This window comes from Atlantibacter sp., assembly GCF_032062175.1.
Classification (GTDB): Bacteria; Pseudomonadota; Gammaproteobacteria; order Enterobacterales; family Enterobacteriaceae; genus Atlantibacter.
Genome location: NZ_DAMBQK010000001.1, coordinates 401,478 through 492,239 on the forward strand (window position 1 = coordinate 401,478; position 90,762 = coordinate 492,239).

Sequence of the window (90,762 nt, forward strand, 5' to 3'; positions counted from 1 at the left end):
GTAGAACGGTGCTTCGCCGCTCAACGCCGCGCTGGCGCTTTCTACCGCTTCGGCGCCGTACATACGCACAAACGCATTGAGGTACTGCAACGGCTGGCGGTCTTCTTCCTGCGCCAGCAGCAGCAGGGTTTGCAGGCAGCGGTAGTAGTTAGCGCGTTCAGCGTTAAATACCGACCCGTTGAACTCCATGGTCCATTCGGTCCAGATCAGCGCCTGTTCCAGATCGCCGCCCGCCAGCGCCAGCATCGCTTTCAGCTCGCCGATGCGCAAGGTGTACCAGCCGTTGTCTTTGCCGGTCGCCAGTCCCAGAAGCTCGCGCACGCGGGTGAAGTCGTCATGGCCTTCTTCGTCCAGTTGAGCGATCAGGTTGAGGTAATCCTCTTTTTCCCACGTGCTGCCCGGCAGTGCCAGAATGGTTTCGCGCAGATGAGCGCCCATGCTGTTATTGGCGAGCCACAGATCTTCTGCCGGATAGATATCGGACATGCCCGGCACGATAATGCGGCAGGCGTAAACGCTCAGATGCTCGTAGTCAGCGATATACACGTCTTTATCTTCAGATTTGAAGATGGCCATTAAGGTGGCGAACTCTTCTTCGGTGGTGCCGGCAAAGCTCCAGTCGACGAACGGGTAATCGGCATCCTGTTTGAACATATCCCATGAGATCAGGCCGCTGGAATCGATAAAGTGGGTTTCCAGGTTAGCGTGTTCCGCCACTTCTTCATCATCGAAAGTCGGCGGGGTAAACACGTCCAGATCCTTCAGGCCGCGGCCCTGCAACAGCTCGGTTACAGTACGCTCCAGCGCCACGCCGAAATCCGGGTGCGCGCCAAACGAGGCAAAACAGGTGCCGTTTGCCGGGTTAAACAGCACCACGCAGATCACCGGGTATTTGCCGCCCAGCGAGCCGTCATAGGCAAAGATCGGGAAACCTTCGGCTTCGAGTTTAGCAATGGCTTCCACCACGCCCGGATAGCGCGCCAGAACCTCCTGCGGGATCTCCGGCAGGCTGATGCTTTCGGCAATAATGCGGTTTTTGATATGACGCTCAAACACTTCAGACAAGCCCTGCACGCGCGCTTCGTTAGCGGTGTTACCTGCGGACATACCGTTGGAGACATACAGGTTGCCGATGATGTTCATCGGGATATACACGGTCTGCTGGTCAGACTGACGGGTGAACGGCAGCGCGCAAACACCGCGCGACGCGTTGCCGGATTGCAGATCAATCAGCATGCTGGCGGTGAGTTCATTGTCCGGATCGTAAAAGGCGCGCAGGCGATCGTCCAGAATGCCTTCTGGCAGTTCGTCGTCTTCCGGGATCGGGAACCATTTCTCGTTGGGATAGTGAACGAACGGACCGTTAGCGAGGGTGTCACCCAGCCAGAAATCGGCGAAGAAATAGTTGGTGGACAGACGTTCAAAATATTCGCCCAGCGCGGAGGCCAGCGCGGCTTTTTTGGTGGCGCCTTTCCCGTTGGTGAAGCATAGCGCGGAGTCTTTATCGCGAATATGCACTGACCAGACGTTCGGGACGGGGTTTAACCAGGAGGCTTCTTCAATATTAAAGCCGAGGTCGGTGAGCTGTTGCTGAAAGCGAGCGATGGAATCTTCCAGCGCAGCATCTTTACCGGGAATGAAGGTTTGAGTCATGAGAGTCACTTTTATCGTACGCAAAGCGCGCAATGATACGGGTTTTGTGTTGCGGGTGCCATCTTCCCGCCGTAGCGGGCAAAAATAATTGTTCGCGCTATGCTTACTTTCAGCAAGGTACTGTAAAGGCCAATAAAAATGAAAGCATTTGATTTGCAACGGATGGCTTTTGACAAGGTCCCCTTTGAATTCCTCGGCGAAGTCGCGCTGCGCAGCTTATACACCTTTGTGCTGGTGTTTATTTTCCTGAAACTCACCGGGCGGCGCGGCGTGCGCCAGATGTCGCTGTTTGAAGTGCTGATCATCCTGACGCTGGGTTCTGCTGCGGGTGACGTGGCGTTTTATGACGACGTGCCGATGATCCCGGTGCTGGTGGTGTTTATTTCGCTCGGCGCGCTTTACCGGCTGGTGATGTGGCTGATGGCGCGCAGCGAGAAACTGGAAGATCTGCTCGAAGGCAAGCCGATGATTGTGGTGAAAGAGGGCGAGCTCGCCTGGGACAATCTTCGCAAAGAGAACATGACCGAGTTTGAATACTTTATGGAACTGCGGCTTAGCGGCGTGGAACAGCTCGGACAGGTGAAATTAGCCATACAGGAAACCAACGGGCAGTTGAGCGTTTATTTTTACGCGGATGAGAATGTCAGGCCCGGATTGCCCATTCTGCCGGACTCCCATAAACCAGCGTTTAAAATCATGCCTGACGCGGGAGACTACGCCTGCACGCGCTGTAGCGAAGTGATCGCGATGAAAGCCGGAGATAAATTAATGTGTCCGCGCTGCGCGCATAACCAGTGGGTTAAAGCCAGCCGCGCCTGCCGCGTCACCTGAACAGTGTAAATTTCGGTGTTCTGCTTCCCGCCTGGCATAATCTGCCGTGTGATAAAGCGCACGTTTTGCCCCCGGCGGGGATTAGCCATTGCAGCCGTACTCGCTGAGTGATAAAACCGATAGCCACAGGAAAAACTTATTGTTATGCGTGGTGAGGGGAAATGACTCAGGTCTACAATTTTAGTTCGGGTCCGGCGATGTTACCGGCAGATGTAATGCTTTTGGCACAGCAGGAATTACGCGACTGGCAGGGATTGGGTACATCGGTAATGGAAGTCAGCCATCGCGGCAAACCGTTTATCGCGGTCGCAGAAGAGGCGGAAAAAGATTTTCGCGATCTGCTGAATATCCCCTCTAATTATAAAGTTTTATTCTGCCACGGCGGCGGACGCGGACAGTTTTCTGCCATCCCGCTCAACCTGCTGGGCAATAAAACTACCGCCGATTATGTGGACGGCGGCTACTGGGCAGCCAGCGCGGTAAAAGAAGCGCATAAATACCTTAAGCCGAACGTCATCGATGCCAAAATTACCGTCGACGGTAAACGCGCCATCAAGCCGATGAACGAATGGCAGCTTTCTGAAGACGCCGCTTACCTGCACTATTGCCCGAATGAAACCATCGACGGTATCGCCATTAATGAAACGCCGGACTTCGGCGACGCCATCGTAACCGCTGATTTCTCCTCCACCATTCTTTCCCATCCGATTGATATTTCCCGTTACGGCGTAATTTATGCCGGTGCGCAGAAAAACATCGGCCCGGCAGGGTTAACGATTGTTATCGTGCGTGAAGACCTGCTGGGTAAAGCGCACTCCGTCTGCCCGTCGATCATCGACTACACCGTGCTGAGCGAAAACGATTCGATGTTCAACACGCCGCCGACATTCGCCTGGTATCTCTCCGGCCTGGTGTTTAAATGGCTGAAGCAGCAGGGCGGCGTGGACGTCATGGACCGCATCAACCAGCAAAAATCGGATCTGCTGTACGGCGTTATCGACAACAGCGATTTCTACCGTAATGACGTGGCCCGCGCCAACCGCTCGCGCATGAACGTGCCGTTCCAACTGGCTGACAGCAACCTCGATAAGCTGTTCCTCGACGAGTCATTTAAAGCCGGTCTGCATGCGCTGAAAGGGCACCGCGTGGTCGGCGGGATGCGCGCCTCTATCTATAACGCGATGCCGCTGGAAGGCGTAAAAGCGCTGACCGATTTTATGATTGATTTTGAGCGTCGCCACGGTTAATCCTCGTTATTGTTTTTCTTCCCCGCAGCCTGTCTGCGGGGCTTTTATTACCTCGATCGAGAATTTTTTGCATGCAGGAATCCCTGACTTTACAGCCCATCGCGCACGTTGAGGGCACCATCAACCTTCCCGGCTCGAAGAGCGTTTCCAACCGCGCATTACTGCTTGCTGCCTTAGCCAAAGGCAAAACGGTGCTGACCAACCTGCTGGACAGCGATGACGTCCGTCATATGCTGAACGCCCTGAAAGCGCTGGGCGTTGAATATGTACTGTCCGATGACCGTCGCCGTTGCGAAGTCACCGGGCTGGGCGGCGCGTTCCAGGCAAAAGGCGAGCTGGAGCTGTTTTTAGGGAATGCCGGCACCGCCATGCGCCCGCTGGCGGCGGCGTTGTGCCTGGGGCACAACGACATCGTGCTCACCGGCGAGCCGCGAATGAAAGAGCGTCCTATTGGCCATCTGGTGGATGCACTGCGCCAGGGCGGCGCGCAGATAGATTATTTGGAACAGGAACATTATCCTCCGCTGCGCCTGCGCGGCGGTTTTAGCGGCGGCAACGTCGAGGTTGATGGTAGCGTTTCCAGCCAATTTTTGACGGCGCTGCTGATGACCGCACCGCTGGCGGAGCAGGACACGGTTATCACCATCAAAGGCGATCTGGTGTCCAAACCCTATATCGACATTACCCTGCATTTGATGAAAACCTTCGGCGTGGACGTTGAAAACGGCGATTACCAGCGCTTTGTGATCCGCGGCGGGCAACGCTATCAGGCGCCGGGTGAGTATCTGGTGGAAGGCGACGCGTCGTCAGCGTCCTATTTCCTGGCGGCGGCGGCGATCAAGGGCGGTACGATTAAAGTGACCGGCATTGGCCGCAACAGCGTCCAGGGCGATATCCGTTTTGCTGACGTGCTGGAGAAAATGGGCGCGCAAATTACCTGGGGCGACGATTTTATCGCCTGCACCCGTGGCGATCTCAACGCTATCGACATGGACATGAACCATATCCCCGATGCCGCCATGACTATCGCCACTACTGCGCTGTTCGCTAAAGGCACTACGACGTTGCGCAATATCTATAACTGGCGAGTCAAAGAAACCGACCGCTTGGCGGCAATGGCGACAGAGCTGCGTAAAGTGGGCGCGACGGTGGAAGAGGGCCATGATTTCATCACGGTCACGCCGCCGGAGCAGTTACGCTTTGCGGATATCGGCACCTATAACGATCACCGTATGGCGATGTGTTTCTCATTAGTGGCGCTATCAGATACGCCGGTGACCATTCTCGATCCGAAATGCACCGCCAAAACCTTCCCGGATTATTTTGAGCAGCTGGCGCGCCTGAGCACGCAGGCGTAAGCTTTCATCCCGCCTCTACGGGCTGGCACTGCGCCAGCCCGCTATACTTGAGCAATTCCTCTACATTCAGATTCATAAACCAAATCATACGTAAGCTTTAGTAACGCTCTGAGTGATTGGCGCGTATAATGCGCGGCGTTTATGACATGTATGCCTGGCTTAAGGAGAATAGGATGACGGCAGCAGCCCCCGTGATTACCGTTGATGGGCCGAGCGGCGCAGGTAAAGGCACGCTATGTAAAGCCCTGGCTGAAGCATTGCAATGGCATTTGCTGGATTCAGGCGCTATCTACCGTGTCCTTGCGCTGGCGGCTCTGCATCACCATGTTGATGTGGCTTCTGAAGAAGCGCTGGTGCCCCTGGCGGCGCATCTCGACGTGCGTTTTGTGGCGACCAATGAAGAGCTGGAAGTGATCCTCGAAGGCGAAGACGTCAGCGGCGAAATCCGTACCCAGGATGTGGCCAACGCCGCCTCGCAGGTCGCGGCTTTCCCTCGCGTCCGTGAAGCTTTGCTGCGTCGTCAACGGGCGTTTCGCGAAGCGCCGGGTCTGATCGCCGACGGGCGTGATATGGGCACCGTGGTATTCCCTGATGCGCCAGTGAAAATTTTCCTTGACGCCTCCTCTGAAGAGCGCGCCCAACGCCGCATGCTACAGTTGCAGGAGAAGGGCTTTAGTGTTAACTTTGAACGCCTTTTGGCCGAGATCAAAGAACGTGACGATCGCGATCGAAACCGTTCCGTAGCGCCGCTTGTCCCCGCTGCCGATGCTTTAGTTCTGGATTCCACGAGTTTAAGCATTGAGCAAGTGATTGAAAAAGCGCTACAATATGCGCGCCAAAAACTGGCTCTCGCTGATTAAGCGACAGAATTTGCAGTACCCCCGTTGCAATGGATTGACAGCGGGTATGTGAAACAACCCCATCCGGCATGAAGCCAGGTGGACGTTAAATTAAAACCTGAAGATTAAACATGACTGAATCTTTTGCTCAACTCTTTGAAGAATCCCTGAAAGAAATCGAAACCCGCCCGGGTTCTATCGTTCGTGGTGTTGTTGTTGCTATCGACAAAGATATCGTACTGGTTGACGCCGGTCTGAAATCTGAGTCTGCCATTCCGGCTGAGCAGTTCAAAAACGCCCAGGGCGAAATTGAAATCCAGGTTGGTGACGAAGTTGACGTTGCTCTGGATGCAGTAGAAGACGGTTTCGGTGAAACCCTGCTGTCTCGTGAGAAAGCGAAGCGTCACGAAGCATGGTTGATGCTGGAAAAAGCTTACGAAGAAGCTGCGACCGTTACTGGTGTTATCAATGGCAAAGTCAAGGGCGGCTTCACTGTTGAGCTGAACGGTATTCGTGCGTTCCTGCCAGGTTCTCTGGTTGACGTGCGTCCGGTTCGCGACACCCTGCACCTCGAAGGCAAAGAGCTTGAATTCAAAGTAATCAAGCTGGACCAGAAGCGTAACAACGTTGTTGTTTCTCGTCGTGCCGTTATCGAGTCTGAAAACAGCGCAGAACGCGATCAGCTGCTGGAAAACCTGCAGGAAGGCATGGAAGTTAAAGGTATCGTTAAGAACCTCACTGACTACGGTGCATTCGTTGATCTGGGCGGCGTAGACGGCCTGCTGCACATCACTGATATGGCGTGGAAACGCGTTAAGCATCCGAGCGAAATCGTGAACGTTGGCGACGAAATCACTGTTAAAGTGCTGAAGTTCGACCGCGAGCGTACGCGTGTTTCCCTGGGCCTGAAACAGCTGGGCGAAGATCCGTGGGTGGCTATCGCTAAACGTTACCCGGAAGGCACTCGTCTGACTGGCCGCGTGACCAACCTGACCGACTACGGCTGCTTCGTTGAAATCGAAGAAGGCGTTGAAGGTCTGGTGCACGTTTCCGAAATGGATTGGACCAACAAAAACATCCACCCGTCCAAAGTTGTTAACGTTGGCGACGTAGTGGAAGTGATGGTTCTGGATATTGACGAAGAACGTCGTCGTATCTCCCTGGGCCTGAAACAGTGCAAATCCAACCCGTGGCAGCTGTTTGCTGAGACCCACAACAAAGGCGACCGCGTTGAAGGTAAAATCAAGTCTATCACTGACTTTGGTATCTTCATCGGCCTGGACGGCGGCATCGACGGCCTGGTTCACCTGTCTGACATCTCCTGGAACGTTGCAGGCGAAGAAGCAGTTCGTGAATACAAGAAAGGCGACGAAATCGCAGCGGTTGTTCTGCAGGTTGACGCAGAGCGTGAGCGTATCTCCCTGGGCGTTAAACAGCTCGCAGAAGATCCGTTCAACAACTACGTTGCTATGAACAAGAAAGGCGCTATCGTTACTGGTAAAGTAACGGCAGTTGACGCGAAAGGTGCTACAGTTGAATTAGCAGACGGCGTTGAAGGCTACCTGCGCGCTTCTGAAGCTTCCCGTGACCGCGTTGAAGATGCCACTCTGGTTCTGAGCGTTGGCGACGATGTTGAAGCGAAATTCACCGGCGTTGATCGTAAAAACCGTGTTGTAAGCCTGTCTGTTCGTGCCAAAGACGAAGCTGACGAGAAAGATGCAATCGCAACTGTTAACAACAAACAGGAAGACGGCAACTTCTCCAGCGCTATGGCTGAAGCATTCAAAGCAGCTAAAGGCGAGTAATCGTCCGAGCGCTAAATCAGGGCGGCTGCGGCCGCCCTTGTTCGATTGATAGCTGTAGGCAAATTTTCCTGAATGGAAACCGGAGGAATGATGACCAAGTCAGAATTAATTGAAAGACTTGCAACCCAGCAATCTCATATTCCCGCGAAAGCGGTGGAAGATGCAGTAAAAGAGATGCTGGAGCATATGGCCACGACTCTCGCCCAGGGCGAGCGTATTGAAATCCGGGGTTTTGGCAGTTTCTCCTTACACTATCGCGCTCCGCGCACTGGCCGTAACCCGAAAACGGGCGATAAAGTGGATCTGGAAGGCAAATACGTTCCGCACTTTAAGCCGGGTAAAGAGTTACGCGACCGCGCCAATATCTATGGTTAAGCTTGTTTGAGCTTGCCCTGAAGACGACATCTACGGATGTCGTTTTTTTTTGCCCTTCATAAACGTTACGGTTTAACTCGCAAGATATCTGCGCGTTGCAGCAACACCACAACATTCTATGAACACAGCGCGTAACGCTGTGATTCCTGGCTCGCGCTCCTGTTTATTCCCGGCATACTGCGGCAAGACAGGAGGCCTGCATGCCGCTCATTACCCTTTGCTATTGCCTGATTTTAGGGACAATGCCGCTACTCTGGCTGCCTCAGTTACCGTCACTGGAACTGCTGGCAGTGATAAATGCGGCTGCGATGCTGCTACTTTTAGCACCGGGAAAAGCCGCGCGTACGCTGGCGCTGACGCTGCTCTTTTTCTGTTGGGCCTCTTTGGCGGCATGGCAAACCCTGACGCCACTGTCGCTCACCACGCGCAATCAGCATGTGACGGCGACGATTCTGCAAACCGATGGTGGCACCCGGCATCTGGCGCGAATCACCCATATTGAGGGTAAATGGCTGCTTCCGGCCATCACGGTAGATTTGCCCGGCGGCTATCTTGCAGAAAAAGTGTGTGCTGGCCAGCGCTGGAACCTTGTGGTGCGCCTGAAGCCCATCCACGGGCAGCTTAATGATGGTGGATTTGACAACCAGCGCTACGCCTTGTCACAGCGGCGTATCGTAACGGGCCGGATAATCTCCTCCCGACCGCTCGACAGCCAATGCAGCTGGCGCGCAGGTTTTATGGCGTCGGTTAGCCAGTCGCTTGCGCACCGGCCCTGGCGCGAGGTCATCATGGCATTGGGCTTCGGCGAACGGCTGGCGGTAAGCGATGAAATAAAAAACCTGATGCGTGAAACCGGAACATCCCATTTAATGGCGATTTCTGGGCTGCATATTGGCCTCGCCGGATTAATGGGTTGGGGGATAGCACGTTTTATGCAATTTGCCTTTCCGGCCAGATTCATCCACCACGCTTTCCCCTTACTCATCAGTTTAGCAACCAGCGGCGCCTATACAGGATTGAGCGGGGCTAACCCGCCTGCGATCAGAACCTTTGTCGCCATGCTGATTTGGGGCGCGCTCAGACTGAGCGGGCGCAATGGGCAGCCTTTGCACGTATGGCTGTGCTGCGTCGCTGGCATCATGTTTATCGATCCCTTAACCGTGCTGTCAGAAAGCTTCTGGCTTTCGGTTCTGGCAGTAGGCGCGTTGCTGTTCTGGTTTCAATGGATGCCCTTCATTCCGCTGGGATCGCCGCGCATCGTCAAACCTGTGCTGGCGCTATTGCACCTCCAGGCTGGCATGGCATTACTGCTATTGCCGCTACAGGTCATGCTGTTTCATGGCATCAGCCTGACGTCAGTCGTCGCCAATTTATTTGCCGTACCGGTGGTGACCTTTGTGACCGTGCCACTGATCCTGCTGGCGATGATGACAAATCGCGTGGGGATGGGTGCAGCGGAGCATGTTCTTGAATACATCGCGGACCGTTCGCTGGCCGGAGTTTTTTATGGATTACAGGCGCTGCCGCCCGGCTGGCTGGATGTCGACAGGCGTTTTCTCTGGCTGGCGTTTAGCCCCTGGTTGCTAATTGTTCTCTGGCGGCTACGCTTTCTGTGGTACACGCCATTGTTGCCCGGCATTGTGGTGCTACTGTTGAGCGGGCCGCTGATCCGCCAGCGTCACGATAATGGTTGGGCCGTTCATATGCTGGATATTGGGCATGGCTTAGCGATCGTGATCGAGCGTAATGGTCGCGCCATGCTCTACGATACTGGCAACGCCTGGCCGGGCGGGGACAGCGCGCGACAAACGATTATCCCCTGGCTGCGCTGGCATCACCTGACACCCGATGGCGTTATCGTAAGCCACGAGCATCTCGATCATCGGGGCGGCCTGAACAGTTTGATTAAGACATGGCCGTCGCTACCCGTGATCAGTTCGCTGGGTTGGGCAGGGCATCAATCCTGCCTGCGCGGCAAGCGCTGGCGCTGGCAGGGGCTGGTGTTCACAGTGCACTGGCCACTGAAGCTCAGCGCGAATACCGGGAACAACGCCTCGTGCGTGGTTAAAGTCAGCGATGGCGAGCAGAGCATCTTATTGACCGGGGATATTGAAGCTGACGCCGAACGGTTGATGGTAAAGCACCACTGGCGCGAACTGCAGGCTTCAGTGCTGCAAGTGCCGCACCACGGCAGCAAAACATCATCCAGCGTTCTCCTGTTGAGGACGGTAGCAGGGCAGGCTGCGCTGGCCTCCGTGGCCCGCTACAACGCGTGGCGATTGCCGTCTCGCCCGGTAGTAGCGCGCTATAAGCACTATGACTATCAATGGCAGGATACCGCGCATGCGGGGCAAGTTACGGTGAATTTTTCGCCAAAATCTATGATTATCACACGCTTCCGCCAGCAACTTTCGCCTCGCTGGTATCATCAGTGGTTTGGCGTAGATAAGGATAACGGGTAGAATATGCGGCTATTTCAACGAAAGCTGGTTTTTTGAATGCATACCGACAAAGATCTTTCGACGTGGCAAACCTTTCGCCGCCTCTGGCCAATGATTGCCCCTTTCAAACCAGGCCTCATTGTTGCTGCGATAGCGTTAATTCTCAACGCAGCCAGCGATACCTATATGTTATCGCTGCTTAAACCATTACTGGACGATGGTTTTGGTAAGACGGATCGCTCTGTACTGCTCTGGATGCCTTTAGTCGTCATTGGATTAATGGTCCTGCGCGGCATCACCAGTTACATTTCAAGTTACTGTATTTCATGGGTTTCCGGTAAGGTCGTCATGACTATGCGCCGCCGCCTGTTTAACCATATGATGGGGATGCCGGTCGCATTCTTTGATAAACAGTCCACCGGTACACTACTTTCACGTATTACCTATGATTCTGAACAGGTTGCCTCATCCTCTTCTGGCGCGCTGATCACCGTCGTGCGTGAAGGCGCATCGATTATCGGCCTGTTTATCATGATGTTTTATTACAGCTGGCAGTTGTCGATCATTCTGATCGTGCTCGCGCCCATCGTGTCCATTGCCATTCGCGTGGTTTCAAAACGTTTTCGCAATATCAGCAAAAACATGCAGAACACCATGGGGCAGGTGACTACCAGCGCGGAACAGATGCTCAAAGGGCATAAAGAGGTGCTGATGTTTGGCGGCCAGCAGGTAGAAACCGATCGGTTTGACAAAGTGAGCAATAAAATGCGCCGCCAGGGGATGCGTATGGTTTCCGCCTCCTCCATCTCCGATCCGATTATCCAACTGATTGCCTCCCTGGCCCTGGCTTTCGTACTGTACGCCGCCAGCTTCCCCAGCGTGATGGAAACCCTCACTGCCGGGACCATTACCGTGGTGTTCTCGGCGATGATCGCCCTGATGCGCCCGCTGAAATCCCTGACCAACGTTAACGCCCAGTTTCAGCGCGGTATGGCGGCCTGCCAGACCCTGTTCAGCATTCTGGACAGCGAGCAGGAAAAAGATGACGGTACGCGGGTTATCGAACGCGCCACGGGCGATATTGAGTTCCGTAATGTCACCTTTACCTATCCAGGCAGAGACACTCCGGCACTGCGCAACATTAATCTGCGCATTCCGGCGGGTAAGACCGTCGCTCTGGTTGGGCGCTCAGGCTCGGGTAAATCGACCATCGCTGGTTTGATCACCCGCTTTTACGATATTGATGAAGGCGAAATCCTGATGGACGGCCATGACCTGAGGGAATATACCCTGACGTCATTACGTAACCAGGTGGCGTTGGTATCCCAGAACGTGCATCTGTTTAACGACACCGTCGCCAATAACATTGCTTACGCCCGTACCGAAGAGTACAGCCGCGAAGAAATTGAGAAGGCCGCGAAAATGGCCTATGCCACCGACTTTATCAATAAGATGGATAACGGCTTCGACACCATCATCGGTGAAAACGGGGTGATGCTCTCCGGCGGTCAACGCCAGCGTATCGCCATTGCCCGTGCGTTGCTGCGCGATAGCCCGATCCTCATCCTGGATGAGGCGACGTCGGCGCTGGATACCGAATCTGAACGTGCTATCCAGGCGGCGCTGGATGAACTGCAGAAAAACCGCACGTCGCTGGTGATTGCCCACCGCCTGTCGACCATTGAGAAAGCCGATGAAATCGTGGTGATTGAAGATGGTCGCATCGTGGAGCGTGGCACCCATGACGAACTGTTAAATGAGCGCGGCGTGTACGCCCAGCTTCATAAAATGCAGTTTGGCGCATGATTGAAAAAATCTGGTCGGGGCAATCCCGCCTGTGGTTTCTGCTGTTGCCGCTCGCCGGGCTTTATGGCCTGGTGAGCGCCCTTATCCGGCTAAGCTACCGCGCAGGGTGGCGTAAAGCCTGGCGCGCGCCTGTCCCGGTGGTCGTGGTGGGTAATCTGACCGCGGGCGGCAACGGTAAAACTCCGGTGGTGGTTTGGCTGGTGGAGCAGTTGCAGCAGCGCGGCATCCGGGTTGGCGTGGTTTCACGCGGCTACGGCGGCAAAGCCGAACGCTATCCGCTGGTCCTTGATGCGCAAACCTCCAGCGAACAGGCCGGAGATGAGCCGGTGCTGATTTACCAGCGTACCGGCGCTGCTGTGGCGGTCTCACCGGTACGCAGCGAGGCGGTGCAGGCCCTGCTTGAACATAATCCGCCGCAAATTATCATCACCGACGACGGGCTACAGCATTATGCGCTGGCGCGTGACAGGGAGATCGTCGTAGTGGACGGCGTACGGCGTTTCGGCAACGGCTGGTGGTTGCCCGCGGGCCCGATGCGTGAACGTGAAGGCCGGTTGCGTGAAGTAGATGCAGTCATCACCAATGGCGGTACGCCAAAAGCGGGTGAGATCGCGATGCGGCTGGTGCCAACCCAGGCCGTTAATCTGCTAACCGGAGAAAAGCGTGATGCCGCATCGTTCACGGGCGTAGTTGCAATGGCGGGGATTGGTCATCCGCCGCGCTTTTTCGCCACGCTGGAAAGTTTAGGTGTAACGCCCGTTAAGACGCTGAGCCTGGCGGATCACCAGGCGCTGACGCAAGCGCAGGTCTCCGCCTTCGCTCGTCCTGACCAGGTATTAATGATGACCGAAAAAGACGCAGTGAAATGCCGGCCCTTCGCGCAACAAAACTGGTGGTATTTGCCGGTAGAGGCGCAGCTTGCATCCCCGGCGGCAGACAAACTTCTTCTGGATATCCTCTCCCTGGTGCGCTAAACAGCCGCTGGGCCGAACAAGGATGCACCATGGCTGAACCTTTACTCACTCTTCAAACCGCACGCAATCTGCATCTTGCCGCCCAGGGCCTACTGCGCAAACCGCGCCGCCGCGCCCGTCCGGCGGATATCCTTGCCGCCATCACCCAAATGTCATTACTGCAAATCGACACCATTAATGTGGTGGCGCGCAGCCCTTATCTGGTACTGTTCAGCCGCCTGGGGCAATACCCGATGGCCTGGCTTGACGATGCGCTGGCGCGGGGAGATCTCATGGAGTACTGGGCGCATGAGGCCTGTTTTCTTCCGCGCAGCGACTTTGAACTGGTTCGTCACCAAATGCTCCAGCCAGAAAACATGGGCTGGAAATACCGCGCGGAATGGATGGCGGAACATGCCGGTGATATCGCCGAATTGCTCGACTGGATTGCCCAGAACGGGCCGGTACGCTCGGCGGATTTTGAACATCCGCGTCCTGGGCAACGCGGCTGGTGGGACTGGAAACCGCATAAGCGCCATCTTGAAGGCCTGTTCAGCGCCGGAAAAGTGATGGTGGTCGAGCGCAGGAATTTTCAGCGCGTTTATGATCTCACTACCCGCGTCATGCCGCACTGGGACGACGAAAAACACCTTTTACCGCAGGAACTCGCGCAGGCCCGCATGCTGGAAAACAGCGCCCGTAGCCTGGGGATATTTAAAAGTGCCTGGCTTGCTGACTATTACCGCCTGAAAAAGGTGCCGCTGACGGAGCACATAGCGCGCTGGCAGGCGCAAGGCAGTGTGGTTAGCGTTGAGGTGGAGTCCCTGGGGCAGATGTGGCTGCATCAGGATCTCTTGCCGTTACTGGCGAGCGGGAAAAACCTGCGTGCTACGCACAGCGCGGTGCTCTCGCCTTTTGATCCGGTCGTCTGGGACCGCCGCCGCGCCGAACAGCTGTTTAATTTTAGTTACCGGCTGGAGTGTTATACCCCGGCGGAAAAACGGCAGTACGGCTATTTTACGTTGCCGTTACTGCACTGCGGCCAGCTTGTTGGGCGGATGGATGCCAAAATGCACCGTAAAACGGGCGAGCTGGCGATTATCGCTCTGTATCTGGAACCTGACGTTGTGGTCAATGCGCAACGGGTAAGCGGTTTACAGACTGCCATCACTGAATTTGCCCGCTGGCAGGGCGCAACAAGGGTTACGCTGGCCAGCCAGCCTTCGTCATTACAGGCTGTATGGGGCAGCGTCTGGGAAATCCAACAACCCTGAACCAGGGCTGTGGTATTCTCTGGGCATCACATCCATCAGGAGGAAACATGGATCATCGTTTGCTTGAAATCATTGCTTGCCCGGTCTGCAACGGCAAGTTGTATTACAGCCAGGATAAGCAGGAGCTTATCTGCAAAGTGGACAATATGGCCTTCCCGTTTAAAGAGGGTATTCCCGTATTGCTGGAAACCGAAGCCCGCACCCTGGATCCGGAAGAGAGTTTTTCATGAGTTTTGTGACTATTATTCCCGCCCGCTTCGCATCAACGCGTCTTCCGGGCAAACCGCTGGTAGACATTAACGGCAAGCCGATGATTGTGCACGTGCTCGAGCGCGCCCGGGAATCCGGCGCTGACCGCGTGATCGTCGCCACTGATGTGGTTGAGGTGGCCGATGCCGTTCGCGCTGTGGGCGGCGAAGTCTGTATGACGCGCGCCGATCACGAATCAGGCACTGAACGCCTGGCGGAAGTTGTCGAGAAGCTGGGTTTTTCCGATGACACCATCATTGTTAACGTGCAGGGCGATGAGCCAATGATCCCGCCCGCGATTATTCGTCAGGTTGCAGAAAACCTGGCGCAATGCGATGCAGGCATGGCGACCCTGGCAGTGCCGATCCACTGCGCGGAAGAGGCGTTCAACCCGAATGCCGTTAAAGTGGTAATGGATAAAAATGGTTTCGCGCTCTATTTTTCTCGCGCCACCATTCCCTGGGATCGCGACCGCTTCGCTGAATCTCATGATGTCATTGCCGGGCATTTCCTGCGCCATATCGGCATCTATGGCTATCGCGCCGGATTCATTCGCCGCTACGTGACTTGGGCACCGAGCGAGCTGGAACATATTGAAAAACTGGAGCAACTGCGTGTGCTCTGGAACGGTGAAAAAATTCACGTTGCGGTGGCGCATGAGGTGCCGGGTACCGGCGTCGATACCCCCGCCGATCTCGAAAGAGTTCGGGCAGAAATGCGCTAAACCGACAATTTTGAAAACCGGCCACTGGCCGGTTTTTTCTTTCTGGCAGCTTATTGATCTCGTCTGATGACATCTGCGTAAAGGACGCCCATTATTAAACCAGTATGGTTATTAAGGGTAAAAGCGAATGGAGCAACTGCGTGCAGAACTCAGTCATCTGTTGGGTGAAAAACTAAGCCGGGTTGAATGCGTCAGCGAGAAGCCCGATACCGCGCTGTGGGCACTTTATGACAGTCAGGGCAACCCGATGCCGCTGCTGGCCCGTAGCTTTACATCCCCAGGGCTGGCTGGGCAACTCGCCTGGAAAATTTCCATGCTGGCCCGTTCGGGAACCGCGCGTATGCCGGTAGTTTATGGGGTGATGACCCATGAAGAGAACCCGGGCCCGGACGTGGTGCTGATGGAGCGTTTGCGCGGCGTATCGGTGGAAGCGCCAGCCCGAACGCCGGAGCGCTGGGAGCAGTTAAAAGACCAGATTGTTGAATCCCTGCTGGCCTGGCACCGCGTCGACAGCCGGGGCTGCGTGGGCAATGTCGATAGCACCCAGGAAAATATCTGGCCCTCCTGGTACCGCCAGCGCGTTGAAGTGCTCTGGAACACGCTGAATCAATATCCGCGCTGTGGGTTGACCATGCAGGATAAACGGATTTTGTTTCGTACCCGGGAATGCCTCGGCTCGCTGTTCTACGGGTTCAACGATAACTGTGTGCTGATCCACGGCAATTTCACCCTACGCAGCATGTTGAAAGATTCCCGTAGCGACCAGTTGCTGGCGATGGTTAACCCCGGCTTAACGCTCTGGGCACCGCGCGAGTATGAACTGTTCCGCTTATGCGATACCGGGCAGGCGGAAAGCCTGCTCTGGCATTATCTCCAGCGCGCGCCGGTGTCGGAGGCTTTCCTCTCCCGGCGCTGGCTGTATGTGCTGTGGGACGAAGTGGCGCAGCTGCTGCAAACCGGGCGAATGAACCGCAACAATTTCGATTTGGCGTCTAAATCACTGATCCCGTGGATCGCCTGACACACCTTTCAGCCATTGCCACACCCGGCCGAGGGTTTCATAACTTGCCCGATCGCTGTGCATTAGCCAAAGGGGAGAGGGGAAAGCTCTCTCCCAGGGATTGAGCGGAGAAGTAATCGCGATTTGGTTAGCGGGCGCGGGGATCGGCTTAAGCCCCTGTTGCTGGAAAAAGATCATCGCCCTGGGCAGATGCGAGGCGGACGTCAGCAGCAAAAACGGCGTATCGCCAATCTTCTTCGCCACTGCTGCTGCTTCTTCCTCGGTATCTTTCGGTGTATCCAGCGTGATGATAGCGTCGCGCGGCACCCCTAAACTCTCTGCCACCCGAGCGCCTGCCTCAGCGGTGCTCACCGGATTGCCGATAGCGTTGGCCCCGGTAAAAATCAGCTTCGCCCCTGGGTTAGCCAGCCACAGGCGAACGCCTTCCGCCACTCTCGGCAGGCTGTTATTAATCAGGTTCGAACTGGGCGCCCATTGCGGGTTCCAGGTATACCCACCGCCTAATATCACGATATATTGCGCCTTCGGCTCGCCTTGCCAGGTCGGATAGCGCGACTCTATCGGGCTCAGCAGCCCATCGGCAACGGGTTGCAGGCTGAGCAGTAACAGCGTGAGCCAACCAGCGGTCAGCAGCGTTTTTGCCGTTTTCTGCCAGCGGGTAAACCACAGCAGCAAAATCGCACTACCTATGACGATCAGCAGGAACGGCAGGGGCATTAACAGCCCGCCGATCAGTTTTTTCAGGAAAAAGAGCATAAAAGCGGGTCCTTTTTAACCATATAACGGGCGCAAAGCGCGGATCTTACACCTGATGGGTTCCTTATCCCTGCGGCTATGCCAAAATAGCGCCTTTGCCCAGATGCTTTCTTTTAAGGTGGAGTTGTACCCATGCGGGATCGCAATTTTGATGATATTGCCGAAAAGTTTGCGCGCAACATTTACGGTACAACGAAAGGCCAATTGCGTCAGGCCATTCTTTGGCAGGATCTCGATCAATTGCTGGATGTTTTACCGCAGCGGCCATTACGGGTTCTGGATGCCGGCGGTGGAGAAGGGCAAACCGCCATTCGCATGGCAGAGCGCGGTCATCAGGTTACGCTATGCGATCTCTCTTCAGAAATGCTGACGCGGGCGCAGCTGGCGAGCCAGGAAAAGGCGGTCAGCGGCAATATGCGGTTTATTCACTGCGCCGCTCAAGAGATAGGGCAACATTTAGAAAGCCCGGTTGATCTGATATTGTTTCACGCGGTGCTGGAGTGGGTCAGCGATCCGCTGGCCGTATTGAACGCATTATGGGAAACGCTTGCTCCCGGTGGCGCGCTTTCCTTGATGTTTTACAATGCAAACGGTTTGCTGATGCATAATATGGTGGCCGGAAATTTCGCTTATGTACAACAAGGCATGCCGAAGCGCAAAAAACGCACCCTGTCACCGGATCATCCGCGCAACCCTGACGATGTCTATCGCTGGCTTGAACAAATCGGTTGGACCATTACCGGCAAAACTGGCGTGCGGGTTTTTCATGATTATCTGCGCGAAAAACACCGCCAGCGCGACGAGTTTGAGGAGTTACTCGAACTGGAAACGCGCTACTGCCGGCAGGAACCTTACATCAGTCTGGGGCGTTATATACATGTCACCGCACGCAAGCCGGAGAACCAAGGATAAACTATGAGTGATTTTTCCCAGACAGTCCCCGAACTGGTTGCCTGGGCCAGGAAAAATGATTTTTCCATCCAGCTTCCGGTAGACAGGCTGGCTTTTTTGCTGGCTATCGCCACGCTAAACGGCGAGCGCATGGACGGCGAAATGAGCGAAGGCGAGCTGGTGGATGCGTTCCGTCACGTCAGCGAGGCGTTTGAGCAGACCCACGAAACGGTAACCCAGCGCGCCAACAACGCCATCAACGATATGGTGCGCCAGCGCCTGCTCAACCGCTTTACCAGCGAGATCACCGAAGGCAATGCTATCTATCGCTTAACCCCGTTGGGCATTGGCATTACCGACTATTACATCCGCCAGCGTGAATTTTCCACGCTGCGCCTTTCGATGCAGCTTTCCATCGTGGCGGGTGAACTGAAACGCGCCGCCGATGCCGCCAGCGAGGGCGGAGACGAATTTCACTGGCATCGCAATGTCTACGCGCCGTTGAAATATTCGGTGGCGGAGATCTTCGACAGCATCGACCTGACCCAGCGCATCATGGATGAACAGCAGCAACTGGTGAAAGACGATATCGCCCAATTGCTGAACAAAGACTGGCGCGCCGCCATCTCAAGCTGTGAATTACTGCTGTCAGAAACCTCGGGTACGCTGCGTGAATTGCAGGATACCCTCGAAGCGGCGGGCGACAAGCTGCAAGCCAATTTGCTGCTGATCCAGGACGCGATCCTCGATAAGCACGATCTGCACTTTATTGACCGGCTGGTGGTCGACCTGCAAAGCAAGCTGGACCGCATTATCAGCTGGGGCCAGCAGGCGATTGACCTGTGGATCGGCTATGACCGCCATGTGCATAAATTTATCCGTACCGCCATCGATATGGATAAAAACCGCGTCTTCGCCCAGCGCCTGCGCCAGTCGGTGCAAAGTTATTTCGATGCGCCCTGGGCGTTAACCTACGCCAATGCCGACCGTTTGTTGGATATGCGCGACGAAGAGATGACGCTGCGCGATGAAGAGGTGACCGGCGAACTCCCGGCGGATCTGGAATACGAAGAGTTTAACGAGATCCGCGAACAGCTGGCGGCGCTGATCGAAGGCCAACTGGCAGGCTTTAAAAACAGACAACAACCACTGGATCTTGGTCTGGTGATGCGTGAGTATCTCGCGCAATATCCGCGGGCCCGTCATTTTGACGTTGCACGCATCGTGGTTGACCAGGCCGTGCGCCTCGGTATCGCTGAAGCAGATTTCACTGGGTTGCCGGCAAAATGGCAGCCCATTAATGATTACGGAGCCAAGGTACAGGCACATGTCATTGACAAATATTGAAAAATTCATGCCGGTTAAACTGGCTCAGGCGCTGGCTAATCCGCTATTTCCTGCGCTGGATAGCCAGTTGCGCTCAGGGCGCCACGTCGGGCTTGATGAACTGGATAACCACGCCTTTTTGATGGATTTCCAGCCGGAGCTGGAAGAGTTTTACACCCGCTATAACGTGGAATTAATTCGCGCGCCGGAAGGGTTTTTCTACCTGCGTCCTCGTTCAACCACCCTGATCCCGCGGTCGGTATTGTCCGAGCTGGATATGATGGTGGGCAAAATCCTCTGCTATCTCTATCTCAGCCCGGAACGTCTGGCCAACGAAGGTATTTTTACCCAGCAGGAATTGTATGACGAGCTGATGAGCCTGGCGGACGAAAGCAAACTGCTCAAACTGGTCAACAACCGTTCCACCGGTTCGGATCTTGATAAACAAAAGCTTCAGGAAAAAGTGCGCTCCTCGTTAAACCGCCTGCGCCGCTTAGGTATGGTGTGGTTTATGGGGCATGACAGCAGTAAATTCCGCATTACTGAGTCGGTGTTCCGCTTTGGTGCTGATGTGCGCGCCGGCGATGATCCACGCGAAGCGCAACTGCGCATGATCCGCGATGGCGAAGCCATGCAGGTGGAAAACCACCTGCAACTCAATGATGAGCCTGAAGACGCGCAACCGGATAATGCGGAGGAAGAGAATGATTGAACGCGGTAAATTTCGCTCGCTAACGCTGGTTAACTGGAACGGTTTTTTTGCCCGGACCTTTGATCTGGATGAGCTGGTCACCACGCTTTCGGGCGGTAACGGGGCAGGGAAATCCACCACCATGGCGGCCTTCGTCACGGCGCTGATCCCGGATTTGACGCTACTGCACTTCCGTAATACCACCGAAGCAGGGGCCACCAGCGGCTCGCGCGATAAGGGCCTGCACGGCAAACTGAAAGCAGGCGTCTGCTATTCGGTGCTGGATGTGGTGAACTCGCGCCATCAGCGCGTGGTGGTTGGGGTGCGTCTGCAACAGATTGCCGGTCGCGATCGCAAAGTGGATATCAAACCCTTTGCGATCCAGGGCCTGCCGACCTCGATCCTGCCGACCCAACTGCTCACCGAAACGTTGAACGAGCGCCAGGCGCGGGTGTTAACCCTTCAGGAACTCAAAGATAAAATCGAGCAGATCGAAGGGGTGCAGTTTAAGGTCTTTAACTCGATCACCGATTACCACTCCCTGATGTTCGATCTGGGGATTGTGGCGCGTCGCCTGCGTTCTGCCTCAGACCGTAGTAAATATTACCGTTTGATTGAGGCCTCGCTGTACGGCGGGATTTCCAGCGCTATCACCCGCTCCCTGCGCGATTACCTGCTGCCGGAAAACAGCGGCGTGCGCAAAGCATTCCAGGACATGGAAGCGGCGCTGCGTGAAAACCGCCTGACGCTGGAAGCGATCCGCGTTACCCAGTCGGACCGCGACCTGTTTAAGCACCTGATTTCCGAAGCCACCGACTATGTGGCGGCGGATTATATGCGTCATGCCAATGAGCGCCGTGTTCACCTCGACAAAGCCATTGAATACCGTCGCGATCTGTTCACCAGCCGCCAGCAACTGGCTGCCGAGCAGTATAAGCACGTCGATATGGCGCGTGAATTGGCCGAGCATGCCGGTGCGGAAGGCGATCTGGAGACCGATTATCAGGCCGCCAGCGACCACCTCAACCTGGTACAAACAGCACTGCGCCAGCAGGAAAAAATCGAGCGCTATGACGCCGATTTAGAAGAGTTGCAGGTACGGCTTGAAGAGCAAAACGAAGTCGTCGCCGAAGCCGCTGAACAGCAGGAAGAGAATGAAGCCCGCGCCGAAGCCGCAGAGCTGGAAGTGGACGAGCTGAAAAACCAGTTGGCAGACTACCAGCAGGCGCTGGACGTTCAGCAAACCCGCGCCATTCAGTATCAACAGGCGCTGACGGCGCTTGAGCGCGCCCGCGAGCTGTGCCATTTGCCGGATCTCTCCCCGCAATCTGCCGAAGAGTGGCTGGAAACCTTCCAGGCAAAAGAGGAAGAAGCCACTGGCCGTTTGCTTAACCTCGAGCAGAAAATGAGCGTCGCCCAGGCGGCCCATAGCCAGTTCGAGCAGGCGTTCCAGTTGGTTTGCGCCATTAACGGCCCGGTAGCGCGTGATCAAGCCTGGGACGTGGCGCGCGATCTGTTGCGCGACGCCTCCACCCAGCGTCACCTTGCCGCCCAGGTGACGCCGCTGCGTTCCCGCTTAAATGAGCTGGAACAGCGCCTGCGCGAGCAGCAGGATGCCGAGCGTCTGCTCGCTGATTTCTGCAAACGCCAGGGCAAACGTTACTCCCCGGAACAGCTTGAAGCGCTGCATCAGGAGCTGGAAGAGCGTATCGCCGCGCTGTCTGACCACGTGGCGCAGGCTGGCGAGCAGCGTATGACGCTGCGCCAGGAACTGGAGCAGCTGCAAAGCCGCATTAAAACCCTGACCCAGCGCGCGCCCATCTGGCTGGCGGCTCAAAACAGCCTTAACCAGATTATCGAACAGTGCGGCGAGAACTTTGAATCCAGCCAGCAGGTGACTGAATACCTGCAACAGCTGCTGGAGCGTGAGCGCGAAGCGGTGGTTGAGCGTGATGAAGTCGGCGCGCGTAAGCGTACCGTCGATGAAGAAATTGAGCGCCTCAGCCAGCCTGGCGGCGCGGAAGACGCACGCCTGAACACCCTTGCCGAACGTTTCGGTGGCGTACTGCTGTCGGAAATTTATGATGACGTTAGCCTGGAAGACGCGCCGTACTTCTCGGCGCTGTACGGCCCGTCGCGCCACGCTATCGTGGTGCCGGATCTGTCGCTGGTACGCGAGCAACTGGAAGGGCTGGAAGACACCCCGGAAGATCTGTATCTGATTGAAGGGGACCCGCAGTCCTTTGATGACAGCGTATTCAGTACCGAAGAGCTGGAAAAAGCGGTGGTGGTGAAAATCGCCGATCGCCAGTGGCGCTACTCGCGTTTCCCGACGCTGCCGCTGTTTGGCCGCGCGGCGCGTGAAAGCCGTATTGAAAGCCTGCACCAGGAGCGTGAAACGCTGTCTGAGTGCTTTGCTACCCTGTCGTTTGATGTGCAGAAAACCCAGCGTTTGCACCAGGCGTTCAGCCGCTTTATCGGCAGCCACCTGGCCGTAGCGTTTGAATCTGACCCGGAAGCGGAAATCCGCCAGCTTAATACTCGCCGTAACGAACTTGAGCGGGCACAGAGCACACACGAAAACGACAACCAGCAGCAGCGCGCCCAGTTTGACCAGGCGAAAGAGGGCGTGGCTCTGCTTAACCGTCTGTTACCGCGTCTGGCGCTGTTGGAAGATGATACGCTGTCTGACCGCGTGGATGAGATCCGCGAGCGCCTGGACGAAGCCCAGGAAGCGGCGCATTTCATCGGCCAGTTTGGCAACCAACTGGCGAAGCTGGAGCCGATGGCTTCGGTGCTGCAAAGCGACCCGGAACAGTATGACCAACTAAAAGAAGATTACGCCTACGCGCAGCAGCAGCAGCGTGATGCGCGTCAGCAGGCGTTTGCCCTAACGGAAGTGGTGTCGCGCCGCGCGCATTTCAGCTACTCCGACTCCGCCGATATGCTCAACGGCAACAGCGATCTCAACGAGAAGCTGCGCCAGCGTCTTGAGCAGGCGGAAATCGAACGCACCCGCGCGCGTGAAGCGCTGCGCACCCATGCCGCGCAGGTTAGCCAGTATCATCAGGTGCTGGCATCGCTGAAAAGCTCCTTCGATACCAAGAAAGAACTGCTTAACGATCTCAACAAAGAGCTTAAAGATATCGGCGTACGCGCTGATGCGGGTGCGGAAGAGCGGGCGCGCCAGCGCCGCGATGAACTCCACACCCAGCTCAGCAATAACCGTTCACGCCGTAGCCAGCTTGAAAAACAGCTGACCTTCTGCGAGGCGGAAATGGACAACCTGACCCGTAAACTGCGTCGCCTGGAGCGCGACTACCACGAAATGCGCGAGCAGGTGGTCAGCGCCAAAGCAGGCTGGTGCGCGGTGATGCGTATGGTGAAAGACAATGGCGTCGAGCGCCGGCTGCACCGCCGCGAGCTGGCGTACCTGTCCGCAGATGAGCTGCGCTCCATGTCGGATAAGGCGTTGGGCGCATTGCGTCTGGCGGTGGCGGATAACGAACACCTGCGCGATGTGCTGCGCGGGTCGGAAGATCCGAAACGACCGGAGCGTAAAATCCAGTTCTTCGTGGCGGTTTACCAGCATCTGCGCGAGCGTATCCGTCAGGATATTATCCGCACCGATGACCCGGTCGAAGCCATCGAGCAGATGGAAATTGAGCTGGGCCGCCTGACGGAAGAGCTGACCTCCCGCGAGCAGAAACTGGCGATCAGTTCCCGCAGCGTGGCGAACATTATTCGCAAGACCATTCAGCGCGAGCAGAACCGCATCCGTATGCTAAACCAGGGGTTGCAAAGCGTGTCGTTTGGCCAGGTGAACAGTGTGCGGCTTAACGTGAACGTGCGGGAAACCCACGCCACGCTGCTGGATGTGCTGTCGGAGCAGCATGAGCAACATCAGGATCTCTTTAACAGCAACCGCCTGACCTTCTCGGAAGCGCTGGCGAAACTGTACCAGCGCCTGAATCCGCAGATCGATATGGGCCAGCGCACCCCGCAAACCATTGGGGAAGAGCTGCTGGATTATCGTAACTATCTGGAAATGGAAGTGGAGGTTAACCGTGGTTCTGACGGCTGGCTGCGTGCGGAAAGCGGCGCGCTGTCGACCGGTGAAGCCATCGGGACCGGGATGTCGATCCTGGTGATGGTGGTGCAAAGCTGGGAAGACGAAGCGCGCCGTTTGCGCGGCAAAGATATTTCGCCGTGCCGTCTGCTTTTCCTTGATGAAGCAGCCCGTCTGGATGCCCGCTCTATCGCCACCCTGTTCGAGCTGTGCGACCGCCTGGAGATGCAGTTAATCATCGCCGCGCCGGAAAACATCAGCCCGGAAAAAGGCACCACCTATAAACTGGTGCGTAAAGTGGTGCAGAACCACGAGCATGTGCACGTTGTGGGGCTGCGCGGGTTTGCCGCTGCGCAAACCGATGCGCTACCAGGCACTGCCGACGCTTCCTGATAGCGCCATCAATGCGCCCGGACTGCAAATGTCCGGGCGTTCAATTCTGTAAAGCAATGCGAGCGTTTTTTCTGAACGCGCGTTGCGCAATCACTTGCCGACCCGCTTAGCACGTAAAATCGCAGTCTGCCGACTTTTTTTTCAGACTTTCTTTTCTTTAAACTTCTTTACATTTGGCAAGGCAAATGGTTTTTTCTCTTTATATACTGAAGGTAATCCTGAAGCCGAGCTTACGGGAATGATGTAAAAATGATAAGGAGGCAAGGGATGTTGCTTATAAAAGCTCAACGTTATCGGTGGTCCGCGATTCACTTATGCCTGGCGCTCAGTTTAGCGCCACTGACGAATGCGTTCGCCCAGGAACCCGATCTGGTGCCTTCCGATGGCTCGGCGGTGGTAATCGATCAGCCTGGCTCTATGCTGCAACTACAGGCACAATCTCCCGCGACGGCGCTGATGGCCGGGATCGGGCCGCAGGTCGATAGCGAACGTATCGCGCAGACCCGAACCACGCTTCAGTCCCAGCTTCCTCAGGGTTACGCCCCTGTCTATATAGACGCGCTGGCAGCGCTGTATACCGCGCGTGACGCTAAACCCATGTGGGAAAACCGCGAAGCGGTGCAGGCGTTCCAGCAGCAACTGGCCGAAGTGGCCATCGCCGGTTTCCAGCCGCAGTTCACTACCTGGGTCGAACTGTTGACCAACCCTGACGTTACCGGCATGGCGCGCGATGTGGTGCTGTCTGATGCCATGATGGGCTATCTCTATTACCTCTCCGGTATCCCGTTGAAAGGGAATCGCTGGCTGTACAGTGATAAGCCGTATAAAGCGGAAATCGCGCCGCTGTCGGTGGTGAACCAGTGGCAGGTGGCGTTGGACAATGGCTCGCTTATTGCTTTTGTGCAAAGCCTTGCGCCGCAGCACCCGCAGTATCAGGCGATGCATCAATTTCTGTTGAGTCTGGCGGCCGATTCGCGACCGTGGCCGCAACTGACTTCCACCGCCTCACTGCGCCCTGGGCAGTGGAGTAATGACATCGGCGCGCTGCGTGAAATTCTCCAGCGCAACGGTATGCTGGATAACGCACCCAATATCGTACTGCCGGGGGATCCGCCGTCTAAAAACGCCGTGGTCAGCCCTTCTGCAGCCGTGACTGAATCCGCGCCGATGCAGAAAAAAAACGCGGCGCGCGGCATCTATGACAAAACACTGGTTGAAGGCGTGAAACGCTTCCAGGCCTCGCAGGGTCTCGGCACCGATGGCGTGATTGGCCAGTCCACCCGTGACTTATTGAATATGTCACCCGATCAACGCGCCGCTGTGGTGGCGTTAAATATTCAACGCCTGCGCCTGCTGCCTCAGAAGCTCACGACCGGCATTATGGTGAATATCCCGGCCTATTCGCTGGTCTATTACCAGAACGGCAGCCAGGTGCTGGATTCCCGCGTCATCGTCGGGCGTCCCGATCGCAAGACACCGTTGATGAGCAGCGCGCTAAATAACGTGGTGGTGAACCCACCGTGGAACGTACCGCCGACGCTGGCCCGTAAGGATATCCTGCCGAAAGTGTGGAATGACCCGGGCTATCTTGAGCGTCATAACTATACGGTGCTGCGTGGCTGGAGTGGTAAAGCTGAGGTGATCGACCCCTGGAATGTGGACTGGGCAACCATTACCGCATCGAATTTACCGTTTCGCTTCCAGCAGGCACCTGGCGCGCATAACTCGCTGGGGCGGTATAAATTCAATATGCCGAGTTCGGATGCCATTTACCTGCATGACACGCCGAATCATAACCTGTTCCAGAAGGATGCGCGGGCGCTCAGCTCCGGGTGCGTACGCGTGAATAAAGCCTCGGAACTGGCGAATATGCTGTTGCAGGATGCGGGATGGAACGATACGCGAATTTCCGATGCGCTGAAGCAGGGCGATACCCGTTACGTGAATATTCCCCAGACCATTCCGGTGAATCTTTACTATATGACGGCGTTTGTCGGCGCAGATGGCAAACCACAATTCAGATCGGATATTTACAATTATGATTCCCCTGCGCGATCGGGCGCACAAATCTTGCCGAAAGCTGAACAATTAATCAGGTAACTACAGAATTTCTAACAAATAAGCTGTCGAACTATGGGAGCTAAAAACGGGCCTACTTCGCTGTAAGGCCCGTTTTTACTGGGTTTGAGAGCCTTGACGTGTCGCGGTTTGGCGGTTAAGGTGCCTTGCGTGCGCCAGAAGTGCATATAATCACAACACTGACTGTAGACCTGAACATCATGGATAAATTTGACGCTAACCGCCGCAAATTGCTGGCGCTTGGTGGCGTGACGCTCGGCGCCGCCATCCTGCCTGTACCGGCATTTGCTACGCTTTCCACGCCCCGTCCTCGTATTCTTACGCTGAATAATCTCAATACCGGAGAGAGCATTAAAGCGGAGTTTTTCGATGGCAAAGGCTATATTCAGGATGAATTAGCAAAACTTAACCATTTCTTCCGGGATTATCGCGCTAATAAAATCAAAAGCATCGATCCGAAACTGTTCGACCAGTTGTACCGTCTGCAAGGGTTATTGGGGACCCGTAAGCCGGTTCAGCTCATTTCAGGCTATCGTTCTCTCGATACCAACAATGAATTACGCGCCAGAAGCCGTGGTGTAGCCAAACAGAGCTATCACACCAAAGGCCAGGCTATGGATTTTCATATCGACGGCATTTCCCTGAGCAATATTCGCAAAGCCGCGTTGTCTCTGCGGGCAGGTGGTGTAGGATACTACCCGCGTAGTAACTTTGTGCATATTGATACCGGTCCACTCAGGCACTGGTAGAACGAATCCGGTCACTACCGGATAAAAGGAGCGGTATGAATTACCACATTATTCCGGTCACGGCGTTCTCACAGAACTGCTCATTAATCTGGTGTGAAGAAACGCGTCTGGCGGCCATTGTTGACCCCGGCGGTGACGCGCCGCGTATTCAACAGGCCGTGACGGCGCAGGGCGTGACCATTCAGTCAATCCTGCTGACCCACGGGCATCTCGATCATGTCGGCGCTGCGGCAGAGCTGGCGGCGCATTATGGCGTGCCGATTATCGGGCCTGAAAAAGAAGATGAATTCTGGCTGCAGGGATTACCGGCACAGAGCCAGATGTTCGGTCTGGAAGAGTGCCAGCCGCTGACGCCCGATCGCTGGTTAAACGAAGGCGACAGCGTGACCGTAGGTAACGTGGCATTACAGGTGCTTCATTGCCCCGGTCATACCCCTGGTCATATTGTTTTCTTTGACGAACGCGCACGGCTGTTAATTTCCGGCGATGTGATTTTTAAAGGCGGAGTGGGGCGCAGCGATTTCCCTCGCGGGAATCACGCCGACCTGATTGATTCCATCAAAAGCAAACTGTTGCCGCTTGGCGATGATGTGACCTTTATTCCCGGTCATGGCCCGCTGTCTACGCTGGGTAACGAACGGCTGCACAATCCTTTCCTGCAGGATGAAATGCCTGTCTGGTAATAAAAAGGGCCGTGAATGCGGCCCTTGTTGTTTATTCTCGCCGATTACAGCACAGCCACAATCGCCTCACACAGCGGTGCCATGTTATCCGGCGTCATGCCCGCGACGTTAACGCGGCCAGAAGCGACGGCGTAAACGCCAAATTCTTCACGCAGGCGCAGCACCTGTTCTTTGGTCAGGCCGCTGAACGAGAACATGCCGTTCTGCTGGATGATAAAGCTGAAATCACGGTTCGCGCCTTTCTCCTGCAACGTGCTCACAAACAGCAGGCGCATGCGCTGAATGCGTTGACGCATATCGGTCAGCTCTTGTTCCCAGAGAGTACGCAGCGCGTCATTGCTGAGAATAGTTGCTACCACGGACGCGCCGTGTGCCGGCGGGTTGGAATAGTTAGCGCGGATGCAGGATTTCATCTGGCTAAAGGCGCGATCGACGGTGTCTGCATCGCTGGCGACCAGCGTACAGGCGCCTACGCGTTCGTTGTACAGGCCGAAGTTTTTAGAGTAAGAACTGGCGACAATCAGCTCTTTATGGAGCGCGGCAAACGCGCGCAGGCCTTCTGCGTCTTCTTCAAGACCGCGGGCGAAGCCCTGGTAGGCGAAGTCGAACAGCGGCAACCAGCCTTTATCCAGAGAAAGCTGCGCCAGCTGTTGCCACTGTTCCAGCGTCGGATCGATACCGGTCGGGTTGTGGCAGCAGCCGTGGAACAACACCACATCGCCTGCCTGGGCATCCGCCAGGCTGCTCAACAAACCGTCGAAATCAAGAGTATGGTTTTGCGCGTCGTAATAGGCGTATTCACGCACTTCCAGACCGGCGGAGTTAAATACGCTCTTATGGTTCGGCCAGCTCGGGTTGCTCACCCAAACGCGTTTTACGTCAGTGTTTTTAGCGAGGAAATCTGCCGCCACGCGCAGTGCGCCGGTGCCGCCAGGGGTCTGGGCGGTGCGGGCGCGCTTATCAGCAATCAGCGCGTTGCCTTTACCAAACAGCAGTTCCTGGGTGCAACGGCCAAATTCAGGAATACCATCAATGCCCAGATAGTTTTTGGTGGTTTCGTTTTCCAGCAAATATTGTTCGGCTTTTTTCACGCTGGTGAGAACCGGGGTTTTACCGGTTTCATCTTTATAAACACCAATACCCAGGTTGATTTTAGTCGGACGTTCATCGGCGCGAAACAGGTCCGCCAGACCAAGAATCGGGTCGGCAGGGGCGGCAGTAATGTTCTCAAACATGACGAGGTTCCATTGTGATATCAGAAGGGAAATTCGCTATCAGGTTAACGGGTGTTTTACCAAATGCCAACCGTTTGCCAGCAAAAGATTGACCGTTCGATAAATCCGGTGTTTTTCTCTTTTGGGCATAAAAAAACAGGGCCGAAGCCCTGTTTTTGTCTTATCGATAACGAGGTTATATCGATTAGAACTGGTAAGTTACGCCCAGGGTAACCTGGTCGTCAACGCCAACCAGTGCGGTTGAAGCGTCGTCGCCGTCCAGCATGTTGATGCGGTAGTCAGCGTATACGTTGAAGTTCTTGTTGAAGTAGTAGTAAGTACCCACGGTGAAGTATTCAGCCAGGTCACGGTTGTAAGTAGAACCGGTAGCCGGATCAACCAGGTCTTTACCTTTGGTGTAAACGTAAGATACGGACGGACGCAGACCGAAGTCGAACTGGTACTGAGCTACAACTTCAACGTTCTGAGTTTTGTTAGCGATGTCGTAGGCAGAACGGCCGGTAGCAGTCTGGTTACGGGTTTCAGCATAGATTGCCGCCAGGTAGATGTTGTTGGCGTCGTACTTAGTACCAACAGACCATGCTTCAGCGCGCTCGCCGCGACCGTCAGCTTTCTGACCGCCAGCCGGGTTGGTGGTACGGTTAGAGTTGCTGTATGCACCGATTACGCTGAAGCCTTCAGCGAAGTTGTAACCCAGAGAGTAACCAACGCCGTCGCCGTTAGCCGCTTTCAGGTTGGTACGGTCGTTTTTACCCTGGTACTGGATACCAAAGTTCAGGCCATCAGCCAGACCGAAGAAATCGCTGTTACGGTAGGTCAGCAGGCCAGTAGAACGGTTGTTCATGTAGTTGTCAGTGCTGCCCGCCCAGGTTTCGCCAGAGAAGGACGGGGAAACGTCGGTGTAGGATTCTACGTCGTATACGATACCGTAGTTACGGCCGTAGTCCAGGGAGCCCGCGTCAGCAATTTTGATACCCGCGAATGCCAGACGAGTTACGTTGTCCTGGTTGCCTTCTTCTTTGCTGGCTTTAGCACGGTATTCCCACTGGCCGTAACCGGTCACTTGATCGGTAACCTGAGTTTCGCCTTTGAAGCCGATCTGAGCGTAAGAAGAGTCGCCGTTGGTGGTGTTGTCACCAGAAGTCACGAAACCGTGCTCACCAACTACTTTTCCGTACAGGTCCAGTTTGTTGCCGTTTTTGTTATAGATTTCTGCAGCGTTAGCTGCACCAGCTACCAGCAGAGCAGGGATAACCACTGCCAGAATATTGCGCTTCATCATTATTTATTACCCTCATTGGTTTTTTTTGAACACCTGCCACTGCCGTCAATAATTCTGTACGGAACTATTGATGAGAGTTTGGTGTCTTTCTGTGTCTGGAGGCATCTTTCCATTCATATTAAGGATTAGCTACAGTGAAAGTGCTACAAATATGCAAACACAGTAACAAAAAGCAATAATGTGTAACTAATTATGTATTTTTGGGAACTTTGTGAACCACATCAAAATAAATCACCCCGCTGAACAATATTAAACCGTTCCTAATCTATATATATGAAAACCTTATGTTTAATTCTGATAAACGGCTTTTCTGCCTCTTAACGACAATTATTCTCACTTTACAAAAAGGGTGATTCAGATGGCTGGATGTCTGTGTAATATTTAGCCAAATGTGCTATGCCTGCGGTTGAAAAATGACGCAAGAAAATAGGGGATATTTTTTAATGAAAATTATTTCGAGGTAATACCCGGTTACGTTAACCGTCGGAGAGAGAGGTTGAAGCGCACAAATGTTGAATTTATGTAGACAAAAATTGACACAACAGAACGTAAAAAAGCCGGGAAACCCGGCTTTTTTTGGATCAGAAACTGGCGTTGCGCGGTGTACGTGGGAAAGGGATCACGTCGCGAACGTTTTGAACGCCGGTTACATAAGCAATTAAACGCTCAAAACCGAGCCCAAAACCTGAGTGCGGTACAGTGCCGTAACGGCGCAGATCGCGATACCACCAGTAATCTTCTTTATTAAGGCCCATTTCTTCGAGACGCACATCAAGTACATCCAGACGCTCTTCACGCTGGGAGCCGCCAATGATTTCGCCGATGCCCGGCGCCAGTACGTCCATCGCCGCCACAGTTTTACCATCTTCGTTCTGTCGCATGTAAAACGCTTTAATATCTTTCGGATAGTTTTTGACAACAACCGGTGCCTTAAAGTGTTTTTCAGCTAAATAACGTTCATGTTCGGAGGCAAGATCGACACCCCAATAAACCGGGTTCTCGAACTTTTCGCCGCAGGTTTCGAGGATTTTCACCGCGTCGGTGTAATCCACCTGAGCGAAGTCAGCGGTAATGAAACGTTCCAGACGGCCAATCGCGTCTTTATCCACACGTTCAGCGAAGAACTTCATGTCGTCCAGACGTTCATCAAGCACCGCTTTGAACACGTATTTCAGCATGCCTTCGGCTAACGCAGCGACATCGTCCAGGGTAGCGAACGCCACTTCCGGTTCCAGCATCCAGAATTCCGCCAGGTGGCGGCTGGTGTTGGAGTTTTCAGCGCGGAAGGTCGGGCCGAAGGTGTAGATTTTGGACAGCGCGCAGGCGTAGGTTTCGCCGTTGAGCTGGCCGGAAACGGTCAGGAAAGCTTCTTTACCGAAGAAGTCTTTATCGAAATCGACTTTGCCCTGATCGTTACGCGGCAGATTTTCCATGTCCAGCGTGGACACGCGGAACATCTCACCTGCGCCTTCGGTATCAGAGGCGGTGATCAGCGGGGTGGAGACCCAGAAGAAGCCCTGCTCGTCAAAATAGCGATGCAGCGCTTGCGCCAGAGTGTGGCGAACGCGGGCCACCGCACCGATCATGTTAGTACGCGGACGCAGGTGCGCCACTTCGCGCAGGTACTCAATACTGTGGCGTTTGGCGGCCATCGGGTAAGTGTCTGGATCTTCAACCCAGCCGGTCACTTCCACATGGGTCGCCTGCAGTTCAAAACTCTGGCCCTGACCTGGAGATTCCACCACGGTGCCGGTCACAATTACCGAACAGCCGGTCGTCAGGCGCAGAACGTCATCATTGTAATTGGGCAGAGAATGATTAATGACAGCCTGTATAGGATCAAAGCAGGAACCGTCATAGACGGCGAGGAAGGAGATGCCAGCTTTTGAATCTCGACGGGTACGCACCCATCCGCGCACGGTGACTTCCTCGTCAACGGCAACGCGGCCCTGGAGTACGTCGGCTACAGGCACAACGCTCATAATTATCTCTCTGGTTAGTAGTCAATAACAAAAATCGCTTATCCACCCAATGGGGGAGGGTTATCTATGTTACCTGGCGGGCGCTGGCAGACAAGCAGAATTCGTGTCAGGAAATAAAGAAAACACAAAGTGATGGCGTTCAGGGAGGTGAAAACTCCCTGAACCGGGGGTTAGCTGGCTTTTTTGACCTGCGGTAAATCGAAGGCTTTACGCAGGGCGCGCACAAAGGCTTTATCGTGGCAGATGGTTTTACCGGGGCTGTCAGAGAGCTTGGCGACCGGTTTGCCGTTACATTCCACCAGTTTAATCACAATATTCAGCGGCTGTACGCCAGGAATATCGCAGGTCAGGCGGGTGCCAATGCCGAAACCGAGTTTGACGCGCGAGGCGAAATGACGGTAGAGATCAATCGCTTTATTGAGATCGAGATTATCGGAAAACACCAGGGTTTTGCTCAGCGGATCGATGTTCAGTTTTTCGTAATGGGCGATGGCTTTTTCGCCCCATTGAACCGGATCCCCGGAGTCGTGACGCAGGCCCTGGTAGCGGGTAGCGAATTCCGGGCCAAAGTCGCGCAAAAACGCGTCCATGGTAATGCAGTCCGTCAGGGCGATCCCGAGTTGGTCAGGATATTCATCAAGCCAGGCCTGAAGCGCGGCGCGCTGGCTGTTAGCCAGTACCGGGCTAATTTGCTGATGCGCCTGGAACCATTCATGCGCCTGAGTACCCATCGGCGTCAGGTTCAGGCGGCGGGCTAAATCGTAGTTGCTGGTGCCCACAAACCAGGATTCTTGCTGGAGGCGCTCGACAATAGCCTGCTGCACTTCGCGGGAAAAACGGCGGCGGGTGCCGAAATCCATAAGATAAAAACGGTCCAGCGGCAGGTCGGCAGTGACGCTGTTGAAGTCCGCCAGTTTGGTTTCGAGATGATCGAGGGCGTTATCGACGGTGATATCCGGGGTTCGATACCGATGCACCAGCTCGCTGATCACCGCCAGCAGCGGGACTTCCCACATAATCACTTCCAGCCACGGGCCGGAAAGACGGATATCCAGCTTGCCGTTATCGTTGACGATTTCCACCTGCGACGGGTCGTAGCGGAAATTTTTCAGCCAGGCCAGATAATCGCTTTTGAAGAATGGCAGTTTCGCGAGCCACGCATATTCATCTTCGCTCAGCGCCAGATGCTGCATCGCATCCACTTGTTCGCGAATGGATTGCGCATAAATACCTAACAAATCATCGCCGCGGCAGCGAAATTCTGCGGCGACATGCACGCCCTGATAATGATGGAACACGGCCTGCTGCATATGAAGCTTATAAGCATCGGTGTCCAACAACGAGTGCAAAATAGGGGAAGCATATTGTGTCATGGCGCGTTACTGGCATCCTCTAACAGGCGCGTTTCCTGGGATAGCGAAAGCAGATAAAGACGCAGGAGTATACCCTGATTATCCGTTTATTGAAGCAGGATCACAACATAACAAGCAGGGCGGGTCGAGCGCATTTTGTGCCGCATGTTATGCGAATGTAGTAAAAGGCGTTACACCGCCAGAAAAGATAAAGATTCTGCATGGCAACATTTTCGCAACGAGAATAGACTGAAGCACGATACTCTACGGACGATGGATAAGGTTTCTATGACTCAATTGCCACAAGCCAAATACCGCCACGATTATCGTGCGCCGGATTATTTCATCAGCGACATCGATTTAACCTTTGAGCTGGATGCGCAAAAAACGCGTGTTACGGCGATTAGCCAGGTGAATCGCCCGCAGGCGTCGGATGCGCCGCTGCGCCTCGATGGCGAATCCTTAACGCTTGTCTCTCTCGATGTGAATGATGAAGCGTGGCCCCATTATCGCTTAGAAGACAATGCCCTGATTATTGAGCAACTGCCCGCCCGCTTTACGCTGAAAATCGTCAATGAAATCAGCCCAGCGGCGAACACGGCGCTGGAAGGGTTGTATCAGTCTGGCGAAGCGCTGTGTACGCAATGCGAAGCCGAAGGCTTCCGGCATATTACCTGGTATCTGGATCGCCCGGACGTTCTGGCGCGCTTCACCACCAAAATCATTGCTGATAAAACCAAATATCCTTATCTGCTCTCCAATGGCAACCGCATAGCCCAGGGCGACCTGGAAAATGGTCGTCACTGGGTAGAGTGGCAGGACCCGTTCCCGAAGCCGTGCTACCTGTTTGCGCTGGTGGCGGGGGATTTCGACGTACTGCGCGATACCTTCACCACCCGCTCCGGGCGTGAAGTGGCACTGGAATTGTATGTCGATCGCGGCAACGTCGACCGCGCCTCCTGGGCGATGACCTCGCTGAAAAACTCCATGAAGTGGGATGAAACGCGCTTCGGCCTGGAGTATGACTTAGACATTTACATGATTGTCGCCGTTGATTTCTTCAACATGGGCGCGATGGAGAATAAAGGCCTCAACATTTTTAACTCCAAATTCGTGCTGGCGCGTGCGGAAACCGCGACCGATAAAGACTACCTCAATATTGAACGCGTGATTGGCCATGAATATTTCCATAACTGGACCGGCAACCGCGTCACCTGCCGCGACTGGTTCCAGCTCAGCCTGAAAGAGGGGCTGACCGTGTTCCGCGATCAGGAATTCAGCTCCGATTTGGGCTCGCGCGCGGTCAATCGCATCAGTAATGTGCGAACTATGCGCGCGATGCAGTTTGCGGAAGACGCCAGTCCGATGGCGCACCCGATCCGTCCGGATAAAGTTATTGAAATGAATAACTTCTATACCCTGACGGTGTATGAGAAAGGTTCTGAAGTGATCCGCATGTTGCACACTCTGCTGGGTGAAGAGAATTTCCAGAAGGGGATGCAACTCTATTTCGAGCGCCATGACGGCAGCGCCGCCACCTGCGATGACTTTGTGCAGGCGATGGAAGATGCGTCGAACGTTGATTTGTCCCATTTCCGCCGCTGGTACAGCCAGGCCGGTACGCCGGTCGTGAGCGTTCAGGACGACTATAACCCGGAAACCGAACAATATACCCTGACCATCAGTCAGCGAACGCCGGCTACCGCCGAGCAAACGGAGAAACATCCGCTACACATTCCGTTTGACATTGAGCTGTACGATAACGAAGGCAAGGTGATCCCGCTGCAATACAACGGACATCCGGTCCATCACGTGCTGAACCTGACCCAGGCAGAGCAGACCTTTGTGTTTGATAACGTTTATTTCCAGCCTGTGCCGTCGCTGCTGCGCGAATTCTCCGCGCCGGTGAAACTGGAATATAAGTGGAGCGATCAGCAACTGACGTTCCTGATGCGTCACGCCCGCAATGATTTCTCCCGCTGGGATGCGGCGCAAAGTTTGCTGGCGACGCATATTAAACTGAACGTGGTGCGCCAACAGCAGGGCCAGCCGCTGTCGCTGCCGCTGCACGTGGCGGATGCGTTCCGCGCGATCCTGCTGGATGAGCATATCGATCCGGCGCTGGCGGCGGAGATCCTCACGCTGCCTTCGCAAAATGAAATCGCGGAACTGTTTGAGATCATCGATCCGCTGGCGATTGCCGCTGTGCACGGTGCGCTAACCCGCACCCTGGCGACGGAACTGGCGGATGAGTTTTTAGCGGTTTACAACGCCAACAAACTCGACGGTTATCGTATCGAGCATGCCGACATCGGCAAACGCGCGCTGCGTAATACCTGCCTGCACTATCTGGCGTTTGGCGATGCCGAACTGGCCGATAAGCTGATTACCGCCCAGTATCACCATGCGGACAACATGACCGACGCGATTGCCGCGCTGTCGGCAGCGGTCGCGGCGCAGTTGCCGTGCCGTACGGCGCTGCTGGCGGAGTATGACGATAAGTGGCATCAGGATGGGCTGGTAATGGATAAATGGCTGATGCTACAGGCTATCAGCCCGGCGGAAAACGTCCTCGCCACGGTGCGTTCGCTGCTTACCCATCGTTCGTTCAGCATGAGCAACCCGAACCGTATCCGCGCGCTGATTGGGGCGTTTGCGATGAATAACCCGCTGGCGTTCCATGCAGCGGATGGCAGCGGCTATCAGTTTATGGTGGAAATGCTGACCGAACTGAACAGCCGCAACCCTCAGGTGGCGTCACGCCTGATCGAACCGCTGATTCGCCTTAAGCGCTACGATGAAAATCGTCAGCAGCTGATGCGCGCTGCGCTGGAGCAGCTCAAGGCGCTGCCGAATCTCTCCGGGGATTTGTTCGAGAAAATCACCAAAGCGCTTGCCTGATAACCAAACGCCCTTCCTGATGGAAGGGCGTTTTTCATTACGCCGACAGCGAGTTCTCCGGCCATTTTAACGCCAGATGGGACGTATCATGACGGTGTAACGCCTGCCAGAAGGTATCCAGCGCGTCGTCCAGCCGATGCTGCAAATTAGCGCTAAACACCGGCTTATGCTGATAATCCAGCACCTGACTGTCGTCAGCGTAGACGCCATGCAAAATCTCCTGCGCCTTGAGCGCGTTTAATACCGGCTTCAGGGCATAATCCACTGCCAGCAAATGCGCCACACTGCCGCCTGTTGCCAGCGGCAAAACGACTTTTTTCTCCAGTGCGCGTTCGGGTAATAAATCCAGCAGCGTTTTCAGCGCGCCTGCAAAAGATGCCTTATAAACTGGCGTCGCTACGATCAGCCCGTCAGCTTCTGCCAGTTGCGCGTTAAAGGTTTTCAGTGCCGGACTGTCGAAGCGCGCATAAATCAAATCTTCTGGCGCGAAGTTTTGCAAATGCCAGTGATAGACCTCCACATCCTGTGCGCTAAGCCGATCGCGGGCATATTCTAACAACGCGCTGGAGCGGGAGGGAAAGCGAGGGCTACCGGCCAGGGTGATAATGCGCATGACAGCTCCTTATAACTAATGGTTTTCAAGTTGGTAACATTAATAACATTTAGAGTCAGTGTCGCAGAGCCGCCGTCCTGGGCTAAGTGATTTTTCCGTCGGAGCAATGTCAAATTTCGCATAAATCATCGTAATGGCCGAAAACGATTGCTTTTTTGCCATAAGTCAATTCACTTTGCGAGCGCATTCACGGATAATAGCGCCCCGGTCTGCATACCGGGAATCCAGGAGAGTTCATGTACTACCCCTTCGTTCGTAAAGCCCTTTTTCAGCTCGATCCAGAGCGCGCTCATGAAATGACCTTCCAGCAATTGCGCCGCATTACCGGCACGCCGTTTGAGCGGCTGGTGCGCCAGCGCGTACCGGAAAAACCCGTTTCCTGCATGGGGCTGACATTTAAAAACCCGCTGGGCCTGGCGGCAGGGCTGGATAAAAACGGCGAATGCATCGACGCGCTGGGCGCGATGGGTTTTGGATCGATCGAGATCGGCACCGTGACACCGCGCCCACAGCCGGGTAACGATAAGCCGCGGATCTTCCGTTTGGTAGAAGCTGAAGGGTTGATCAACCGCATGGGCTTTAACAACCTGGGCGTCGACAGCCTGGTTGAGAACGTCAAGAAAGCGCATTTTGACGGCGTGCTGGGGATTAATATTGGCAAAAATAAAGACACGCCGGTGGAGCAGGGTAAAGATGACTATCTGATTTGTATGGATAAAGTGTATCCCTATGCCGGATATATTGCGATTAATATCTCCTCTCCAAATACCCCGGGTTTACGTTCGCTACAATATGGCGAAGCGCTGGACGATCTGTTAAGTGCGATAAAAAATAAGCAACAAGAACTGCAAAAACAGCACCATAAATATGTTCCTGTGGCAGTGAAGATCGCGCCGGATCTTTCTCTGGAAGAATTGATCCAGGTCGCCGACAGTTTAGTTCGCCATAATATTGATGGGGTTATCGCCACCAATACCACCCTCGACCGTTCGCTGGTTGAAGGTATGAAATACTGTAATGAAATGGGGGGCTTAAGTGGCCGTCCATTACAATTAAAAAGCACCGAAATTATTCGCCTGTTATCTCAGGAATTAAATGGCCGACTGCCGATTATTGGCGTTGGCGGCATTGATTCGCTGATGGCGGCGCGCGAGAAGATGGCGGCAGGCGCAACGCTGATTCAGATTTATTCCGGCTTTATTTTTAAAGGCCCGCCGCTGATTAAAGAAATCGTAACCCATATCTAAGCTTTTTGACTTACAGACAACCAGGGCTTTATTTTGAGCCCTGGTTGTTTTATATTCGGGCGCAGTTGCTAATTTAGACATTTTAGTCTTTTCTTTATTAGGATTTTAAACGAAGCGGCAAAAAGGATGATATTTCGTCGCTGGCAGATGTGGGGAAAAATGATGCGCATTAAACCGGACGATAACTGGCATTGGTATTTTGATGACGAGCACGACAGAATGATGCTCGACCTGGCTAATGGCATGCTATTCCGATCGCGCTTCGCCCGCAAAATGCTCACCCCTGATGCTTTTTCCTCCAGCGGTTTTTGCGTTGATGACGCTGCGCTGTATTTCAACTTCGAAGAAAAATGCCGCGATTTGCAATTATCTAAAGATCAGCGTGCTGAGCTGGTATTGAATGCGCTGGTGGCGATTCGCTTCCTGAAACCGCAAATGCCGAAAAGCTGGCATTTCCTTTCCCATGATGATTACTGGCAGCCGGTTTGCGGCGACCCCGCGTGCGTGTATTTGAGTGATACCCAGGAGAGCGTCAGCCTGCTGGTGGTGGAGCCGGGCGACAATGCGGCGCTGTGCCTGTTGGCGCAACCCGGTTTAACGCTCGCCGGGCGCACGATGCAGTTGGGTGATGCAATTAAAATCATGAACGACAGGCTAAGACCGCAGCCAGTGGCGCAAAGCCTTAGCCTCGACCAGGCCGTTTAACTTTCCAGGGTAACGGCCCCAACCGGAATACAGCTACAGCACAGTATGGTGCCATCGTCGCCCACTGCACTTTGTTTCAGCGCTTTCACTTCCCCGTCGACTAACCGAATCCGACAGCTTCCGCAGATGCCTGCCCGGCACGAGTAAGGAACGCGAATGCCCTGTTGCTCAAGCTGCTCCAGCAGGATTTGCTGATTATTGCCTTTGAATGTCGCGCCTTGCCAGGTGATAGCCACCGCGCTTTGCGGTGCGGTTTCTACTTCAATCGACTGAGCGACTTCACCCCGACCGTAGACGCGCGGCGGTTTGGTTTTCAGAATGTCCACTTCATCGCCAACGTGAATAATGCCGCTTTCCCGGGCGATGAGATTCTGGCCGAAATCCACATCGCCGGAATCATCTTGTGCGGTACGGAACGACTGCAACGTCGCCAGCGGTTCGCCGGAAGGGTGCTTCATGCCGCGCTCCGGGCTGACGGTAGTGAAAATACAGCGGCTACAGGGCTTGGCAACATCAAAGGTCACGCCGCCAATGCGAATCACATCCCAGGTGTCTTCTTCCCAGGCCTGCGCGCCGGATACCACGATATTTGGTCTGAACTGGGTCATTTTGACGCTGGCCGGGCAGCGCTGTTGCAGATCGCGCAGCGAGGCTTCATTAGCCAACAGATACGGATAGCTGTCCGCGAAGGAGAGCGGCACCGCTTCATGGCGCTTCACCCGGCGCGTCAGTTCCGGCCCCACCCAGCGCAGTTGCACCTCGCGGGAAAAGAAACCGCTCAGCCACTGGTTAATTGCCTGCGGGGCGACCAGCGCGGTGAAGTGATTGCCCCAAACTTCCGTCGGTTGCGCAGCGGCGGCAAAGTCGCTGTAACGCACCACGGCGCTGCTGCCATCCGGCGCGCGCAGATGTAAACCATCATGCATAATCGCCGGGGTAAACAGCACCATTTGGGGATACTGGCGCGCGGTAATAAAGGTGCCGTCAGTTTCTGTCACCATGAAAATGCGATCAAACGCCAGCCCGCTTAAACTTACCTGTGCATGAGAGAGTTGAGTACCGCGCATGGATTTGACCGGATGAATTGCAAGACGAGATAAAAAGACCACTGCGCACTCCCAGGAAAGTAAAAGAAGGTGAAGAAATAGAAGGGCAACTTTATGACATGCGGGGCGGATTGGCTATAATGCGCAACAATTTTCTTAAGTGATAAGTGACGATATGAATGCTTTATTTGCCAGTACGGCGCGCGGCCTTGAAGAACTGTTAAAAACCGAACTGGAAAATTTGGGTGCGCAAAACGCTCAGGTGGTCCAGGGCGGCGTACATTTTGAAGGCGACGCGCATCTGCTCTATTCGAGCCTGATGTGGAGCCGCCTGGCATCACGCATTCTGCTGCCGCTTAGCGAATGCAAAGTCTACAGCGATTTGGATCTGTATCTTGGCGTGCAGGCGATCGACTGGACCGCGATGTTTGCGCCTGGGGCGACGTTCGCCGTCCATTTCAGTGGCTTAAACGACACTATCCGTAACAGCCAGTACGGCGCACTGAAGGTTAAAGACGCGATTGTCGACGCCTTTACCCGGAAAAATCTGCCGCGTCCGAATGTCGATAAAGAACAGCCGGACCTGCGCATTAACGTCTGGTTAAATAAAGAGACCGCCAGCATTGCCCTCGATCTCAGCGGCGACGGCCTGCATCAGCGCGGCTACCGCGACGCAACCGGCCAGGCACCGATCAAAGAGACCCTGGCGGCGGCTATCGTGCAGCGCTCCGGCTGGCAGCCGGGTACCCCGCTTATCGATCCGATGTGCGGCTCCGGCACGCTGTTAATTGAAGCGGCGATGATCGCCACCGATCGCGCGCCGGGCCTGCACCGCACCCGCTGGGGCTTTAGCGGCTGGGCGAAGCATGACGACGAGATCTGGAAAAGCGTGAAAACCGACGCCCAGGTGCGGGCCCGCCGTGGGCTGGGCGAATACGAGTCGCGTTTTTACGGCTCTGATAACGATTCACGTGTCATCGAACGGGCGCGCAGCAACGCCCGTCGCGCCGGCCTGGCCGACATTATCTCTTTTAGCGTCAGCGACGTAGCGCAACTGACCAACCCGTTGCCGAAAGGCCCGTTTGGTACCGTCATCAGCAACCCGCCGTACGGCGAGCGCCTGGAAAGTGAACCGGCGTTGATCGCTCTGCACAGCCTGCTGGGCCGCGCCATGAAGCAGCAGTTTGGCGGCTGGAATTTATCGCTGTTCAGCGCCTCGCCGGAATTGCTGAGCTGCCTGCAACTGCGCGCCGATCGCCAGTTCAAAGCCAAAAACGGTCCACTGGACTGCGTTCAGAAAAACTATCATTTAGCTGCGGGCAGTAGTGAAGGCGGACAGGGGCGCATCGCGGAAGACTACGCCAACCGCTTACGCAAGAATCTCAAAAAGCTGGATAAGTGGGCGAAACAGGAAGGGGTTGAATGCTACCGCCTCTATGATGCCGACCTGCCGGATTATAACGTGGCGGTGGACCGTTACGCCGACTGGGTGGTGATTCAGGAATACGCGCCGCCGAAAACCGTCGATACCAATAAGGCACGCCAGCGTCTGTTTGATGTCATCGCCGCGACGATCCAGGTGCTGGAAATCGCCCCGAATAAGCTGGTGCTGAAAACCCGCGAGCGCCAGAAGGGCACCAGTCAGTATCAGAAAGTCGCGCAGAAAGAAGAATTTATGGAAGTGCGCGAGTACAACGCGCGGTTCTGGGTCAACCTGACCGATTACCTGGATACGGGTCTGTTCCTCGATCACCGCATCGCGCGCCGGATGCTGGGCCAGATGAGCAAAGGCAAAGATTTCCTTAACCTGTTTGCCTACACCGGCAGCGCCAGCGTTCACGCCGGGCTGGGCGGCGCGAAAAGCACCACCACGGTAGATATGTCGCGTACCTATCTGGAGTGGGCGGAACGTAACCTGCGCCTGAACGGCTTAACGGGGCGCAACCATCGCCTGATCCAGGCCGATTGCCTGGGCTGGCTGGCTGAATCTACCGAGCGTTTTGACCTGATCTTTATCGATCCGCCGACGTTCTCCAACTCAAAACGGATGGAAGCCTCGTTTGATGTTCAGCGCGATCACCTGACGTTAATGAAGGATCTCAAGCGCCTGCTGAACCCTGGCGGCACCATTATGTTCTCCAATAACAAACGCGGCTTCAAAATGGATCTGCCTGCCCTGGCGGAACTGGGCCTGAAGGCGCAGGAAATTACCGAGAAAACGCTGTCGCAAGATTTTGCCCGTAACCGCCAGATCCATAACTGCTGGCTGGTTACTCACGAGACCGGGAAATAATTATTTATGTCATTAATCAGTATGCATGGCGCGTGGCTGTCTTACAGCGACGCACCGCTTCTTGATAACGCCGAACTGCACATCGAAGACAACGAACGCGTTTGTCTGGTGGGGCGTAACGGGGCTGGTAAATCGACCCTGATGAAGATCCTCAACCGCGAAGTGGGCCTGGATGATGGACGGCTGATTTTCGAGCAGGATTTAGTGGTGGCGCGTCTGCAACAGGACCCACCGCGCAACGTCACCGGTAGCGTGTATGATTTCGTTGCCGAGGGCATCGAAGAACAGGCGGAATACCTCAAGCGCTACCATGATGTTTCCCATCTGGTGATGCAGGACCCGAGCGATAAAAATCTGGCCGAGCTGGCGCGGGTGCAGGAGCTTCTCGATCATCATGGCCTGTGGCAGCTTGAGAACCGGATTTCTGAAGTGCTGATGCAGCTTGGATTGAACGCCGATATGGAACTGGCGGCGCTGTCTGGCGGCTGGCTGCGTAAAGCCGCGCTGGGCCGGGCGCTGGTCAGTGGGCCGCGCGTACTGCTGCTTGATGAACCGACCAACCACCTGGATATCGAAACCATCGACTGGCTGGAAGGGTTTTTAAAAACCTTCCAGGGCTGCATTATTTTCATCTCCCATGACCGTTCTTTTATCCGCAATATGGCGACGCGCATTGTCGATCTCGATCGCGGCAAGCTGGTCTCTTATCCGGGTGACTACGATCAATATCTGGTGGCGAAAGAAGAAGCGCTGCGCGTCGAAGAGCTGCAAAACGCCGAATTCGATAAGAAACTGGCTCAGGAAGAAGTGTGGATCCGCCAGGGCATCAAGGCCCGGCGCACCCGTAATGAAGGCCGCGTCCGGGCGTTGAAAAGCCTGCGCCGTGAACGCAGCGAGCGCCGCGAAGTCATGGGCAGCGCCAAAATGCAGGTGGAAGAAGCGACCCGCTCCGGCAAGATCGTGTTTGAGCTTGAGGATGTGAATTATGGCATCGAGGGCAAAACCCTGGTGCGTGATTTCAGCGCCCAGGTACAACGCGGCGATAAAATTGCGCTGGTGGGCCCGAACGGCTGCGGCAAAACCACGTTACTGAAACTGATGCTCGGTCAACTTAATGCCGACAGCGGTCGCGTTCACGTCGGCACCAAACTGGAAATCGCCTATTTCGACCAGCACCGCGCTGAGCTGGATCCTGAGCGTACCGTGATGGATAACCTCGCGGAAGGGAAACAGGAAGTCATGGTTAACGGCAAGCCGCGTCATGTACTGGGTTACTTACAGGACTTTTTATTCCACCCTAAACGCGCCATGACGCCGGTACGCGCACTCTCCGGCGGGGAACGCAACCGCCTGCTGCTGGCACGTCTTTTTCTGAAACCCAGCAACCTGTTGATTCTCGATGAACCGACTAACGATCTGGATGTAGAAACCCTGGAGCTGCTGGAAGAGTTGATCGACGGCTATCAGGGAACCGTGCTGCTGGTGAGCCACGACCGTGAGTTCGTCGACAATACCGTGACCGAATGCTGGATCTTCGAAGGCGAAGGGCGCATCGGGCAGTATGTCGGCGGCTATCACGATGCGCGCGGACAGCAGGCTTCCTCGGCGATTGCACGTGCGGCGGTAGCGAAGAAAGAGCCCGAAGTGGCGGTTGCGAAAGCAGAAACTGTCAAACGAGCCAGCGGCAAACTAAGCTATAACATGCAGCGCGAATTAGAGCAGATGCCGCAGCGCATGGAAGCCCTGGAAGCCGCGCTGGAAGCCCTGCAATCGCAGGTCAGTGATGCATCCTTCTTTAATCAACCTCATGACGTCACGCAAAGCGTGCTGGAAAAACTGGCGAGCGCAGAGCAGGAGCTTGAGGCGGCTTTCGAACGTTGGGAATACCTTGAATCGTTAAAAAACGGTGGATAGCCATAGGGAGGGCGGCATGTGTGAACAGCACCATGCAGCGAAACATATTCTGTGTTCGCAGTGCGACATGCTGGTGTTACTGCCAAAGCTGGAAGAGGGCCACAAAGCCAACTGCCCACGCTGCGGCACGACATTAACAACACAGTGGGCCGCGCCGCGCCAGCGGCCTACCGCCTATGCGCTGGCGGCGCTGTTTATGCTGCTACTGGCCAACCTTTTTCCCTTCGTGAATATGAAGGTGGCGGGCATTACCAGCAAGGTCACGCTGCTGGAAATCCCCGGCGTGATGTTTTCGGAAGATTATGCCAGCCTGGGCTCGCTTTTTATGCTGTTCGTCCAGCTGGTGCCCGCGTTTTGCCTGGTGACGATCCTGCTGCTGGTCAACCGTGTCGCCCTGCCGGGCAGCCTGAAGCGGGCGATGGCCCGCATTCTGTTTAATCTCAAAACCTGGGGAATGGCGGAGATTTTCCTCGCCGGGGTATTAGTGAGTTTCGTAAAACTGATGGCCTATGGCGATATCGGCGTTGGCAGCAGTTTTATTCCCTGGTGTCTGTTTTGCGTGTTGCAACTGCGTGCTTTTCAATGCGTGGATCGCCGCTGGCTATGGGATGATTTAGCACCGATGCCGGTACTTGCCACGCCGTTGCGCGTCGGCGTGCCGGGAATACGCCAGGGCCTACGTTCATGCCGCTGTTGTACCGCTATTCTCCCCGCTGATAACACCCGCTGCCCGCGCTGCGAAACGCATGGCCATGTGCGGCGCAAGAACAGCCTGCAATGGACGCTGGCGCTGTTATTCACCGCCATCATTCTTTATCTTCCCGCCAATATTTTGCCGATCATGATCACCGACCTGCTTGGCGACAAGATGCCGTCGACCATTCTTGCCGGGGTTATTTTGCTCTGGAGCGAGGGCTCCTATCCGGTGGCGCTGGTCATTTTCATCGCCAGTATTCTGGTCCCGACGTTAAAAATGATCGCCATTGCCTGGCTGTGCTGGGATGCCAAAGGGCACGGGCAGCGTGACAGCGAACGTATGCACCTGATTTATGAAGTGGTGGAGTTTGTTGGGCGCTGGTCAATGATTGATGTGTTTGTTATTGCCGTACTCTCTGCGCTGGTGCGTATGGGCGCCTTAATGAGCATTTATCCCGCTATCGGCGCAGTGATGTTTGCGCTGGTGGTCATTATTACAATGTTCGCTGCGATGACCTTTGACCCGCGTTTGTCCTGGGATCGCGAGCCTGAAATGAGCCATAAGGAGTCATCAGAACATGGAAAAACCTAACGGGGAAGCGCAGGTGCGCAAGGTCAGGAACTGGTCGCCGGTCTGGATATTCCCTATCGTCACGGCGCTGATCGGTGCATGGATCCTTTTTTACCATTACAGCCACCAGGGACCGGAAGTCACGTTAATCACCACCAACGCTGAAGGTATTGAAGGTGGCAAAACCACCATTAAGAGCCGCAGTGTGGACGTGGGCGTCATTGAAAGCGCGGTACTCTCCGACGACCTTTTGCACGTCGAGATCAAAGCGCGTTTAAATGCCGGGATGGAAAAGCTGTTGCATCAGGATTCCGTATTCTGGGTCGTCAAACCGCAAATCGGCAGAGAAGGGGTGAGCGGGCTCAACACGTTGTTCTCCGGTGCCTATATTGAACTCAAGCCGGGGACCAAAGGCTCGGTTCCAGATCAATACCAATTGCTGGATGCGCCACCGCTGGCACCGCCTGATGCGAAAGGGATCCGTGTGGTGCTCGACAGTAATAAAGCGGGCCAACTGTCGCCGGGCGATCCGGTACTGTTTCGCGGCTACCGCGTTGGATCGGTGGAAACCAGCACCTTTGACACCCAAAAGCGCACCATCAGCTATCAGCTTTTTGTGAATGCGCCCTATGACAGACTGGTAACCAGCAATGTTCGCTTCTGGAAAGACAGCGGGATCGCTGTTGATCTGACCTCGGCGGGTATGCGTGTGGAAATGGGCTCGTTAACCACGCTGTTCAGCGGCGGCGTGAGTTTCGATATTCCCGACGGCTGGGAGCTGGGGCAACCCATCACCGAAAAAACAGCATTTAAGTTGTATGACGATCAAAAAAGTATTCAGGACTCGTTGTACACCAAACATATTGATTACCTGGTCTTTTTTAACGACTCGATTCGTGGGCTGCAGCCTGGCGCGCCGGTTGAATTTCGGGGGATCCGCCTCGGTACCGTGGCGCAGACGCCGTACTTTGTACCAGGGCTGCGTCAGGCTCTGAGTACCGATTACCGTATTCCGGTACTGATTCGTATTGAACCTGAACGTCTGGAAAACCAGCTAGGCGAAAGCCCGGAGATCGGCGCGCATTTGCAGGATCTGGTGTCGCGCGGTTTACGCGCCTCGCTGAAGACCGGCAACCTGGTGACCGGCGCGCTGTATATGGATCTTGATTTCTATCCGAAAGCGCCGGCGATGTCGGGGATGCGCAGCTTCGGCGGCTACTCGATCATTCCATCCGTCAGCGGCGGCCTGGCGCAAATCCAGCAGCGCCTGCTGGAAACGCTTGATAAGATCAACAACTTGCCGCTTAACCCGATGATTCAACAGGCAACGAATACATTGAATGAAAGCCAGCGCACCATGCAGCGCCTGCAGCAGACGTTGAATAATTTGAACCAACTGACGGCCAGCAAATCGATGCAGCAGTTACCTGCGGATATGCAGGGCACACTGCGCGAACTGAACCGCAGTATGCAGGGTTTCCAGCCGGGCTCAGCGGCCTACAACAAGATGGTGGCAGATATGCAGCGCCTCGATCAGGTATTGCGTGAACTCCAGCCGGTGTTGCGCACCCTGAACGATAAGAGCAACGCGCTGGTGTTTGAAGCGAAGGATAAAAAAGATCCACAGCCGAAGAGGGCGAAAGAATGAGAAAGTGGCTTCCGGTACTGATTGCGGCGCTGCTTAGCGCCTGCAGCAGCAGCGACGACGGAAAAACGTACTATCAGCTCCCCGCCGGGCCGCAGGCTCAAAGCCAGACTACCAGCCAGGGCCGGCAGCTTCTGTGGGTGGAGCAGGTCACCATTCCAGATTATCTGGCTGGCAACGGTGTGGTTTATCAAACCACCGATGTGCAGTTCAACATCGCCAACAGCAACCTGTGGGCCAGCCCGTTGGATCAGCAACTGCGCAATACGCTGGTGGCGAATTTAAGCAGCCAGTTGCCGGGGTGGGTGGTTTCCTCGACGCCGCTGGGCAGCGAGCAGCAAGTACTTAATGTTAACGTCACCGGATTTCATGGCCGTTACGATGGACGAGTGATAGTGAGCGGCGAGTGGTTGCTCAATAATCAGGGCGAACTGGTAAAACGACCATTTAACATTGTGTTGACGCAACAGCAGGACGGCTATGACGCGATGGTGAAAACCCTCGGCCAGGCCTGGCAGCAGGAAGCACAGAGTATAGCGACAGAAATTAAACGACTTCGTTAAAATTTTTTGTGTAAATTTTAGCCGCTGTAAGTCCGTACAGGCTTGCAGCGGCTTTTCTTTTGATACCAACAAGATAAAAAACCCACGTAAATCAATTTGTAATTTTTTGCCTTCGTATAGGTCACAAATATGACATTGGCGTGAATTTTGCGCGTTGACGTGATGGGAGATTCGCGTTATTGCTTAGTCGTGATTGTGCATTTGCTAATCACTGTTTTCATTTCCAGCAGAAACAAAGATGAGGGAAACGAGGCATGAAGAGACAAAAACGAGATCGCCTGGAACGGGCACATCAACGCGGTTATCAAGCAGGCATGACCGGACGACCAAAAGAAATGTGTCCCTATCAGGCTGTTAATCAGAGATCTTATTGGCTTGGAGGCTGGCGAGAAGCCATGGACGTCAAAGTGTTAATCGCATAACACTGTCTCTTTAGACATAGAAACCTCCGCAGCGCGGAGGTTTCGCCTTACAGGAGCCTGATTTTTAGAAAGTAGACGTATCCTGGAACAGGCCCACTTTCAGATCGTTGGCGGTATAGATTACCCGACCATCAACCAGTACTTCACCATCGGCCAGACCCATAATCAAACGGCGATTTACCACACGTTTAAAGTGGATGCGGTAGGTCACTTTTTTCGCCGTCGGCAGAACCTGACCGGTAAATTTCACTTCACCTACGCCCAGTGCGCGGCCTTTGCCTTCGCCACCCAGCCAGCCTAAGTAGAACCCAACCAGCTGCCACATGGCATCAAGGCCCAGACAGCCTGGCATTACCGGGTCGCCAATGAAATGGCAACCGAAGAACCACAGGTCTGGATTGATATCCAGCTCCGCTTCGACATAGCCTTTATCGAAATTGCCGCCGGTCTCGGTCATTTTGACGACGCGGTCCATCATCAACATGTTGGGTGCCGGTAACTGCGGGCCCTTAGCGCCAAACAGTTCACCACGGCTGGAGGCAAGAAGGTCTTCTTTCGTATAGGATTCGCGTTTATCTACCATGTTCTCAGTAAGCCTTATTTTATTGAAGCACGCAGGTTAGCTAACACGTGTACGCTGAACAAGTCCGATCAGTTGTGGTTGAACCAGTTAAGCCAGCCTAATGGCCAGGGATAACGGTTTCTTCCTTCTTGCTGAGTCGCTTGCGCAATGCGTTCCTGGATTGTTTGAATCAGTGTTGTTTGCCCTTCAGCGTCCCACGGCAAGCCGGTGAGCAGCGGTAAGGCATCCATCACATCATCTACGGCCCAGATGAAGAATTGCTCATTTTCTACCGCGTCCAGTAACGGTTGCGACAGTGAAAGATGACGCACGTTAGCCGATGGAATAATAACGCCCTGGTTACCGGTTAATTCCCGGCTCTGGCAAATCTCAAAAAATCCTTCGATTTTTTCGTTAAGCCCGCCAACGGGTTGCGCCCGGCCAAACTGGTCGACCGAGCCGGTAATGGCAATATTCTGGTGTACCGGTACATCCGCCAGTGCGCTGATTAACGCACAAAGCTCGGCCATGGATGCGCTGTCGCCATCGACTTCGCTGTAAGATTGCTCGAAGGTTAATGAGGCTGAGAAGGGGATTTGCTGCTCAAGCTGCAATTCCGACATCAAAAAAGCCTGCATAATCATCATGCCTTTGGCATGGATATTCCCGCCCAGCTCGGCTTTACGCTCGATATCAATGAACTCGCCATCACCAATATGCACCACGCAGCTAATGCGCGAAGGTTCGCCGAACGCGCGTGGATGACCGGGAAATTCGATCACCGACAGAGCGTTAATCTGGCCGACGCGGTCGCCTTCGGTTTCTACCAGGATTTGGTCGAGCAGGATCTCATCCTGCATCCGTTCCGCGAGGAAGCCTTCACGCCATGCCCGTTGTTCAAGCATAGATGCAAGTTGTTCGGCGTTAAACGTTTCACCCTCGCATAACGATGAAACTTCGCGCAGCTGGCGTAGGATCCAGGAGGGATAAAGCGGCAGCGTTTCCTGATCCTGAGTATAACGGGTCGCTTCGCGGATCAGGATCGGCCAGGCGCTGGCGTCAGGCGCGGGCAATTCATGGGTTGCAGCAATGTGTAAAACCCATTGCTGCCACAGGCTCATCGCTTCTTCATCTGCGACCTGAAGGTTATCTTCAAACTCGCTATAAATGGCCAGTGAACTCAGCTCCGGCTCCATCTCCTGGAAATCGGCCAGCGATTCGCGATCGCCCACCAGCACGACCTTCAACTGAAGCGGCAAAGACGGCACCGAAACCGGCAACGGGCGGGTTTCATCCTGTGAGAACCAGTCGAAGCGGTTACGCTCGACCATATGCTTTAAACGCAGCCACAGTAGCGGCTGGGAAAGCAGTGCACGCAGGGAAAGGATCAGCACACCGCCATTAGCTTGATGAATGAGACCGGGCTGTAAAGTGACCTTCTCGCCAGGCTGGCGCACACAGCCGAAGAGTTGCTCCGTCTCGACCCAGTCGGCAGAGACAATCTCGCCTGCACTGGTAAAGGGATCCTCAGTGCTGATGGCAGGGTGCAGCGTAACCGTATTATTCTCAATGGAATATCGGCCACCAAATAACTGGTCAGTTGCGGGGCTGTTTTCCTGCAAGTAGTCAGCGACGGTATCGAGATAATCTTTTTCTTCCGGCGCTCTGACGAGCATAAACGCGGAAGAAGAATAAGGGTGGATCAACTGTTCAAGGCCAAAGCATAAACGGGGCTGGATGGCTTGAATGTCGAGCGGTGAATCAGGGTCCGTTTTTGGCTGCGTAAACAGTTCAAGGTACCGATCGGTGTCGGTGACCAGAGCACGCCATGAAAGTTTATTAATGGTCAAAGTCGCTTTTTTAAGGTAGAGGTTAAAGGCGCGATTATAGCGTAATGGCAACAAGGACACACCCGTAATCAAGCAATTGCCCGGGAGAATCAGTCAGAGAGTCACAGGCTACGATTTCAATTCAGCGAAATGGAAAAAAACTGTTATTCTGAAGTGAGTTATACGGTCATCCTGAGATCACAATGAAATACCAACAATTGGAAAATCTCGAAAGCGGCTGGAAATGGAAATATCTGGTGAAGAAGCATCGCGAAGGCGAACTGATCACCCGGTACAGAGAAGCCAGCGCGGCCAAAGAGGCAGTGGACCTCTTACTCAACATGGAAAACGAACCCGTCCAGGTTGCCGACTGGATAGACGCGCATATCAACCCCGAGCTAACTAACCGCATGAAGCAGACGATTCGGGCCCGTCGCAAGCGTCATTTTAATGCGGAGCATCAGCATACCCGCAAAAAGTCTATCGACCTGGAGTATATGGTCTGGCAGCGTCTGGCTGGCCTGGCGCAGCGCAGAGGGATAACCCTCTCTGAAACCATCGTACAGCTTATTGAAGATGCTGAGCGTAAAGAGAAATATGCCAGCCAGATGTCGACGCTGAAGCAGGATATCGAAGCATTGCTGGGTAAAGGGGAGTAAAGCGCTCTTTTTTATCCGAACGCCTTTGTTCATGTTCAGTTAAGAACGACAGGCGAAAAAAAACCCCGCATTGCGGGGTTTTTTCATAACGGTAACTTAAGCCTGCGGCTGAGTTACAACGTCTTTGATACCTTTAACTTCGATTTCTACGCGACGATCCGGTGCCAGGCAGTCGATCAGAGCAGCGCGCGGTTTAACGTTGTCACAGGTGCTGCCAGTAACCGGGTTAGATTCGCCCATGCCACGTGCAGAGATCTTGTCAGCCGGGATACCTTTAGAGATCAGGTAATCAACAACGGACTGAGCACGTTTCTCAGACAGACCCTGGTTGTAAGCGTCAGAACCGATACGGTCAGTGAAGCCCAGAACAACAACGGAACCGTCTTTCGGATCCAGGTTGCTCAACTGGGTGTACATCTGATCCAGAGCCTGCTGGCCTTCCGGTTTCAGAGTTGCTTTGTTGAAGTTGAACAGAACGTCAGACTTCAGAGTGAAGTGTTTGGTCTGTACTTCTGGAGCCGGAGCTGGAGCCGGAGCTACAACCGGTGCCGGAGCATCGTACTGGCCGAAACGGTAAGAAACACCCAGGCTCAGCATGCCGTTGTCAGGACGAGTACCTACAGTACCTGCGTCACCGATGTTGTTAACCCACTGGTATTCCAGACGGGTAGCGATGTCGCGGGTAACAGCCCATTCAACACCACCAGCGAATACTGGGGAAACGCCAGTGTCGTGGTCTTTCAGACGACCACCAGCACCGTTGTCGTATGCTGCTTTAGAGTCAGCACGCCATACCATACCACCCAGACGGGTGTAGATATCCAGATCGTCAGTAACCGGGTAACCCAGTTTAGCGGTCAGTTGAACGCCCTGAGCTTTGAAAGCGCCGTTGTCAGTGTCGCCTTTGTACGGCATACGACCTAACCAGTCGTAACCCATTTCAAAACCAACGTACGGGTTAACCTGGTAACCACCGAAAGCACCTGCGCCCAGCTGGCTTTCGTGAGTCGGACCGTTACCGATGCGGCTGTCATAACCATTACCGTAGAAACCGGTATCGTGGTACTGGGACCAGCCCAGTTTACCACCTGCATACCAGGTGTTATCTTTCGGTGCGGCTTGCGCTACGGTAGCGAAGCCAGCCAGTGCCACTGCAATCGCGATAGCTGTCTTTTTCATTTTTTGCGCCTCGTTATCATCCAAAAGGCCATGAACATCTCTTAAAGAGCTCACGGTTAAATCCTTCACCGGGGTTATAGCTCAACTTGTAACTCTACCGTCTGTACGGTTTATTAATGAGCAACCCTGGCGATGTAAAGTCTACAACGTAGTTGAAAACTTACAAGTGTGAAGTCCGTCAGGCATATGAAAAAAAACGACTTGCGTACATATTTGTTAACATCTTTGCTGCAAATGTAGCCAGCGAAGAGAGGCTATGCGTCGCGGAAGCCGCGTATTCCGCTTAAATTTCACTAATGAACAAAGACCTGTAAATATTAAAAAGTAATACCAGGATTTGTCTTAAATTTACTTAATGATACAAACCAGAATGAATTTTTAGCGCAGAACGCGGTCTCGTACCGTTAACCCCCCCTCGTGAAGGGCGCATGATAAAGCAGATGGCATTACCCATTTCCGCCGCTTCTGAAAGCGCCAGATGTTCTTCATCACTCATCTCGTAAGACAACCAGCCAATGACCACACTGTAATTTCCGGTGCGCAATGCGCGGAGCATGGCATCGACAGTGGTATAGGAATTCGATGGGCTCGCCTGCATCACTTTAGTCAGCGGTAGACCTGAGGCCTGAAGCCAGGAACGGCTCAGCCGCTGATTGGGCGTGAGCCACAGCAGCCAGCGCGATTGCTGACCAAGCTGTTGCAGTAAAGGGAGTAAAACACACTGGGTCATCCAGGGTTGATCTTCCTGGTAAACAATTTCGCTGACCATTCCTTTCATTTCCGGGGCAGTTGAGAATTCCAGATGCTTTTGTGTTGCGCGCATCGTTGTAACTGAGCGATTTGAATGAGCAGTGATGTTCATAATGTGTTCAACTCCAGTGTGTACTGTATGTTTGTACAGTACATCCGGGCAGCATAAAGATCAACCTTATTTTCTGAAAGCACCTCGCAATTCTTTTATCTAAATCTCCACCGCAGAAAATTAATATTGCCGAGATTCGCCAAGTTGAATATGTTCGTTTTACAGGAATCAATAACGGATACATTCCTGTTATCTATTGATAATAAAGGAGTTATAATGAAGTCAACTACCACTGAAACGCTCATGCGTTTAGAGGATTTATTAAAGACCCTGGGCGAAGTGCGTTGTCGTTCCTTGTTTGGCGGATACAGCCTGACGATTGATAAAGCCGCGTTCGGCATGCTGGTTGAAGGTGAGCTTTTTTTGCGGGCTAATGAACAAAGCGCGGGTTACTACACCCAACGTAATTTATCGAAGCTTAAATTTACTCGCCGGGGAAGGGCGGTCTACCTCAATTATTATCAGGTTGACAGTGAACTGTGGAATAACCCCGATTTATTGGTGCAGTTAGCGGCTGACTCCATCAGTTGTGCCAATGAAGACATTGCTCAGCGTCAACAGGAAATGCGCGTTAAGGATTTACCTAATCTCTCTTTGCAGTATGAAATATGGTTGTGGGAAGTTGGTATCAGTGATGTCGATACCCTTAAAGCGTACGGCGCGAAAGAGTGTTGGCTAAGGCTACGCACCATTAAAAAAAATTGTGGCGTTAAAGCGCTCTATGCGCTGGAAGGGGCTATTGTCGGGCTACATGAAGCGGCGCTCCCGGCGGAAACCCGCCGGGAGCTCTATGAGTGGTTTATGCAGCAGCCTTCATCGGTCAGTGAAGGGTGAGACCTGATGCTGCAACTTACTCATTTCCGGTAGTAGTGCTGCAATTAATCCTATCTGTTGCAAGACCAGCGCTTCTTTACTCTCCTGACGAGGCTCGATATCCCGGATTCGCTTCGTCAGCCCGGCTAATGCCCGTTGTACTTTACTTTCATCAGCCGGGAGATGATGCAGCGCATCATCGACATAGCAAACGGCATCATCCAGGATAGCGAGGATTTCGTTATTTACGACTTTTTCGCGATGCGCGCCGAGAGCGGAAATATAGCCGGTTAATGAATGGTTCAGGCACAGCAATCGGAAGGCGGTTTCACGAATTTCAGCGCTGACGTGAGGTTCCGTCGACATATTTGACACTACCGATGCCAGTTCCGCATCGCGGTTATGGGCGTCACGCCGGGCGATACGGTAGGCGAGGCGGTTATCCCGGCCCTGATGATATTGCTCGAGGATCGCATCAAGATAGCGGCAGTTTGCATTGAGCGCCCGCTCAAGTACCTGATCGAGCCGGCGAAAGCGCCAGTCAGGCCAGATAAAACTCACCGCAGCCCAGGCAATGGCGCAACCGATCAGAGTATCGATAACGCGAGGCAGCGCAACTTCAAAACCTTCGCCGAGTAAATTGAAGCACAGCAGTACCAGCAGCGTAATAAACATCGTTGCGTGGGCGTACTGCACGGTACGGAACATAAAGAACAGCACGCCGGTGATCACGATTAATATCAGTTGACCTTCCAGAGAAGGCACGAACCACAGCACCGGAATGCCAATCGCCACGCCAATTAATGTACCGACCACCCTTAACGTCAGGCGATGGCGCGTGGCGTTGTAGTTAGGCTGGCAAACAAACAGACTGGTTAGCAGGATCCAATAGCCGTGCTGCAAGCCGGTAACCTGAATAAACGCATAGCCAGTACACAGCACCACCGACATTCTCACCGCATGGCGGAACAACGCCGATTCCGGCGTAAAGTGGCGGCTGAGGCGCAGCCAGATATCGTTGACGCCGTGCAGGCTGTCATCGGCAAGCTGGTTCTCATCGTTGCGCGGTTCAGCGAGAGCCTGCTCGGATTCAATACTGGCTAACTGGGCATCGACATCGCGCAAGTTATTGATGAGAAAACCAATAGCTTTCTTTTCAGAATCCGACATTTCATCCGCGCGAATGCGCGAAATGGCGGCATCAAGGTGAATAAAGGCGCGTTCAAAGCGCGGATCGTGCTGGTAGGGGGTGCGCAGTAAGATAGAGCGCGCCAGCGCCTGGCACGCCTGCCCTTGCATAGACAGTAGCCGCTGGAAGCGGAACATCACATCGCTGTATCGCAGCTTTTGGCGCAGTTCGTGATACTGAATGTGGGCGGAACTGGCCCGCTCATGAATATCCTGAGCGACAAAATAGTAGTGCAGGGTCCGGCGCGTGCCGCGCTGACCGCGATCGCCGCGCAGGCGGGTTAATAATAATGTCTTGGTCTGGTTAAGCGTGGCGATCACCTGGCTATTGGCCAGCGCCAGCTCCATCATCGGCGCCTGCCGTTCCTCTTCAATATCGGGATCGAACAGGCGCGATTTCATCTCAAGGTACCAGGCGAGCTGTTCGTAGCTGCGGGCCAGACTATCCTGCAATGCCCTGACGGGAAAAATCACATGGCCGATCAGCGTCAGCAGGTTGTACCAGACCGCGCCTGCCAGCAGTAGCAGCGGCTGTTGATACCAGTGCTCGTACAGCGAGACACCCAGCATGGTGTACACCGCAATTAATAACGCGCCAAACGCGATGGTGGCATAGCGCTGCCCAAGGCCGCCAAGCAATATAAAACCGCAGGTGGAAACCGTCAGCCCAACCGCAAACAGCCATGGCCACGGGAACAACAGTTCAACAGAGGCGGACGCGATAAAAAAGCAGACCAGCGTGATGATCAGGTTACGTAGCCGCCCCGCCAGCCGATCGTCGAGATCGGTCAGCGCGGCGGCGACCACCCCCAGGGTCAGCGGAATAGTGAGTTTGACTTCGCCGAGCCACCAGGGAAGCGCCGCGCTGCCACACAGCGCGATAAAGATGCGGAAGTTATACAGCCAGGTGCTGTTCCAGGAATAACGCCTGAGCAGGGGGCTAAACATAACGTTGCCTGTTCCCATTATTGAAAACGGCGTCGGGCATTGGCTTCGCGCGCTGCTTGCGCTATTTCCACCGAAACCACCCTGCGGCCGACCGGCCAAAGCGCAATGGCGGCGATTTTAAAATTCGCGATGCCCACCGGGATCCCGATAATCGACACACACTGCATAATCCCGGCGGCGATATGCATCAGACATAGCCACCAGCCAAACAGCACCAGCCACACAATATTTAGCAACGTGCCGCCGGTATTTAAGATCGCGCTCTTGCTTTGCGGCTCCAGTTCGTCGACATGAACCGCTTCGTTGCCGTACGGCACCAGCGATAACTTCGTGATTTCCCAGCAGGAGCGCGTTAACGGAAGGGTGATGATAAAAACAATACTCAGTACCGTTGCCAGCAGCCACGAAAGGGTGGTAGCGAAGCCGCCAAGGACAAAATTGAGAATATTAAGAACCGTGCGCATAGAACATCTTCCTTTGATTGCTGAGCTAAAACATTAACCTCAGCAATTGTAACGCGTTTTTACTCTGGAGCGGCATATACAGGGCGGTTAAACTTAGCCTACGACGACTAACCGTGGTTACGTGATGGAACTTAAAGCAACTTCAATTGGAAAACGGCTCGCGCAGCATCCTTACGATCGCGTGGAAATCCTTACCGCTGGTGTAAAGGTGTCGGGCGATAGTCATGAATATTTGATCCCCTTTAACCAACTGCTGGCGATGAGCTGTAAACGCGGGATGGTATGGGGTGAGCTGGAATTTGTGGTGCCGAATAACCAGGTGGTGCGTCTTCACGGTACGGAGTGGGCAGAAACCCAGCGTTTTTATCAGCATCTTCTGGGGCTCTGGACGCGCTGGAGCGAGGAGATGAGTGAAATCGCCGCATCGGTGTTGAACGAGCAGTGTCAGCGGATCGCAACGCTGACCCAACGCAATAAATGGCTGAAGCGCCAAGAAATCCAGGGTATCCAGCAATCTATCCGTGCGGCCTTTAGCGCTTTGCCGTTGCCGCTTTCCCGCTTGACGGAGTTTGATAACTGCCGTGAGGCTTATCTTGAATGCAGTAGCTGGCTGACCCATGTTGAAAAACGCCGTCAGCAGGCTAATCAAAAATTCACTGAGCAGATGCTCAGTCAGTACGCTGATTTCTTCGAGCAGATTGAATCGTCCCCACTCAACCCGAGCCAGGCTCGCGCGGTGGTAAACGGCGAAGAGTCGGTGTTAGTGCTTGCAGGGGCCGGTAGCGGCAAAACCTCAGTGCTGGTGGCGCGTGCGGGATGGTTAATGGCGCGCGGCGAAGCGTCAGCCGATCAAATTTTGCTTCTGGCATTTGGACGCAAAGCGGCCCAGGAGATGGATCAGCGTATTCAGGAACGCCTGCATACCGATCAGATCGCCGCCCGAACTTTCCATGCGCTGGCCCTGCACATTATCCAGCAGGGCAGTAAAAAAGCCGCGCAAATCAGTAAACTGGAAAGTGATACCGATGCGCGTCACACATTATTGATTACAGCATGGCGTGAGCAGTGCCAGCAGAAAAAGGCCCAGGCGAAAGGCTGGCGGCAATGGCTGACCGAAGAGCTTGAGTGGGAAATTGATGAAGGCAACTACTGGCAGAGTGACAAACTCGCTCGCCGTCTTGCGCCACGCCTGGAAAGGTGGCTCGGGATTATCCGTACCCACGGCGGTTCCCAGGCGGAGATGATTGCCAGCGTGCCGGAGGAGATGCGCGATCTGTTTCAGAAACGCGTCAGGCTGATGGCCCCGCTGGTCAAAGCCTGGAAAAGTGCCCTGAAAGCCGAAAGCGCGGTAGACTTTTCCGGGTTGATCCATCAGGCCGTTAACGTGCTGGATAATGGGCGCTTCGTCAGCCCGTGGAAGCATATTCTGGTGGATGAGTTTCAGGATATTTCCCCACAGCGCGCTGCGCTACTGGCGGCGCTGCGGCGGCAAAACTCCCATACTGCGCTGTATGCCGTGGGTGATGACTGGCAGGCGATTTACCGCTTCAGCGGCGCGGAGTTACTGCTGACAACTTCTTTTACCCATCATTTTGGCGAAGGGGATCAATGCGCGCTGGACACCACCTATCGGTTTAACGGTCGCATAGGCTACATCGCCAATACTTTTGTGCAGCAAAACCCACATCAACTGGACAAGCCGCTGAACAGTTTGACGGCCGGAGATAAAAAAGCGGTCACGCTGCTGCCTGACGAACAGCTTGAGGCGCTGCTGGATAAACTCAGCGGGTACGCCGGGCACGATGAACGCATTCTGGTGCTGGCCCGATACCATCATTTGCGCCCGGCGACGCTGGAAAAAGCGAATACCCGCTGGCCGAAACTGAATATCGATTTTATGACTATTCACGCCAGCAAGGGCCAGCAGGCGGACTACGTGATTATCGTGGGATTGCAGGATGGCAAAGAGGGTTTTCCGGCACCGGCGCGGGAATCTGTTATTGAGCAGGGATTGTTGCCGCAGCCTGAAGATTTCCCGGATGCCGAAGAGCGGCGGTTGCTCTATGTGGCGCTAACGCGCGCGCGGCATCGGGTTTGGCTGTTGTACAACAAACCGAACCCTTCCCGTTTTGTGCCGATCCTGGAAGCGCTCGGTGTGCCGTTAGCGAAAAAGCCGTAACTACTTAAGGCGCTCGGCCAGATAACGTGGGTAATCAGGGATAAGAATATCGACGTTATCATTAAAGTGCGGTGACTGGATAATGAAGTCGGCGGTGGAAATATTGGTCGCGACGGGAATATTCCATACCGTGGCAAGGCGCAGCAGCGCTTTTACATCAGGATCGTGCGGAACGGCGTTAAGCGGATCCCACAGAAAAATCAGCACGTCGATTTTGCCTTCCGATATCAGCGCGCCGACCTGCTGGTCGCCGCCCATCGGGCCGCTCAGCATGGCTTTGACGTCCAGGCCACTGGCGCGCTGAATCAGGTTGCCCGTGGTGCCAGTAGCATAAAGCACATGTTGCGACAGCAACGTTTGATGGCGTTCGGTCCATTTCAACAGCATTTCTTTGCAGTGATCGTGGGCGACCAACGCGATATGTTTTTGTGCGCCCAGGGTACGGGTAGTCAGTTCCATAGCAGTATCCATGAAAATAAGATTGGATACAGCTTACCGGAAGTGATTGATGCCGCAAGCGAAGCGATTAAAAAAACCGAAGTTGATGCGGGTCAGGAGGAAGGTTGCTGCTTAACCCATTCCAGAAAGCGGGTGCGGGTATCATTGTCGGCCTGTAAATACCAGTGTTTAAGCCGTTGCTCCGTCAGGGTTTGCGAATGGGCTACCGGCCTGTCCAGTTCCGATGGGCCAGAGAGCAGGGCGCTGTCATCAGCCATCAGGGTAACAAATTCCGGGGCTGAGGCTTTATTGTTGGCCTTGTTATAGCGCTCGGTATCCCATTCGTAATCAATTCCTTTCGGATTATTGGTGACCGCCAGTACATCGAGCCTTGCCGGTATGGGCGTGGCGCTGCCGTCAAGCAACTGTACGCGCGGTGTGGCATCGAACTGTTCGCTCTCTTTTTCGGTTTCAATACGTGGTAGCGAGATATTAACCTGTGTCACGTTGCGGGTGTCGAAGGTCATGATAAGCGGAGGAGAAATATACAGCCTTCGGTCCCGGCTGGCGGTGACCAAATTTTTTTCTACCCGAAAAACCAGTTGGTGAGGCCCGTTATCCAGTTCAATGCTATCCGCGCCGCGCAAAAAAGAGCCGGAAACTTTTTTACCATCAAGAACCAGTAAGTCGATATCCCCGGAAAGATGTAGCGTGGTAGCCGCTGCCGTTACCGGTATCAGGGCCACCAGCAAGGCGGCGGCGAATAAGCCTTTCATTAATGTCTCCCGACTCCCGGCATCACAGCCTGAGAATGTATCAAAATTTTGCACGAATAATATTTATTAACATATATCCAGATTTATCTGTTTTGCTCTCATGCATCCGTATGGGAATGATGGTGAGACATTAAGGTTTGGCTTACACTGAGAAACCATTGCTGGAGGGTCGACTATGAATGAATCTGAAATTGCTGGCATTCTGAAGACAACGCGCACCATCGCTCTTGTGGGTGCCAGTGACAAGCCGGAGCGGCCAAGCTATCGCGTCATGGCCTATCTGTTGAACCAGGGGTATCACGTGATTCCCGTCTCGCCGAAGGTCGCCGGTAAATCATTGCTGGGGCAAAAAGGCTACGGCTCGCTGAGTGAAATCCCGGAAAAAGTCGATATGGTAGACGTGTTTCGTAACTCAGAGGCGGCGTGGGGCGTCGCGCAGGAGGCTATCGCCATCGGCGCGAAAACGCTGTGGTTGCAACTGGGCGTGATTAATGAACAGGCGGCGGTGCTGGCGCGCGATGCGGGAATGAAAGTGGTGATGGATCGTTGCCCGGCCATTGAAATCCCTCGGCTGGGCCTGGCCAAATAAAACGATAAACCCCGCAGCGCGGGGTTTATTTTTAGTTGTTTAAGCGCGGTGCCTGAAGCTGTTTACGGATGGTCTGCGCCAGTTCATCCATCGATGGCTGCTCAGGATGTTCATCCTGTAGCTCTCCGCTCAACTGGGCTTCGGCCAGATAGGTGTGTACCGGCTGGCCGTCGTCATCTTCCATAACCACATGATACCAGGGGGCGGCGCGCAATTCTGCGTTTACCGCCAGCTCGTCTGCGTCAGGTTCATCCAGCGCGTACTCAGGATCGATATCGACCACCACGCCCAGATAACCCAGCAATGAGTGGCGGACCTGTTGGCCAATACCGAATTTGCTGGCAATCATCGTCACCTCCCGGGGAAACTTAACTCTGCATCAGATATGCGGGCGATTTCCCATTTTTCAAGTTACATGATGCGGCAGGCAAATCCTTTCAAATAAAGCCCTTCCGGGTAGCTCGCTATCACCGGGTGATCGGCTGCCTGACGGAACTGCTCTATAAATTGTACATCACGCCCGGCATCTACAGCGGCATCGGCGATGATTTTCTGAAATAAATCGCTGGCCATCAGACCCGAACAAGAAAATGTCAGCAACACACCGCCCGGATTAAGTAACTGGATCGCCAGCATATTGATATCTTTATAGCCCCGGCAGGCACCCATCAACTGGTTTTTGTTTTCCACAAACTTTGGCGGGTCCATCACGATGACGTCGAATTTTTCGCCCTGGTCGCGATATTTACGCAACAGCTTGAACACGTCATCACGGACAAAATCAGCCTTGCTGAGATCCAGCCCGTTCAACTCAACGTTTTGTTTTGCCACGTCCAGCGCGTCCTGCGAAGTATCCACGCTGATCACCTGCTGGCATCCGCCAATCAGTGCGGAAACTGCAAACCCGCCGGTGTAGGAGAAGCAGTTAAGCACGCGCTTATCCTTCACATAGCCGCGGGTCGCGAAGCGGCTGTCACGCTGGTCAAGGTAGTAACCCGTCTTGTGGCCGCCTTTGATATCCACCAGTAGCTTCATGCCATGTTCTTCAATCGGCAACAGGTCCGGGGGCAATTCGCCGCTTACCGGGCCTTGTGTCAGCTCCATCCCTTCTTTTTTACGCACCGCGACATCGGAACGATCGTAAATCGCGCATTCAGGATAAAGCATGTGCAGCGCGCTAAGCAGGGCAGGACGCTGATACTCCGCGCCTGCCGACAACAGTTGCAGTACCAGGAAGTTACCAAAGCGGTCAATGGTCACGCCCGGCAGCCCGTCCGACTCACCGGCGATGATGCGGTAGCTGTCGAGTCCGTCGCGTGCGGCCAGCCAGCTACGCCACTGCTGCGCCTGTTGTAGACGTTTAGTGAAAAATTCAATATCGATGGATTCATCACGATCGAATGTCCAGACGCGGGCGCGGATCTGCGATGCGGGAGAATACGCGCCGCGCGCCAGCCACTTACCCTGGTGATCGACGATATCAATGGTTTCACCCAGGCTGGCTTTCCCTTCCAGGCGCGCAACGGCACCAGAAAATACCCACGGATGACGGCGCAATAACGATTTTTCGCGCCCTTTGGCTAACACTAAACGTACACTCATAATTTGCTATGCTGATGTCAGAGAAAATGGGCGCCATTTTCCCGAGTTCAGCGGGGAAATGCAACGCGCCAGGCATAAAGGAGCACAGTAATGTCAAATGTATGCGTTATCGCCTGGGTGCACGGCATGGTTCAGGGCGTGGGGTTTCGTTACAGTACCCAGCATGAAGCCAACCGGCTTGGGCTTACCGGCTATGCCCGTAATTTAAACGACGGCAGCGTGGAAGTGGTAGCCTGCGGCGAGAATGACAAAGTAGAACAGCTACTGGCCTGGCTGAAAGCGGGCGGGCCGCGCAGCGCCCGGGTGGACAAAGTGCTTCATGAGCCTCATCGCCCCGAGCGCGAATGGACAAACTTCGGTATTCGCCATTAAAGGCATTTTACCGGCTTCGGCAGTCCCGCGATTTTGGTGGCTTGTTTAGCCGGGCCTTTCGGGAACAGGCGGAAAAGATAGCGGCTGTTGCCTTTCTCCTCGCCATACGCTTTCGCCATCGCCTTTACCAGCATACGGATGGCCGGTGACGTATTAAATTCCAGATAAAACTCGCGTACGAAGCGCACCACTTCCCAGTGTTCGGGCGTGAGTGCAATGCCTTCCTGTTCGGCAATCACTTCCGCCAGTCCTTCGCTCCAGGCGCTGGAATCTTTCAGATAACCGTCGTTATCGGTTTCAAATTGTTTATCGTTAAAGGTCAACATCATGATCTTACCACCGTGAAACGGGGTCGCAGTGTAACAAATATCGGGCGCTGAAAAAAACAAAGCCCCGCACAATGGCGGGGCTCGATAGTGGACTGGCTGGTTAATCGCGGCTTGCGAAGCCCAGGATGCTCAGCAGGCTGACAAAGATGTTATACAGCGACACGTAAAGGCTTACGGTAGCGCGTATATAGTTAGTTTCGCCGCCGTGAATGATATTGCTGGTCTCATACAGGATTGCGCCAGACGAGATCAGAATAAACACGGCACTGATTGCCAGGTGCAGGGCAGGCAGTTGCAGGAAGATGTTTGCCACCATGCCAACCAACACGATTACGATACCCGCCATCAGCATACCGCCCAGGAAGGACATGTCTTTGCGGGTCGTCAGTACGTAGGCAGAGCAGCAGAAGAACACTAATGCCGTACCGCCCAGGGCCATGCCGATAACATCACCCATACCGGCAGACAGGTAAGCATTCAAAATTGGGCCAAGGATATAACCCAGAAAACCGGTGAACGCGAACGCAGAGAAAATACCTGCCGGAGAGTTCGCGGTTTTATAGGTCAGGAACATCAGGCCGTACATACCTACCAACGTCAGGATAATCCCCGGCGACGGCAGGCCCAGCACAGTACTGGCGGTTGCGGTGATAGCCGAAAACGCCAGCGTCAGGCTCAACAGGAAATAGGTATTACGCAGCACTTTATGCGTGCTAAGCAGCGAATTCATATCGCGTGAGGAATAAACTATGCGATCCATGAGTTGTTCTCTCATTACAGGTGATAGCGTCAGAGAATAGTGCGCCATAAGGAAGCGGGAAAGCCCTTTTACCCATCTTTACGCTGATTTATCAAGCGAAAACAATCAGTAGCCGTCAATGAACGCCAGGCAAAGTTGATGAGAGGGGGTGACCTCAGTAAGCATTTTCCTGCTGTCTTTCTGCGCATTATGCCGATATTTCAGGCGATTAATCGCAATTTGCTTGTTTTTACGGCAATCGAACCGTTCCGGGCTTTACAGAACGAAAGGGGATGTTTATAGTTCGCCTCATTGGAAGTGTGGCCGAGCGGTTGAAGGCACCGGTCTTGAAAACCGGCGACTCGAAAGGGTCCCAGAGTTCGAATCTCTGCGCTTCCGCCATATTAGTGAAGGAAAGACGGCCCCTTTTGCTTTTTGGTTCAATCAAACCATGCGGGTTTGTCACAGACGGCAATATCGACGCTCGTCACGATCTCTTCCTCCACGATCCGCGTCAGGGAGAGCGGGGGCAGATGGTTGATGTCAAAGAAGCCAACATCCAGCGATTCATGGCTAATTTTCAGTTCGCCACCCAACTCTTCGCACAAAAAAATCATTTTGTAGACGTGCCAGGGGTAAGGAGGATGGCCGTGCAGATTCCTGTCCCATATCCCGAGTAATTTCGTGACCTTTATGTCCAGCCCAGTTTCCTCCAGCACTTCACGACGTATCGCCGTTGAGGGGCTGTCACCCACATCCACCCAGCCTCCCGGTAGACTCCACAAACCGTCATCCGCTTCCTGCACCATCAATAATTTGCCCTGGCGCAGAACAATGGCGCGGACGTCCGATTTTGGCGTGGCATAACCCTCATCGGAGATATGCATTCTGGCAAACGTTTCGGGGCGCAAATCAAAACCCGCCGCTAACATGTCGTAAGCGATTTGCCTGAGAGTTTCATAACGTTCTCTGTCGAACACGCCGGGGGAATAGGTCAGTCCGGATTGAGCAATCGCCTGGATGCGCTGGGCGATAAGGTTGATATCTTCGTTGCTGAGTTTGTTGGGCACTTTCGTCGACCTTTTTGAAAACAGGCCCTTAACTTACTCCGGTTATCCTTTATCAACGACTAAAATAATAAAAAACCCCGGTCATCGCCGGGGTTGGTCAGGGCCACGCCTACCTCGAAAGCTATCGGCTAACTTTGCGACGCACATCAGGAATAAACAAATCACCCCGCATCAACTGCGTGCCCAACATATCCTGGGTTTTTTCCGTCAGCCAGTTAACAATGCGCACCGCCATAGCTTCAATCGGGTATTCAATAGCAGGAATGACCGGCACGCCGGGTAATTGCAACGATCCGCCGAGGCTGAACACCATAATGTCCTCCGGCACTGACTTATTAAACGCCTGCAACTGGGGAATTATGTGCTGCGCTTCATGCTCATCCGCGACCATCAGGGCGTTAAAATTGAGCGTGGCGGCGTTGTTCAGCAATTCCTGCAACGCCACGGAAGAGGAGGCTGCTTCCAGAAACACCAGATTACGGTTAAACGGCAGGAAGTTTTTCTCCAGCGCATGCTTGTAGCCCAGCAGCACTTGATCGGCAAAGCCGCTGCCTTTCGGCTGGATCATGGCGATTTGCCGCCGGCCCTGACTTATCAGGTAATTACAGGCGGTTTCCGCCGCGAATGCATGGTCGAACTGGATGCTGTTGACGTTTTCCGCCTCCATACAGTCGACCAGGACCACATTGTCCTGGTCGATATCCAGCGGGAAACGCGCGCCGATAATCAAAATATCATCACAAAGCCCGCAGTTCAGTTCTTCCAGCGCGTGCAGCACTGCGCTTTTGGAGTTGGCAAACCGCAGCAGCAAATGTTTTTGATGCTGGCTGAGATGTTTTTCCAGCACGTACAGGTAGCTGGTGGTCTGGTTGATATTTTCGTGTGCGCAAATCACGCCAATACAGCCTGTAGACTGGCTTAATAAAGATTGCGCAATGACATTTGGCCGATAATTCAGTTCGTCCACGGCTTTTAGCACCGCCAGGCGGCTGGCTTCCTTGACCCCGCGCGAACCACTCAACACCCGTGACACTGTGGCCTTCGACACCCCAGCTAAACGTGATACATCGTTGATTGTTGACATCTTTTTCCCCTGACAGGCGCAAGTGCAGCCTGGAAATCCTGATAAAACCTGTAGCGCAAATAATCACCATCCGCAGTATAGCCGTTTCCGTTTTTGATGGAAACCGATTTTCCATTTGGACGCCATTGATCCCTTTTACACACTAAAACTGTGACGACGGGCTAAAGAAAGTGCTTGTTATTGGGTTTATTTTGATAGCAATCACACTTCTGGTTATTTGAAATGGAAACCGGTTTCCGTGTGATGTCCAATCAGTCCTGAAATAACTATTAACATGTTGAGGTGATCGGGATGTACAGGATTATGTTGTGTTGTTCTGCAGGGATGTCCACCAGTTTGCTGGTGCGGAAAATGGAAGAAGTAGCGCAGGAGAGGGGTCTTGCCGTTGAGATCAACGCCTTTGGCGTTTCCGAATTTGATACACAGTTTCCAAACTATCAGGTCGTGCTGATCGGGCCGCAGGTTAAATATATGTTAGGCACCCTGGCAGCAAAAGCGGCACCTCACAGCATTCCGGTCCAGCCTATTGATATGATGGATTATGGTATGCAGCGCGGTGATAAAGTTCTCGACTACGCACTGTCGCTGATCGAAGCGGCGCACTAATACAGGGGTTCCCATGAGTTCACTCTACCAGTCAATGATTGCGGTCATTGAACAATCCATCACCCCGCTGGCCGGGCGTCTGGGGCAGCAAAAATACGTTATTGCTATCCGTGACGGTTTTACCGCGGCGCTGCCGTTTATGATCATCGGTTCCTTTATGCTGGTGTTTATTTTCCCGCCGTTCTCAGCGGATACCACCAACAGTTTTGCCCGCGGTTGGCTGGATTTCTCCCAGACCTATCGCGAACAGCTGATGCTGCCATTCAACCTCAGCATGGGCGTGATGACGTTTTTTATCTCGGTAGGTATCGGGGCCAGTCTGGGGCGGCAGTTTAACCTCGATCCGGTGATGTCCGGCCTGCTGGCGTTTATGGCGTTCTTGCTGGTGGCGGCACCCTATGCGGAGGGTAAAATCTCCACCCAGTACCTGTCAGGGCAGGGGATTTTCACCGCGCTGATCACCTCTATTTACTCCACCCGCGTTTACGCCTGGCTGAAGCAGAACAACATCACCATTCGCCTGCCGAAAGAAGTGCCGACTGGCGTGGCGCGTTCGTTTGAAATCCTGATCCCGGTGGTGGTAGTGATTGGCACCCTGCATCCGTTGAACCTGTTTGTGGAAGCACAAACCGGCATGATTATCCCACAGGCGATTATGCATCTGCTGGAGCCGCTGGTTTCCGCATCGGATTCCCTGCCGGCAATCCTGCTGTCGGTACTGCTTTGCCAAATCTTCTGGTTTGCCGGCATTCACGGTTCGCTGATTGTCACCGGCATCATGAACCCGTTCTGGATGGCCAACCTGTCGGCCAACCAGGCGGCGCTGGCGGCGGGCACTGCGCTGCCGCACGTTTACCTGCAAGGCTTCTGGGACCACTACCTGCTGATCGGCGGCGTGGGCTCGACGTTACCGCTGGCCTTCTTGCTGCTGCGTAGCCGCGTAGCGCATCTGCGCACCATCGGCAAAATGGGCGTGGTGCCGAGCTTCTTTAACATTAACGAACCTATCCTGTTTGGCGCGCCAATCATCATGAACCCGATGCTGTTTATCCCGTTCGTCTGCGTGCCGTTGGTCAACGCCGTGCTGGCCTATACCGCGACCCGTCTGGACTGGCTGCCGCAGGTCGTGTCTCTGACGCCGTGGACCACCCCTGCGCCTATCGGTGCGTCATGGGCGGCGAACTGGGCGTTTAGCCCGGTGGTGATGTGCCTGATCTGTATGGTGATGTCGGCGCTGATTTACCTGCCTTTCCTGCGCGCTTATGAGCGTTCATTGATGAAAACTGAAGAGCAGAAAGCGCAGAGCGCCGCGCCGATGGCTGAACCAGCCAACAGCAACTGATATCTGGAGCGAGTAATGACCATGAAATATACCTTTCCTGAGAATTTCTGGTGGGGCAGCGCGAGTTCCGCGCTGCAAACCGAAGGGGAAAGCCAGGGTAAAGGCAAAGGGCAAACCACCTGGGATTACTGGTTCGCTACCCAGCCGTGGCGCTTCCATAACGGCGTCGGCCCGGATGAGACGTCAACGTTTTACCGCAACTGGCGTGAAGATATCGCCCTGCTGAAAACGTTGAACCACAACAGTTACCGCACCTCGATTAGCTGGTCGCGCCTGATCCCGGACGGAACCGGGGAGGTGAACCCGCAGGCGGTTGACTTCTATAACCAGGTCATCGACGCGCTGATTGAACAGGGCATTACCCCGTTTATCACGCTGTTCCACTTTGATATGCCGATGGCGATGCAGGAAAAGGGCGGCTGGGAAAACCGCGAGGTTATCGACGCTTATACCCGCTATGCGCAAATCTGTTTCGATTTGTTTGGCGACCGTGTGCTGCACTGGTTTACCTTCAACGAGCCGATTGTGCCGGTGGAAGGCGGTTATCTGTATGATTTCCACTATCCCAACGTGGTGGATTTCAAACGTGCGGCAACCGTGGCGCTGCATACCGTGCTGGCCCACGCTTCAGCGGTGAAGGCGTACCGTGCAGGCAGTTATGCCGGGGAAATCGGCATCGTGCTGAATTTAACCCCGTCGTATCCGCGCTCGCAAAACCCGGCGGATGTGAAAGCCGCTGACTATGCGGATCTGTTCTTCAACCGCAGTTTTCTCGACCCGGTGTTGCGCGGCGACTATCCCGTCGAACTGGTGGCGGTGCTCAATGAATACGATCAACTGCCGGTTTGCCAGCCGGGGGATAAGGAACTGATTCGCGAAGGCGTCATTGACTTGCTGGGCGTGAATTATTATCAGCCGCGCCGGGTGAAATGCCGCGACAGCGCGATTAATAAAGACGCGCCGTTTATGCCGGAGTGGTTATTTGATTATTACGAAATGCCCGGCAGAAAAATGAATCCCTATCGCGGTTGGGAAATCTATGAGCCGGGTATTTACGATATTCTGACGAACCTGCGCGTTAATTACGGTAATCCGCGCTGTTTTATTTCTGAAAACGGCATGGGCGTGGAAAACGAGCAGCGCTTTATTGATGGCGGGAAAATTAACGACCAGTATCGCATTGATTTTGTCGCGGGCCATTTACAGTGGCTGCATAAAGGGATCGCCGAAGGCAGCCGTTGCCTGGGCTACCACATGTGGACGTTTATTGATAACTGGTCCTGGTGCAATGCCTATAAAAACCGTTACGGTTTTATTCAACTCGACCTGGAAACGCAACAGCGCACGATTAAACGCAGCGGAGAGTGGTTCGCCGCCGTTTCCGCCCACAATGGCTTTGATAAGGAGTAATAGTGATGGTGGTATTAGAAGAAGCGGTCATGGAGATTATCGTCAATGCCGGCCAGTCCCGCAGCCTGTGCTTTGAGGCGCTGCACGCCGCCCGGCAGGGCAATTTTGACGAAGCGAAAAGCCTGCTGCGCGAAGCGGACGGCTATTCCCGCCAGGCGCACCGTATGCAGACCAAACTGATTGAACAGGACGCCGGTGAAGCCAAACAGCCGATGACGTTAATTATGGTCCACGCCCAGGACCATTTAATGAATTCCTTATTAGCTCGTGAACTGTGTGAAGAAATACTGCATCTGTATCAGCGTTAATTTCCGTTTTAAATATTACCCGGAGTGTAAGTGACGAGAATATTTTAACCGTTCTGTACCCTTAAATAATAAATGACTTGTTTTGGTGATAGCGATTAATTATCTCTGCCAGAACAGGGACTGTTATTACTAAAAATTACATAGAGAATATTATGAATAACATTAAAAAACTTCCATTAACGATGGCGGTTCTCGCCGCGCTTTGCCCAATTTCTGCTCTGGCCCAGGAATTCACCCAGGAGCAAATTGACGCTATCGTGGCTAAAGCGGTGGATAAAGCTCTGGCCGAACGGCAGGCAAAAATTGACGAAGCGGTAAATAATAAGGCGGATGTGATTACCGAGCCGCAAACTGCAGCGCAGTCTCCGGATATGGCGATTCCGTTTGGCGTTAAATTTAGCGGCTACGCCCGTTACGGTGCCCATTTCCAGACCGGCGACCAGAAATACGTCGCGGTGGATGGCTCTTATAACGGCGCGTCGGCGATTGGTCGTTTAGGTAACGAAGGCAACGGCGGCGAATTCCAGCTCTCTAAAGCTTTCAAAAGCGATAACGGCGCTATCTGGGACGTTAACGTGATGATTGACCACTGGGGCGATGAAGTGAACCTGAAAAAGGCCTATGCCGGGGTGACCAATCTGTTTGCCTCGAATCCTGGCGCTTACCTGTGGGCCGGTCGTGACTTCCACCAGCGTCCGCAACAGGGCATCAACGACTACTTCTGGATGAACCACGACGGGCAGGGCGCCGGGATCAAAAACTTTGATATCGGCGGCGTCCAGTTCGATCTCGCCACCGTGGCTGCGGTGGAATCCTGTAGCCCGGAAGTGATGGATGACGAAGCCAACCCGTCGCGCATCACGTGTACCGGCGGCTCCGGCACCGGCGACAAGGGCAACTATGCGGTGACCTCGAAAGTTCACGGCATGAAAATTGGGCCGTTGGATCTCGAACTTTACGGTAACTACGGCTTCGACTCGAAAGCCGTTGACGACGACCAGCGCATGAACGCCTGGCAGGGCGGCGTAGTGTTGAGTCACACCAACGACAGCGGCGTAAATAAAGTTATCGCCCGCTACTCTGATAACTCCGACAACAGCGTGTACAACAAAACCGAGGACCTGACCACGGTGTATGCCAGCTTCGAGGGGCTTCATCGATTCACCCAGCAGGCGCAAATCGAATACCTGCTGGCATTCCACGATTACGACAACAGCAAAAACGGCAACGACAACCGCCGCAACTACGGCGCGATTGTCCGTCCGATGTATTTCTGGAACGACGTTCACTCCACCTGGCTGGAAGCAGGTTATCAGCGGGTTGATTACGACAAAGGCGGCGATAACAACGGCTGGAAAGTCACCCTGTCGCAGAACGTGTCTATCGCCATGGGGCCGGAGTTCCGCCCGATGCTGCGCTTCTACGTGACCGGCGGGGAAGTGGACAACGAGCGCACCGCGCGCGTCAACGGGACTGACGATCAGCAGTTAGATTCGTTCAACGTCGGCGCAATGTGGGAAGCGTGGTTCTGATGAGCGATGCCGCCGTGGTCTTCACGGCGGCTTTATTGCGGTATTAATGCTGTTTGCGGGCGTTCTTATCCAGATACATATTGGCATCGGCTTTACGCAGCGCGCTGTCCGGATCTTCCTCTGCCGGTTGCGCGACGTAAATCCCGATGCTGGCGCCCCCATAGTTCAGCTCCACATCCCTCAGGATGTATTTGCCTTCCAGTAGACTATTGAGGCGCGCCTTCAGCGCGGAGGCGATTTTTTCCTGCGCTTCATCTGTCTGGCCGCCAAGTTCGGCCACCAAAAACTCATCGCCGCCCAGCCGCCCGATAATGTCGTCCCGGGTCACGCCTGCCGATAAACGGTCACTCACCTGCAACAGAAACAGATCGCCGGTTTCATGACCGTGCAGATCGTTAATCTCTTTGAAGTCATCCAGATCGATAAACGCCATGATCACCGTACGCTCCATATGGCGGGCGATGGAAAACAGCGCGTCAAGATTTTTAAAAATAGCGCGGCGATTGGGCAGGCCGGTCAGCGCATCGGTATAGGAATGGGCAATCAGCGCGGCGTTGGCTTCGCGCAACTGTTCCAGCAGCGAATCTTTTTGAACGTACTGGGCGATCAGCCCGGCGAACAGACGCAGCACATATTCGGCGCGCACCGAGAGTTCTTTTTTATCGGTGCTGGCGGCGCACAGCGTTCCGTAGAGCGTGCCGTCATCCAGTTGGACCGGGGTGCTGACGTAGGTGGTAATGCCCAACGCTTTTGCCGCTTCACTGTCGCCCCACTGCGAGGCGACATCATTTGTGTACATACAGCCTTCATCCATGGCGCGTTTGCATAAGGTATCACCCCACGGGACGGAGAGCCCTTCAGGGATATTCATCTCTTTGCTGTTGCGCGAAAACAGGATGAGCTGCTTGCCTTGCTCCGCTTCGACTTTGGTGAGGTAAGTCGAATCCATCTCGGTCACGATTTCCAGCGTCTCAAGCAGTTTTCTGACCAGCCCCTCAAGGGAGTTTTCAGAGGCCAGGGTTTCTGAAATCCGTGACAGAATAAAATCAGACATCGCTAACGTACGCTCCAGAATAAAGTGAACCGAGAATTCTAGCCGTACGCACCCGACGGCACGTCACATCATATCAACAAATCATCAGTTTTCGGACTATCCCGGCGAACAACATATATCTTTCGTTGATATTTAATTGAGGGAGAGGCGAACGGATGCCGCCTCTCCTGGGGCGGGGCGGCTATTTGCGGATTAAATAGCGGATTGTCGGCCCGTCCTGCTGGATTTCCAGCACAGTGTAGCCGTGATTGCGCGCATCAAGCGGAATATTATTGATCGACTGCGGGCAGTCGCTAATCACTTCTAAAATCTCGCCTTTTTTAAGCTGCGGCATGGCTTCCAGCGTCGCCACAGCCGGGTAAGGGCAGGGCTCGCCCACCATATCAAGACGGTAATCCGGGACTATTGCGCTCATACGCCCTCCTTCACGGTTTCAGTGGTAACGATGCGGCTGCGGCGGAAGAAATGTTTTTCCCAGCCGATAATTAGCATTAATGCGGCAAACAGCATCAGATAAGTGACCAACAGACCGCCCAGCGGACCGAAGGTGTTCAACAGGTTGATTTTGTCCCAACTGGTGGCAAGGGCAGGGGAGAGATCGTCCCAGAAGTACGCCAGAATCGTGGAGCCAATCACGTTGCCGAGGCCGACCCACCAGTAGTGCATCTGGCCTTCCACCGCGCGGTACATCCAGCCGGTTTCACAGCCGCCCGCCAGCACAATCCCGAAACCAAACAGCAGGCCGCCCAACACGGCGTTCGGGCCCGCCCACATGATTTTCGGTTCCGCACCCAGTTGCACATAGCTGAAGATACCGATGGCGCTCACCGCCATGCCGAGGATAATCGCCTTCGCCATGTGGGTGCGCCCGGTGATCCACATATCGCGGAACGCCGAAGTAAAGCAGATTTGCGCGCGTTCAATCAGCAGGCCAAAACCCACCCCGAACAGCATCGCCAGGCCGAGTTTCGGCTGATTCATGGCGGTGAGCAGCGCCCAACCCACCATGCCGACAAAAATCAGCATCCCGATGCGGAAGCGACGGCGCGCCTGATCGTGATTTTGCGTCAACTGTGAGGCGCTGGAGACTTTTTGCAGCTTCACCGGGATGCGGAAAATCGGCATCAGGGTAAAGCGCGCGCCGAACCAGGAGCCGATAGCGGTGGCGATGGCAAAGAACCAGGCGTGCAGCGAAAACTGCGGAATGCCGGTAAAGAACGCGGCCAGGTTGCAGCCCATCGCCAGACGCGCGCCAAAGCCGGCGATGATGCCGCCCGCCACCGCCTGGAGAATACGAATGCGGTGCTGGGGCTTGCGCAGCTTGACGTTATTGGCCCACAGCGCCGCAGCGAAGCAGCCGCCGAACATGCCGATAATCATCATGCCGTCGATGCGGGTCAGGGGCGAACCTTCGAGGTGGATAATCTTAAAATAGCCCCACTCTTCGGCATGCACGCCCATGAGTTGCAGCAACTGTCCGCCCCAGCGGGTGAACTCGCCGGTTACCGCCCAGAAGGTGCCGGTCAGGCCGAAGTAGTAGGTGGAGAGAATACCGGCGGCGATGACAGCCGGCAGCGGTGCCCAGAACTTAATGAGGTATTGCTGTTTGAATTGTTGCCATGACATGGTGTTATCCTCTGAACTCAGACGGATTTAAAGGGCGCGGAGTGCGCTGGAAAGAGCGGGCATCATAGGGTGTTTTTCTTAATGTTACCGGGGGAAATATCAAAAAAAATGATGTATCAGCCATTTTATTGCGCAACAAGAAGGCTGGCGGCGGTAACGCTTTAATGCCACACTCGTTTTTTTGATCTCTTGCAGGAATAACGATGAAAAAATATGCACTGGCAGCGGCGCTGCTGGCCCTGAGTGGCTGCGCGCAGGTGGATAATTATCAGGACGTAGTAAAAGCGCCAGCGCCCGCCGGTCTCGCCGGTTACTGGCAGTCGCAAGGGCCGCAGAGCGAACTGGTCAGCCCGGAGGCTATTGCCAGTTTTATCGTAACCAAAGATGGCGATACCCTGGACTGCCGCCAGTGGCAGCGGGTTATCGCGTTACCCGGCAAGCTGATGCAGCGCGGCGGCGATGTGTATAACGTGACCCAAAAGGTGGAGATTTACGCCATCGAACGAACCGGCGACCGGATGGAATATGCCGGGATGGATTTACAGCGTGTAGAGCGGCCAACCAAAGAGTGCGCAGACTTTTTAGCGACGCATCCGCTGTTAAGCCCGCTACCCTAACTGTTTTAACAAGCGGGCAGGGGATGACCTGCCCGCTGTGCCTGATTATATTGCGTCTTCAATCACCCACACGCTCACGCTGCCGCCCTGGCAGGTAAAGGTCCCGGTACCGTTTTCATCGGTGGTGACGCGCTGCTCCTGATTTCCCAGAAAATCACACCAGGTCTTGTTAGCGTAATTTTCCCCAAGCTCCAGCGTCTTTTCACCGTCGTCGCCGTTGGACATCACCACCACGCAGCCGGGATCCTCTTCGGTGCCGCTGCGGCTGAAGGCGATGCAGTTCGGATGGTCGAACCATAACGTCTGAATGCCGTGGGCGAAACGCTGGCGGGCATGGATCAGCATGTCGAGTTTGTCGACGATGGGCATATCGATGTGGTACATCTCGCCGTCGCCGCCGGTATCGTCGTAGCTTGCCCCGTACAGATCCGGATAAAACACCGACGGCACGCCGTTTTCGCGCAACAGGATCAGCGCATAGGCCAGCGGTTTAAACCAGGATTCCACAGGCGCTTCCAGCGCCTGTAACGGCTGAGTATCGTGGTTGGCGACCAGCGTCACCGCATGGAACGGATCGGCTTCCACCAGCGTACCGGTGAAAATCTGGCTCATATCGTAGTCGCGGCCCTGCTGGGAAGCCTCGTGGAATTTCATATGCAGCGGGGCGTCGAACAGCATGGTTTGACCCTCTACCTGGTCGATATACTGTTGCAGTTTCTCGACATCATGCGCCCAGTATTCCGCCACGATAAACAGCGGCTTCGGCGCGACTTCCTGTACGTGCTCGATCCACTCTTTGTAGAACCACGCCGGAATATGCTTTACCGCATCCAGCCGGAACCCGTCGCAGTGGGTTTGATCCATTACCCAGCGGGCCCAGTATTTGATCTCTTCGGTGACGGCGCGGTTGCGATAGTCGATGTTGGATCCCATCAGATAATCGAAATTGCCGTTCTCATCATCCACCTGGTCGTTCCAGCCATCGCCGGTATAGTCGTTGACGATTTTAAACACGCCGTCTTCAGTGGGGTTTTCAATCCGGTCGACGCCGCTAAAGCATTTATAGTCCCAGATGAATTTTGAATATTGTCCGTCGCGGGCAGGGAAGGTGTAGCGGGTCCAGGCCTCGCACTCAATGACGTCTTCCTCAATTTGGGTACGATCCTGCTCGTTAACCCGATTGACCAGAACCCGTTCTTTTTCATCCGCGCCCATTTTGTGGTTCACCACCACATCCAGCAGCACAGCGATGTTATTTTTTTGCAGCGCCGAAATGGCATCCAGCAGTTGCTGTTTATCACCGTATTTGGTGGCGACCGATCCTTTTTGATCGAATTCGCCCAGATCGAACAAGTCGTAAGAATCGTAGCCGATGGAGTGCTCGCCCTCGCTGCCTTTATACGCAGGCGGGAGCCAGACCATATTGATGCCGATATCATTAAAGGTTGCTGCGCGTTCAGACACCTCCGGCCATAACGTGCCGCCGCCGGGGGAATACCAGTGAAAACATTGCAGGATGGTGGGATTTTTCATCTTCCTTGCTCCAGAAGTCATTTAGCTGACTTCTGGAGTATGGAAGATCTTCATCAACTCACCAGAGGGTGGGGAAATTATCGTTGCGTTAATTGGCGGGCGTGTTAGGCACCAGTAACATACCGGATAATCTGCCATAGGCATTATTGAGGGATTGCTGGCGTGAAGACTGGCCAATCAGCTCGCTGAGTTCATCCAGCCGCTGCTGGAGCAGCGCTTTTAGCTGCTGCTCATTTTCCAGCGTCTGCTTCAGGTAAGTTTCCAACATATCCTGCACTTGCTTACTGATTTTGGGAGCCGGTGTGATCATCACCGCCTCCACGGATTGCAGGTAGACGACTTCTTTTTCCAGCAGTAACTCCCACTCACCCCGCTGTGCCAGATCCAGTAGGGTCTGGCTCATCAGCGCAACATGCTGCCAGCGGCTAATCAACTCCACGTTGGGGGACATTAATGTTACTCCTGGGCGTGAGCCGGCTGTGGGGAGACTTGCTTCCATGCATCAGCGATATTACTGAGCAACCCTTCAACTTCTTCAATGGCCTGGCTGTCGTTACGCAAGTTAGCCTGTAACAGACGACGCACCATGTAGTCATACAGCGACGACAGGTTCGTGGCGAGCTCGCCGCCCTGTTCGCGATCCAGCCCCGCTTTCAGACCGTTATCAATAATATTAATGGCTTTACTCAGCGCTTCGCCTTTCGCCACCGTTTCACCCTGTTGCATAAACAGGCGAGCGCGCACCAGCGCACTCATCGCGCCATCAAACAACAGCACGATAAGCTGATGGGGACTGGCACTCATTACGGCACTCTCTACGCCCACGCGGGCGTAAGCGTTAGTACCACTGGCGTTATACATAATGACCTCTCATCAGGAGCTGGAATTGCTCATCGCCGTAAACTGTTGGCTTAAATAACTGCTGGTGCTGTTCAGTTTGCTCATCATGGTATCGAGCTGGGTGAACTGCGCCTTATAGCGCGCAACCGTGGCGTCAATGCTTTCGCTGGTGGCCAGATACTGTTTGGTCAACTTTTTCAGCGTGGCGTTAATGCTGTCCTGGGCGGTGTCGATGATGCCGTCATCGGCCAGGTAATCCTTAATCGTCGACGCCATTTTGGTGGTGATGCCGGTCTCTTTCCCATCACCTACCAGCAGCAGACGCGCCGCAGAAGAGTTTTCGTTCAACGCTTTAGTCAGCTTGGTATCGTCGATTTTTAATTTGCCGGTGGCACCGTCTGAGGTAATGCCGATTTCGTTTAATGTTTTAAACGAGGAATTCGCGTCACCCTGGGTAAACATACCGCGCAGGCCGGTTTGGATGCTGCGCACCACAGTGTCGCCGAGCAGTGCGCCGTTGCTGGTACTTTGCTCTTCAGCACCCGGATCGACAGCGGTGTATTTTGTCAGGGAGTTAAAGGTGTCAATCAGGGAGTTATAGGCATCAACCCACCCTTTAATCGCGGCTTTGGACTGATCGTTACTTTTCTCCACCGTTACCGTCACATTGCTGACTTCTTTCGTCAGGTTTAACGTCACGCCTTCCGGCGCATCAGTGATGGTATTGCTCTGGCGCACGATATTGATGTTGTTTACGGTGAGTTCCGCGTTTTGCGCTTTCACCAGCACGTCCATGCCACCGCTGGTGCCGTTGTAGCCAATCACACCGCTGAGTTTGGCATCACCGTTAACGTTAATAACCATCTCATTGTCGGTACCGGTTTCCGTTGAAGTCAGCACCAGTTGATAGTCTTTGTCATTGACCTTAACGAGACTGGCCGATACGCCGCCATCGGCTTCGTTAATTGCGTCGCGAATCCCTTCCAGTGAGGTTTGGTCACTGCTCAGTTTAATTTCCAGCGGCTCTTTGCGGCTATTTTGATAAATCGTAATGGTGCGCTCGCCGACGCTGGTATCGCCAAGGGGATCTTTGCTGGAGGTAATTAATGTATTGGTGGTCAGAGATTGCGACTGCGCCAGCTTAGTCACATTAATGGTGTATTTGCCCGCAGCGGCGCCCGCAGAGGTGCTGACGGTTAAATCAGTGCTGCTGCTTTTCGCCGTGGTGCTTTTGAACAGATTTGCATCATTTAATGTGGCGTTCGCGGTCTGGAATTTTTCCAGCGCGCCTTTCAGCGTGCCATAGGCGGTGAGGCGCGCAGTGTTGGCGCTTTGCTGTTGCGTAATCGGCGTCAGGCGCGCTTTCTCAGCGGTCGTCAGGTTCGTTAATAACGTATCCAGCGGTAAGTTAGCACCAATACCTAAAGATGAAATTGAAGCCATGCCATTTCCTTTTGATTGCAAACAGTGGTTAAGACGCGATATCGGCAATCTGGCGGCAAAGTTTAATGATTTTTTGGCAAGCTAATGGACAGAATAATACGCCTTAAGCGGGGTAATTCGTGGGGTTAAAAATTGGCACGTCGAAAAGGCCTTAAAAAATTAAAAAAATCGCAGGGAATTAAAAATTTTCTAAAGTTCGAAAAAGGGGTGCCGATACATGGGTTACGGTGACAAGACCGTGGGCAACAGCCCAACAACATCAAGATGTAAATTGATAAGGAATAGATCATGGCACAAGTCATTAATACTAACAGCCTGTCGCTGTTGACCCAGAACAACTTGAACAAATCTCAGTCTTCCCTGAGCTCTGCTATTGAGCGTTTGTCTTCCGGTCTGCGCATCAACAGCGCTAAAGACGACGCCGCTGGCCAGGCGATTGCTAACCGCTTCACCTCTAACATCAAAGGTCTGACTCAGGCGTCCCGTAACGCCAACGATGGTATCTCCATCGCACAGACCACTGAAGGCGCGCTGTCTGAAATCAACAACAACCTGCAACGTGTACGTGAGCTGTCTGTTCAGGCGACCAACGGTACCAACTCTAAGTCTGACCTGGACTCCATCCAGAATGAAATCACCCAGCGTCTGAGCGAAATCGACCGCGTATCCGGCCAGACTCAGTTCAACGGCGTGAAAGTACTGGCTTCTGATAGCTCCATGAAAATCCAGGTTGGCGCGAACGATGGTGAAACCATCACTATCGACCTGAAAGAAATCACCTCCAAGACCCTGGGCCTGGATGGTTTCAACGTGAACGGTAAAGGCGAAGTGGCCAACAAAGCTGCTACCGCAGACAGCCTGACCCTGGCTGGCTTTGCTAAAGGTGCCGCTAACACTGATGGCAGCACCACGTTCAGCAAAGACGTAACCAACAAAGCCGCTACCGCTGCTAACGTTCTGGCTAGCGTAAAAGACGACAGCACCCTGACCTTCACCGGTACCGGTAATGGCCTGGGCGTAGCGGCAACCGCCAACAGCTACACCTACGACGCTGCAAGCAAATCCTACAGCTTCGACGCGACTGGGGTATCTTCCGCTAACGCGCTGAACAAACTGGCTCCGAACGCTGGTGATACTTTCTCTGCGAAAGTGACTATCGGCACGAAATCTCAGGACGTTAACGTCAGCAAAGACGGCACCATCACCACTACCGATGGCAAAGCGCTGTTCCTGGATGAGAAAGGCAACCTGACTCAGACTGGTAGCGGCACTACTGTCGCAGCCACCTGGGACAACCTGATGGCCAACGCCGATACCACTGCCAAAGATGCTTACGGTAACAGCGCCGCTGTTGCTGTTGGCGCTGTCATCGAAGCGAAAGGCATGACTATTACCTCTGCAGGTAATACGACTAAGGCTGATAAAGATGCTGCTTACAACACTGCCTATGCCGCAAACATCGGTATTGGTGATGCAGCAGGTATCGCCGCAGCAGAAGCTGCCGGTATCTTAGCTCGTGATGCCATCGCAACGCCGGCAAATGCTACCGTTGATATCGAAGGTGCAACCGTATCTGCTGCCGAAATGGCGGGCGCTATCGGTACTGGTGCATTCTCTGTAACTGACGGTACGGGTGTTGGCGCGGGCGTTTATGCTGTTGCAGCGGGTACTGGCGCGGTAACTTTTGATGCGGACGGCGCTGGTGGTGGTGCTGCTGTTGCGGCTTACACCGATATCGAAGGCAAACTGACTACCACCGATAAAGAAACCGTAAACTACTTCGCACAGGCTAACGGCAACGTAACCAACGCGACCGGTTCCAAAATCTACCAGACCGAAGACGGCAAAATCACTACCGAAGCCACTACCAAATCAGAATCCACTTCCGATCCGCTGAAAGCGCTCGATGCGGCTCTGGCTAAAGTTGACTCCCTGCGTTCCGACCTGGGTGCGGTGCAGAACCGTTTCGATTCTACCATCACCAACTTGGGCAACACCGTTAACAACCTGACTTCTGCTCGTAGCCGTATCGAAGATGCTGACTACGCGACCGAAGTATCCAACATGTCCCGTGCGCAGATCCTGCAACAGGCAGGTACTTCTGTACTGGCACAGGCTAACCAGGTTACGCAGAACGTTCTGTCTCTGCTGCGTTAATTGGCAAAACCCCTTACAAACCCCGCCTCGGCGGGGTTTTTTACTGCTCCGATCTCTCCATAACCCCTAAATAACCCCCCATTTCACCCACTATTCATCCGATTAAAAGCCCTCCAGAAACGGATAATCATGCCGATAACTTATTTAACGCAGGGCTGTTTATCGTGAATTCACTCTATACCGCTGATGGTGTAATGGATAAACACTCGCTGTGGCAGCGTTATGTCCCGCTGGTGCGTCACGAAGCATTGCGCCTGCAGGTGCGCTTGCCGGCGAGTGTTGAGCTCGACGATCTGCTTCAGGCAGGCGGTATCGGGTTATTAAACGCGGTGGAACGCTACGACGCCCTGCAAGGTACGGCATTTACCACTTACGCAGTACAGCGTATTCGGGGAGCCATGCTGGATGAACTGCGCAGCCGCGACTGGGTGCCGCGCAGCGTCCGACGTAACGCCCGCGAAGTCGCACAGGCCATCGGTCAGCTGGAACAAGAACTTGGACGCAACGCCACCGAAACAGAAGTGGCGCAGCGCCTGGGCATCGCGCTTGACGAGTATCGTCAGATGCTCCTCGACACCAACAATAGCCAGCTTTTTTCCTACGACGAGTGGCGGGAAGAGCATGGCGATAGCATTGAACTGGTGACCGAAGAGCACCAAAGCGAAAACCCGTTGCAACAGTTGTTGGAAAGCAGCCTTCGCCATCGCGTCATGGAAGCGATTGAGGCGTTGCCGGAACGTGAACAACTGGTGCTGACGCTCTACTACCAGGAAGAGCTTAATCTCAAAGAGATTGGCGCGGTGCTGGAAGTGGGGGAGTCGCGGGTCAGCCAGTTGCACAGCCAGGCAATTAAACGGCTACGGTCTCGTCTGGGTAAGTTATAGGTTGTTGAGCTGCTCATCATCCTGGAAATGGAAATGCCACTCATGCATGTCACACCGGGAGTCACTATGACCGAGCCACAACAAAAAAAACGGCCTATTAGCCGCTACCTGAAAGACTTTAAGCACGCAGAAACCCATTGCGCCCATTGCGGCAAACTTCTGGACCGCATCACGCTGGTCCATCGTGGGACGATTGTTAACAAAACCGCTATCGCCCAGCTCGATACCTTAATCGATGAAGCGACCTGGGCCAGCCAGCGCCACGAGTGGTCGGCGCTGTGCCGCTTCTGCGGCGATCTGCACTGCAAAGTGCAAAGCGAGCATTTCGATATCATTGGCTTTAAACAATACTTGTTTGAACGCACCGACATGAGCCCCGGCACCATCCGCGAATACGTGGTGCGCTTGCGCCGTTTAGGCGAGCATCTTGAAGCCCAGCAAATTCCCGCCGACCAGGCGCAACAGGGCGAGATTGAAGATCAGCTTGAGCGCTGGCTGCCGCCGACCAGTACCAATAACTACCGTATCGCGCTGCGCAAATATTCCCGTTATTTAAACCACAGCCACCAAAATGAGCCTGCAAAAACCCTGTATGAGACGACTTCTGCTATATATTAATTTGGCATAACTCGTTCCATTCTGTTGTTTGCTTAACAGGTGTAACTCTTTAAACTGGCTGAAAATTTCGATATCTGGGGTATCTATGAAACTTGCACAGTTTGGCCGCCAGGCGCTGATGGGCGTGATGGCAGTGGCGTTGATGGCAGGCGTAAGCGCAAAAACTTTCGCGGCGGAAGATCTACTTAACAAAGTCAAAGAGCGCGGCACGCTGCTGATTGGGCTGGAAGGCACTTATCCGCCGTTCAGCTTCCAGGGTGATGACGGTAAGCTCACCGGCTTTGAAGTGGAATTCGCCGAAGAGCTGGCGAAGCACCTTGGCGTAAAGGCGTCGCTGAAACCGACCAAATGGGACGGGATGCTGGCGTCGCTGGATTCTAAGCGTATCGACGTGGTGATCAACCAGGTGACTATCTCCGACGAGCGTAAGAAGAAATATGACTTCTCCACGCCGTACACCGTGTCCGGTATCCAGGCGCTGGTGAAAAAAGGCAACGAAGGTGCCATCAAATCTGAAGATGACCTGAAAGGCAAAAAAGTGGGCGTGGGTCTGGGCACCAACTATGAAGAGTGGCTGCGCCAGAACGTGCAGGGCGTGGATATCCGCACTTACGATGATGACCCAACCAAATACCAGGATCTGCGCGTAGGCCGTATCGACGCCATTCTGGTTGACCGTCTGGCCGCGCTGGATCTGGTGAAGAAAACCAAAGACACCCTGGCGGTGGCGGGCGAGCCGTTCTCCCGTCAGGAAGCGGGCGTCGCGCTGCGTAAAGGCAACGAAGATTTACTCAAAGCCGTGGATCAGGCGATTGCTGAAATGCAAAAAGACGGGTCGCTGGCCAAACTCTCCGAGAAATGGTTCGGTGCCGACGTGACGAAATAAGTCGTCGCAAAAACAAAAAGGTGCTGAAATCAGCACCTTTTTTTATTGCATGACGCCAGCCCTGGCGCATGTGATGCATAATTATGACCATTGCGAACAGAAAACGGCATCAGGAGATCCCATGTCATTGCATAACTTAACCCGCTTCCCGCGTCTGGAATTTATTGGTGCACCCACGCCGCTGGAGTTTTTACCGCGTTTCTCCGATTACCTGGGCCGGGAAATTTATATCAAGCGTGACGATGTGACGCCAATGGCGATGGGCGGCAATAAGCTGCGTAAGCTGGAATTTCTGGCGGCGGATGCGCTGCGCGAAGGGGCGGACACGCTCATCACCGCAGGTGCGATCCAGTCCAACCACGTGCGCCAGACGGCGGCGGTCGCGGCGAAGCTGGGCCTGCACTGCGTGGCGCTGCTGGAAAACCCGCTGGGTACCCGCGCGGAAAACTATTTAACCAACGGCAACCGCCTGCTGCTCGACCTGTTCAATGTTCAGATCGAAATGTGTGACGCGCTGGATAACCCGGATGCGCAGCTTGAAGAATTAGCGGCCCGCGTGGAAGCCCAGGGCTTTCGTCCGTATGTGGTCCCGGTGGGCGGTTCTAGCGCCCTGGGCGCGATGGGCTATGTGGAAAGCGCGCTGGAAATCGCCCATCAGTGCGAATCGATCAGCCTGAGTTCCGTGGTGGTGGCGTCCGGCAGCGCCGGGACGCATGCCGGGCTGGCGGTGGGGCTTGAGCAACTGATGCCCGACGTGGAATTGGTTGGCGTCACCGTATCGCGCACCATCGCGATGCAGAAGCCGAAAGTGGTGGCGTTGCAACAGGCCGTTGCGCGCGAGTTGGAATTAACCGCCGCTGCCGACATCACGCTGTGGGACGATTATTTTGGGCCGGGCTACGGCGCACCGAACGAAGAAGGCATGGAGGCAGTGAAACTGCTGGCCAGACTGGAAGGGATTTTACTCGACCCGGTCTATACCGGAAAAGCCATGGCAGGGCTTATTGACGGCATCGAACAGAAGCGATTTAAAGATCGTGGGCCGATTCTGTTTGTCCATACCGGCGGCGCGCCTGCGCTGTTCGCCTATCACCCCCATGTCTGATTGCCTGGTGAAAAACAATAATGCAAGAAAGTATCCAACTGATTATTGATTCTCTGCCGTTTCTGCTGAAAGGGGCCGTGTTTACGCTCCAGCTCAGTATCGGCGGGATGTTCTTTGGGCTGGTGCTGGGCTTTATTCTGGCCCTGATGCGCCTGTCGCCAATTTGGCCGGTCTCTTGGCTGGCGCGGTTTTATATCTCGATTTTTCGCGGTACGCCGTTGATCGCCCAGCTGTTTATGATCTATTACGGTCTGCCGCAGTTCGGCATTGAACTGGACCCGATCCCGGCGGCGATGATCGGCCTGTCGTTGAACACAGCGGCCTATGCCTCTGAAACCCTGCGCGCGGCCATCTCTTCTATTGACAAAGGGCAGTGGGAAGCCGCCGCCAGTATTGGTATGACGCGCTGGCAGGCGCTGCGCCGCGCCATTCTGCCCCAGGCGGCGCGGGTGGCCCTGCCGCCGCTGAGCAACAGTTTTATCAGCCTGGTGAAAGACACGTCGCTTGCCGCGACCATTCAGGTGCCGGAACTGTTCCGCCAGGCGCAACTGATCACCTCGCGTACCCTGGAAGTGTTTACCATGTACCTGGCGGCGTCGCTGATTTACTGGGTAATGGCGACGGTGCTCTCCACGCTGCAAAACTATTTTGAAAACCAGCTTAACCGTCAGGAGCGTGATCCCAAATGAGCGCGATTTCAGTCAAACAACTGGTGAAGAAATTCCACGGTCAGACGGTGCTGCACGGTATCGATCTTGAGGTAAAGCCTGGTGAAGTGGTGGCCATTATCGGGCCGAGCGGCTCCGGCAAAACCACGCTGCTGCGCAGCATTAATCTGCTGGAACAGCCGGATGCAGGCACTATTCAGGTGGGCGACATCACCATTGACGCCGCCAAATCCATGAGCAAGCAAAAAGGGCTGGTGCGCCAGTTGCGTCAGCACGTCGGCTTCGTGTTCCAGAACTTCAACCTGTTTCCGCACCGCACCGTGCTGGAAAACATCATTGAAGGGCCGGTAATTGTGAAAGGAGAACCGAAAGAGGACGCCTCGGCCCGCGCCCGGGAACTGCTGGCTAAAGTTGGGTTAACCGGCAAAGAGACCAGTTATCCGCGGCGCTTATCCGGCGGGCAGCAGCAGCGCGTGGCGATTGCCCGAGCCCTGGCGATGCGCCCCGACGTGATTTTGTTCGACGAACCCACCTCGGCGCTCGACCCGGAACTGGTCGGCGAGGTGCTCAGTACTATCCGACAGTTAGCCGAAGAGAAGCGCACGATGGTGATCGTGACCCACGAGATGAGCTTTGCGCGCGATGTGGCGGACCGGGCGATCTTTATGGATCAGGGACGCATCGTCGAACAGGGCCCGGCCAAAGCGCTGTTTGCGCACCCACAACAGCCGCGTACTCAGCAATTCCTTGAGAAATTCCTGATGCAGTAAGCCAAAAGGGCATAATGTGTTCTTAAAACCGGGCTTGCGTTTAAGCGCGAGCCCGGGAAGTTCGGCTTTAGTGGAAACCAGGAAAAATTGCGTCTTAGGGAGTGGATTCATCTCTCCGGTGAATATTAACCCGCGGATTCATAGAAAAGATAAAGTCTCATTTATGGTAATTTATCCCATCAAAATAATTAATGAATAAAACAGGGGCCACGTAACGCAGAATGACGGAAAGAGACTTTTTCATCTGGCGGAAAAACGTTTTCAAGCGTTTTCAGGAAACCCAAGACAGTGCTGATGTTGAACTGCTTCTGGCGAGCGAAACACAAGCCATGGCGTTCGATTACTATTCGCTGTGCATAAGGCATCCCGTGCCGTTTACCCGCCCTAAAACGACGCTTTTTACCACATACCGCGACGACTGGGCGCAGCATTACTATGCCGAAAACTATTTCGCCGTCGATCCGGTACTCAACCCCAATAATTTGCATCGCGGTTATCTCCCCTGGACCGATGAGCTTTTTAGCGGCGCGCCTGATTTTTGGGATGCGGCAAGGGACTTTGGTTTGCGCAACGGCGTCACCCAAACGGCGATAGCCCCAGGAAGGGCGCTGGGTTTTCTCTCAACATCCAATTTGCGCGTGCATGATGCCTGGCTCTCGGAAGACGAACTGGCGCTGCGCCTGCATTATCTCGCCGATTTGAGCATGATGGCGCTGCTGCGCATGAATGCCCCGGCCATGAGCGGGCTGGAAATGAAATTCAGTAAACGCGAGCGCGAGATCCTTCAGTGGACGGCGGAAGGAAAAACCTCATCGGAAATTGCCATGATCCTGTCGATTTCAGAAAACACGGTGAACTTCCATCAGAAGAATATGCAGAAGAAATTTAATGCCCCGAATAAAACTCAGGTGGCCTGTTACGCAGTGGCGATGGGATTGATTTAACCGGAGAGAGCAGGATGTTGCAGGAAACTGACGCGGCGGTGATAACAATCACCGCCGCGTTTTTGTTACTGGCGATAGGCCTGTTTGATTTGTTTAACGGTATTGCTGAACAGTTCCGCCTGAGCGGTATCTTCCATCTGAGCAATCTGCTTTTCCATTTTAATAATCACCCGGCCCGCATCCGCCTGGCCCATCGCCTGGAGCATAAGGGTCAGCAGGTTTTTCATGCAGGACACTTCCAGTGCCAGTTCCTGAATATTGTCAGTGGTTGAAAAATCAGGGGTGCTCATTTCTTTACCTCAATGGAATGTTCACGCGCAAACAGGCGTGTGGTTGATCTGAAAAGCGCGGAGTATATCACAAGCCAGGCGAAAGTCAGGGTGGTTGTTTTTTAGACGCAGCAGAGTTTATTTAATTAAACATTATAGATACATGTTTATCACTTAACTTACTGCTGACATCGGGTTATTTGTTTCAGTAACGTTTTTAAAACGTTAAATAGCGTCTTTATGGAAAATGCTTTAACGTTTTTTCAAAGTGTTTTAGATTTTGTTAAAATGATATATTTATAACAAGTTGATTTTGTTGTTTATTATTTTATTGGTTGGCGTGCTTTTCCCGTCATTTCCACGGAATACGTTCCAGAAATGCGACCAGGAGCCACAAAGTACTTTTTTTGCGTTTTAAAGTTGACTTAAAACCCGTTAATATGTGGAAAATTATCTATCAGCAGCGTTATCCCTATTCTGGAGATGTTTCTTTTGATCAACGTTCTTCTTGTTGATGACCATGAACTGGTGCGCGCAGGGATACGACGCATTCTTGATGATATCAAGGGCATTAAAGTCGCAGGTGAAGCCTGCTGCGGCGAGGACGCCGTTAAATGGTGCCGTTCTAACCCGGTGGATGTCGTCCTGATGGACATGAACATGCCCGGCATCGGGGGCCTTGAAGCTACGCGCAAAATCGCGCGTTCAAGCTCTGATATCAAAGTCATTATGTTAACCATACACACCGAAAACCCGCTTCCCGCTAAGGTGATGCAGGCGGGTGCCGCTGGCTACCTCAGTAAAGGCGCCGCGCCCTCAGAAGTCGTGAGCGCTATTCGCTCCGTTCACGCGGGGCAACGGTATATTGCTTCGGATATTGCCCAACAAATGGCGCTGAGCCAGATTGAGCCCGCAAAAGCGGAATCGCCGTTCTCAAGTTTGTCTGAACGGGAATTGCAGATTATGCTCATGATTACCAAAGGCCAGAAGGTGAACGAGATTTCCGAGCAACTCAATCTCAGCCCAAAAACGGTAAACAGCTACCGTTACCGGATGTTCAGCAAACTGAACATCCACGGCGATGTTGAATTGACCCATCTTGCGATCCGCCACGGCCTGTGCAATGCCCAAACATTAGCCAGCCAGTGAGAGAAGTGTTCGATTCTAAATCTTTCTTAAAAACCGTTACCAACAAGCCTGGCGTCTACCGTATGTATGACGCCGGCGGTACGGTCATCTATGTCGGTAAAGCGAAAGATCTTAAAAAGCGTCTTTCCAGCTATTTCCGTGTCCAGCTTTCCAGCCGTAAGACCGAAGCGCTGGTGGCGCAGATCGAAAATATCGACGTTACCGTCACCCATACTGAAACCGAAGCGCTACTGCTCGAGCATAACTACATTAAGCTCTACCAGCCGCGCTATAACGTGCTGCTGCGCGATGATAAGTCTTATCCATTTATTTTCCTGAGCGGCGATACCCATCCGCGCCTGGCGGTGCATCGCGGCGCGAAACACGCCAAAGGCGAATACTTCGGCCCGTTCCCTAACGGCTATGCGGTGCGCGAAACCCTGGCGCTGCTGCAAAAGATATTCCCGATCCGCCAGTGTGAAAACAGCGTCTACCGCAACCGCTCCCGGCCCTGTTTGCAATATCAGATAGGCCGCTGCCTCGGGCCCTGCGTTGAGGGGCTGGTTAGCGAAGAAGAGTATGCGCAGCAGGTGGAATACGTTCGGCTGTTTTTAGCCGGTAAAGACGACCAGGTGCTCACGCAACTGGTGACGCGGATGGAAAAGGCCAGCCAGAATCTCGAATTTGAAGAGGCGGCGCGTATCCGCGATCAAATCCAGGCAGTGCGCCGCGTGACGGAAAAGCAGTTTGTCTCCAATACGGGCGACGATCTGGATGTGATTGGCGTGGCGTTCGATGCGGGCATGGCCTGCGTACACGTGCTATTTATCCGCCAGGGTAAAGTATTGGGTAGCCGCAGCTATTATCCTAAAGTACCCAGCGGCACCGAGATGGCGGAAGTGGTGGAAACCTTTGTCGGCCAGTTTTATTTGCAGGGCAGCCAGATGCGTACCTTGCCGTCAGAAATCCTGCTCGACTTTAAACTTTCCGATGAAAGCGTGCTGGCTGATTCGCTCTCTGAAGTGGCGGGCCGACGCGTGAATGTGCAAACCCGCCCGCGCGGCGACCGGGCGCGCTATCTGAAACTGGCGCGTACCAATGCCGCCACCGCGCTGGTGACGCGCCTGTCGCAGCAATCCACCATCTCGCAGCGGCTAACGGCGCTGGCAGCCACGCTGAAGCTGCCTGAGATCAAACGCATGGAATGTTTCGACATCAGCCACACCATGGGCGAACAGACGGTGGCTTCCTGCGTGGTGTTTGATCCTAATGGCCCGCTGCGCGCCGAGTATCGCCGCTACAACATCACCGGCATCACGCCAGGGGATGATTATGCGGCGATGAACCAGGTGCTGCGCCGCCGCTATGGCAAGGCCATTGAAGAGAACAAAATTCCCGATGTGATCCTGATCGACGGCGGGAAAGGGCAGTTGGCCCAGGCAAAAGCGGTGTTTGCCGAGCTTGACGTGCCGTGGGATAAACATCACCCGCTGTTGTTGGGCGTGGCGAAAGGCGCAGATCGTAAAGCCGGGCTGGAAACGCTGTTTTTTGAGCCGGAAGGGGAGGGATTTTCGCTGCCGCCTGATTCTCCGGCGCTGCATGTTATCCAGCATATCCGCGACGAATCGCACAATCACGCGATCACCGGTCATCGCAAAAAACGCGCCAAAGTGAAAAATACCAGTACCCTCGAAACCATCGAAGGGATTGGGCCAAAGCGCCGCCAGATGCTGCTCAAATACATGGGTGGTTTACAGCCGTTATTAAATGCCAGCATCGAAGAGATCGCGAAAGTTCCGGGCATCTCACAGGCTCTGGCAGAAAAGATCTACTACTCGTTGAAACATTAGGGGCTATGTAGCAACATAGCCTTAATTTCCACAGACTACAGACAGTTACCTTGCGCCATGCGAATGAATATTCCGACTTTACTTACCCTGTTTCGTGTCGTCCTGATCCCGTTTTTCGTGCTGGCGTTCTATCTGCCGTTCACCTGGGCGCCGTTTGCCTGTGCGTTTATCTTCTGGGTCGCGGCGGTAACCGACTGGTTTGATGGCTACCTGGCACGCCGCTGGAACCAAAGCACTCGCTTTGGGGCGTTTCTCGACCCCGTGGCCGATAAAGTCCTGGTCGGTATCGCGATGGTGCTGGTGGTGGAGCACTACCATAGCTGGTGGATCACGCTGCCTGCCGCCACCATGATTGCCCGTGAAATTATTATCTCTGCGCTGCGTGAGTGGATGGCTGAGATCGGCAAACGCGCCCGCGTGGCGGTTTCCTGGATTGGTAAAGTCAAAACCACGGCGCAGATGGTGGCGCTGATTGGCTTGTTGTGGCGTCCAAATATCTGGGTTGAGTACGCCGGGATCGGTCTCTTCTTCGTGGCGGCGGTGTTGACGTTCTGGTCTATGTTCCAGTATTTGCACGCTGCGCGCGGCGATTTGCTTGAACCGTGATCGAATAGACGCAAAATTCAGCAAACGAATCAGTATCTCAGAAAATTTCGTTGACTCATTGCGTCAGGTAAGTAGAATGCAACGCATCGAACGGCAGCACGGTTTGCCAGAAGATAGCAAAATCAAGTAATTAGCTAATTACCTGATGAATGCGGGAATAGCTCAGTTGGTAGAGCACGACCTTGCCAAGGTCGGGGTCGCGAG

Annotated in this window: 82 protein-coding genes and 1 tRNA gene (1 of these 83 cut by a window edge); 53 read left to right on the forward strand and 30 right to left on the reverse strand. The window is 54.2% G+C overall.

Translation table 11 applies throughout. The annotated features are described in order from the left end of the window. Window positions 1-1,653, reverse strand: the 5' portion of a protein-coding gene (ycaO, locus tag RT120_RS01805; protein ID WP_312978677.1) for a 30S ribosomal protein S12 methylthiotransferase accessory factor YcaO. It extends 111 nt beyond the left edge of the window; the window shows 1,653 of its 1,764 coding nt (coding positions 1-1,653); its start codon is at window positions 1,651-1,653; its stop codon lies off the left edge, out of view. 138 nt (window positions 1,654-1,791) lie between these two features. On the opposite strand from ycaO, the gene RT120_RS01810 reads away from it, so the two are divergent. The 13 genes from RT120_RS01810 (at window position 1,792) to RT120_RS01870 (ending at window position 16,576) form a co-directional block, all read left to right on the forward strand. Beyond that, complete coding sequence (locus RT120_RS01810) at window positions 1,792-2,484, forward strand: DUF421 domain-containing protein (protein ID WP_312978679.1); 693 nt, start codon at window positions 1,792-1,794, stop codon at window positions 2,482-2,484. Window positions 2,485-2,645: 161 nt separating this feature from the next. Further along, window positions 2,646-3,731, forward strand: coding sequence for a 3-phosphoserine/phosphohydroxythreonine transaminase (gene serC, locus RT120_RS01815; protein WP_312978680.1), 1,086 nt, complete (start codon window positions 2,646-2,648; stop codon window positions 3,729-3,731). 71 nt (window positions 3,732-3,802) lie between these two features. Continuing rightward, window positions 3,803-5,089, forward strand: coding sequence for a 3-phosphoshikimate 1-carboxyvinyltransferase (gene aroA / locus RT120_RS01820; protein ID WP_312978681.1), 1,287 nt, complete (start codon window positions 3,803-3,805; stop codon window positions 5,087-5,089). Between the two features lie 173 nt (window positions 5,090-5,262). Beyond that, window positions 5,263-5,949 (forward strand): (d)CMP kinase, encoded by a 687-nt coding sequence (gene cmk / locus RT120_RS01825; RefSeq protein ID WP_312978683.1) that lies wholly within the window; start codon window positions 5,263-5,265, stop codon window positions 5,947-5,949. A 110-nt stretch (window positions 5,950-6,059) separates the two neighbouring features. After that, entirely contained in the window at window positions 6,060-7,733 is a 1,674-nt protein-coding gene (gene rpsA / locus RT120_RS01830) for a 30S ribosomal protein S1 (protein ID WP_312978685.1), read from the forward strand. A 90-nt stretch (window positions 7,734-7,823) separates the two neighbouring features. Next, on the forward strand, window positions 7,824-8,108 hold the full coding sequence (gene ihfB / locus RT120_RS01835; RefSeq protein WP_125291785.1) for an integration host factor subunit beta: 285 nt from the start codon (window positions 7,824-7,826) through the stop codon (window positions 8,106-8,108). 200 nt (window positions 8,109-8,308) lie between these two features. Next, window positions 8,309-10,570, forward strand: coding sequence for a ComEC family protein (locus RT120_RS01840; protein WP_312978688.1), 2,262 nt, complete (start codon window positions 8,309-8,311; stop codon window positions 10,568-10,570). A 36-nt stretch (window positions 10,571-10,606) separates the two neighbouring features. Beyond that, window positions 10,607-12,355: a lipid A ABC transporter ATP-binding protein/permease MsbA gene (msbA, locus tag RT120_RS01845; RefSeq protein WP_312978690.1), complete on the forward strand. Its 1,749-nt coding sequence runs from the start codon at window positions 10,607-10,609 to the stop codon at window positions 12,353-12,355. Beyond that, a complete protein-coding gene (lpxK, locus tag RT120_RS01850; RefSeq protein WP_312978692.1) occupies window positions 12,352-13,329 on the forward strand; it encodes a tetraacyldisaccharide 4'-kinase in 978 nt (325 codons plus the stop codon). The genes msbA and lpxK overlap by 4 nt, the downstream gene beginning before the upstream one ends. A 29-nt stretch (window positions 13,330-13,358) precedes the next feature. After that, on the forward strand, window positions 13,359-14,582 hold the full coding sequence (locus RT120_RS01855; protein ID WP_312978693.1) for a winged helix-turn-helix domain-containing protein: 1,224 nt from the start codon (window positions 13,359-13,361) through the stop codon (window positions 14,580-14,582). 47 nt (window positions 14,583-14,629) lie between these two features. Then, entirely contained in the window at window positions 14,630-14,812 is a 183-nt protein-coding gene (locus RT120_RS01860; protein WP_125291790.1) for a Trm112 family protein, read from the forward strand. Beyond that, window positions 14,809-15,555: a 3-deoxy-manno-octulosonate cytidylyltransferase gene (gene kdsB, locus RT120_RS01865; RefSeq protein ID WP_312978695.1), complete on the forward strand. Its 747-nt coding sequence runs from the start codon at window positions 14,809-14,811 to the stop codon at window positions 15,553-15,555. The genes RT120_RS01860 and kdsB overlap by 4 nt, the downstream gene beginning before the upstream one ends. A gap of 127 nt (window positions 15,556-15,682) precedes the next feature. Further along, window positions 15,683-16,576 carry a YcbJ family phosphotransferase gene (locus tag RT120_RS01870; RefSeq protein WP_312978697.1) on the forward strand — a complete coding sequence of 298 codons (894 nt, stop codon included), beginning with the start codon at window positions 15,683-15,685 and terminating at the stop codon, window positions 16,574-16,576. Here the strand turns inward: RT120_RS01870 and elyC are convergent. Beyond that, window positions 16,553-17,332 carry an envelope biogenesis factor ElyC gene (gene elyC, locus RT120_RS01875; RefSeq protein ID WP_312978699.1) on the reverse strand — a complete coding sequence of 260 codons (780 nt, stop codon included), beginning with the start codon at window positions 17,330-17,332 and terminating at the stop codon, window positions 16,553-16,555. The two genes, RT120_RS01870 and elyC, sit on opposite strands and share 24 nt — an antisense overlap. A gap of 132 nt (window positions 17,333-17,464) precedes the next feature. Between elyC and cmoM the strand changes: the two genes are divergently transcribed. From cmoM to RT120_RS01910, 7 genes are all read left to right on the forward strand, one after another. Next, entirely contained in the window at window positions 17,465-18,244 is a 780-nt protein-coding gene (gene cmoM / locus RT120_RS01880; protein WP_312978700.1) for a tRNA uridine 5-oxyacetic acid(34) methyltransferase CmoM, read from the forward strand. A gap of 3 nt (window positions 18,245-18,247) precedes the next feature. Next, window positions 18,248-19,570 carry a chromosome partition protein MukF gene (gene mukF / locus RT120_RS01885; RefSeq protein ID WP_312978702.1) on the forward strand — a complete coding sequence of 441 codons (1,323 nt, stop codon included), beginning with the start codon at window positions 18,248-18,250 and terminating at the stop codon, window positions 19,568-19,570. Then, the gene (mukE, locus tag RT120_RS01890; protein ID WP_312978704.1) at window positions 19,551-20,261 is read left to right on the forward strand and encodes a chromosome partition protein MukE; all 711 of its coding nucleotides are present in this window, start codon (window positions 19,551-19,553) and stop codon (window positions 20,259-20,261) included. The genes mukF and mukE overlap by 20 nt, the downstream gene beginning before the upstream one ends. Beyond that, window positions 20,254-24,702: a chromosome partition protein MukB gene (gene mukB, locus RT120_RS01895; protein WP_312978706.1), complete on the forward strand. Its 4,449-nt coding sequence runs from the start codon at window positions 20,254-20,256 to the stop codon at window positions 24,700-24,702. The genes mukE and mukB overlap by 8 nt, the downstream gene beginning before the upstream one ends. A gap of 267 nt (window positions 24,703-24,969) precedes the next feature. After that, on the forward strand, window positions 24,970-26,802 hold the full coding sequence (gene ldtD / locus RT120_RS01900) for a L,D-transpeptidase (protein ID WP_312978708.1): 1,833 nt from the start codon (window positions 24,970-24,972) through the stop codon (window positions 26,800-26,802). 179 nt (window positions 26,803-26,981) lie between these two features. Beyond that, complete coding sequence (locus tag RT120_RS01905; protein WP_312978710.1) at window positions 26,982-27,530, forward strand: YcbK family protein; 549 nt, start codon at window positions 26,982-26,984, stop codon at window positions 27,528-27,530. Window positions 27,531-27,565: 35 nt separating this feature from the next. Then, window positions 27,566-28,213 carry an MBL fold metallo-hydrolase gene (locus RT120_RS01910; RefSeq protein WP_312978712.1) on the forward strand — a complete coding sequence of 216 codons (648 nt, stop codon included), beginning with the start codon at window positions 27,566-27,568 and terminating at the stop codon, window positions 28,211-28,213. A gap of 44 nt (window positions 28,214-28,257) precedes the next feature. Here the strand turns inward: RT120_RS01910 and RT120_RS01915 are convergent, their stop codons facing one another. From RT120_RS01915 to pncB, 4 genes are all read right to left on the reverse strand, one after another. After that, the gene (locus RT120_RS01915) at window positions 28,258-29,448 is read right to left on the reverse strand and encodes an amino acid aminotransferase (RefSeq protein ID WP_312978715.1); all 1,191 of its coding nucleotides are present in this window, start codon (window positions 29,446-29,448) and stop codon (window positions 28,258-28,260) included. Between the two features lie 184 nt (window positions 29,449-29,632). Further along, the gene (locus RT120_RS01920; protein WP_312978717.1) at window positions 29,633-30,730 is read right to left on the reverse strand and encodes a porin; all 1,098 of its coding nucleotides are present in this window, start codon (window positions 30,728-30,730) and stop codon (window positions 29,633-29,635) included. Window positions 30,731-31,311: 581 nt separating this feature from the next. After that, window positions 31,312-32,712: an asparagine--tRNA ligase gene (gene asnS / locus RT120_RS01925; RefSeq protein ID WP_312978719.1), complete on the reverse strand. Its 1,401-nt coding sequence runs from the start codon at window positions 32,710-32,712 to the stop codon at window positions 31,312-31,314. Between the two features lie 170 nt (window positions 32,713-32,882). Further along, window positions 32,883-34,085: a nicotinate phosphoribosyltransferase gene (gene pncB / locus RT120_RS01930; protein ID WP_312978721.1), complete on the reverse strand. Its 1,203-nt coding sequence runs from the start codon at window positions 34,083-34,085 to the stop codon at window positions 32,883-32,885. Between pncB and RT120_RS01935 the strand changes: the two genes are divergently transcribed. Both RT120_RS01935 and pepN read left to right on the forward strand, forming a co-directional pair. Then, complete coding sequence (locus RT120_RS01935; RefSeq protein WP_312978723.1) at window positions 34,084-34,317, forward strand: hypothetical protein; 234 nt, start codon at window positions 34,084-34,086, stop codon at window positions 34,315-34,317. The two genes, pncB and RT120_RS01935, sit on opposite strands and share 2 nt — an antisense overlap. 35 nt (window positions 34,318-34,352) lie before the next feature. Next, window positions 34,353-36,965, forward strand: a complete 2,613-nt coding sequence (pepN, locus tag RT120_RS01940) for an aminopeptidase N (protein WP_312978724.1) — start codon at window positions 34,353-34,355, stop codon at window positions 36,963-36,965. A 37-nt stretch (window positions 36,966-37,002) separates the two neighbouring features. Here pepN and ssuE read toward each other — a convergent pair whose 3' ends face one another. Beyond that, a complete protein-coding gene (gene ssuE / locus RT120_RS01945; protein WP_183169082.1) occupies window positions 37,003-37,578 on the reverse strand; it encodes an NADPH-dependent FMN reductase in 576 nt (191 codons plus the stop codon). A gap of 236 nt (window positions 37,579-37,814) precedes the next feature. Between ssuE and pyrD the strand changes: the two genes are divergently transcribed. Further along, window positions 37,815-38,825, forward strand: a complete 1,011-nt coding sequence (gene pyrD / locus RT120_RS01950) for a quinone-dependent dihydroorotate dehydrogenase (RefSeq protein ID WP_312978725.1) — start codon at window positions 37,815-37,817, stop codon at window positions 38,823-38,825. 162 nt (window positions 38,826-38,987) lie between these two features. After that, entirely contained in the window at window positions 38,988-39,530 is a 543-nt protein-coding gene (locus RT120_RS01955; protein WP_312978822.1) for a cell division protein ZapC, read from the forward strand. On the opposite strand, the gene RT120_RS01960 is transcribed toward RT120_RS01955, so the two are convergent. Next, on the reverse strand, window positions 39,527-40,639 hold the full coding sequence (locus tag RT120_RS01960; protein WP_312978727.1) for a YcbX family protein: 1,113 nt from the start codon (window positions 40,637-40,639) through the stop codon (window positions 39,527-39,529). The genes RT120_RS01955 and RT120_RS01960 overlap by 4 nt on opposite strands. Window positions 40,640-40,751: 112 nt before the next feature. Here RT120_RS01960 and rlmKL point away from each other — a divergent pair, with 112 nt between their 5' ends. The 6 genes from rlmKL to rmf all read left to right on the forward strand — a co-directional run bounded on the left by rlmKL (window position 40,752) and on the right by rmf (window position 48,680). After that, window positions 40,752-42,869 carry a bifunctional 23S rRNA (guanine(2069)-N(7))-methyltransferase RlmK/23S rRNA (guanine(2445)-N(2))-methyltransferase RlmL gene (rlmKL, locus tag RT120_RS01965; RefSeq protein ID WP_312978729.1) on the forward strand — a complete coding sequence of 706 codons (2,118 nt, stop codon included), beginning with the start codon at window positions 40,752-40,754 and terminating at the stop codon, window positions 42,867-42,869. 6 nt (window positions 42,870-42,875) lie between these two features. Next, a complete protein-coding gene (locus tag RT120_RS01970; protein WP_312978730.1) occupies window positions 42,876-44,783 on the forward strand; it encodes an ABC transporter ATP-binding protein in 1,908 nt (635 codons plus the stop codon). Window positions 44,784-44,799: 16 nt separating this feature from the next. Further along, complete coding sequence (pqiA, locus tag RT120_RS01975; RefSeq protein ID WP_312978732.1) at window positions 44,800-46,071, forward strand: membrane integrity-associated transporter subunit PqiA; 1,272 nt, start codon at window positions 44,800-44,802, stop codon at window positions 46,069-46,071. Beyond that, window positions 46,058-47,698, forward strand: a complete 1,641-nt coding sequence (gene pqiB, locus RT120_RS01980; protein ID WP_312978734.1) for an intermembrane transport protein PqiB — start codon at window positions 46,058-46,060, stop codon at window positions 47,696-47,698. Before pqiA ends, pqiB begins: the two co-directional genes overlap by 14 nt. Then, a complete protein-coding gene (pqiC, locus tag RT120_RS01985) occupies window positions 47,695-48,258 on the forward strand; it encodes a membrane integrity-associated transporter subunit PqiC (RefSeq protein ID WP_312978736.1) in 564 nt (187 codons plus the stop codon). The genes pqiB and pqiC overlap by 4 nt, the downstream gene beginning before the upstream one ends. A 254-nt stretch (window positions 48,259-48,512) precedes the next feature. Continuing rightward, window positions 48,513-48,680, forward strand: a complete 168-nt coding sequence (gene rmf, locus RT120_RS01990) for a ribosome modulation factor (RefSeq protein ID WP_002463017.1) — start codon at window positions 48,513-48,515, stop codon at window positions 48,678-48,680. 64 nt (window positions 48,681-48,744) lie between these two features. Here rmf and fabA read toward each other — a convergent pair whose 3' ends face one another. Beyond that, window positions 48,745-49,263 (reverse strand): bifunctional 3-hydroxydecanoyl-ACP dehydratase/trans-2-decenoyl-ACP isomerase, encoded by a 519-nt coding sequence (gene fabA, locus RT120_RS01995; protein ID WP_183169073.1) that lies wholly within the window; start codon window positions 49,261-49,263, stop codon window positions 48,745-48,747. A 68-nt stretch (window positions 49,264-49,331) separates the two neighbouring features. Next, window positions 49,332-51,092: a Lon protease family protein gene (locus tag RT120_RS02000; RefSeq protein WP_312978738.1), complete on the reverse strand. Its 1,761-nt coding sequence runs from the start codon at window positions 51,090-51,092 to the stop codon at window positions 49,332-49,334. A 182-nt stretch (window positions 51,093-51,274) separates the two neighbouring features. Between RT120_RS02000 and matP the strand changes: the two genes are divergently transcribed. Next, window positions 51,275-51,730, forward strand: a complete 456-nt coding sequence (gene matP / locus RT120_RS02005; RefSeq protein ID WP_312978740.1) for a macrodomain Ter protein MatP — start codon at window positions 51,275-51,277, stop codon at window positions 51,728-51,730. Between the two features lie 96 nt (window positions 51,731-51,826). Here the strand turns inward: matP and ompA are convergent, their stop codons facing one another. Next, complete coding sequence (gene ompA, locus RT120_RS02010) at window positions 51,827-52,909, reverse strand: porin OmpA (RefSeq protein WP_312978742.1); 1,083 nt, start codon at window positions 52,907-52,909, stop codon at window positions 51,827-51,829. A 352-nt stretch (window positions 52,910-53,261) separates the two neighbouring features. Further along, window positions 53,262-53,771, reverse strand: a complete 510-nt coding sequence (gene sulA, locus RT120_RS02015) for an SOS-induced cell division inhibitor SulA (RefSeq protein WP_312978744.1) — start codon at window positions 53,769-53,771, stop codon at window positions 53,262-53,264. 216 nt (window positions 53,772-53,987) lie between these two features. Between sulA and RT120_RS02020 the strand changes: the two genes are divergently transcribed. Continuing rightward, window positions 53,988-54,605, forward strand: coding sequence for a TfoX/Sxy family DNA transformation protein (locus RT120_RS02020; protein ID WP_312978746.1), 618 nt, complete (start codon window positions 53,988-53,990; stop codon window positions 54,603-54,605). Here RT120_RS02020 and yccS read toward each other — a convergent pair. Then, window positions 54,585-56,720 (reverse strand): YccS family putative transporter, encoded by a 2,136-nt coding sequence (gene yccS, locus RT120_RS02025; protein ID WP_312978748.1) that lies wholly within the window; start codon window positions 56,718-56,720, stop codon window positions 54,585-54,587. The genes RT120_RS02020 and yccS overlap by 21 nt on opposite strands. Before the next feature lie 17 nt (window positions 56,721-56,737). Beyond that, on the reverse strand, window positions 56,738-57,184 hold the full coding sequence (locus RT120_RS02030; protein WP_312978750.1) for a YccF domain-containing protein: 447 nt from the start codon (window positions 57,182-57,184) through the stop codon (window positions 56,738-56,740). Between the two features lie 124 nt (window positions 57,185-57,308). Between RT120_RS02030 and helD the strand changes: the two genes are divergently transcribed. After that, window positions 57,309-59,363 (forward strand): DNA helicase IV, encoded by a 2,055-nt coding sequence (helD, locus tag RT120_RS02035; protein WP_312978752.1) that lies wholly within the window; start codon window positions 57,309-57,311, stop codon window positions 59,361-59,363. Here the strand turns inward: helD and mgsA are convergent, their stop codons facing one another. Together mgsA and csgI are read right to left on the reverse strand one after the other, a co-directional pair. Continuing rightward, on the reverse strand, window positions 59,364-59,822 hold the full coding sequence (gene mgsA / locus RT120_RS02040) for a methylglyoxal synthase (RefSeq protein ID WP_312978754.1): 459 nt from the start codon (window positions 59,820-59,822) through the stop codon (window positions 59,364-59,366). A 92-nt stretch (window positions 59,823-59,914) separates the two neighbouring features. Continuing rightward, a complete protein-coding gene (csgI, locus tag RT120_RS02045; RefSeq protein ID WP_312978756.1) occupies window positions 59,915-60,577 on the reverse strand; it encodes a curli synthesis inhibitor in 663 nt (220 codons plus the stop codon). 175 nt (window positions 60,578-60,752) lie between these two features. On the opposite strand from csgI, the gene RT120_RS02050 reads away from it, so the two are divergent. Further along, on the forward strand, window positions 60,753-61,166 hold the full coding sequence (locus tag RT120_RS02050) for a CoA-binding protein (RefSeq protein ID WP_312978758.1): 414 nt from the start codon (window positions 60,753-60,755) through the stop codon (window positions 61,164-61,166). 31 nt (window positions 61,167-61,197) lie between these two features. Here RT120_RS02050 and hspQ read toward each other — a convergent pair whose 3' ends face one another. Then, window positions 61,198-61,515 (reverse strand): heat shock protein HspQ, encoded by a 318-nt coding sequence (hspQ, locus tag RT120_RS02055; protein WP_125291826.1) that lies wholly within the window; start codon window positions 61,513-61,515, stop codon window positions 61,198-61,200. Window positions 61,516-61,577: 62 nt separating this feature from the next. Further along, the gene (rlmI, locus tag RT120_RS02060; RefSeq protein ID WP_312978761.1) at window positions 61,578-62,768 is read right to left on the reverse strand and encodes a 23S rRNA (cytosine(1962)-C(5))-methyltransferase RlmI; all 1,191 of its coding nucleotides are present in this window, start codon (window positions 62,766-62,768) and stop codon (window positions 61,578-61,580) included. Between the two features lie 90 nt (window positions 62,769-62,858). Here rlmI and yccX point away from each other — a divergent pair, with 90 nt between their 5' ends. Beyond that, window positions 62,859-63,140 (forward strand): acylphosphatase, encoded by a 282-nt coding sequence (yccX, locus tag RT120_RS02065; RefSeq protein ID WP_312978763.1) that lies wholly within the window; start codon window positions 62,859-62,861, stop codon window positions 63,138-63,140. On the opposite strand, the gene tusE is transcribed toward yccX, so the two are convergent. Both tusE and yccA read right to left on the reverse strand, forming a co-directional pair. Further along, entirely contained in the window at window positions 63,137-63,466 is a 330-nt protein-coding gene (gene tusE, locus RT120_RS02070) for a sulfurtransferase TusE (protein ID WP_125291832.1), read from the reverse strand. The two genes, yccX and tusE, sit on opposite strands and share 4 nt — an antisense overlap. A 103-nt stretch (window positions 63,467-63,569) precedes the next feature. Further along, window positions 63,570-64,229: an FtsH protease modulator YccA gene (yccA, locus tag RT120_RS02075; protein WP_312978765.1), complete on the reverse strand. Its 660-nt coding sequence runs from the start codon at window positions 64,227-64,229 to the stop codon at window positions 63,570-63,572. Window positions 64,230-64,522: 293 nt separating this feature from the next. On the opposite strand from yccA, the gene RT120_RS02080 reads away from it, so the two are divergent. After that, window positions 64,523-64,610: transfer RNA gene (locus tag RT120_RS02080), tRNA-Ser, on the forward strand. A gap of 38 nt (window positions 64,611-64,648) precedes the next feature. On the opposite strand, the gene RT120_RS02085 is transcribed toward RT120_RS02080, so the two are convergent. After that, window positions 64,649-65,278 (reverse strand): NUDIX hydrolase, encoded by a 630-nt coding sequence (locus RT120_RS02085; protein ID WP_312978767.1) that lies wholly within the window; start codon window positions 65,276-65,278, stop codon window positions 64,649-64,651. Window positions 65,279-65,399: 121 nt separating this feature from the next. Continuing rightward, entirely contained in the window at window positions 65,400-66,362 is a 963-nt protein-coding gene (locus tag RT120_RS02090) for a LacI family DNA-binding transcriptional regulator (RefSeq protein WP_312978769.1), read from the reverse strand. 291 nt (window positions 66,363-66,653) lie between these two features. Here RT120_RS02090 and RT120_RS02095 point away from each other — a divergent pair, with 291 nt between their 5' ends. The 5 genes from RT120_RS02095 to RT120_RS02115 all read left to right on the forward strand — a co-directional run bounded on the left by RT120_RS02095 (window position 66,654) and on the right by RT120_RS02115 (window position 71,560). Next, complete coding sequence (locus RT120_RS02095; protein WP_312978771.1) at window positions 66,654-66,968, forward strand: PTS sugar transporter subunit IIB; 315 nt, start codon at window positions 66,654-66,656, stop codon at window positions 66,966-66,968. A 13-nt stretch (window positions 66,969-66,981) separates the two neighbouring features. Further along, entirely contained in the window at window positions 66,982-68,310 is a 1,329-nt protein-coding gene (locus RT120_RS02100) for a PTS sugar transporter subunit IIC (RefSeq protein WP_312978773.1), read from the forward strand. A gap of 21 nt (window positions 68,311-68,331) precedes the next feature. Beyond that, the gene (locus RT120_RS02105; protein ID WP_312978824.1) at window positions 68,332-69,720 is read left to right on the forward strand and encodes a glycoside hydrolase family 1 protein; all 1,389 of its coding nucleotides are present in this window, start codon (window positions 68,332-68,334) and stop codon (window positions 69,718-69,720) included. Window positions 69,721-69,725: 5 nt separating this feature from the next. After that, a complete protein-coding gene (locus RT120_RS02110; protein ID WP_201743255.1) occupies window positions 69,726-70,028 on the forward strand; it encodes a PTS lactose/cellobiose transporter subunit IIA in 303 nt (100 codons plus the stop codon). 152 nt (window positions 70,029-70,180) lie between these two features. Beyond that, entirely contained in the window at window positions 70,181-71,560 is a 1,380-nt protein-coding gene (locus RT120_RS02115; RefSeq protein WP_312978775.1) for a carbohydrate porin, read from the forward strand. Between the two features lie 43 nt (window positions 71,561-71,603). On the opposite strand, the gene RT120_RS02120 is transcribed toward RT120_RS02115, so the two are convergent. From RT120_RS02120 to yedE, 3 genes are all read right to left on the reverse strand, one after another. Continuing rightward, on the reverse strand, window positions 71,604-72,614 hold the full coding sequence (locus RT120_RS02120) for a sensor domain-containing diguanylate cyclase (protein WP_312978777.1): 1,011 nt from the start codon (window positions 72,612-72,614) through the stop codon (window positions 71,604-71,606). A 181-nt stretch (window positions 72,615-72,795) separates the two neighbouring features. Beyond that, window positions 72,796-73,029: a sulfurtransferase-like selenium metabolism protein YedF gene (gene yedF / locus RT120_RS02125; protein WP_125291856.1), complete on the reverse strand. Its 234-nt coding sequence runs from the start codon at window positions 73,027-73,029 to the stop codon at window positions 72,796-72,798. Further along, window positions 73,026-74,240 (reverse strand): selenium metabolism membrane protein YedE/FdhT, encoded by a 1,215-nt coding sequence (gene yedE / locus RT120_RS02130; protein WP_312978779.1) that lies wholly within the window; start codon window positions 74,238-74,240, stop codon window positions 73,026-73,028. The genes yedF and yedE overlap by 4 nt, the downstream gene beginning before the upstream one ends. Before the next feature lie 203 nt (window positions 74,241-74,443). On the opposite strand from yedE, the gene yedD reads away from it, so the two are divergent. Continuing rightward, window positions 74,444-74,857, forward strand: a complete 414-nt coding sequence (yedD, locus tag RT120_RS02135; protein WP_312978781.1) for a lipoprotein YedD — start codon at window positions 74,444-74,446, stop codon at window positions 74,855-74,857. Between the two features lie 45 nt (window positions 74,858-74,902). Here the strand turns inward: yedD and amyA are convergent, their stop codons facing one another. From amyA to fliD, 4 genes are all read right to left on the reverse strand, one after another. Next, window positions 74,903-76,390, reverse strand: a complete 1,488-nt coding sequence (amyA, locus tag RT120_RS02140; protein WP_312978783.1) for an alpha-amylase — start codon at window positions 76,388-76,390, stop codon at window positions 74,903-74,905. 88 nt (window positions 76,391-76,478) lie between these two features. After that, window positions 76,479-76,841 carry a flagella biosynthesis regulatory protein FliT gene (fliT, locus tag RT120_RS02145; protein ID WP_312978785.1) on the reverse strand — a complete coding sequence of 121 codons (363 nt, stop codon included), beginning with the start codon at window positions 76,839-76,841 and terminating at the stop codon, window positions 76,479-76,481. A gap of 5 nt (window positions 76,842-76,846) precedes the next feature. Further along, window positions 76,847-77,251, reverse strand: coding sequence for a flagellar export chaperone FliS (gene fliS / locus RT120_RS02150; RefSeq protein ID WP_125291861.1), 405 nt, complete (start codon window positions 77,249-77,251; stop codon window positions 76,847-76,849). Between the two features lie 12 nt (window positions 77,252-77,263). Then, complete coding sequence (gene fliD / locus RT120_RS02155) at window positions 77,264-78,673, reverse strand: flagellar filament capping protein FliD (protein WP_312978786.1); 1,410 nt, start codon at window positions 78,671-78,673, stop codon at window positions 77,264-77,266. Between the two features lie 288 nt (window positions 78,674-78,961). Between fliD and RT120_RS02160 the strand changes: the two genes are divergently transcribed. The 8 genes from RT120_RS02160 to sdiA all read left to right on the forward strand — a co-directional run bounded on the left by RT120_RS02160 (window position 78,962) and on the right by sdiA (window position 86,705). After that, window positions 78,962-80,830: a FliC/FljB family flagellin gene (locus RT120_RS02160; RefSeq protein ID WP_312978787.1), complete on the forward strand. Its 1,869-nt coding sequence runs from the start codon at window positions 78,962-78,964 to the stop codon at window positions 80,828-80,830. Window positions 80,831-80,994: 164 nt separating this feature from the next. Continuing rightward, complete coding sequence (locus tag RT120_RS02165; RefSeq protein WP_125291865.1) at window positions 80,995-81,714, forward strand: RNA polymerase sigma factor FliA; 720 nt, start codon at window positions 80,995-80,997, stop codon at window positions 81,712-81,714. A 66-nt stretch (window positions 81,715-81,780) separates the two neighbouring features. Continuing rightward, complete coding sequence (gene fliZ, locus RT120_RS02170) at window positions 81,781-82,332, forward strand: flagella biosynthesis regulatory protein FliZ (RefSeq protein ID WP_312978788.1); 552 nt, start codon at window positions 81,781-81,783, stop codon at window positions 82,330-82,332. Window positions 82,333-82,417: 85 nt separating this feature from the next. After that, window positions 82,418-83,218, forward strand: coding sequence for a cystine ABC transporter substrate-binding protein (gene tcyJ, locus RT120_RS02175; RefSeq protein ID WP_312978789.1), 801 nt, complete (start codon window positions 82,418-82,420; stop codon window positions 83,216-83,218). Window positions 83,219-83,339: 121 nt separating this feature from the next. Continuing rightward, complete coding sequence (gene dcyD / locus RT120_RS02180) at window positions 83,340-84,323, forward strand: D-cysteine desulfhydrase (RefSeq protein WP_312978790.1); 984 nt, start codon at window positions 83,340-83,342, stop codon at window positions 84,321-84,323. Window positions 84,324-84,343: 20 nt separating this feature from the next. Further along, entirely contained in the window at window positions 84,344-85,012 is a 669-nt protein-coding gene (gene tcyL / locus RT120_RS02185) for a cystine ABC transporter permease (protein ID WP_161661404.1), read from the forward strand. Continuing rightward, window positions 85,009-85,761: an L-cystine ABC transporter ATP-binding protein TcyN gene (gene tcyN / locus RT120_RS02190; RefSeq protein WP_312978791.1), complete on the forward strand. Its 753-nt coding sequence runs from the start codon at window positions 85,009-85,011 to the stop codon at window positions 85,759-85,761. The genes tcyL and tcyN overlap by 4 nt, the downstream gene beginning before the upstream one ends. Window positions 85,762-85,982: 221 nt before the next feature. Continuing rightward, complete coding sequence (gene sdiA, locus RT120_RS02195; protein WP_312978793.1) at window positions 85,983-86,705, forward strand: transcriptional regulator SdiA; 723 nt, start codon at window positions 85,983-85,985, stop codon at window positions 86,703-86,705. A 65-nt stretch (window positions 86,706-86,770) separates the two neighbouring features. On the opposite strand, the gene RT120_RS02200 is transcribed toward sdiA, so the two are convergent. Further along, complete coding sequence (locus RT120_RS02200) at window positions 86,771-86,995, reverse strand: DUF2594 family protein (RefSeq protein ID WP_151604294.1); 225 nt, start codon at window positions 86,993-86,995, stop codon at window positions 86,771-86,773. 471 nt (window positions 86,996-87,466) lie between these two features. Between RT120_RS02200 and uvrY the strand changes: the two genes are divergently transcribed. Genes uvrY through pgsA form a run of 3 tightly spaced genes read left to right on the forward strand, consistent with a single transcriptional unit; the run spans window position 87,467 to window position 90,558 of the window. Then, complete coding sequence (gene uvrY, locus RT120_RS02205) at window positions 87,467-88,123, forward strand: UvrY/SirA/GacA family response regulator transcription factor (protein WP_312978794.1); 657 nt, start codon at window positions 87,467-87,469, stop codon at window positions 88,121-88,123. Then, a complete protein-coding gene (uvrC, locus tag RT120_RS02210; protein ID WP_312978795.1) occupies window positions 88,120-89,952 on the forward strand; it encodes an excinuclease ABC subunit UvrC in 1,833 nt (610 codons plus the stop codon). The genes uvrY and uvrC overlap by 4 nt, the downstream gene beginning before the upstream one ends. Window positions 89,953-90,009: 57 nt before the next feature. Beyond that, window positions 90,010-90,558, forward strand: a complete 549-nt coding sequence (gene pgsA, locus RT120_RS02215; protein WP_312978796.1) for a CDP-diacylglycerol--glycerol-3-phosphate 3-phosphatidyltransferase — start codon at window positions 90,010-90,012, stop codon at window positions 90,556-90,558. The last annotated feature ends 204 nt before the right edge of the window (window positions 90,559-90,762 follow it).

Excerpts from the sequence above, each read along its gene's own strand:
- RT120_RS02020 (WP_312978746.1), top strand. The coding sequence starts at position 53,988 with ATGAAGTCAACTACCACTGAAACGCTCATGCGTTTAGAGGATTTATTA.
- RT120_RS01870 (WP_312978697.1), top strand. The coding sequence starts at position 15,683 with ATGGAGCAACTGCGTGCAGAACTCAGTCATCTGTTGGGTGAAAAACTA.
- fliD (WP_312978786.1), bottom strand. The coding sequence starts at position 78,673 with ATGGCTTCAATTTCATCTTTAGGTATTGGTGCTAACTTACCGCTGGAT.
- aroA (WP_312978681.1), top strand. The coding sequence starts at position 3,803 with ATGCAGGAATCCCTGACTTTACAGCCCATCGCGCACGTTGAGGGCACC.
- tusE (WP_125291832.1), bottom strand. The coding sequence starts at position 63,466 with ATGTTGACCTTTAACGATAAACAATTTGAAACCGATAACGACGGTTAT.
- mukE (WP_312978704.1), top strand. The coding sequence starts at position 19,551 with ATGTCATTGACAAATATTGAAAAATTCATGCCGGTTAAACTGGCTCAG.
- kdsB (WP_312978695.1), top strand. The coding sequence starts at position 14,809 with ATGAGTTTTGTGACTATTATTCCCGCCCGCTTCGCATCAACGCGTCTT.
- RT120_RS02100 (WP_312978773.1), top strand. The coding sequence starts at position 66,982 with ATGAGTTCACTCTACCAGTCAATGATTGCGGTCATTGAACAATCCATC.
- sulA (WP_312978744.1), bottom strand. The coding sequence starts at position 53,771 with ATGAACATCACTGCTCATTCAAATCGCTCAGTTACAACGATGCGCGCA.
- RT120_RS01855 (WP_312978693.1), top strand. The coding sequence starts at position 13,359 with ATGGCTGAACCTTTACTCACTCTTCAAACCGCACGCAATCTGCATCTT.
- RT120_RS02160 (WP_312978787.1), top strand. The coding sequence starts at position 78,962 with ATGGCACAAGTCATTAATACTAACAGCCTGTCGCTGTTGACCCAGAAC.
- ldtD (WP_312978708.1), top strand. The coding sequence starts at position 24,970 with ATGTTGCTTATAAAAGCTCAACGTTATCGGTGGTCCGCGATTCACTTA.
- RT120_RS02105 (WP_312978824.1), top strand. The coding sequence starts at position 68,332 with ATGAAATATACCTTTCCTGAGAATTTCTGGTGGGGCAGCGCGAGTTCC.
- rmf (WP_002463017.1), top strand. The coding sequence starts at position 48,513 with ATGAAGAGACAAAAACGAGATCGCCTGGAACGGGCACATCAACGCGGT.
- RT120_RS01920 (WP_312978717.1), bottom strand. The coding sequence starts at position 30,730 with ATGATGAAGCGCAATATTCTGGCAGTGGTTATCCCTGCTCTGCTGGTA.
- cmk (WP_312978683.1), top strand. The coding sequence starts at position 5,263 with ATGACGGCAGCAGCCCCCGTGATTACCGTTGATGGGCCGAGCGGCGCA.
- mgsA (WP_312978754.1), bottom strand. The coding sequence starts at position 59,822 with ATGGAACTGACTACCCGTACCCTGGGCGCACAAAAACATATCGCGTTG.
- pqiB (WP_312978734.1), top strand. The coding sequence starts at position 46,058 with ATGGAAAAACCTAACGGGGAAGCGCAGGTGCGCAAGGTCAGGAACTGG.
- amyA (WP_312978783.1), bottom strand. The coding sequence starts at position 76,390 with ATGAAAAATCCCACCATCCTGCAATGTTTTCACTGGTATTCCCCCGGC.
- pgsA (WP_312978796.1), top strand. The coding sequence starts at position 90,010 with ATGCGAATGAATATTCCGACTTTACTTACCCTGTTTCGTGTCGTCCTG.
- sdiA (WP_312978793.1), top strand. The coding sequence starts at position 85,983 with ATGACGGAAAGAGACTTTTTCATCTGGCGGAAAAACGTTTTCAAGCGT.
- msbA (WP_312978690.1), top strand. The coding sequence starts at position 10,607 with ATGCATACCGACAAAGATCTTTCGACGTGGCAAACCTTTCGCCGCCTC.
- mukF (WP_312978702.1), top strand. The coding sequence starts at position 18,248 with ATGAGTGATTTTTCCCAGACAGTCCCCGAACTGGTTGCCTGGGCCAGG.
- yedD (WP_312978781.1), top strand. The coding sequence starts at position 74,444 with ATGAAAAAATATGCACTGGCAGCGGCGCTGCTGGCCCTGAGTGGCTGC.
- yedF (WP_125291856.1), bottom strand. The coding sequence starts at position 73,029 with ATGAGCGCAATAGTCCCGGATTACCGTCTTGATATGGTGGGCGAGCCC.
- cmoM (WP_312978700.1), top strand. The coding sequence starts at position 17,465 with ATGCGGGATCGCAATTTTGATGATATTGCCGAAAAGTTTGCGCGCAAC.
- fabA (WP_183169073.1), bottom strand. The coding sequence starts at position 49,263 with ATGGTAGATAAACGCGAATCCTATACGAAAGAAGACCTTCTTGCCTCC.
- RT120_RS01915 (WP_312978715.1), bottom strand. The coding sequence starts at position 29,448 with ATGTTTGAGAACATTACTGCCGCCCCTGCCGACCCGATTCTTGGTCTG.
- elyC (WP_312978699.1), bottom strand. The coding sequence starts at position 17,332 with ATGCTCTTTTTCCTGAAAAAACTGATCGGCGGGCTGTTAATGCCCCTG.
- ompA (WP_312978742.1), bottom strand. The coding sequence starts at position 52,909 with ATGAAAAAGACAGCTATCGCGATTGCAGTGGCACTGGCTGGCTTCGCT.
- csgI (WP_312978756.1), bottom strand. The coding sequence starts at position 60,577 with ATGAAAGGCTTATTCGCCGCCGCCTTGCTGGTGGCCCTGATACCGGTA.
- fliZ (WP_312978788.1), top strand. The coding sequence starts at position 81,781 with ATGACCGAGCCACAACAAAAAAAACGGCCTATTAGCCGCTACCTGAAA.
- pqiA (WP_312978732.1), top strand. The coding sequence starts at position 44,800 with ATGTGTGAACAGCACCATGCAGCGAAACATATTCTGTGTTCGCAGTGC.
- rlmI (WP_312978761.1), bottom strand. The coding sequence starts at position 62,768 with ATGAGTGTACGTTTAGTGTTAGCCAAAGGGCGCGAAAAATCGTTATTG.
- RT120_RS01810 (WP_312978679.1), top strand. The coding sequence starts at position 1,792 with ATGAAAGCATTTGATTTGCAACGGATGGCTTTTGACAAGGTCCCCTTT.
- dcyD (WP_312978790.1), top strand. The coding sequence starts at position 83,340 with ATGTCATTGCATAACTTAACCCGCTTCCCGCGTCTGGAATTTATTGGT.
- RT120_RS02110 (WP_201743255.1), top strand. The coding sequence starts at position 69,726 with ATGGTGGTATTAGAAGAAGCGGTCATGGAGATTATCGTCAATGCCGGC.
- asnS (WP_312978719.1), bottom strand. The coding sequence starts at position 32,712 with ATGAGCGTTGTGCCTGTAGCCGACGTACTCCAGGGCCGCGTTGCCGTT.
- RT120_RS02200 (WP_151604294.1), bottom strand. The coding sequence starts at position 86,995 with ATGAGCACCCCTGATTTTTCAACCACTGACAATATTCAGGAACTGGCA.
- fliS (WP_125291861.1), bottom strand. The coding sequence starts at position 77,251 with ATGTATAACGCCAGTGGTACTAACGCTTACGCCCGCGTGGGCGTAGAG.
- RT120_RS02090 (WP_312978769.1), bottom strand. The coding sequence starts at position 66,362 with ATGTCAACAATCAACGATGTATCACGTTTAGCTGGGGTGTCGAAGGCC.
- pyrD (WP_312978725.1), top strand. The coding sequence starts at position 37,815 with ATGTACTACCCCTTCGTTCGTAAAGCCCTTTTTCAGCTCGATCCAGAG.
- serC (WP_312978680.1), top strand. The coding sequence starts at position 2,646 with ATGACTCAGGTCTACAATTTTAGTTCGGGTCCGGCGATGTTACCGGCA.
- helD (WP_312978752.1), top strand. The coding sequence starts at position 57,309 with ATGGAACTTAAAGCAACTTCAATTGGAAAACGGCTCGCGCAGCATCCT.
- hspQ (WP_125291826.1), bottom strand. The coding sequence starts at position 61,515 with ATGATTGCCAGCAAATTCGGTATTGGCCAACAGGTCCGCCACTCATTG.
- RT120_RS02120 (WP_312978777.1), bottom strand. The coding sequence starts at position 72,614 with ATGTCTGATTTTATTCTGTCACGGATTTCAGAAACCCTGGCCTCTGAA.
- RT120_RS01905 (WP_312978710.1), top strand. The coding sequence starts at position 26,982 with ATGGATAAATTTGACGCTAACCGCCGCAAATTGCTGGCGCTTGGTGGC.
- RT120_RS02115 (WP_312978775.1), top strand. The coding sequence starts at position 70,181 with ATGAATAACATTAAAAAACTTCCATTAACGATGGCGGTTCTCGCCGCG.
- yccX (WP_312978763.1), top strand. The coding sequence starts at position 62,859 with ATGTCAAATGTATGCGTTATCGCCTGGGTGCACGGCATGGTTCAGGGC.
- lpxK (WP_312978692.1), top strand. The coding sequence starts at position 12,352 with ATGATTGAAAAAATCTGGTCGGGGCAATCCCGCCTGTGGTTTCTGCTG.
- pncB (WP_312978721.1), bottom strand. The coding sequence starts at position 34,085 with ATGACACAATATGCTTCCCCTATTTTGCACTCGTTGTTGGACACCGAT.
- mukB (WP_312978706.1), top strand. The coding sequence starts at position 20,254 with ATGATTGAACGCGGTAAATTTCGCTCGCTAACGCTGGTTAACTGGAAC.
- RT120_RS01970 (WP_312978730.1), top strand. The coding sequence starts at position 42,876 with ATGTCATTAATCAGTATGCATGGCGCGTGGCTGTCTTACAGCGACGCA.
- RT120_RS01955 (WP_312978822.1), top strand. The coding sequence starts at position 38,988 with ATGCGCATTAAACCGGACGATAACTGGCATTGGTATTTTGATGACGAG.
- ssuE (WP_183169082.1), bottom strand. The coding sequence starts at position 37,578 with ATGCGCATTATCACCCTGGCCGGTAGCCCTCGCTTTCCCTCCCGCTCC.
- rlmKL (WP_312978729.1), top strand. The coding sequence starts at position 40,752 with ATGAATGCTTTATTTGCCAGTACGGCGCGCGGCCTTGAAGAACTGTTA.
- fliT (WP_312978785.1), bottom strand. The coding sequence starts at position 76,841 with ATGTCCCCCAACGTGGAGTTGATTAGCCGCTGGCAGCATGTTGCGCTG.
- yedE (WP_312978779.1), bottom strand. The coding sequence starts at position 74,240 with ATGTCATGGCAACAATTCAAACAGCAATACCTCATTAAGTTCTGGGCA.
- RT120_RS01935 (WP_312978723.1), top strand. The coding sequence starts at position 34,084 with ATGGCGCGTTACTGGCATCCTCTAACAGGCGCGTTTCCTGGGATAGCG.
- RT120_RS02050 (WP_312978758.1), top strand. The coding sequence starts at position 60,753 with ATGAATGAATCTGAAATTGCTGGCATTCTGAAGACAACGCGCACCATC.
- tcyN (WP_312978791.1), top strand. The coding sequence starts at position 85,009 with ATGAGCGCGATTTCAGTCAAACAACTGGTGAAGAAATTCCACGGTCAG.
- ihfB (WP_125291785.1), top strand. The coding sequence starts at position 7,824 with ATGACCAAGTCAGAATTAATTGAAAGACTTGCAACCCAGCAATCTCAT.
- tcyL (WP_161661404.1), top strand. The coding sequence starts at position 84,344 with ATGCAAGAAAGTATCCAACTGATTATTGATTCTCTGCCGTTTCTGCTG.
- RT120_RS02095 (WP_312978771.1), top strand. The coding sequence starts at position 66,654 with ATGTACAGGATTATGTTGTGTTGTTCTGCAGGGATGTCCACCAGTTTG.
- matP (WP_312978740.1), top strand. The coding sequence starts at position 51,275 with ATGAAATACCAACAATTGGAAAATCTCGAAAGCGGCTGGAAATGGAAA.
- RT120_RS01910 (WP_312978712.1), top strand. The coding sequence starts at position 27,566 with ATGAATTACCACATTATTCCGGTCACGGCGTTCTCACAGAACTGCTCA.
- rpsA (WP_312978685.1), top strand. The coding sequence starts at position 6,060 with ATGACTGAATCTTTTGCTCAACTCTTTGAAGAATCCCTGAAAGAAATC.
- yccA (WP_312978765.1), bottom strand. The coding sequence starts at position 64,229 with ATGGATCGCATAGTTTATTCCTCACGCGATATGAATTCGCTGCTTAGC.
- yccS (WP_312978748.1), bottom strand. The coding sequence starts at position 56,720 with ATGTTTAGCCCCCTGCTCAGGCGTTATTCCTGGAACAGCACCTGGCTG.
- RT120_RS02030 (WP_312978750.1), bottom strand. The coding sequence starts at position 57,184 with ATGCGCACGGTTCTTAATATTCTCAATTTTGTCCTTGGCGGCTTCGCT.
- pepN (WP_312978724.1), top strand. The coding sequence starts at position 34,353 with ATGACTCAATTGCCACAAGCCAAATACCGCCACGATTATCGTGCGCCG.
- pqiC (WP_312978736.1), top strand. The coding sequence starts at position 47,695 with ATGAGAAAGTGGCTTCCGGTACTGATTGCGGCGCTGCTTAGCGCCTGC.
- RT120_RS01860 (WP_125291790.1), top strand. The coding sequence starts at position 14,630 with ATGGATCATCGTTTGCTTGAAATCATTGCTTGCCCGGTCTGCAACGGC.
- tcyJ (WP_312978789.1), top strand. The coding sequence starts at position 82,418 with ATGAAACTTGCACAGTTTGGCCGCCAGGCGCTGATGGGCGTGATGGCA.
- RT120_RS01840 (WP_312978688.1), top strand. The coding sequence starts at position 8,309 with ATGCCGCTCATTACCCTTTGCTATTGCCTGATTTTAGGGACAATGCCG.